Source organism: Streptomyces sp. NPDC049541 (assembly GCF_044465725.1).
Classification (GTDB): domain Bacteria; phylum Actinomycetota; class Actinomycetes; order Streptomycetales; family Streptomycetaceae; genus Streptomyces.
In genome coordinates this window covers 1-111121 of record NZ_JBITLY010000005.1, presented here as the reverse complement: position 1 = coordinate 111121, position 111121 = coordinate 1, and the positions used below count along the sequence as shown (strand labels likewise).

The following is a 111121-nucleotide window of genomic DNA, read 5'->3' as shown; positions in this document are numbered from 1 at the left end:
ATGTGCGCGGTCTGGAGTCCGCCGGGATCGTCGCCACGCTCAAGCACTTCGCCGGGTACGCGTCCTCGGCGGGCGCCCGCAATCTGGCGCCCGTGCGGGCCGGCATCCGCGAGTTCGCGGACGTGACGCTGCCGCCGTTCGAGCTGGCGCTGCGCGAGGGCGGTGCCCGCTCGGTCATGGCGGCGTACACCGACACGGACGGCATCCCGGCCTCCGCGGACCCGTCCCTGCTGACCGGACTGCTGCGCGGGGAGTGGGGGTTCACCGGCACGGTGGTCGCGGACTACTTCGGCATCGGCTTCCTGGAGACCCTGCACCGGGTGGCGGGCTCCCCCGCCGAGGCGGCGCACGCGGCGCTGGCGGCCGGCATCGACGTGGAGCTGCCGACGCTCAAGTGCTACGGAAAGCCGCTGCTGGAGGCGGTACGGGCGGGCACCGTACCGGAGTCCCTGGTGGACCGCGCGGCCCGCCGGGTGCTGCTCCAGAAGTGCGAGCTGGGCCTCCTGGACGAGGACTGGGACCCCGAGCCCGCCACCGTGATCGACCTGGACTCGGCGGCGAACCGGGCCCTGGCCCGCCGTCTCGCCGAGGAGTCGGTGGTGCTCCTGGACAACCCGTCCGGGGTCCTTCCCCTGCCACCCGACACCCGTGTCGCGGTGGTCGGACCGCGTGCGGCCGACGCGCTGGCGATGCTCGGCTGCTACTCCTTCCCCTCCCACGTCCTCGCCCACCACCCCGACGTTCCCATGGGCGTGGAGATCCCCACCGTCCTTCAGGCGCTGCGGGCCGAACTCCCGGACGCCAAGGTGACGTTCGCGGAAGGCTGCGACACCTCGGACCCGGACCTGTCGGGGATCGAGGAGGCGGTGGCGCGGACCGCCGAGGCCGACGTGTGCGTGGCGGTCCTCGGCGACCGGGCGGGCCTGTTCGGCCGGGGCACCTCGGGCGAGGGCTGCGATGTGACCGACCTCCGGCTCCCGGGCGTACAGGGCGACTTGCTGGACGCGCTGGTCGCCACCGGGGTGCCCGTGGTCCTCGTGCTGCTCACCGGCCGCCCGTACGCCCTGGGCCGCTGGGACGGCCGGCTGGCCGCGGTGGTGCAGGCGTTCTTCCCCGGGGAGGAGGGTGGCCCGGCGGTGGCGGGAGTGCTGTCGGGACGCGTCAACCCCTCCGGCCGCCTCCCGGTGAGCGTCCCGCGGCTCCCCGGCGGCCAGCCGTGGACCTACCTCCAGCCCCCGCTGGGCCTCGCGGGCGAGGTCAGCAACCTCGACCCGACCCCGCTGTACCCCTTCGGCCACGGCCGCTCGTACACGACGTTCACCTGGGAGTCCGAGTCCGCCGGGGCGGAGATCGGCACGGACGGCTCGTACGACGTGACGGTCACCGTCCGCAACACGGGCGAGCGGGCGGGCGCGGAGGTCGTGCAGCTCTACCTCCACGACCCGGTGGCCTCGGTGACCCGCCCGGACGTACGCCTGATCGGCTATCGGCGGCTGGAGCTGGAGGCGGGCGAGTCGGCCCGGGTCACCTTTCATTTCCACTCCGACCTCTCGGCGTTCACCGACCGTTCGGGCCGCCGGGTGGTCGAGCCGGGCGCCCTCGAACTACGGTTGGCGGCGTCGAGCGCAGAGGTACGCCACACGGCACACCTCCAGCTCACCGGCCCGGTGCGAGTGCTCGGCACGGAGCGGCGGCTGCGCTGCGAGACGGAGGTGTCGGGGACCGGGTGACCCCGGGCCGAGGAACCCGGGGGATGCGATGGTCAGATACGTGCGCCACGAACTGGCGTCAGGTGCGGCGAAGGTGGCCGGGATCGTGGCCGGTACGGCGCTGGCGGTCGGCACGCGGCAGGGCCGGCAGTGGTCGGCCACCGACACGGAGAACGCGGCGATCGTGGCCGTCGCCTTCCTGGTCATCGCGGCACTCGTGCGCTCCACCCGTTTCGGCCACCGCAAGGACTTCGAGTCGGCGGGCCCGCTGCCGGACACCGGTCAGGCGTCCGGCAGCGAAGAGACCGCGGTGCGCTCGGGCTCCCTCTTCGTGCTGGCGGCCGGCCTCGTCTACGTCTGGTCCGACATCTGGGTCCTCGTTCTGCTGGTGGCGTCGGACTACCTGGCCAAGGGGGTGGTCGGCGGCCTGTGGCAACGCCGGCACGGCAAGCTGCTGTGGCGGGTGTCCGAGGAGGACGGGGAGCACCGGCTGGCGTACTCGCCCCTCAGCCCTCCCCCAGCGACTCGAACCGCCACCGATGCACCGCCCGCATGACCAACTCGCCGTCAAGCTCCGGTAGTTCGGGCAGCTGGGCGTCGGGGGCCGCCTCGTCGGCTTCGACCACGCGGACCTCTACCTGTCGGCCGCCGTCCCGCCGATGAACCTCCACGAGGCCCATGTCCTGGCCGCGGAGCACTATCCGGCCTGCCCCGACTGGTTCCACAACAACTTCGACGACTGGGAGGGGACCTACCCGGCGGAGTTCCTGACCTCCCGGCAGTGGCGCTTCTGGTGGGACGGAGACCGGGCGACCGGGCGAACCGCCCTTCACCAACCGCTCACACGTGTGGACGGCTGAAACAGGGGCGCTGGAACTACCGTGGGAAAACCGACCGGCGACCGCCGCGAGACGGGGGTCTCGGGGGAGGCGGAACCGGCGCTTCGGATTTGGGGGAACGATGGTCCGGTACGTGCATCACGAGTGGTGGGCCGCCTCGCTCGTCCTCGCCGGCATCGCCGGCGGCTGGGCGGCGGCGGTCGGCACGGACCAGAGCCCGCCGGTGCGGACCGGAGCCCTCGGCGTGCTGATCACCTTCGCGCTCGGCTTCCTCGTGGTGTCGACGCTGCTGCGGGCCTCCCGGCTCAAGTGGATCGGCCGGCTGCGGGAGTTCGAGGCGGCGGCGCTCGCGCCGGACACCGAAAAGCGTCCGCACCGCGCCGCCTTCTCACCCGGCATGACCGGACTGTTGCTGCTGTCGGCCCTGTGCGTGTTCGTCATCCGGGACACCGGAATCGTCGTGGTCCTGCTGGCCGTCGGCCTGGACTGGCTCGGCAAGGCGGTGGCAGCCACGGGCTGGGAGCACAGCACCGGCCGACGCCTGTGGCTGGCCCCCGCCCCCGGGGAACGGTGGCACATCTCGCACTCACCCGCCGGAGCGGCGCCCAGCCACGGCTGAACGGACGGAGTCAGTCCGCCGCCACCGTAGAAAACCGCCACCGGTGCACGGCACGGGACGTCAACTCCCCGTCCGGCTCGGGTAGTTCGGGCAGGTCGGCGTCGTACGGAGCATCCCACCAGGTGATGACGAGGACACGGTCCTCAGGGGCACGGAAGGTCTCACGGCGCAGCGGCCGGGCGGGCAGTTCCTGCGCCCGCGCCCAGGCGAGCAGCTCCTCGCCCCGGCCCTCGGCCGCCCGCGCCTCCCACATCAACGCGACCGTCACGAGTACAGGTTCTCCTTGCTGACCTCGTGCACATGGTCGTGCCCGGGTACGTGCGCCTCCGTCACCGGCAGCGAGGAGTCCGCGGACAGGTCCCAGTTCGACACCGCCCGGTTGCGGGCCACCAGCTCGGCGCCGAGCGCGGCCACCATCGCCCCGTTGTCGGTGCACAACTTCGGCCGCGGCACCCGCAGTTGGATGCCGGCCGCCTCGCAGCGCTCCTGCGCCAGCGCGCGCAGCCGGGAGTTGGCGGCCACCCCGCCGCCGATCATCAGATGCCCGACCCCCTCGTCCTTGCAGGCCCGTACGGCCTTGCGGGTCAGCACGTCGACGACCGCCTCCTGGAAGGAGGCCGCCACGTCTCGCACCGGCACCTCCTCACCCGCCGCCCGCTTGGCCTCGATCCAGCGGGCCACGGCGGTCTTCAGACCGGAGAAGGAGAAGTCGTACGCGGGGTCGCGAGGACCGGTCAGCCCGCGCGGGAACGCGATCGCCGAGGGGTCGCCCTCACGTGCGTAGCGATCGATGACCGGGCCGCCGGGGAAGCCGAGGTTCAGCACCCGGGCGATCTTGTCGAAGGCCTCGCCGGCCGCGTCGTCGATGGTCGCGCCCAGCGGACGTACGTCCGAGGTGATGTCCGTCGACAGCAGCAGCGAGCTGTGCCCGCCGGACACCAGCAGCGCCATCGTCGGCTCGGGCAGCGCGCCGTGCTCCAGCTGGTCCACGCAGATGTGGGAGGCGAGGTGGTTCACACCGTAGAGCGGCTTGCCCAGCGCGTACGCATACGCCTTCGCCGCCGACACGCCGACCAGCAGGGCACCGGCCAGGCCCGGACCGGCGGTGACCGCGATGCCGTCCAGGTCCCGCGCGCTCACCCCCGCCTCCCTCAGCGCGCGGTCGATGGTCGGCACCATCGCCTCCAGGTGCGCCCGGGAGGCGACCTCGGGCACGACGCCGCCGAAGCGGGCGTGCTCGTCGACGCTGGAGGCGACGGCGTCGGCCAGCAGGGTGGTGCCCCGGACGATGCCGACGCCGGTCTCGTCGCAGGAGGTCTCGATTCCCAGGACCAGGGGTTCGTCAGCCATGGATCTCGGTTTCTCGTTCGGAAGTCGGTCCCGCGGCGGGGCCGCTGTCGGATTGCGTGGTCAGCCGCATCACCAGGGCGTCCACATTGCCGGGCTGGTAGTAGCCGCGCCGGAAGCCGATGGCCTCGAAGCCGAAGCGCTCGTAGAGCTTCTGGGCGCGGATGTTGTCGATGCGGCACTCCAGCATCACTTCGGCGCACTCGAAGGCGGTGGCGGCCCGCAGCAGCTCGGCGAGGAGCCGTCCACCGAGGCCGGTGCCCCACTGGTCGCGGGCGACGGCGATCGTCTGGATGTCGGCGAGGTCTCCGGAGGCGGCGAGCCCCGCGTAGCCGACGACCCGTCCCTCGCCGTCCTCGGCGACGACATAGCGGCGGGTCGCCTCGGGGCCGCGGGCGTGGGCGAGTTCCGACCAGAACATGCCGCGGGACCAGGCGTCCTCGGGAAAGAGGTCCTTCTCCAGTTCGAGCACGCGGTCGATGTCCCACCAGCGCATCTCGCGCAGTCGAGAGGTCACGGGTTCGGTCACTTGGGGGTGACCACCTTGTAGTTCTTGGGGACCTGGGCGTCCGGGCGGCGCAGGTACAGCGGGCGGGCCTCGGGCAGTTCCTCTCCCTCGGCCAGCCGCTCGGCGGCCAGACGCGCGAGTGCGGCGGCCGACACGTGCTCCGGTTCGTGCACGTTCGGGAAGGTGTCCGGGTACAGCAGCGCGCCCGCGCCGACGGCGGGCAGCCCCGCCACCTGTTCGGCGATGTCGGCGGGCCGGTCCACGGCGGGGTCGGTCAGCCGGGTCCGGGAGTCCGCGTAGCGCGCCCAGTAGACCTCCTTGCGCCGGGCGTCGGTCGCCACCACGAAGGGGCCCTCGTCGATGTCGGCCGCGTACGCCAGACCGTCCAGCGTGCACACGCCGTGCACGGGGACACCGAGCGCGAGCCCGAAGGTGTCCGCGGTCATCAGACCGACGCGCAGCCCGGTGTAGGGGCCGGGCCCGATGCCGACGACGATGCCGGTGACGGCGTCGAGCCCGATCCCGGCCTCGGCGAGCACCCGGTCGACGGCCGGCAGCAGCAGCTCACCGTGCCGGCGGGCGTCCACCTGACTCGAGGAGGCGATGACGTCCGTGCCGTCGTGCAGGGCGACGGTCACGGCTGGGGTTGCGGTATCCAGAGCGAGCAAGAGCACGCAAACAGCCTACGGCTCCCAGGGCCCGGGTCGGACGCCCAGTCGTCCGCCCGGAGGGGCGCGAGGGCGTGCCGGGCGTGGCGGTGCGGGCAGGGCGTACGACACGGGCCTCCACCTCGGGCATCGCCGTCCCGGTCAGGCGTGTACGGGCTGCTACGGTCGCCGCAAAGCATGACGTTCGAGGCGAAATGGGGCAGGTGACGACCGTGGCGAGGAGCAGCTCCGGATTCGTGTTCGGGCTCACCGTGGCCGCCCTGGCCACCGTCGGCTTCCTCGGCTACCGGGCCTCCGTGACCGCGCCGGCCGGCTTCGGCAAGCCGCAGGCGAGCGCCTCACCCGCCGCGGCCGTCCCGGGAGCGCCCGGTGCCCAGCGCAAACCCGGCCTGCCGCCCGCCGCGTCCGGCGCCGGGGAACGCGTGGTCTACTCGGTGGGCTCCGACCGGGTCTGGCTGGTCGACGCGCGCAACCAGGTCCTGCGCAGCTTCACGGTCGCTCCGGGCAATGTCGACCCGGCGCCCGGCGTCTACGGGGTGACCTCCCGCTCGAACTCCGCGATCGGCACCGACGGCACCGCCATCGAGCACGTCGTGCGCTTCACCAGCGTGGAGGGCGTCCCCGTCGGCTTCAGCGCGGCGGTCAGAACCTCGCCTGCGGCACCCGACCCGACGGTGCGCACGGGCGGGATCCGCGAGTCCCGCAAGGATGGCGCCGCCCTGTGGGAGTTCGCCACGATCGGCGCGCAGATCGCCGTGATCCCCTAGGCGGCGTGCTCGTGCCGGGCCGGTGGCCGGGACACCTCGGGATCCGGCAGCCGCGGCGGGGTCGAGACCGCGTTCGCGGCGGCACACGACGCCAGCAGTTCGCGCATGGATACCGCGGACTCCACATGCGGCAGCGTCTCGTCTCGTTCGGTGACCGGCATGGACGCCTCCTGAGGACCCGGGGGCGGGCGTAGTTAGGTAGACCTAACTACGAACTGGATACCATGTGACCACGCACAAGACACCGAATGCAATATCTTGCCGACGTCTTGTCGGAACGTTCACGGAATGGTGGGCCGGTCGTACGGCCGTCAGGCGGACAGCACGCTCAGGTCCACCGCCGACCACCGCCCGCCGAGCCCGGTCAGCGTCACGTGACGCACCTCGTCCGTGGTGTCACCAACGGCCCGGTGGATGACGACGTGCAGCCGGTCCTCGGTCAGCTCCTCGACCTTGCCCTCGCCCCACTCCACGACGATCACCGACTCGGGCAGCGAGACGTCCAGGTCGAGGTCCTCCATCTCGTCGAGCCCGCCGCCCAGGCGGTAGGCGTCGACGTGCACCAGCGGCGGACCGTCGCCCAGCGACGGATGCACTCGGGCGATCACGAAGGTCGGCGAGGTGACCGCGCCCCGCACGCCGAGCCCTTCGCCCAGCCCGCGGGTGAGCGTCGTCTTGCCCGCGCCGAGCTCCCCGTTGAGCATCACGAGGTCGCCGGCGCGCAGCAGCTTGGCGACGCGGCGGCCCAGGTCCCGCATCTGCTCGGGGGCCGTGACGGTGATCTCCACAGAAGGCAGGGGGGAGGACACAAAGGCCTCGGTCTCAGCCGGGTTGTGCGGTGCTGCTGGTGCTTCCATAGCCACCCACGGTAGCTCCTGCCGGCACGGCACCCGCACGGGTGAGCAGGTCGGCCAGCCGGTCGGTGACCACCTCCGGGTGCTCCAGCATCACCAGGTGCCCGGCGTCCGGGACCAGCACCAGTTCGGCGTCCGGCAGCAGGTCGGCGATCGCCTCGCTGTGCTCGCTGGGCGTGACGAGGTCGCCGATCCCGGCCAGCACCAGCACCGGCAGGTCAGCGAAGTGCACCAGCGCCTCGGTCTTGTCGTGCTCCGTGAACGCCGGGTAGAACTCGGCGACCACGTCGATCGGCGTGCCCTCGATCATCCGCTCGGCGAACCGCGCGACGGCCGGGTCGACGTCCCGCGAGGCGAACGAGTACCGCTTGATGATCCCGGCGAACAGATCGGCGGTCGCCCGCCGCCCCTTCTCCACCAGCGCGGCCTGCTGCCCGAGCGCCTTCAGCACGCCGGGCAGCACCCGCCGTACGGCATTCACGCCCGCGACCGGCAGCCCGAAGTTGACCTCGCCGAGCCGCCCGGACGACGTACCGACGAAGGCGACGGCGACCACCCGCTCGCGGATCAGCTCGGGATACTGGTCGGCCAGCGCCATCACGGTCATGCCGCCCATGGAGTGCCCGACGAGCACGATGGGCCCGTCCGGCGCGGCGGCGTCGATGACGGCCTTCAGGTCGCGGCCCAGCTGGTCGATGCTGACCGGCACGCCGTCCTGCACCTGCTGCACACCGCGCCCGGAACGCCCGTGGCTGCGCTGGTCCCAGTGCACGGTCCGTACGACACCGCGCAGGGCCGCCCGCTGGAAGTGCCAGGAGTCCTGGTTGAGGCAGTAGCCGTGGCTGAAGACGACGGTGACGGGAGCGGGCGCCTTGCGGCCGAACAGCCGGCGGCGGCGCGGGCCGAGCGCGGGCACGGCGTCAGGGTCGACGTCGTCGACCTCGTAGTACAGCTCGGTGCCGTCGTCGGCCGTGGCCTTGCCGGGCGTGCCGCGCAGTGCCCCGTACGGTCCGGTCGAGTCGAGCGCGAGCCGCGCCTTCCTCCGCATCCCGCGGCCGACGGTGAGCCGCTCTATGGCGACGCCGGCCGCCGCGCCCGCGGCGACCACGCCTATCGCGGCGCCCGCGATGCCGGTCGCCCTGCGCCAGCTACCGGCCGCCCCCGTGGCGGAGGCGACGGCTGCGACGGCCTCCGCAGTGCTCTCGCTCACGTACCGCTCCTCTTCGCCGGGTCATTACTGCTGTTCGCTGGGTCGGGTGATGCAGGTGTTGCTTGCGTTACTCGTGTTGCCTGTTGATACCGCTGTTGATCGACTGCCCGATGTTGCACGCATTACGGGTGCTGCACTTCTGCCGGTCCGTGCGCTGTCGGGCCTTTGTGCGGTGACCCGCTTTGTTCTTCATTCACGTAGACGCGTGGAACGCGCGTTCCGATCCGCGTGACGATCTCGTACGCGATGGTGCCCGCGGCCTGCGCCCAGTCCTCGGCGGTGGGCTCGCCGCGGTCGCCTGGCCCGAACAGCACCGCTTCGGTGCCGACCTCGGGCTCGTCCCCGCCGAGATCGACGACGAACTGGTCCATGGCGACCCGCCCGGCGACGGTCCGCCACTTGCCGCCGACCAGCACCGGGCCGGTCCCGGAGGCGTGCCGCGGGACGCCGTCGGCGTACCCGACGGGCACGAGTCCGAGGGTCGTCGCGCCGGGGGTGACGTAGTGATGCCCGTAACTGACGCCGTGACCCCCCGGGACGTGCTTCACGAGCGCGACGGAGGCCGACAGTGTCATCACCGGACGCAGCCCGAAGTCGGCGGGGCTGCCCAGCTCGGGGCTCGGGGAGATGCCGTAGAGGGCGATCCCGGTCCGTACGAGGTCGAAGTGGGCCTCGGGGAGGGTGAGCGTGGCGGGCGAGTTGGCGATGTGCCGCACCTCGGGGCGTACGCCCTGGTCCTCGGCGTACGCGAGCATCTCGCGGAAGCGGGTGAGCTGGAGGTCGATGGAGGGGTGGCCGGGTTCGTCGGCGCAGGCGAAGTGCGACCAGAGCCCGGTGATGCGGACGAGCCCTTCGGCCTCGGCGCGCAGGGCGGCCGCGACCAGCTCGGCCCAGTCCTGCCCCGGCTGACAGCCGCCCCGCCCCAGCCCGGTGTCGGCCTTGAGCTGTACGCGCGCGGGGATGCCCGCCGCCCGGGCGGCCTCGGTGACCTCGTCCAGGGCCCACAGCCCGCTCACCGACACGTCGATGTCGGCCTCGACGGCCTCCCGCCAGGGCCCGCCCGGCGTCCACAGCCAGCACATGATCCGTCCGGGCAGCCCGGCGGCCCGCAGTGCGAGCGCCTCCTCGGGCGTGGCGGTCCCCAGCCATGCGGCTCCCGCCTGCACGGCGGCCCGGGCGCACGGCACGGCCCCGTGGCCGTACGCGTCGGACTTGACCACGGCCATGAGGGCAGCGCCCGGCGCGAGGGCGCGCAGGGTCCGCACGTTGGCGCGCAGGGCGGCCAGGTCGATCTCGGCGCGGGCGCGCAGGGGCGCGGTCGGGGCAGCTGCTGTCTCAGTCATGGCGCCCCCAGTGTCTCAGAGGGGTCGGACACCCCCGAGGCACCGGCCCCCGTCCAGGCACTCCGTCCATGCGCCTACTTCCCGGGCCGGTGTCCCCACACATACACACGGTCGCCCTTCTTCAGCACCCGCCAGAGCTTCCGGGCGTCGCCCAGCCGCAGATTGATGCACCCCCAGGAGCCGAGGGTGGTGTAGATGCTGTCGTGGACGCCGTGGAAGGCCTGCCCGCCGCTGAAGAACTGGGCATAGGGCATGGGCGCGTCGTACAGCGTCGACCAGTGGTTCTTGTGCTTCCAGTAGATCTTGTGCCACCCGGTCCGGGTGGCGTGCCCGACCCGGCCGCTGCGCATCGGGACGGGCCCGTAGACCACCTTGGTGCCCTTCTGCACCCAGGTCACCTGCCGGTCGAGATCGACACACGCGACCCGGCGCTTGCGTACGGGGCACTTGTGCTTCGCGTTCGGATTCTCCCTGGCGGAGACGAGCTGCATGGTGGCCCAGGTGGCGGGCCCGGCGTACCCGATCGCGGGCTTGATCCCGTGCTGCTCCTGAAAGTCCCGGATGACCTTGCAGTCGGCGGCCGACTGCTTCCCGTCCGCCTTCAGCTTCAGCCACTTCTCGACCGCCCGCTGATGGGGCCCGGTCCTCCGGCTGCACTTCACCTTCCCGGCGGTGTCCTGGTGCGGCACGACCTCGACGACGTCCCCGTCCTCGACGGCATCCTCGTCGTCGGCGGTCCGGTGAACCGAGCTCGACCTGGGATCCGGAGGCGAGGGCGCGGCGGAGGCCGAAAGGGCGCCGACCGGGAGGACCGTGACGGCGGCGAGCACGACCGCGACACCCTGGCAGCCGATATACGCAAAATGTCTATTGATCACGTGTCTATTGATCATGCAATCAGAGAAACGCGCAGGGCCGACAGGCCGGGAGCGGCGCGCGGCCGGTTCACCCTTTCCGACGAGCGCCGCACTGGCATGACCAGGTCACTCCCGCACGTCCCGCCACGCCCCCGGAATGGCCTCGGCGACATCATGCGCGCCCGCCGGTGCACCGTCGGCGGCGAACCGCCCGGCCAGCCCGTGCAGATACGCCGCCGCGCTGCCCGCGTCCAGCGCGGAGAGCCCGGACGCCAGCAGCGATCCCGCGAGCCCCGACAGCACATCGCCGCTGCCCGCGGTGGCGAGCCACGGCGTCCCGGTCGCATTGACCCGCACGACCCCGCCGCCCGCGTCGGCGACGAGCGTGGTGGACCCCTTGAGCAGCACGGTCGCCCCGTACCGCAAGGCGAGTTCGCGCGCCGAGGCCAGCCGCGCCCCCTCGACCTCCTCCCGCGCCACACCGAGCAGCGCGGCGGCCTCCCCTGCGTGCGGGGTCATCAGCGTCGGGGCGCTACGGGCCCGTACGGCATCCCGTTCGGCAAGCCGCAGCCCGTCCGCGTCGATAAGCACGGGCACGTCCGCTTCCAGCACCTCGGCCACGGTCGCGGCGTCGTCCCCCGCGCCGGGCCCGACCACCCAGGCCTGCACCCGTCCGGCCTTCGCGGGCCCCTGATCCGATACGAGGGTCTCCGGGAACCGCGAGACGACGGCGTCCCCGGCGGGCCCGACGTACCGCACGGCTCCCGCACCACCCCTCAGCGCCCCGGACACGGCGAGGACGGCGGCCCCCGGATAGCGCGCGGACCCGGCGGCGATCCCGACCACCCCCCGCCGGTACTTGTCGCTCTCGGCACCCGGTACGGGCAGCAGCGCGGCGACGTCGGCGTGCTGCAGGGCCTCCAACTCGGGCTCTTCGGGGAGTGCGCCCCCCAGTCCGATGTCGACGAGCCGCACCGACCCGGCGTACTCCCGCGCGGGATCGATCAGCAGCCCGGGCTTGTGCGTCCCGAACGTGACGGTGAGATCGGCGCGAATGGCGGCACCGCGCACCTCCCCCGTATCAGCATCGACACCACTGGGCAGATCGACGGCCACGACGGCGGCACCGGACTCTTCGACACACGCGGCCAACTGCGCGGCCTCGGGCCGAAGTCCACCCGTCCCCCCGATCCCGACGATCCCGTCGACGACGAGATCGGCCCGGAGAATCGCCTCCTCGACGGCACCGACCCCGGCGGAGGCGGCAGCCCCGGCGCCCGCCCCGCTGCCTACGATCCGCCCTCCGGCGCGCAGCAGGGCGGCAAGTCCCCCGGGATGGGCCCGCTCGGGCGCCAACAGCACGGCCGCAACGGCGGCCCCCCGCCGGGCGAGCCGTGCCCCGGCATACAGCGCGTCGCCCCCGTTGTCGCCGCTCCCGACGAGCAGCACGACCCGGCTGGCGTACACCCGCCCGATGAGATCGGCGCAGGCAGCCGCAAGCCCCGCGGCCGCCCGCTGCATCAACGCCCCCTCGGGAAGCCGCGCCATGAGCTCCCGCTCCGCTGCCCTTACCGTCTCCACGCTGTACGCAGTCCGCATGGGGTCGAGTCTGCCCTCAGCCCTCGGCGATCACCACCGCCGAGGCCACGCCCGCGTCATGGCTGAGCGACACATGCCAGGACCGCACCCCCAGCTCGGCTGCCCGCGCCGCCACGGTCCCCTTCACCCGCAGCCGCGGCTGCCCGCTGTCCTCGACGACGACCTCGGCATCCGTCCAGAGCAGCCCGGCCGGCGCGCCGAGAGCCTTGGCCAGGGCCTCCTTCGCAGCAAAGCGGGCGGCAAGCGAGGCAACGCCCCGACGCTCCCCGCTGGGCAGCAGCAACTCCCTCTCCAGGAACAGCCGTTCCGCCATCCCGGGCGTCCGCTTGAGCGACGCCTCGAACCGCTCGATCTCGGCCACGTCGATACCGACCCCGATGATGCTCATTCGGGCACTCTATTCCGGGGCGGCCGCCGCGCCCTCGCTGAGCAGGCCCTCGGCTCGCTCGACCGTTCCGGCCCGGCCGAGCCAGTCGTCGAGGCGAGCGAGGTCCGCCATGACGAACGTGCGTTGCGCGACCTTCCAAACCGGAACCTTCACTATCTTCATACAAGCCCTGGGAACCTCAGAGATCATCATCGCCCCCCACCCCCAGTAATCTTCCCGGTGACCGGCGATCCGTGTTGCGACGCGGAGCGCCCTGCATGTAACGGGAGGACACAGCTTTGAAGTTGAAGTCTCTGGGCACCGCGCTGACCACCGTGGCCCTCATCGGTACGGCGATAACGGGCACCGCCGGGACCGCCGCCGCGGCGTCGGCTCCGGACTGCACCAGCGCACTGGTCAACATAAAGCCCAAGGAAACCGTCAACATCCGCTCCGCGCACACGACGTCCGCCACGGCCCTCGGCACCTGGGGCAAGGGCAAGAAGGGCTCGATCTGCACCACCGACGGCAAGCCCGTCAAGGGCGGCACCTACACGGCCTGCGGCAAGAAGAGCAACGGGTGGTTCTACGGCGGCCCCTACGGCAGCGACATTTCGGGCTGGGTGCCGGCGACCTGCATCCCCTAACCGCATGACCGCATGGTGAAGGGGGCGAACGGCACTCGACCGTTCGCCCCCTTTTTCCTGAGCTCAGCTCACTCCACCGTCACCGACTTCGCCAGGTTCCGCGGCTGGTCCACCTCGTTGCCGCGGGCCGTAGCCAACTCACACGCGAACACCTGCAGCGGCACCGTGGCCACCAGCGGCTGCAGCAGGGTCGGAGTGGCCGGAATCCGGATCAGGTGGTCGGCGTAGGGCACGACCGCCTTGTCCCCCTCCTCCGCGATGACGATCGTCCGCGCCCCACGCGCCCGGATCTCCTGGATGTTGGACACGATCTTGTCGTGGAGGACGGACCGCCCCCGAGGCGAGGGCACGACGACGACCACCGGCAGATCGGGCTCGATCAAAGCGATCGGCCCGTGCTTCAACTCCCCCGCCGCAAAGCCCTCCGCATGCATGTAGGCGAGCTCCTTCAGCTTCAGAGCCCCTTCCAGCGCGACCGGATATCCCACATGCCGCCCCAGGAACAGCACCGTGTTCTTGTCGGCGAGCGACCGCGCAAGCTCCCGTACCGGTTCCATGGTCTCCAGCACCCGCTCGACCTCACCCGAGATGTGGGACAGATCGCGGATGACGGCCCCGATCTCGTCGCCCCACTTGGTGCCGCGCACCTGCCCCAGATACAGGGCAACCAGATAGCAGGCCACAAGCTGCGTCAAAAACGCCTTGGTGGACGCGACGGCCACCTCCGGCCCCGCATGCGTGTACAGCACCGCATCCGATTCGCGAGGAATGGTCGACCCGTTGGTGTTGCAGATGGCCAGCACCTTGGAGCCCTGCTCCCGCGCATGCCGCAGCGCCATCAGGGTGTCCATGGTCTCGCCGGACTGCGAGATGGCGATGACGAGAGACCGGACACCCAGAATCGGATCCCGGTACCGGAACTCACTCGCCAGCTCCACCTCACACGGAATCCGCGTCCAGTGCTCAATGGCGTACTTGGCGATGAGCCCGGCATGAAAAGCGGTACCGCACGCCACGATCACCACCTTGTCGACTTCCCGCAGCTCGGCGGCGCTGATCCGGACCTCGTCCAGCGTCAGCGAGCCCCCCGCGTCGATGCGCCCCAGCAACGTGTCGGCGACCGCCTTGGGCTGCTCGGCGATCTCCTTGAGCATGAAGTAGTCGTAGCCGCCCTTTTCCGCGGCGGAGGCGTCCCAGTCGACGTGGTACGAGCGCACGTCGGCCGGGCTGCCGTCGAACCCCGTCACCGTCACCCCGTCGCGCCGCAGCTCGACGACCTGGTCCTGGCCCAGTTCGACCGCCGACCGGGTGTGGTCGATGAACGCGGCGACATCGGACGCCAGAAACGCCTCGCCGTCCCCCACGCCCACCACGAGCGGTGAGTTCCGCCGCGCGCCCACGACCACATCCGGCTCATCGGCATGCACCGCGACCAGGGTGAACGCCCCCGCCAGCCGCCGGCACACCAGCCGCATCGCCTCCGCGAGATCCGCGCAGGCCGAGAACTCCTCGGCGAGCAGATGCGCGACCACCTCGGTGTCCGTCTCGGAGGCGAGGTCGTGTCCCCGCTCCTCCAGCTCGGCCCGCAGCAGGGCGAAGTTCTCGATGATCCCGTTGTGGACGACGGCGACCCGCCCGGCATTGTCCAGATGAGGATGCGCATTCGGATCCGTCGGCCCGCCATGCGTGGCCCACCGCGTGTGCCCGATCGCCGTCGAGCCCGTCGGCAGCGGCCGGTCCACCAGCTCCTTCTCCAGGTTCACCAGCTTCCCGGCCTTCTTGGCGGCCGCCAGCCCGCCGTCCGCCAGCACGGCGACACCCGCCGAGTCGTACCCCCGGTACTCCAGCCGCTTCAGCCCGGCCATCACGACCTCGAGCGCCGACTGCGACCCCACGTATCCCACGATTCCGCACATGGGCCGCAGCCTACGATCCGACGGCCCCCGGAACTGCCCTCCGCTTGCCCGAATTCGGAAATTTCACCGGGGTGCGAAGGCCTACGGCGATCCAGCCGAAGCGAAACTTGTGCGGTTCCGCGTGTACATGCCTATGCTGTCGCCGCGTATGCGCCGAACCTGACCATTCCGCCTTCATGCGCACCAACCAGCGACCGGGGGGAACGCCGTCGCTCACGGGGAGGGGTCGCGTCGCCATGCCGTCATACGCCTTTCCGGCCCGCATCCGCACCCCCGGCTGAACGCAGAAAGGGATGCTCCCATGCGCCCCAGACCGTGGTTCCGCCTGCCACCCTGAAGGCGCTGCGCACGTTGCGCATCGACGCAGACACGTTGGCGGGTATCGAGCGGTCGGCGCGCATCTCCGAGGAGTACCGCGTCGCCTGTGAGACCAACAGCTTCCCCGGCGCCACCGAGGTGCTCATGGCGAACGGCTCACACCGGCCCATCAGCCAGGTGGGCGTGGGGGACCCGCCTCGAGTCCATGGATCCGGCCACCGGACGGCTGCAGACGCGGCAGGTCAGCGACACCTTCAATGCCAAGCGCGGCCTGCTGGCCGGTGAGGCCGGAAAGGCCACGGACTACGAGATGTCCCTGATCGCAAGAGCCGTCGCCAATGGTCAACGCGCATGGAGTTCGGTGAAGTTCTACTATCCGACGGGCGCCGACGGCGCCATGGAGCGCAAATTGATAGATCAGCCGGATCCGTCAAAGTTGGGGAAACTTGACCCCGTAGACGGGGGCAAACTCACCTATTGCCACCACTGCTGAGGAATCCGACGAACATGGAAACCAACCGGAAATCCCTGTACCCGGACGTGACCGCTGCGGGCGGCCTCGGGCCGGCCATGCGTGAGGCGGCACAGCTGCGCGGATGCGACACCGGGGTGGCGCCATGGGCCGTCGACGTCGTCGTCATCCAAACGGCGCGGGGTTTCCTGGCGGTCGACCCTGAGACCGAGGAACGTCTTTTCCGGTTGAGTGTCCGTATCCCCGGGTTCGACTGGGAGATCGGCTCCACTGGCGACCTTGGACTGCTTGTGGAAGCGGTCGCCGCATGGCGGGACGGCACACCGTTCGACGAACTGGCGGAGGGATTCGGGTTCTTGGAGCTCGACGCATTCGTCGGGGCACTCGAACGTGGGGATCCCACCTCCTCGCAGTGGACCGAACTCCTGTCGTCCGACTTCAACCGGAACCAGTGGAACCTTTTGCGCCGCCTCCGTGCGGACGAGGTACTGCGGAACATGTTCCCGACGATCACCCACGGCGCCGTGCGCCTGCAGGTCGATCCGTTGGACGGAACAAGCCGTCAGGTTCTGGTGGCCGAGTTGGACGGGGAACGCTGTGAGGTCATGCGCGTCGGGGTGCCCGAGGCCACCTGGGTCGGGGTTCCGACCGGCGATCTGATCGCGTACCTGCGAGCTGCCTTGAACGAAGAGTGATCCCGGCAGACGGATGAGGTCGACCCCCGCCAGGTGCCCCCTGGCGGGGTTTCCTCTGATCGGAGACGACCTCACACCGCTTGATCACGGAACAAAGTGACCGACCCCACCCCCCACCCCGTTCAAACTCCGTTAACAATGGACTGTGATCTCACCGGTCTCCTCGACGCTCCGGAGCGCCCACCGGCCCAGGCCGGAGGCGACTCCCTACGTCGACCTCACCCGATCCGAGTGGAGCGCGCTGCGTGAGAAGACGCCGCTCCCCCTCACCGCCGAGGAGGTCGAGAAGCTCCGTGGCCTCGGTGACGTCATCGACCTCGACGAGGTGCGGGACATCTACCTGCCGCTGTCCCGGCTCCTCAACCTCTACGTCGGGGCCACCGACGGCCTCAGAGGCGCCCTGAACACCTTCCTCGGTGAGCAGGGCACCCAGTCCGGCACACCCTTCGTCATAGGGGTCGCCGGTTCCGTGGCCGGCGGCAAGTCGACCGTCGCCCGCCTCCTGCAGGCCCTGCTCTCCCGCTGGCCCGAGCACCCCCGCGTCGAGCGCGTCACGACCGACGGCTTCCTGCTTCCCACCAGGGAGCTCCAGGCCCGCGGCCTCATGTCGCGGAAGGGTTTCCCGGAGTCCTACGACCGCCGCGCCCTGACCCGCTTCGTCGCCGACATCAAGGCGGGCAAGGACGAGGTGACGGCCCCCGTCTACTCCCACCTCATCTACGACATCGTCCCGGACCAGCGGCTCACGGTCCGCCGCCCGGACATCCTGATCGTCGAGGGCCTGAACGTCCTGCAGCCCGCCCTCCCCGGCAAGGACGGCCGTACCCGCGTCGGTCTCGCCGACTTCTTCGACTTCAGCGTGTACATCGACGCCAGCCCCGAGGACGTCGAACGCTGGTACCTCAACCGGTTCAAGAAGCTGCGTCAGACGGCCTTCCAGGACCCGCACTCGTACTTCCGCAAGTACACCCAGGTGTCCGAGGAGGAGGCCCTCGAGTACGCCCGCACCCAGTGGCGCACCATCAACAAGCCCAACCTGGTGGAGAACATCGCCCCGACCCGCGGCCGGGCCACCCTGGTCGTCCGCAAGGGCCCGGACCACAAGGTCCAGCGTCTGCGTCTGCGCAAGCTGTGAAGCCGTGACACGGCCTGTTAAAAAGGACCATGCTGCACCTGCGTCTGATCACGCCGTCCGACAGGACCGACGACGTGGTCCGCCTGATCGAGAGGACCGTCGGCACGACGCATCTCGTCGTGCTGCCGGGCGCCGCCCGCAACCCCGTCGGCGATGTCGTGATGTGCGACGTCGCACGCGAGGCGGGTGACGAACTCATCGGCGAACTCAGGGCTTTGGAGCTCGATCGCACCGGATCCATCGCCGTGGAGAACATCGACCTGTCGCTGTCCAGGCGAGCCGACAAGGCCGAGGCGGAGGCACCCGGCGAAGGCGCGGACGCGGTGCTGTGGGAGCACCTCACCGACGCGACGCACGAGGAGTCCACGCTCTCCGTCACCTACGTCGCCTTCCTCACGCTGGCCACGATGATCGCGGCCTGCGGTGTCGTGCTCGACAACGCGATCCTGATCGTGGGCGCGATGGCGGTGGGCCCGGAGTTCGGCCCGTTGGCGGGCATCTGCACGGCCTTCGTGCAGCGCAGCCCACGCCTCGCCCTGCGCTCGCTGACCGCCCTGCTGGTCGGCTTCGCCGTCGCCATGCTGGTGACGGTCGGCTTCACCTACTTCATGGACGGCGTCGACCTGTTCACCAAGGTCCGGCTGGCAGCCGAACGCCCCAACACCAACTTCATCTACCGCCCCGACGCGTTCTCGTTCGTCGTCGCGGTACTGGCCGGAGCAGCCGGCACCCTCTCCCTCACCTCGGCGAAGTCGGGCGCCCTGGTGGGAGTGGCCATCTCGGTGACCACGGTCCCGGCCGCCGCGAACGCGGCCGTGGCCTTCGCCTACGACGAGTACCGACAGGCCTGGGGCTCCACCGAGCAGCTCCTGCTGAACCTGCTCGGCATCGTCCTCGCCGGCACGCTCACACTCCTGGCCCAGAAATGGCTCTGGGCCAGGCAGCGTGAACGCACGGCCAAGGCGGGCGGCGTCTAGGAGCGCGACTCGCAGTCCGCGGCGACGCTGTCGCCGGGGTCGGCGAACACCGCGTCGGAGCCGCCGTCACAGCTCACCGTGTCGACGGCGGGCGAGTCGCCGCTCACTCCGATCGTGTCGTTGCCGCTGCCGGTCGCCACGGTGTCGGAGCCCGTGCCGGCGTCGACGAGGGTGCGCAGCGAGACGCTCGTCCCGTCGAAGCTGTCGTTCAGGTCGCCCAGTCCGATGGAGAGCTGGGAGGTGCCGGTGACGCTGCCGCAGTCGACGCTGGTGGCGGACAACCGGGTGCACCCCGGCCCCAGCGCGATGCCCGTGGAGTCCGTGAGAATCACACGACCCGTGGTGGTACTGGCCGTGACCTGGTTGACCGCGCCTGAACGTGCGCTGAGGATCACCATGCCGAAGAGACGGAACGCGGTGGAGCCGGGGGTCTGGGCCGCGGCCGGGGTGGCGAGGGCAGGGACGGCGAGACCCGCCACCAGGGCCGGAACCGCCGCTCGTTTCAGGGTGCTGCTGATTGTCTTCATGGTGCCTTTCTCACTTCCGTCGGGGACGCCACGCGCAGGCGGCCTCGACGCCAGTGAAACAATCAGTAACCCATTCGGCACATTATGTTACGGCCTTCGGGTGACGCGGGTCGGCTCTAACCCAGCGCCGACTTCACCACATCGGCGAGCCGTCCGGCCACGGCCCGGGCCTGGTCGATGTCCGCGGCCTCGACCATCACCCGCACCAACGGCTCGGTCCCCGAGGGCCGCAGCAACACCCGCCCGGTGGACCCGAGTTCCCGCTCCGCCTCGGCCACGGCGGCCGCCAGCTCCGCGGAGGTCCTCACCCGCGCCCGGTCCACGTCCGGCACATTGATCAGCACCTGCGGCAGCCGCTCCATGACCCCCGCGAGGTCCTTGAGCGTACGGCCGGTCTCGGCGACCCGGGCCGCCAGCAGCAGCCCGGTCAGCGTGCCGTCACCGGTGGTCGCGTGATCGAGGATGATCACGTGCCCGGACTGCTCACCGCCGAGCGCGTACCCGTGCTCCTTCATCTCCTCCAGCACATACCGGTCCCCGACCGCCGTCTGGACGAGATGCAGACCCGCCCGCTCAAGCGCCAGCTTGAAGCCCAGGTTGGACATGACCGTGGCGACCACGGTGTCCTCGCGCAGTACGCCCCGCTCCCGCATCGCCAGCGCCAGCACGGCCAGGATCTGGTCGCCGTCGACCTCCGCGCCGGTGTGGTCCACGGCCAGGCACCGGTCCGCGTCCCCGTCGTGCGCGATGCCGAGCGCGGCCCCGTGCTCGACGACGGCCGCCTTCAGCAGGTCGAGGTGGGTCGAGCCGCAGCCGTCGTTGATGTTGAGCCCGTCCGGCTCGGCGCCGATCGTGATCACCTCGGCACCGGCCCGCGAGAACGCCTCCGGCGACACCCCCGCCGCGGCACCGTGTGCCTCGTCGAGGACGATCTTCAGCCCGTCGAGCCGGTTCGGGAGCACTCCGATCAGATGCGCGACGTACTGGTCGAAGCCCTCGTCGTACGACCGCACCCGCCCGACGCCCGCACCGGTCGGCCGCTCCCAGGGCTCGCCGTGCCGGTGGGACTCGTACACGGCCTCGATCTTGTCCTCGAGCTCGTCGGCGAGCTTGTGGCCGCCGCGGGCGAAGAACTTGATGCCGTTGTCGGGCATGGCGTTGTGGCTGGCGGAGAGCATGACGCCCAGGTCGGCGCCGAGCGCGCCCGTGAGATACGCCACAGCAGGAGTGGGCAGCACGCCGACGCGCAGGACGTCGACACCGGCGCTGGCGAGGCCCGCGACCACGGCGGCCTCCAGGAACTCTCCGGACGCGCGCGGGTCCCGTCCGACGACCGCCGTCGGCCGGTGGTCCTCGAAGGTGCCCGCCTCGGCCAGTACGTGCGCCGCGGCCACGGAGAGGCCGAGCGCCATCTCCGCCGTCAGGTCCGCGTTGGCGACGCCGCGCACGCCGTCCGTGCCGAAGAGTCGTCCCACTTGTCCTCCTGAGGAAACGTCAGTTGTCGCAGGCGTACCGGCAGCCCATCACACAAGCCGTTGAGGGTCTTGTGCCGTTATACGCCCCCGACGGGGATAAACGAACGCCCCGACAGCACTGAGGCGTGCCGCCGGGGCGTACGTACGAGCAGGCAGCGAAGCTGCTTAGCGCTTGCTGTACTGCGGGGCCTTGCGGGCCTTCTTCAGACCGGCCTTCTTGCGCTCGACCGCACGGTCGTCGCGGCGGAGGAAGCCGGCCTTCTTGAGCGGGCCGCGGTTGTTGTCGACGTCGGCCTCGTTCAGCGCGCGGGCGACACCGAGACGGAGCGCACCGGCCTGACCGGAGACACCGCCACCCGCGATGCGGGCGATGACGTCGTAACGGCCCTCGAGCTCGAGCACCTTGAAGGGCTCGTTGACTTCCTGCTGGTGCACCTTGTTCGGGAAGTAGTCCTCGAGGGTGCGACCGTTGATCTTCCACTTGCCGGTGCCCGGGACGATCCGGACGCGGGCGATGGCGTTCTTGCGACGGCCCAGGCCGGCGGCCGGCTGGGGCTCGCCGAAGCGGGACGCGAGGGACTCCGAGGTGTACTCGCCCTCGACGGGGACCTCGGACTCGGTGGTGTAGCTGTCGATGTCGACGAGCTCAGTCTCTTCGACCGGCTGCTCAACGGTGGTCTCGGCCACGATTCTCCTCAGATTCTCTTCAGTCTTAGGGGGTGGCCGGACTTACTGCGCGACCTGGGTGATCTCGAACGGCACCGGCTGCTGGGCAGCGTGCGGGTGCTGGTCGCCCGAGTAGACCTTCAGCTTGGAGAGCATCTGACGGCCCAGGGTGTTCTTGGGGAGCATGCCCTTGACGGCCTTCTCGACGGCCTTCTCGGGGTTGTTCGCGAGGAGGTCGTCGTAGCGGACCGAGCGCAGACCACCCGGGTAGCCGGAGTGGCGGTACGCCATCTTCTGGGTCCGCTTGTTGCCGGAGAGGTGCACCTTGTCGGCGTTGATGATGATGACGAAGTCACCGGTGTCGACGTGGGGGGCGTAGATCGGCTTGTGCTTGCCCCGCAGCAGGGACGCGGCGGTGGTGGCGAGACGGCCCAGGACGACGTCCTGAGCGTCAATGACGTGCCACTGGCGAGTGACATCGCCGGGCTTAGGGCTGTACGTACGCACTTCTCAGCCTTCTTCTTCAGGGATGGGTGCTGACACAAGGCATCCTTGAAGCGATCATGCAGCTGGGGGCGACAGAAGCCGGGCCCACTGCCCGTATGCCGCCCACTGGTAACTGCTCCAGGGAACCTACGTAAGGGCCTTCCGCCGGAGAGCGACCAAGCCAATACGCATAACAAACCGCAAGGGTACTAGCGCTGCCCCAGACGGGTCAAAACGAGGCCGCCGCCGCGCCCCGGAGAACGGGCGGAGACCGAGATGTGCACCCCTGTCGGAAAGGTTCCCGGCGGCTCCACCGGAGGCACACCGGCACCCTCCGCCCCCCGTCTAAGATGCGCCCCATGAGCTTTGGGCAGCAGGGGGGACCGCAGTCCCAGTGGGACCCCTGGAAACCGCACTCGCAGCAGCCGTGGACCAGCGGCGGTGACGGCCAGACCCCGGACTGGGCAGCGCTCGCCGAGGCCTCCGAGACGCGCAACAAGAGGCGCCGGCTGCTGTTCATCGGCGGCGGCGCGCTCGCCACGATCGCGATCGGCACCGCCGTCGCCATGGCCGTCGTCTCGGCGAACGGCAAGAACGAAGCCTCGGGCAATCCGTCCAAGCTGCCCGCCGGCGGCGCCATCCCGAGCGGCAGCGCCTCCGCGCCCTCCTTCGCCCCGACCAGCGCCCCGCCGCCGCTGGACCCGAAGGAGTTCATCGCCAGCAAGGCCAAGGACACGGCCCCGCTCAGCGTGCAGAACCTCTTCCCGCTCGCGCAGCTGACCATGGAGTCGAACGTCTACAAGCGGGGCGCCACGGCCGACACCAAGAACTGCGCCTCGGCCGCCCAGGAAAGCCTCTCGAAGATCCTCACCAGCAACGGCTGCACCCGTCTGCTGCGCGTCACCTACAGCAAGGACGGCGTCGCGGTGACCGTCGGCGTGGCGGTCTTCGACACCGAGGCGGAGGCGACCAAGGCGAGGGCCCAGTCGGACGCGGCAGCCAAGGCACGCAAGAAGTCCTTCGTCACGGCGCTGCCGGGCAACGGAGTGAAGGCCTTCTGCAACGCCGCCCGGTGCCTCACGACAGCCAACTCCGTCGGCCGCTACGCCTACTTCGCCACCGTCGGCTTCACCAACGGCAAGGACGTCACCAACCAGTCCACGTCCGTCTTCAAGACCGGCAACGACCTGCAGCTGTACACCTTCCGCCAGATCCATGCCCGCGGCGAGGCCCAGGCGTCGGCAGCGGCGAACCAGTAACTAACAGCACCCGGCCCCGGGCAGCGTCCGCTTGTTGCGCGCCTCCTTGTTGCGCGCGGCGAGCAGCTCGTCGGCCGGGTAGCCGACCTCCTCCAGGGTCAGCCCGTGCGGCCGTACGACATGCACGGCCGAGTCCCGTACGCCGGCCGCGAGCACCTTGCCCGGCCAGTCCGGCCCCCGGTGCCCGTCCCCCACGAACAGCAGCGCCCCGATCAGCGAGCGCACCATGTTGTGGCAGAAGGCGTCGGCCCGCACGGTCGCGGTGATGATCCCGTCGTCCCCGCGCACCAGGCTCAGCTGCTGCAGCGTACGAATGGTGGTCGCGCCCTCCCGCTTCTTGCAGTAGGCGGCGAAGTCGTGCTCCCCCAGCAGCCGTTCGGCGGCTTCGTTCATGGCGTCGACGTCGAGCGGCCAGTCGTGCCACAGGACGTGGTTGCGCAGCAGCGGATCGACCCCGCCAGGGTTGTCGGTGACCCGGTACGCGTACCGCCGCCAGACCGCCGAGAAACGGGCGTTGAAGCCGCTGGGCGCCTCCCTGAGGGCCCACACCCGCACATCCCGGGGCAGCCGCCCGGCAAGCCGCTTGAGCAGCTTGTCGTGGTGCGCACCCCAGACCTCCTGCGGCAGGTCCACATGGGCCACCTGCCCCCGCGCATGCACCCCGGCATCGGTCCGCCCGGCCACGGTCAGCTCGTAGGTCTCCCGAGACCGCGTGACCGTACGCAGCGCGTCCTCGATCTCCCCCTGCACGGTCCGCCGTCCCCCGGCCTGCTTGGCCCACCCGGAGAACTCGGAACCGTCGTAGGACAGGTCGAGACGGACACGAACGAACCCGGGCTGCACTTCGTCACTCACACAGAGATCCTCTCAGGAACACAAAAAGCGGGCCCGCTCCTCAAAGGAACGGGCCCACTGAGCGCCCCGTAAGGGGCGCGGGGAACTGCGCGAGCAACCACGACGAACGCCGCACCCGCCGACGAACAGCCCCCCGGCAGAACGCTTACGCGTCCTTGGACTCCTCGGCAGCAGCGTCCTCGACCTCGTCGGCCTTGGCCGTGTCGACCTTGGCGTCCTCGACCGGAGCCGCAGCCTCGGCGTCCTTGGCGGCACGCTTGGTGGCAGCCTCGGCCTCGCCGGTCGCCTGCTGCGCGACCGTCAGCGCCTCGACCAGCTCGATGACAGCCATGGGCGCGTTGTCGCCACGGCGGTTACCGATCTTGGTGATGCGGGTGTAGCCACCCGGACGGTTCTCGTAGCGCGGGCCGATCTCGGTGAAGAGCGTGTGGACGACGCTCTTGTCCGTGATGACCTGCAGCACCTGGCGGCGGTTGTGAAGGTCGCCCTTCTTCGCCTTGGTCACCAGACGCTCGGCGTACGGCCGCAGACGGCGGGCCTTGGCCTCGGTGGTGGTGATACGGCCGTGCTCGAACAGCGACTTCGCGAGGTTCGCGAGGAGCAGCTTCTCGTGCGCGGCGCTGCCGCCCAGACGGGCACCCTTGGTGGGCTTCGGCATTGTTCTTCTCCTGTGTGTCTGCCCCGGCCGTATCAGGTACCGGGGTCAGGAACCCGATGAGCGGATGCTCACCGGCATCGACCGGTCAAGTACTGATCAGTACTGCTCGGTCTCCACGAAACCCGCGTCCGCGTCGTCGTCGGCGCCGAAGGCGTCGGCGGCGGCCGTGGGGTCGAATCCGGGCGGGCTGTCCTTCAGGGCCAGGCCCATGCCGGCCAGCTTCGCCTTGACCTCGTCGATGGACTTCGCACCGAAGTTGCGGATGTCCAGGAGGTCGGCCTCGGAGCGGGCGACGAGCTCACCCACGGAGTGGATGCCCTCACGCTTGAGGCAGTTGTACGACCGAACGGTGAGCTCCAGCTCCTCGATCGGCAGCGCCAGGTCGGCGGCAAGGGCGGCGTCCGTCGGGGACGGGCCCATGTCGATGCCCTCGGCGTCGATGTTCAGCTCGCGGGCGAGACCGAACAGCTCGACCAGGGTCTTGCCGGCGGAGGCCATGGCGTCACGGGGACGCATCGCCTGCTTGGTCTCGACGTCGACGATCAGCTTGTCGAAGTCGGTGCGCTGCTCGACACGGGTCGCCTCGACCTTGTAAGTGACCTTCAGCACCGGCGAGTAGATGGAGTCGACCGGGATACGGCCGATCTCCTGGCCCACCTGCTTGTTCTGCACGGCGGAGACGTAACCGCGGCCACGCTCGACCGTGAGCTCCATCTCCAGCTTGCCCTTGCCGTTGAGCGTGGCGAGGACCAGGTCGGGGTTGTGCACCTCGACACCGGCCGGGGGCGCGATGTCGGCGGCGGTGACGAGACCCGGGCCCTGCTTGCGCAGGTACATCACGACCGGCTCGTCGTGCTCCGAGGAGACGACCAGCTGCTTGATGTTGAGGATCAGGTCGGTGACGTCCTCCTTGACGCCCGGCACGGTGGTGAACTCGTGCAGAACGCCGTCGATGCGGATGGACGTGACCGCCGCACCCGGGATCGAGGAGAGGAGCGTACGACGCAGGGAGTTGCCGAGGGTGTAGCCGAAGCCCGGCTCCAGCGGCTCGATCACGAACCGGGAGCGGAACTCGTCGACGACCTCTTCGGTCAACGAGGGACGCTGAGCGATCAGCATGTGTGGATCAGATCCTTCATTCGTGGACGCCCGCTATTTGACGCCCGACGGAACCGCCCCCGGCAAAAGGGACGGGTACTGCAAGGGTACGGGCGATACGGCGCTTTCACTGCGCCGTACCGCCCGAAACCCGAAGACCTACCAGCCGTGCGTCAGACGCGACGACGCTTGGGCGGACGGCAGCCGTTGTGCGGGGTCGGGGTGACGTCCTGGATGGAGCCGACCTCGAGACCCGTCGCCTGAAGCGAACGGATCGCGGTCTCGCGACCGGAGCCCGGGCCCTTCACGAAGACGTCGACCTTGCGCATGCCGTGCTCCTGCGCGCGGCGGGCGGCCGACTCGGCGGCCATCTGCGCGGCGAAGGGGGTGGACTTGCGCGAGCCCTTGAAGCCGACGTGGCCGGCGGAGGCCCAGGAGATCACGTTGCCCGAGGGGTCCGTGATCGAGACGATCGTGTTGTTGAACGTGCTCTTGATGTGCGCGTGGCCGTGAGCGACGTTCTTCTTTTCCTTGCGGCGCACCTTCTTGGCAGCGCCCTGACGACCCTTGGGGGGCATCTACTAACTCCTACGGGGAGGTGGTCGGTCCTACAGCGAAGACCGCTGATGAAGCGTTGTCCGCTGAGGACTACTTCTTGCCCGGCTTCTTCTTGCCGGCGATGGCGCGACGCGGACCCTTGCGGGTACGGGCGTTGGTGCTGGTGCGCTGACCGCGGACGGGCAGACCGCGACGGTGACGGAGACCCTGGTAGCAGCCGATCTCGACCTTGCGGCGGATGTCGGCCTGGATCTCGCGACGGAGGTCACCCTCGGTCTTGATGTTGTTGTCCACGTACTCGCGGATCGCGACGAGCTGCTCCTCGGAGAGGTCGCGGACGCGGGTGTTGGGGTCGACGCCGGTCGCAGCCAGCGTCTCCTTCGAGAGGGTCCGGCCGATGCCGAACACGTAGGTGAGGGCGACCTCCACGCGCTTTTCGCGCGGGATGTCAACACCGGAAACGCGTGCCATTCAATGGCTCCTGGTGATCTTCGGAGGTCTTCCACAGAACCGGTTCCCAGCCGCCGTACCAGGTACGAACTGGGTCCCCGGCCTCCGAACCGGGGGTGTCAGGCGATCGCTCGCCTGGGTTCTGCGTATGAACATATTCAGCTCGCGTCGCGCGAATCTCTGCGATATCGATGCAGAGGGATCGGTCGATCGTGCGTCAGCCCTGGCGCTGCTTGTGGCGCGGGTTCTCGCAGATGACCATGACCCGACCGTGACGGCGGATCACCCTGCACTTGTCGCAGATCTTCTTGACGCTCGGCTTGACCTTCATGGGATTGAGGTTCTCCGGGTCAGTGCCACCACCCCGCCGAAGCGGAGTGCGGGCAAGATCTACTTGTAGCGGTAGACGATCCGGCCACGCGTCAGGTCGTACGGAGAAAGCTCCACCACGACCCGGTCGTCAGGGAGGATGCGGATGTAGTGCATACGCATCTTGCCGCTGATGTGTGCCAGGACCTGGTGGCCGTTCTGGAGCTCGACCTTGAACATGGCGTTCGGCAGAGACTCGACGACAGTGCCCTCGATCTCGATGGCACCTTGCTTCTTGGCCACGCTTCGCCCTTCGAATCGACTACCTTGATCGACTCCCGCCAGCGCATGAGGACATGCGGGTACACGAGAGCCGACGAGTCAGTCTACGTCAGCGCACTCGGAAAGACGAATCGAGGAAGGATGCCCCAGCGGGGAGATCATTAAGCGCGGACCGCGTACAACCTATGCCAGCGGATCCGGCGCAGCGGTGACCCCGTACTCGGCCAGCTTCGCCTTGCCCCCGTCGGGAGCCGTCAGCACCAGCGGACCGGCCTCGGTCAGTGCCACCGAGTGCTCCCAGTGGGACGACCACGTACCGTCGAGCGTGATGACGGTCCAGTCGTCGGAGAGGACCTCGGTCTTCGGGGTCCCGAGGGACACCATCGGCTCGATCGCGAGGCAGAAGCCGGGAACCAGCTTCGGGCCCTTCCCGCGGCGCTTCTCGACGTAGTTCAGCAGATGCGGATCCATGTGCATCTCGGTGCCGATGCCGTGGCCGCCGTAGTCCTCGATGATCCCGTACTTGCCGCCGCCCGGCTTCGGCTGGCGGCGGATGTACGTCTCGATGGCCCTCGACACGTCCACCAGCCGGTTGCCCTGCTTCATCGCCGCGATGCCGGCCCACATCGACTCCTCCGTGACCCGCGAGAGCTCGATCAGCTCGGGGGCGTGGCCGGAGCCGACGAAGGCGGTGTACGCGGCGTCGCCGTGCCAGCCGTCGATGATCGCGCCGCAGTCGATGGAGATGATGTCGCCGTCCTTCAGGACGACGTCGTCGGACGGGATGCCGTGGACGACGACCTCGTTGACAGAGGTGCAGATGGTCGCCGGGAAGCCGCCGTAGCCGAGGAAGTTCGGCTTGGCGTTGTGCTCGGCGAGCACCTTGCGCGCGACCTGGTCCAGATCCTTGGTGGTGGCCCCGGGCACCGCGGCCTCGCGAGTGGCCGCGTGGATGGCGGCTACGACCAGCCCCGCCTCACGCATCTTGGCGATCTGCCCGGGGGTCTTGAGTTCCACCACGATGGATTGCGCCTCCTGGCCACTGGAATCACGGCCCTCCAGGATACGCGTACGTACTGGCCTGCATCGAACTGGGCGGGAAGCAGCACGCCGAGCGCGACGAAGCCCCGGTCGCACCGACCGGGGCTTCGACAGAGCACTGTGCTCAGGACTCGGAGAAGTACACGGAGTTGTACCAGAGGTCGTTGCCGTGCCAGTTCACGATCATTTGGTACGCCTGGCGGCCGATGATGTCGTAGGTCTTCCAGTCACAGCCGCTGTCACCACCGTCGTCGATGGTGAAGACGTCCTGGATCCGGCCGTCGACAGCGGTCTGCAATTTCCCGGTGACGCCGTAGCCGTCAGCCTTGGTGTCGCAGACCTCGAACTTGTCACCGCCGTCGTAGTACTCCATGAAACCACGGCCGGACGGAAGGTTGACGACCTGGCCGCCAGTCGCTGCTGCAGCCGGAACACTCGCAAAACCAACCACTGTGGCTGCTGCCGCGGCGGCCATTGCCACACGCCTCATCGTGGTCTTAGTCATTCGATTTCCCACCCCTTTTACTCATGGGCCTTAAACCGGCCCAACCAATCTGCAGAACCGCTTTGGGGCGGTTCCGGTGATCCAGGTTTACCCTACCGACCAAGTTTCTGAATGTCCACAGTCAATCGACTCTTGACAAGTAGGGGAACCAGAAATGCGAGCAGCAGTCAGGCGTACGGAAAATCCCAGCGCCGCTGAATCCGGACGCCGAAGGCGACAAGACCCAGAGCTCGCGATAGCCAGAGTCTCGCTCTGTACGTCAGCGATTGCTGAGGATCGGAGTCCAGCGACTGGGGTCGCGAAGGTCAGAATTCCGGAAGCCGGAAAGGGGGATAACGTCTTTTCCGTCCAGGCTGGCAAGAACGAGTTGGTTTCGGAACTCACCCTTACCGGGGTCACATTGCTCGGGATCACACCTGAAGGCGATGAGCCAATCGTCGTCAGCCCAGGCCAGCAACTGCTGACCGGGCACGAGTGCGTCGCGCTTGCCGGTCCTGACATCCAACACCTCGGAGACGATCTGGTCACCGTCGCCCGCGTACTGGCCTGTTACCAGCTTCCCGTCGGGGGAGAGGATCGCTCGCGGGGACCTCAGTGCCTCCTCCGACCTGGGGGCAGGCACCTCTTCACCGTCCACGCGGTAGAAGACCCTGCCCACCTTGGTATCCCAGGGCTCCCACAGCAGCGTGCCGTCACGGCTCCAGCCGAGGTCCTGGCGCCCGCCACCGACGACGAACCCGTGGTCGTCCTTCCTGGGCGGGCGGGCAGTGAAATCCGCCCGACCAGAGGCGGCATCGATGACATAAAACCCCGTACGGCTCGGCTTCGGCCCCGGCACCACCTTGCCGTTCAACCGGTAGGACGCGTCCTTGAAAAGCCCATCGGGATTGGCGTCATAGGTGGTTGCCACCAGACGCTTGCCATCCGGCGAGAACTGCACACCGCCAACGCCATGGTCTGTCTTTATCCACCGTTCCACCTTGCCGGTGGCGAGATCCACCAGCCCAATGCGGTTGACCGGCAGACCGCGCTCCAAGACCGCTGCAGTCTTCATCCCCGGCGCCACATCGAGCCACGCCCAGCGAGTTTCGTTATACCGGTCGGTGGTTGAGTTCAGGAGGTTCCACTTGTAGGCAAGGGCTCCATCGCCGTTCGCCCACTTCTCCACCTTCACCGTGTAGTACGCCGAAACGGCGACTTTCCCTGCGGCTATGAAATCCCTCGGCGGAGACTGGTCCGGATGAGCCACCAGGCCCACGGGAGCATTAACGGCCCCCTTCTGAGCATCACCGTCGGCCGCGATCAGTGCCACCGCGACGCCCGCCCCGACGAGCACTGCACAGATGCCGGCCACGACGAAACGGCGGACCTTCCGACGTCGCGCGCCAGACGGCGACTCGCCTTCGCTGTGGCGCATTCCCTCCGCAGCCCGCTCGGGATCCTCGCGGACCAATTGTCCGGGGTTCATGTCCGTACCTCCACAGGAAAGAAGACTGGATTGAGGATCTCGTGGCCGCCCTTGAAATTCACCGGTTCGGTCAGAGGTCGACAATGAGAAGCAGCACTTGGCCGTGAAGGAGCGACTGGGGGGTCTGGTCTGCCTGACTTAAAAGCGATCTTATACGTTTGTGATCACTTGGCAAAGGAATTTGAGGCTTTCTTGAGGTTCGCACCCCTTACCGAAGGCGAGCGGGGCGGGGGTTTCCAACGGAGTCGGGTGGCCGATCACACAGCAATCGGGACAGACATGAACAGATCTGGTCCTGCCGAGAACGCAGCACCCCTCAGCGAGTGATGTATGCCAAAGCCAAGAGGTCCGCCGCTGGTGACCGCGTCGAGCAGGGCTTGGAGTCGATCAGGGGCTGGTGGCGGCGTATGGCACGACCTGATGCGGGAGCATGCCGCCGCGGGGCGAGGCAGGTTGGTGGCCGGTTACCAGGTCGCCTTCTCCGGCAGGGCGGCCGGGTCGGTGGTGGTCACGACCGGGCTGTGCAGGGGAAGTCGGGGCCGTAGCCGGCCAGGCGGGCATCGGTGGCCCACCAGGTCTCGGTGTGCCCGTCGCGGAAGTGGCGCTCTGCCGGCGTCCACTCGCCAGGCCGGTCGGCTGTCCGCCGGACCAGGGCGTGGGAGGCGTCGATGGGGTGGTGCGGCTGGTCGGCCGGGCCCCAGCCACCACCGCCCCGCAGCCGAAGCCTGCGTCCTTCGCCTGGGTACCACGGCCGCCACCTGGTCTGCGCCGGGACCTCGCGGATCACCGCGCGACGGCGGCGATCAGTTGGGGGACGGTGACCTGGGTGACGACGGCGTCGTCCAGCACCGTGGAGTCCAAAGCCCCCCGCTGCTTGCCCTTGAGGACCCCGGTGGCCTTCACCAACTCGCGCACCGCCGCGAGCACCCGGTTGGGCCGGACCGAACACCGCAGACGGCGGCGGAAGTAGGCCGGCGGGGACGGGGCGGACGCCATGTCGTTGAGCCATGGCCCGCAGGCGGCCCGTTCCCCCTTCACCACAAAAAGCAGTCCGGCCCCACCGCTCACGCGGCGGGGCCGGACCCAAGATCTTTACGCGCCTTCTAGTCCTCGTCCCGCTTAAGCGCTTCCATAGCCCGAGCCGTGACTTCCTCCACCTTGCCGAGCGCCGAGATCGTGACCACCAGGCCCTGGGCCTTGTAGTAGTCGATGATCGGCTCAGTCTGGGTGTGGTAGACCTCCAGCCGCTTGCGGACCGTCTCCTCGGAGTCGTCGTCACGCTGGTAAAGCTCGCCGCCGCAGACGTCGCAGACGCCTTCCTTCTTCGGCGGGCTGTACGTCACGTGGAACACGTGCGCCGAGTCGTTGCGGCAGATGCGCCGACCGGCGATCCGCTTGACGACCTCTTCCTCGGGGACCTCGAGGTCGAGTACCGCGTCCAGCTTGATGCCCTCGGTCTTGAGCAGCTCGTCCAGCGCCTCGGCCTGCGAGACGTTGCGCGGGAAACCGTCGAGCAGGAAGCCGTTCTCCGCGTCGGGCTGCTCCATGCGGTCCTTGGCCATCGCGATGGTGACCTCGTCGGGCACGAGGTTGCCGGCGTCCATGTAGGACTTCGCGAGTTTCCCGAGCTCCGTCTGCTGGCTGATGTTGGCGCGGAACAGGTCACCCGTGGAGATGTGCGGAACGCGCAGCTTGTCAGCAAGGCGAGTGGCCTGCGTGCCCTTTCCTGCACCCGGCGGCCCGACGAGGACGATTCGCATCAGCGGAGGAACCCTTCGTAATTGCGCTGCTGGAGCTGGCTCTCGATTTGCTTCACCGTCTCGAGCCCCACACCCACGATGATCAGGATGCTGGTACCACCGAACGGGAAGTTCTGGTTTGCCTTGAAACCAACCAACGCCATTGTCGGGACGAGAGCGATCAGACCCAGATACAGCGAACCCGGCCAGGTGATCCGGTTGAGCACGTACGACAGGTACTCAGCGGTCGGTCGGCCAGCCCGGATGCCCGGGATGAAGCCACCATACTTCTTCATGTTGTCGGCGACTTCCTCGGGGTTGAAGGAGATCGCCACGTAGAAGAACGCGAAGAAAACGATCAGCAGGAAGTAGGTGGCCATGTAGATCGGGTGGTCACCCTTGGTCAGGTTGTTCTGGACCCACGTCTTCCAGCCGGAATTGCCGCCCGAGAACTGGGCGATCAGGCTCGGGATGTAGAGCAGCGACGAGGCGAAGATCACGGGGATGACACCCGCCTGGTTGACCTTCAGCGGGATGTACGTGGACGTACCGCCGTACGACCTGCGTCCGATCATGCGCTTCGCGTACTGCACGGGGATCCGCCGCTGGGCCTGCTCGACGAAGACCACCAGACCGACCATCACCAGGCCCACGGCGATCACGGTGCCGAACTCGATCCAGCCGTCGGCGAGCTTGCCCTGCAGCTTGATCGTCCACAGCGCGCTCGGGAAGGTCGCGGCGATCGAGATGAACATCAGGATCGACATGCCGTTGCCGATGCCGCGGTCGGTGATGAGCTCACCGAGCCACATGACGACGCCGGTACCGGCGGTCATGGTGACGACCATGGTGATGGTGGTGAAGATCGACTGGTCGGGGACGATCTGGCTGGCCACCGGGCAGCCGGAGAACAGCGCACCACTGCGGGCGGTGGCGACCAGACCCGTGCCCTGGAGGATGGCCAGCGCCACCGTCAGGTACCGGGTGTACTGCGTGATCTTCGCGGTGCCGGCCTGGCCCTCCTTCTTGAGGGCTTCGAGGCGCGGGATCACCACGGTCAGCAGCTGCAGGATGATGCTCGCGGTGATGTACGGCATGATGCCGAGCGCGAAGATCGTGATCTGCAGCAGCGCGCCGCCGCTGAACATGTTGATCAGACTGAACAGGCCGCGGTTCGAGCTGGCCACATCCATGCACGTCTGGACGTTCTTGTAGTCGACGCCCGGGATCGGGATGTGCGTACCGACCCGGTACACCACGATGATGCCGAGCGTGAAGAGCAGTTTCTTGCGCAGGTCGGGCGTCCTGAACGCCCGGGCGAACGCGGTGAGCACGGTGCCTCCTGCGACCCCCGCGCAACTGCGTCAAGGGTGACGGTCTTGAGGTTCGACGGATACAAAAAAGAACAGTGCAGGCTACCTTACCGGCGGCACGGCTCCCCTTGGAACGACCGACCGGGGATACCCCATTGTGAGGTATCCCCGGTCGGGACTGCTTACGTCATCGAGACGTCCGAAAAGCTCAGACGAGCTCGGTGACGGTGCCGCCGGCAGCGGTGATCTTCTCCTTGGCGGAGCCGGAGACGGCGTCGACCGTCACCTGCAGCGCCACGGAGACCTCGCCCTGGCCGAGGACCTTGACGAGGCTGTTCTTGCGAACGGCACCCTTGGCCACCAGGCCCTCGACCGTGACCTCGCCACCCTCGGGGTAGAGCGCGGCCAGCTTGTCGAGGTTCACGACCTGGTACTCGGTCTTGAACGGGTTCTTGAAGCCCTTCAGCTTCGGGAGGCGCATGTGGAGGGGCATCTGCCCACCCTCGAAGCGCTCCGGAACCTGGTAGCGGGCCTTGGTGCCCTTGGTACCACGACCGGCCGTCTTACCCTTCGACGCCTCACCACGACCGACACGGGTCTTGGCGGTCTTGGCGCCCGGGGCGGGACGGAGGTTGTGGATCTTGAGCGGGTTGTTCTCCGCCATGATCAGTCGACCTCCTCGACCGTCACGAGGTGGCGGACGGTGTGCACCATGCCGCGGAACTCGGGGCGGTCCTCCTTGACGACCTGCGTGTTGATGCCCTTGAGACCAAGGGAGCGCAGGGTGTCACGGTGGTTCTGCTTGCTGCCGATGTAGGACTTGACCTGCGTGATCTTGAGCTGCGCCATGATTACGCACCCGCCCCGGCACGCGCACGCAGCAGAGCCGCGGGAGCGACGTCCTCGAGCGGCAGACCACGGCGGGCCGCGATCTCCTCGGGACGCTGCAGGCCCTTCAGGGCCTCCACGGTCGCGTGCACGATGTTGATCGCGTTGTCGGAGCCGAGCGACTTCGACAGCACGTCGTGGATACCGGCGCACTCGAGCACGGCACGCACCGGGCCACCGGCGATAACACCGGTACCGGGGGACGCGGGCTTGAGCAGCACGACGCCGGCAGCCTTCTCACCCTGGATCGGGTGCGGGATGGTGCCCTGGATACGGGGGACCTTGAAGAAGTGCTTCTTGGCCTCCTCAACGCCCTTGGCGATGGCGGCCGGCACCTCCTTGGCCTTGCCGTAACCGACACCCACGGTGCCGTCACCGTCGCCCACCACGACCAGCGCGGTGAAGCTGAAGCGACGACCACCCTTCACAACCTTGGCGACGCGGTTGATCGCGACGACGCGCTCAACGTACGCGGTCTTCTCGGCGGCAGCAGCGCCGCCGTCACGGCCCTTCCGGTCCCGCCGCTCGCCGCCACCGGCACCGCTTCCACGGCGCTGGGGTCCAGCCATTGGATTACCTCTCTCTTTCCGCTAGCTACAAGCGGCTCAGAACTTGAGCCCGGCTTCGCGGGCGGCGTCCGCCAGGGCGGCGATGCGCCCGGCGTACTGGTTGCCACCACGGTCGAACACGACGGCCTCGACACCGGCGGCCTTGGCGCGCTCGGCGACCAGGGCACCGACCTGCTTGGCCTGCGCGGACTTGTCGCCCTCGCCACCGCGGATCGAGGTGTCCAGGGTGGACGCCGACGCAAGGGTGTGACCCTTGAGGTCGTCGATCACCTGGGCCACGATGTGGCGGTTCGAGCGGGTAACGACCAGACGCGGACGCTCCGCCGTACCGTTGATCCGCTTGCGGATCCGGATGTGACGGCGCTTGATCGCGGCGCGCTTGTAGGCGTCGCCCTTGAGGATCTTCTGTCCGTATGCCATGGCTTACTTACCCGCCTTTCCGACCTTGCGGCGGATGACTTCGCCCTCGTACTTGACGCCCTTGGCCTTGTACGGGTCGGGCTTGCGCAGCTTGCGGATGTTGGCCGCAACCTCGCCGACCTTCTGCTTGTCGATGCCCTCGACCGAGAACCGGGTGGGGGCCTCCACCTTGAAGGTGATGCCCTCGGGGGCCTCGACGGTGATCGGGTGGCTGTAGCCGAGAGCGAACTCGAGGTTCGAACCCTTGGCGGTCACTCGGTAACCGACACCGCTGATCTCGAGCTTCTTCACGTAACCCTGGGTCACGCCGGTGATCATGTTCGCCACCAGCGTGCGGGACAGGCCGTGCAGGGCCTTGTTCTGACGCTCGTCGTTGGGGCGGGTGACGTTCAGGACGCCGTCCTCACCCTTGGCGACCTCGATCGGCGCGGCGACGGTGTGGGTCAGCGTGCCCTTGGGGCCCTTGACCGAGACCGTACGCCCGTCGATGGTGACGTCCACGCCGGCGGGAACCGCGATGGGGAGCTTGCCGATGCGCGACATAGCTGTTTCCTCCGTTCCCTTCCGCTACCAGACGTAGGCGAGGACTTCCCCACCCACGCCCTTCTTGCCGGCCTGCTTGTCGGTGAGGAGCCCGTGCGACGTGGAGATGATCGCCACGCCGAGGCCGCCGAGCACCTTCGGCAGGTTGGTGGACTTCGCGTACACCCGGAGACCGGGCTTGGAGATCCGCTTGATGCCCGCGATGGAGCGCTCACGGTTCGGACCGAACTTCAGCTCGAGAACGAGGTTCTTGCCGACCTCGGCGTCCTCGACCTTCCAGCCCGTGATGAAGCCCTCCTGCTGGAGGATCTCCGCGATGTGCGACTTGATCTTCGATGCCGGCATCGACACGGAGTCGTGGTATGCCGAGTTCGCGTTCCGCAGACGCGTAAGCATGTCTGCGATCGGATCAGTCATGGTCATGAATTGGCCTTCGGCCTCTCTCGCCGGGGTTTCCAGGTGCCCATCCCTCTCCTCGATCCGAGACGAGGCGGGTGCGGTGCGGTGGACCTACGGCGTAGTAAGTCGTACGGGCAATCGTCAGACGCCCAACCCTCCAAGCCTAAGCCATGGAAGGGAGGGCGCCTGACACGCCCATTGCTTACCGAGAGCTTCGGGAATCCCTAAATGCGGGATTACCAGGAGCTCTTGGTCACGCCCGGCAGCTCGCCACGGTGAGCCATCTCACGAAGGCACACGCGGCACAGGCCGAACTTGCGGTACACGGAGTGGGGACGGCCGCAGCGCTGGCAGCGCGTGTAGCCACGCACGCCGAACTTGGGCTTGCGAGCAGCCTTCGCGATCAGAGCCTTCTTCGCCATCTCGCTCACGCCTCCTTGAAGGGGAAGCCGAGGTGACGAAGGAGCGCACGGCCCTCAGCGTCGTTGGTCGCCGTGGTCACCACGGTGATGTCCATACCCCGGACGCGGTCGATCTTGTCCTGGTCGATCTCGTGGAACATGACCTGCTCCGTGAGACCGAAGGTGTAGTTGCCACGGCCGTCGAACTGCTTGGGGGACAGGCCACGGAAGTCGCGGATGCGCGGCAGCGCGAGCGACAGGGTGCGGTCCAGGAACTCCCACATGCGGTCGCCACGGAGCGTGACGTGGGCACCGATCGGCTGGCCCTCACGCAGCTTGAACTGCGCGATGGACTTGCGGGCCTTGGTGACGGCCGGCTTCTGACCGGTGATCGTGGTGAGGTCGCGGACGGCGCCCTCGATCAGCTTGGAGTCGCGGGCGGCGTCGCCCACACCCATGTTGACCACGATCTTGACGAGGCCGGGGATCTGCATGACGTTCTCGTACTTGAACTCGTCACGCAGCTTGCCCGCGATCTCCTCGCGGTACTTCGTCTTGAGACGCGGAGTGGTGGTGGTAGCCATCAGATGTCCTCACCCGTCCGCTTGGCAACGCGGATCTTGTTGCCCTCGTCGTCGAAGCGGTAACCGACACGCGTGACGACCTTGTTGCCGTCCTTCTCAACGACCAGCTGGACGTTGGAGACGTGGATCGGCGCCTCGGTCGTGACGATGCCGCCGGCCTGCGAACCGCGAGCGGTCGGACCGGCCTTGGTGTGCTTCTTGACCCGGTTGACACCCTCGACCAGGACGCGCTCCTCGCGCGGGTAAGCGGCAATGACCTTGCCCTGCTTGCCCTTGTCCTTGCCGGTGATGACCTGGACCAGGTCGCCCTTCTTGATCTTCATGCTTACAGCACCTCCGGAGCCAGCGAGATGATCTTCATGAACTTCTTCTCGCGCAGCTCACGCCCGACCGGGCCGAAGATGCGGGTGCCGCGAGGGTCACCGTCGTTCTTCAGAATGACGGCGGCGTTCTCGTCGAAGCGGATGTACGAGCCGTCCGGACGGCGGCGCTCCTTGACGGTGCGAACGATGACCGCCTTGACGACGTCACCCTTCTTCACGTTGCCACCGGGGATCGCGTCCTTGACGGTGGCGACGATGACGTCACCGATGCCCGCGTAGCGGCGACCGGAGCCACCGAGCACACGGATGCAAAGGATCTCCTTCGCACCAGTGTTGTCGGCGACACGCAGTCGCGACTCCTGCTGGATCACGTCTATCTCCTGTTTGTCTGCCGGTTCCCTCCGGGGGTTGACCCGGAGAGCCTGGCGGAACCGTCCTGCGAGGATTGCCCCGCAGGAATTACTTGCGCCTCTTCAGGCGGAGACCCACGCCGGGGTCCGGGGCGGAGCCCCGGCGGGGGCAGCGGGGCGAACCCCGCTTGATTACTTCGCCTTCTCGAGGATCTCGACGACGCGCCAGCGCTTCGTCGCGGACAGCGGCCGGGTCTCCGCGAGGAGGACACGGTCGCCGACACCCGCGGCGTTCTGCTCGTCGTGCGCCTTGAGCTTGTTCGTACGGCGGATGACCTTGCCGTACAGCGCGTGCTTCACGCGGTCCTCGACAGCGACGACGACGGTCTTGTCCATCTTGTCGCTGACGACGAGACCCTCACGGGTCTTGCGGGCGCCACGTGCCTCGGTCGTCTGCTCTTCAGTCACATTGTTCTCGCTCATCAGGCGTTCTCCACCGTTTCGATGCCCAGCTCACGCTCGCGCATCAGGGTGTAGATCCGCGCGATGTCCTTGCGGACCGCCTTCAGACGGCCGTGGTTCTCGAGCTGACCCGTCGCCGCCTGGAAGCGGAGGTTGAACAGCTCTTCCTTGGACTCGCGGAGCTTCGCCAGAAGCTCCTCGTTGCCCAGCTCGCGCAGCTCGGACGCCTTGGTACCGGCCGACATCACGCTTCACCTGCCTCGCGCTTGACGATCCGGCACTTCATCGGCAGCTTGTGGGCGGCACGAGTGAGGGCCTCACGCGCAATCTTCTCGTTGGGGTACGACAGCTCGAACATCACGCGTCCGGGCTTGACGTTGGCGATCCACCACTCCGGAGAACCCTTACCGGAACCCATGCGGGTCTCGGCAGGCTTCTTGGTGAGGGGACGGTCCGGGTAGATGTTGATCCAGACCTTGCCACCACGCTTGATGTGACGCGTCATGGCGATACGAGCGGCCTCGATCTGACGGTTCGTCACGTACGCCGGGGTGAGCGCCTGGATGCCGTACTCGCCGAACGCAACCTGCGTGCCGCCCTTGGCAGCGCCGGAGCGCTTCGGGTGGTGCTGCTTGCGGTGCTTGACCCTACGGGGGATCAGCATGTCGGTCAGGCCTCCGTTCCGGTGCTCTCAGCCGGAGCGGCGGCGGGAGCCTCGGCCTTGGGGGCCTCGGCACCGGCAGCCTGCTGCGGCTTGCGACCGCGCCGCTCGCCACCGCGGCCACCACGGGCCGGGCGGTCGGCACCACCACGGGCCGGGCGGTTACCCGCACGGGCCGCAGCGTTCTCGGCGCGGACCTCGGCGATGTTCTTGACGTCGCCCTTGTAGATCCAGACCTTCACACCGATGCGGCCGAAGGTCGTCTTGGCCTCGAAGAAGCCGTAGTCCACGTTCGCGCGGAGCGTGTGCAGGGGCACACGGCCCTCGCGGTAGAACTCCGAGCGGGACATCTCGGCGCCACCGAGGCGGCCACCGCACTGGATCTTGATGCCCTTGGCGCCGGCCTTCATCGCCGACTGCATGCTCTTGCGCATGGCGCGGCGGAAGGAGACGCGGGAGGAGAGCTGCTCGGCGACGGCCTGAGCAACCAGCTGAGCGTCCGTCTCGGGGTTCTTGACCTCGAGGATGTTCAGCTGGACCTGCTTGCCCGTGAGCTTCTCGAGGTCACCGCGGATGCGGTCGGCCTCGGCGCCACGGCGGCCGATGACGATGCCCGGACGCGCGGTGTGGATGTCCACACGCACACGGTCACGGGTGCGCTCGATCTCCACCTTCGAGATGCCGGCGCGCTCCATGCCGGACGTCATCATCCGACGGATGGCGACGTCTTCCTTGACGTAGTCCTTGTACAGCTTGTCGGCGTACCAGCGGGACTTGAAGTCCGTGGTGACACCGAGCCGGAACCCATGCGGGTTAACCTTCTGGCCCATTACCGGGTTCCTTCCTTGCTGCTGACGACCACGGTGATGTGGCTGGTCCGCTTGCGGATCCGGTAGGCACGGCCCTGGGCACGCGGACGGAACCGCTTCAGGGTCGGGCCCTCGTCGACGTACGCCTCGGAAACGAAGAGGCTGTCGGCGTCGGTGTGGTCGTAGTTGTGCGCGGCGTTGGCGATGGCGCTGTCCAGCACCTTGCCGACGGGCACTGAGGCTGCCTGCGGAGCGAATCGCAGAACAGCCTGAGCCTCCGTGGCATCCATGCCACGGATAAGGTCCACCACGCGGCGGGCCTTCATGGGCGTAACGCGGATGTACCGCGCCTGGGCCCTGGCTTCCATGGTTGTCCCTCTCAGTTACTTACGTGTCTGAATGCGATCCGCTGCTAGCGGCGCTTCGACTTCCGGTCGTCCTTGACGTGACCCCGGAAGGTGCGCGTCGGCGAGAACTCGCCGAGCTTGTGGCCGACCATCGACTCGGTGACGAACACCGGGATGTGGGTCTTGCCGTTGTGCACCGCGATCGTGTGGCCGAGCATGGCCGGGACGATCATCGAGCGACGGGACCAGGTCTTGATGACGTTCTTGGTGCCGGCTTCGTTCTGAGCATCCACCTTCTTGGCGAGGTGCTCGTCGACAAAGGGCCCCTTCTTGAGACTGCGCGGCATCTAAACCCGCTCCTAGCGCTTCTTGTTCGTCTTGCGGCGGCGGACGATGTACTTGTTCGACGCCTTCTTGGGCGAACGAGTACGACCTTCCTTCTGACCCCAGGGGCTGACCGGGTGGCGACCACCGGAGGTCTTGCCCTCACCACCACCGTGCGGGTGGTCAACCGGGTTCATCGCCACACCGCGAACGGTCGGGCGGACGCCCAGCCAGCGCTTGCGGCCGGCCTTGCCCCAGTTGATGTTGCTCTGCTCGGCGTTGCCGACCTCGCCGACCGTGGCGCGGCAGCGCTGGTCGACCAGGCGGATCTCACCGGACGGCATGCGGAGGTGGGCCATCGAGCCCTCCTTCGCGAGCAGCTGCACGGAGGCACCGGCGGAGCGGGCGAACTTGGCGCCACCGCCCGGACGAAGCTCCACGGAGTGGATCGTCGTACCGACCGGGATGTTGCGCAGCGCCAGGTTGTTGCCGGGCTTGATGTCGGCGCCGGGACCGTTCTCGATCCGGTCGCCCTGCGTCAGGCCCTTCGGCGCCAGGATGTAGCGCTTCTCGCCGTCCGCGTAGTGGAGCAGCGCGATGCGCGCGGTGCGGTTGGGGTCGTACTCGATGTGCGCGACCTTCGCCGGCACGCCGTCCTTGTCGTGACGACGGAAGTCGATCACGCGGTAGGCGCGCTTGTGTCCGCCACCCTGGTGGCGAACGGTCACACGACCGGCGTTGTTACGGCCGCCCTTGCTGTGCAGCGGGCGGACCAGCGACTTCTCCGGCGTGGACCGCGTGACCTCGACGAAGTCGGCGACGCTGGAGCCACGGCGGCCCGGCGTAGTCGGCTTGTACTTGCGGATTCCCATTTCTCAGTCCTCGTCCGATATCGGACGATCCGACCCGCTTACGCGGTCGGACCGCCGAAGATGTCGATACGGTCGCCCTCGGCGAGGGTCACGATCGCGCGCTTGGTGGCCGCACGCTGGCCGAAGCCGGTGCGGGTCCGCTTGCGCTTGCCGATGCGGTTGATCGTGTTGACCCCGGTGACCTTGACCGAGAAGACCGCCTGGACGGCCTGCTTGATCTGGGTCTTGTTGGCACTCGGGTCGACGATGAACGTGTACTTGTTCTCGTCGAGAAGCGCGTAGCTCTTCTCGGAGACGACCGGCTTGAGCAGCACGTCACGGGGGTCCGTGTACGACTTGCTCAGCGGGGTCTCGACGGTGTTCTTGCCCTCGGCGGCGTGGCGACGCGCCTTGGCGACGCGCGCGGCCTTGGCGGCCTTCGCAGCCTTGGAGGCAATGCTCGGGTGACGCGTAGCCATCAGGCCTCGCTCCCTTCGGTGTCGGCGGCCTTGGGGCCAGACACGAAGGACTCGAAAGCGGCCTGGGTGAAGACCACGTCGTCCGAGACGAGAACGTCGTACGTGTTCAGCTGGCCCGGCTCCAGGATGTGGACCTGGGGCAGGTTGCGGGCGGACAGCCACGCGGCCTCGTCGGCGCGCTCGACGACCAGGAGCAGGTTCTTGCGCTCCGAGATCTTGCCGAACAGCGTCCGGGCGGCCTTCGTCGACGGGTTCTCACCCTCGACGACGCCGGAGACGACGTGGATGCGGTTGTGACGGGCCCGGTCGGTGAGGGCGTGACGCAGCGCGGCAGCCTTCATCTTCTTCGGGGTCCGCTGCGAGTAGTCGCGCGGCACGGGACCGTGCACGACGCCACCACCGGCGAACTGCGGCGCACGGGTCGAGCCCTGACGGGCGCGGCCGGTGCCCTTCTGGCGGTACGGCTTCTTGCCGCCACCGCGGACCTCGCCACGGGTCTTGGTCTTGTGCGTGCCCTGACGGGCAGCGGCCAGCTGCGCGACGACGACCTGGTGGATCAGCGGGATGCTGACCTTCTCAACGCCGAAGATCTCCGCGGGGAGCTCGACGGAACCGGCCTTGTCGCCCGCCGGCGAAAGGATGTCAACAGTGCTCATCGGTTACCTCAGGCCCCCTTGGCCGCGGTGCGGACCAGGACGAGGCCGCCGTTCGGACCGGGAACCGCGCCCTTGATGAGCAGCAGACCCTTCTCCGCGTCAACGGCGTGGACGGTCAGGTTCTGGGTGGTGACCCGCTCGTTGCCCATGCGACCCGCCATGCGGAGGCCCTTGAACACACGGCCCGGGGTGGCGCAGCCACCGATGGAGCCGGGAGAGCGGTGCTTGCGCTGGGTGCCGTGACCGGCGCCGAGGCCACCGAAGTTGTGGCGCTTCATGACACCGGCGAAGCCCTTGCCCTTGCTCTTGCCGGTGACGTCGACCTTGACGCCCGCCTCGAACACCTCGGCGGTGATCTCCTGGCCGAGGGTGTACTCGCTGGCGTCAGCGGTACGGATCTCGACGAGGTGGCGGCGGGGGGTGACGTCGGCCTTGGCGAAGTGGCCCTTGAGGGGCTTGTTCACCTTGCGCGGGTCGATCTCGCCGAAGGCGATCTGAACCGACTCGTAGCCGTCGCTGTCGTTCGTACGCACCTGGGTGACGACGTTCGGGCCGGCCTTGACGACGGTGACCGGAACAACACGGTTGTTCTCGTCCCACACCTGCGTCATGCCGAGCTTCTCGCCCAGGATGCCCTTGATCTGCTTAGCCATTCTCAGATCACCGGCCCTCAGAGCTTGATCTCGATGTCGACACCGGCCGGGAGGTCGAGTCGCATCAGAGAGTCAACGGTCTTGGGCGTCGGGTCGAGGATGTCGATCAGGCGCTTGTGCGTGCGCATCTCGAAGTGCTCGCGCGAGTCCTTGTACTTGTGCGGCGACTTGATGACGCAGTACACGTTCTTCTCAGTGGGCAGCGGCACCGGGCCCGCGACCGACGCACCAGTGCGGGTCACCGTCTCGACGATCTTCTTCGCCGAGGAGTCGATGACCTCGTGGTCGTAGGCCTTGAGCCGGATGCGGATCTTCTGTCCCGCCATGGCTACTCAGTAGTCCTTCGTCTCTTCACGCTCTGGAACCCGGTCCTCCGTACGCTCCTTCGCCGACCCACGCGGTCGGGCGTGTCGCGCTTCCACTGACACAGATGTCCCTTGTTCGGACATCCCTTGCCTGGGAAAGAGGTTCACCCGGGTGCCTGGCCAGTGCCGCACCGCACTTCCCGGAAGATTCCCGTACGTCCGCCCCAGTGCTGCCTTACGGCAGTTAGGGCGACGAGTACTGTGGGACTCGCTTCCGGTCCCCCCGGCGGGAGGCGCGCAGCATCAACACTCGACCGAGCAACTCCGACAGTCTGCCATACGGGGCAGGGGCCTGGCCAATCGAGCCGGAGAGAATACCCCCAGGGTGACGCAGGTCAAACCCGCACCCTTGACACCCCCCGGACGAGCACCGGGCAGACTCTCGCCGGAACCCCCTTTCTATTCATGTCCATGAATAAGAATCAAGCACACAACTATTGACGCGTCCATAGCAAGCGCTTACGTTCCCCTTCGGCACTACTGGAAAGCGCTTTCCCTTGCACGGCACCCCTGGTCACGGACGAACCCGGAGGCACCACCATGCAAGTGAGACCCGTCATCGCGTGTGTCAGCCTGCTGTCCGGCGCGCTCGTCGCGCTGTCCGGCACCCCGGCACAGGCCGCGAGCACCACGCAGTACGTGTCGCCGAGCGGCACCGCGAGCGCGGCCGGCACACAGTCCGCCCCCACGACGCTCGCCACCGCGATCAGCCGCATCGCACCCGGCGGCACCATCTATCTGCGGGGCGGGACGTACAACTACTCGTCGACGATCACCATCCCGGCCGGCAGCAACGGCACCTCAAGTGCCCGCACCACCCTGTCCGCCTACCCGGGCGAGACCCCGGTGCTCAACTTCTCGGCGCAGAGCGAGAGTTCGTCGAACCGCGGCCTTCAGTTGAACGCCAACTACTGGCACGTCTACGGCCTCAGCGTCGAACACGCCGGCGACAACGGCATCTATGTCGGCGGCAGCAACAACGTCATCGAGCGCACGGTGACGGCGTACAACCGCGACACGGGCCTGCAGCTGGGCCGGATCTCCTCGAGCACCCCGAGCAGCCAGTGGCCGTCGAACAACCTGATCGTGAGCTCGGAGTCGCACGACAACATGGACTCCACCGGCGAGAACGCCGACGGCTTCGCGGCGAAGCTCACCACCGGAACCGGCAACGTCTTCCGCTACGACGTGTCCCACAACAACATCGACGACGGCTGGGACCTGTACACCAAGTCCGACACCGGCGCGATCGGCCCGGTGACCATCGAGTACTCGCTCTCCTACGGCAACGGCACCCTGACCGACGGCACGCAGAACGCCAACGGCGACCGCAACGGCTACAAGCTGGGCGGCGACGACATCGCCGTCAACCACGTCGTCCGGCACAGCATCGCCTACCGCAACGGCCATCACGGGTTCACGTACAACAGCAACCCCGGCACGATGGCGATCTCGAACAACGTCGGCGTCGACAACGCCGAGCGCAACTTCTCGTTCGACAAGGGAACGTCCGTGTTCCGGACGAACACCTCGTGCCGCTTCAGCGTGAGCGGTTCGAACGACAAGACCGTCGGGGACGCGGACGGCTCCAACCAGTTCTGGACGGGCACGAACGGCTCCCGCTGCTCGTCGTACGCGGGCGCACTCGGCTGGTCCTTCGCCTCGAACGGCTCCCTCGCCGTGACCTTCGGCGGCAAGGTGGTGACGCCGTGACCAGGGGTCTCTGATAGTCCTGCGGCTTCGCCACGGCGGTGGCACCGCGCCTGAAGGCGCGGGGAACTGCGCGACCAGCCTTCAGCACGCGGGCCGCAGGCCGCGGCGAGCATCGCGGCCGCGCCCCACACCCGGCCAGAAGGGGCAGCCGCGGGGCAAGCGAAAGGGCCCGTACGACCGAAGTCGTACGGGCCCCTTCAGGAGCTCGCGCTGGAGCTACCAGGTCAAGTCAACAAGCTCACTTGTTGATCTTGGTGACCTGGCCGGCGCCGACCGTCCGGCCACCCTCACGGATGGCGAACTTCAGGCCCTCTTCCATGGCGACGGGCTGGATGAGCTCCACCTTCATCTCGGTGTTGTCACCCGGCATGACCATCTCGGTGCCCTCGGGGAGGGTCACGACGCCGGTCACGTCCGTCGTACGGAAGTAGAACTGCGGACGGTAGTTGTTGAAGAACGGCGTGTGACGGCCACCCTCGTCCTTGGAGAGGATGTAGGCCTGCGCCTCGAACTCGGTGTGCGGGGTGACCGAGCCCGGCTTGATGATGACCTGGCCGCGCTCGACGTCCTCGCGCTTGATGCCGCGGAGCAGCAGACCGACGTTCTCACCGGCCTGGCCCTCGTCGAGCAGCTTGCGGAACATCTCGATGCCGGTGACCGTGGTGGTGGTCTTCTCCTGCTTGATACCGATGATGTCCACGGTCTCGTTGACCTTCAGGACACCACGCTCGATACGGCCGGTGACGACCGTACCACGACCGGTGATCGTGAAGACGTCCTCGATCGGCATCAGGAACGGCTTGTCGACGTCGCGCTCCGGCTCCGGGATCGCGGTGTCGACGGCGGCCATCAGGTCCAGGACCGACTGGCCCCACTCCTTGTCGCCCTCGAGCGCCTTGAGCGCGGAGACCTTGACGACCGGAACGTCGTCGCCCGGGAACTCGTACTCGGAGAGCAGCTCACGAACCTCGAGCTCGACGAGCTCCAGGATCTCCTCGTCGTCCACCATGTCGGCCTTGTTCAGGGCGACGACGATGTACGGAACGCCGACCTGGCGGGCCAGGAGCACGTGCTCCTTGGTCTGCGGCATCGGGCCGTCGGTGGCGGCGACCACGAGGATGGCGCCGTCCATCTGGGCAGCACCGGTGATCATGTTCTTGATGTAGTCCGCGTGACCGGGGCAGTCGACGTGGGCGTAGTGACGGGTCTCCGTCTGGTACTCGACGTGCGCGATGGAGATGGTGATACCGCGCTGGCGCTCCTCGGGAGCCTTGTCGATCTGGTCGAACGCCGAGGCCTCGTTCAGGTCCGGGAACGCGTCGTGCAGCACCTTGGTAATGGCGGCCGTGAGGGTCGTCTTACCGTGGTCGATGTGACCGATGGTGCCGATGTTGACGTGCGGCTTAGTCCGCTCGAACTTCGCCTTCGCCACTGGGGTCCTCCTGTGGAGTGGTTCTGTACGCCTTGGTTCAATCGGCGCCAGGTGATCTTTGCTGTCAAATCCCGGGCCCCGGGTCATTCCGCCACGAATATGGAGGAACGACCCGTGAGGCTCCGGGGTCAAGCCTAAGGCGTGTGAACGCGGTGCGTTAAACGCAGGTGCGTTACTCGCCCTTGGCCTTCGCGATGATCTCCTCGGCGACGTTCCGCGGAACCTCGGCGTAGGAGTCGAACTGCATGGAGTAGCTCGCACGGCCGGACGTCTTGCTGCGCAGGTCGCCGACGTAACCGAACATCTCCGAGAGGGGCACGAGGCCCTTCACGACGCGGGCACCGGCCCGCTCCTCCATGGCCTGGATCTGACCACGGCGGGAGTTGATGTCGCCGATGACCTCACCCATGTAGTCCTCGGGCGTGGTGACCTCGACGGCCATCATCGGCTCGAGCAGCACGGGGCTGGCCTTGCGCGCGGCCTCCTTGAAGGCCTGCGAACCGGCGATCTTGAAGGCGAGCTCGGAGGAGTCGACCTCGTGGTAGCCACCGTCGATGAGCGTGACGCGGACGCCCGTCATCTCGTAGCCCGCGAGGATGCCGAACTGCATGGCCTCCTGCGCACCGGCGTCCACCGAAGGGATGTACTCCTTCGGGATGCGGCCACCGGTCACCTTGTTCACGAACTCGTACGAGGCGTCGCCGCCCTCGATGGGCTCGATCGCGATCTGCACCTTGGCGAACTGACCGGTACCACCGGTCTGCTTCTTGTGGGTGTAGTCCACGCGCTCGACGGCCTTGCGGATCGTCTCGCGGTAGGCGACCTGCGGCTTGCCGACGTTGGCCTCGACCTTGAACTCACGGCGCATACGGTCGACCAGCACCTCGAGGTGCAGCTCGCCCATGCCACCGATGATGGTCTGGCCGGTCTCCTCGTCCGAGTGGACCTGGAAGGACGGGTCCTCCTCGGCCAGGCGCTGGATCGCGACGCCCAGCTTCTCCTGGTCGCCCTTGGACTTCGGCTCGATGGCGACCTGGATGACCGGCGCCGGGAAGTCCATGGACTCCAGGATCACCGGGGCCTTGTCGTCGCACAGCGTCTCACCGGTCGTGGTCTGCTTCAGACCCATGACGGCGATGATGTCGCCGGCGCCCACCGCGTCGATCTCCTCACGCTTGTTCGCGTGCATGCGGTAGATCTTGCCGATGCGCTCCTTCTTGCCCTTGACGGAGTTCAGCACGGCGGTGCCGGACTCCAGGCGGCCCGAGTAGACCCGGACGAAGGTGAGCTTGCCGAGGTGCGGGTCGCTCATGATCTTGAACGCCAGCGCGGACAGCGGCTCGTCGTCGGACGGCTTGCGCTTGACGACCTCCTCCGGGTCGTTCACGGCGTGGCCCTCGATGGCCTCGACGTCGAGCGGGGAGGGGAGGTAGCGCACGACCGCGTCGAGCAGGGGCTGGACGCCCTTGTTCTTGAACGCGGTGCCGCAGAACACCGGGGTGACCGTGGTGTCCTTGGACTTGCCGGACGCGATGGTGATGCGACGGATCGCGGCGTACAGCTGCTCCACGGAGGGCTCGGTGCCCTCCAGGTACAGCTCCATGATCTCTTCGTCGTTCTCGGCCACGGCCTCGAGCAGCTTGCCGCGGTACTCCTCGGCGGCCTCGGCGTGGGTGTCCGGGATGTCGACGACGTCGTACATCTCGCCCTTGGTGGCCTCGGCGGACCAGACCAGGGCCTTCATCGTCACGAGGTCGACGACGCCCTTGAAGTCGGCCTCGGCACCGATCGGGAGCTGCATCACGATCGGCTGAGCGCCGAGGCGGTCAGAGATCATGTCGACGCAGCGGTGGAACTCGGCACCGGTGCGGTCGAGCTTGTTGACGAAGCAGATGCGGGGGACGCCGTAGCGGTCCGCCTGACGCCACACCGTCTCGGACTGGGGCTCAACGCCGGCGACGCCGTCGAACACCGTCACGGCACCGTCGAGCACGCGCAGCGAACGCTCCACCTCGACGGTGAAGTCGACGTGGCCCGGCGTGTCGATGATGTTGATGGTGTGGTCGACGTCTTCCAGCGGCCAGTGACAGGTGGTGGCAGCAGAGGTGATCGTGATGCCACGCTCCTGCTCCTGCTCCATCCAGTCCATGGTGGCAGCGCCGTCGTGGACCTCACCGATCTTGTACGAAACGCCGGTGTAGAACAGGATCCGCTCGGTGGTGGTCGTCTTGCCCGCGTCGATGTGGGCCATGATCCCGATGTTGCGGACCTTGGCCAGGTCAAGTGAAGTGGTAGCCATAAGGCTTCAGTCTTCTCTCGGTCTCGATGTGGGTAGCGACTACCAGCGGTAGTGCGCGAAGGCCTTGTTGGACTCGGCCATCTTGTGCGTGTCCTCGCGCTTCTTGACGGCCGCACCGAGGCCGTTCGAAGCGTCGAGAAGCTCGTTGAGCAGACGCTCGGTCATGGTCTTCTCGCGACGGGCGCGGGAGTAACCGACCAGCCAGCGCAGCGCCAGGGTGTTGGCGCGGCCGGGCTTGACCTCGACCGGCACCTGGTAGGTGGCGCCACCGACACGGCGGGACTTGACCTCGAGGGTCGGCTTGATGTTCTCCAGAGCGCGCTTCAGCGTGATGACCGGGTCGTTGCCGGTCTTCTCGCGCAGGCCCTCCATGGCGCCGTAGACGATGCGCTCGGCGGTGGAGCGCTTGCCGTTCAGCAGCACCTTGTTGATGAGCGACGTGACCAGAGGAGAACCGTAGACCGGGTCGATGATGACCGGGCGCTTCGGGGCGGGGCCCTTACGAGGCATTCTTACTTCTCCTTCTTGGCGCCGTAGCGGGAACGGGCCTGCTTGCGGTTCTTGACACCCTGGGTGTCGAGGGAGCCACGGATGATCTTGTAGCGAACACCCGGCAGGTCCTTCACACGGCCGCCGCGCACGAGCACGATGGAGTGCTCCTGCAGGTTGTGTCCCTCACCCGGAATGTAAGCGGTGACCTCGATCCCGCTGGTCAGACGCACACGCGCGACCTTACGCAGGGCCGAGTTCGGCTTCTTCGGGGTGGTCGTGAACACACGCGTGCAGACGCCACGACGCTGAGGGGAACCCTCGAGTGCGGGCGTCTTGTTCTTCTCGACCTTGTCCTGCCGGCCCTTGCGGACCAGCTGCTGGATCGTAGGCACTACTTCTCCGGTTTCTGTGTGCCGATGGGTACAGCTAACCTGGAACGTCGCCGACCCACGCGGTCGGGTGTGTCGAATCCGGCAGACTCCCGCCGCCAGGCGGAAAGGGCGCAGATTACGGTGGCCAATGACGGCTCGCCATGCGGTTGAAGGCACGCACGAGAGCCAGGGCACACCCCAGGCACAAGGTCTGAGCGTACCTACCTCATACGCTGCGGTCAAAACAAATGGGCCGCGCCCGCATCGCCATGCGAAGCATGTCAAGACCCTACGCCGTACATGATCTTCGAATTCTCGTTCCCGACACGTCGAGGAGCTATGTCACCGCAGCTCGCCCCTGGTCACGCGGAGGCCAGAGCCGCCGCGATGAGGATGGTGATGATCAGCGCCCAGCCGGCGACCGACAGCCAGCCCAGGACGAGGCCGGTCATGGCGAAGCCCTCGCCGCGCTCACCGGTGCGCTGTATTTCGCTGCGGGCGGAGTGGCCGAGGATGACCGCGGGGAGGCCGGTGATCCCGGCGGTGAAGAACGTGAGGATCCCGCAGACCAGGGAGCCGACCGCCTTGCCGTTCGTGGGCGGCGGGACCGGCAGAAAGGTCGCGGGCACGTGCGGGGCGGCCTGATGGACGGGCACGGGGCCCTGCGGCAGATCGGCGACCAGCAGGGCCAGCTCCCCCACCGTACGGGCCGCGTACGCCCGCGCCACCCGCCGGTCGAACTCCTCCTTCTCCAGCCGCCCCTCCCCGTACCCCGCCCGCAGCACGTCCACGGCACGCTCACGGTCGGCGTGGGAGGCGAGCATGGACGGAGCGGTCTGCCCCTGCCAGCTCTGCCCGAAGCCCTGAACCGGCGGTGAGCCGCCCGGCCACGGCTGAGGCAGACCCGCCTGCTGCCAGGGCCGCCGGGGCACGTCCTGCCCCGACTGCGGGACGTCCTGCGCCCGCTGCGAGTCCCCCTGCCCGGACTGCCAGGGCTGCCATGACGGATTGGACACGAGTACCTCCCCGAACCCCCGAGTCACTCCATGATGCGCCGAAGCGGCGTTTTCGGCACAGACCGCAGCATCTGCTTCTACGCTGACAGGTCATGGACATGAGAAGCGGGCGGGGCCGGACGGGGAACCGCGGCTGTCCCTCGACGCCATGACGGCGGACTTCGTCGTGGACGTCGCGAACGCGACCGAGTCGGCGCATCGGGAAGCGGTGGCCGTACCCCCGACCCCGTGGAACCCGCCACGACCCCGGAGCTGTCGAAGCCTCCGACGAACAGCTCTGGCAGGCCCTCGAGGACGCCGAGCGGCAGCTGGACGCGGGCCGTTACCGAGCTGCCGACGTCGCGTTCGGACGGCTCTCGCAGCGGCCGTACGCCGAAGCCCGGCACGGGCACTACGGCTCCAGCAGCCGGGCGGCCTCGCCGTCCCCGTCCCGGCCAAGGACCCGCGCGGTGCCCGCCGCGATGCTCAATACCCCGGTGGGGAAGCCCAGTTCGACCCCTTCCGGGGTGTTCTTCCGGCGGGTGCGTGCGACGCCCCCGCCGCTCAGGGAGTACGGGGTGAAGCAGGCCCGGCACACGAGCTGCCCGGGCCCTTCGGCCACCGCTCCGCACGGACAGCGGCGCATGCTCTCCCCATGGCATCGCTCCGGGACCGCCCCGCCCGTGATGGGACGCGGACAACTCCCGGCGCGCCGCAACTTGGAGGATCACCCTGTGGTCGTATCGCGAAACCGCGTATGCGGGAACGCCGAAGGGCGGCCACCCCCAACGGGGTGACCGCCCTTCAACTCAAGCTGCTCGCTTACTGGTTGTACGGACCGTAGTCGTAGTCCTCCAGCGGGACGGCCTGGCCGGAGCCCGTGCCGAACGGCGAGTAGTCGATGTCGTCGTAGCCGACGGCCGAGTACATCGCGGCCTTGGCCTCCTCGGTCGGCTCGACCCGGATGTTGCGGTAGCGGGACAGGCCCGTACCGGCCGGGATGAGCTTACCGATGATGACGTTCTCCTTGAGGCCGATCAGGGAGTCGGACTTGGCGTTGATCGCCGCGTCCGTGAGGACCCTGGTCGTCTCCTGGAAGGACGCCGCCGACAGCCACGACTCGGTCGCCAGCGAGGCCTTGGTGATACCCATCAGCTGCGGACGGCCGGAGGCCGGGTGGCCGCCTTCCTGGACCACACGACGGTTCTCGACCTCGAACTTCGAGCGCTCGACCAGCTCGCCGGGCAGCAGCTCGGCGTCGCCGGACTCGATGATCGTCACACGGCGCAGCATCTGCCGGATGATGATCTCGATGTGCTTGTCGTGGATCGACACACCCTGCGAGTTGTAGACCTTCTGGACCTCGCCGACCAGGTGGACCTGGACGGCACGCTGGCCCAGGATGCGCAGCACGTCGTGCGGGTTGGTGGCACCCACGGTGAGCTTCTGGCCCACCTCGACGTGCTCGCCCTCGCTGACCAGGAGACGGGCGCGCTTCGAGATCGGGTACGCCGTCTCGTCGCTGCCGTCGTCCGGGGTGACGACGATCTTCTTGGTCTTCTCGGTCTCCTCGATCCGGACGCGGCCGGAGGCCTCGGAGATCGGGGCGACACCCTTCGGGGTACGGGCCTCGAAGAGCTCGACGACACGCGGCAGACCCTGGGTGATGTCGTCACCGGCCACACCACCGGTGTGGAAGGTACGCATCGTCAGCTGGGTACCGGGCTCACCGATGGACTGGGCGGCGATGATGCCGACCGCCTCACCGATGTCGACCAGCTTGCCGGTGGCCAGCGAGCGGCCGTAGCACATGGCGCAGGTGCCGACCTGGGACTCGCAGGTCAGGATCGAGCGGGTCTTGACCTCCTCGACACCGTGGTGCACCAGCTGGTCGATGAGCACGTCGCCCAGGTCCACGTTGGCCGGCGCGATCACCTTGCCGTCGATGACGACATCCTCGGCGAGCATGCGGGCGTAGACGCTGGTCTCGACGTCGTCCGCCTTGCGCAGCACACCGTCGGCGCCGCGGTTGGCGATCCGCAGCTTCAGGCCGCGCTCGGTGCCGCAGTCCTCCTCGCGGATGATGACGTCCTGCGAGACGTCCACCAGACGACGGGTCAGGTAACCCGAGTCGGCGGTACGCAGAGCGGTGTCCGCCAGACCCTTACGGGCACCGTGCGTGGAGATGAAGTACTCCAGCACGGACAGACCCTCACGGAACGACGCCTTGATCGGACGCGGGATCGTCTCGTTCTTCGCGTTCGACACCAGACCACGCATACCGGCGATCTGACGCATCTGCATCATGTTGCCTCGTGCACCCGAGTTCACCATCATGAAGATCGGGTTGGTCTTCGGGAAGTTGTCGTTCATCGCCTCGGCGACCTCGTTGGTCGCCTTGGTCCAGATCGCGATGAGCTCCTGCGTGCGCTCGTCCTTGGTGATCAGACCGCGCTCGTACTGCTTCTGGACCTTCTCGTCCTGCGCCTCGTAGCCCTTGACGATCTCCTTCTTCGCCTCGGGAACGACGACGTCGGAGATGGCCACGGTGACACCGGAACGGGTCGCCCAGTAGAAGCCCGCCGCCTTCAGGTTGTCGAGCGTCGCCGCCACGATGACCTTGGGGTAGCGCTCGGCGAGGTCGTTGACGATCTCGGAGAGCTGCTTCTTGCCGACCTCGTAGTCGACGAACGGGTAGTCCTCGGGCAGCAGCTCGTTGAAGAGCGCGCGGCCCAGGGTCGTCCGCAGCCGGAAGGTGTCACCCTGCTGCCACTCCGGCTCGCCCTCCTCCTGCGCCGGCGGGGTCCAGCCGCGCGGCGGGATGGTGCCCACCGGGAAGCGGATGTCCACGCGCGACTGCAGCGAGAGCTCGCCGGCGTCGAACGCCATGATCGCCTCGGCGACGGACGCGAAGGAGCGCTCCTCGCCCTTGACGTTGCGCATCTCGCCGTCGGTGGTGAGGAAGAACAGACCGAGGACCATGTCCTGGGTCGGCATCGTCACCGGACGGCCGTCGGCGGGCTTGAGGATGTTGTTCGAGGACAGCATCAGGATGCGGGCCTCGGCCTGCGCCTCCGCGGACAGCGGCAGGTGCACGGCCATCTGGTCACCGTCGAAGTCCGCGTTGAACGCGGTGCAGACGAGCGGGTGGATCTGGATGGCCTTGCCCTCGACCAGCTGCGGCTCGAAGGCCTGGATGCCGAGGCGGTGCAGGGTGGGAGCACGGTTCAGCAGCACCGGGTGCTCGGCGATGACCTCTTCGAGGACGTCGTACACGACGGTGCGGCCGCGCTCCACCATGCGCTTGGCGCTCTTGATGTTCTGCGCGTGGTTCAGGTCCACCAGGCGCTTCATCACGAACGGCTTGAAGAGCTCCAGCGCCATCGCCTTCGGCAGACCGCACTGGTGCAGCTTCAGCTGCGGACCGACGACGATCACGGAACGCGCCGAGTAGTCGACTCGCTTACCGAGCAGGTTCTGACGGAAACGGCCCTGCTTACCCTTCAGCATGTCGCTGAGGGACTTCAGCGGACGGTTGCCGGGGCCCGTGACCGGGCGACCACGACGACCGTTGTCGAAGAGGGCGTCCACGGCCTCCTGGAGCATGCGCTTCTCGTTGTTCACGATGATCTCGGGCGCACCGAGGTCGAGAAGCCGCTTCAGTCGGTTGTTCCGGTTGATCACACGGCGGTACAGGTCGTTCAGGTCGGAGGTCGCGAAGCGGCCACCGTCCAGCTGCACCATCGGACGCAGGTCCGGCGGGATGACCGGGACGCAGTCGAGGACCATGCCCTTGGGGCTGTTGGAGGTCTGCAGGAAGGCAGACACGACCTTCAGCCGCTTCAGGGCGCGGGTCTTCTTCTGGCCCTTGCCGGTGCGGATGATCTCGCGGAGGCGCTCGGCCTCCTCCTCCAGGTCGAAGGACTCCAGGCGCTTCTGCAGCGCCGCGGCACCCATCGAACCGTCGAAGTACGTGCCGAAGCGGTCACGCAGCTCGCGGTAGAGGAGCTCGTCGCCCTCCAGGTCCTGGACCTTGAGGTTCTTGAACCGGGTCCACACCTCGTCGAGTCGGTCGATCTCGCGCTGCGCGCGGTCGCGCAGCTGCTTCATCTCACGCTCGGCGCCCTCGCGCACCTTGCGGCGCACATCGGCCTTGGCACCCTCGGCCTCGAGCTCGGCCAGGTCGGACTCGAGCTTCTTGGCGCGGGCCTCCAGGTCGGCGTCCCGGCGGTTCTCGATCTGCTGACGCTCGACCGAGACGTGCGCCTCCAGGGAGGGCAGGTCGCGGGTACGGCGCTCCTCGTCGACGTACGTGATCATGTACGCCGCGAAGTAGATGACCTTCTCGAGGTCCTTGGGCGCCAGGTCCAGCAGGTAGCCGAGGCGCGAGGGGACACCCTTGAAGTACCAGATGTGCGTGACGGGGGCGGCCAGTTCGATGTGGCCCATCCGCTCACGGCGCACCTTGGCGCGAGTCACCTCGACGCCGCAGCGCTCACAGATGATGCCCTTGAACCGGACACGCTTGTACTTGCCGCAGTAGCACTCCCAGTCCCGGGTCGGACCGAAGATCTTCTCGCAGAAGAGTCCGTCCTTTTCGGGCTTGAGGGTGCGGTAGTTGATGGTCTCGGGCTTCTTGACCTCGCCGTGGCTCCACTGACGGATGTCGTCAGCGGTGGCCAGGCCGATCCGGAGCTCGTCGAAGAAGTTGACGTCGAGCACTATGCGTCAATCCCTCTCAGGGTTGTAAGTCTTTGGTCTGATACGGGGGTCCAGGGGCCGGCCGGAGGGTCCTCACCAGGTCCTCCGGCCGGACTCCCGTCAGACCTCTTCGACGCTGCTCGGCTCGCGCCGGGACAGGTCGATGCCGAGCTCCTCCGCAGCGCGGAAGACATCCTCGTCGGTGTCACGCATCTCGATGGACATACCGTCGCTGGACAGCACCTCCACGTTCAGGCAGAGCGACTGCATCTCCTTGATGAGCACCTTGAAGGACTCGGGGATGCCGGGCTCGGGGATGTTCTCGCCCTTGACGATGGCCTCGTAGACCTTCACGCGGCCGGTGACGTCGTCGGACTTGATGGTCAGCAGCTCCTGGAGGGCGTATGCGGCGCCGTATGCCTCCAGCGCCCACACCTCCATCTCGCCGAACCGCTGGCCACCGAACTGGGCCTTACCACCCAGCGGCTGCTGGGTGATCATCGAGTACGGGCCGGTCGAACGCGCGTGCAGCTTGTCGTCGACCAGGTGGTGCAGCTTCAGGATGTACATGTAGCCGACCGAGATCGGCTCCGGGAACGGCTCACCGCTACGGCCGTCGAACAGCCGCGCCTTGCCGGACGGGAGCACCATGCGCTCGCCGTCGCGGTTCGGGATGGTGTGCTGCAGCAGACCCGCGAGCTCGTCCTCGCGCGCACCGTCGAAGACGGGGGTCGCGACGTTCGTGCCCGGGTCGACCTGGTCGGCGCCGATGGCCTGCAGGCGCTGCGCCCACTCGTCGGCGAGACCGGAGACGTCCCAGCCACGGCTGGCGAGCCAGCCGAGGTGGATCTCGAGCACCTGTCCCGGGTTCATTCGGGACGGCACACCCAGCGGGTTGAGGATGATGTCGACCGGAGTTCCGTCCTCGAGGAACGGCATGTCCTCGATGGGCAGGATCTTCGAGATGACACCCTTGTTGCCGTGCCGGCCGGCGAGCTTGTCACCGTCGGTGATCTTGCGCTTCTGCGCCACGTACACGCGCACGAGCTGGTTCACACCGGGGGGAAGCTCGTCGCCCTCCTCGCGGTCGAAGACGCGGACGCCGATGACCTTGCCGGTCTCGCCGTGCGGCACCTTCAGCGAGGTGTCACGGACCTCACGGGCCTTCTCACCGAAGATCGCGCGCAGCAGGCGCTCCTCCGGGGTCAGCTCGGTCTCGCCCTTCGGGGTCACCTTGCCGACGAGGATGTCGCCGGCGATGACCTCGGCGCCGATGCGGATGATGCCGCGCTCGTCGAGGTCGGCGAGCACCTCCTCGGAGACGTTCGGGATGTCCCGGGTGATCTCCTCGGGGCCGAGCTTGGTGTCACGGGCGTCGACCTCGTGCTCCTCGATGTGGATCGAGGAGAGGACGTCGTCCTGCACGAGGCGCTGCGACAGGATGATCGCGTCCTCGTAGTTGTGACCCTCCCACGGCATGAACGCCACGAGCAGGTTCTTGCCCAGCGCCATCTCGCCGTTCTGGGTGGCCGGGCCGTCGGCGAGGACCTGGCCCTCGATGATCCGGTCGCCCTCGTTGACGATGACCTTCTGGTTGACCGAGGTGCCCTGGTTGGAGCGGGCGAACTTGGCCAGGCGGTACGTGATGTACGTGCCGTCGTCGTTGGCGGTGGTGATGTAGTCCGCGGAGACCTCCTGGACCACACCCGCCTTCTCGGCCTTGACCACGTCGCCGGCGTCGACGGCGGAGCGGTACTCCATGCCGGTGCCGACGAGCGGGGACTCGCTCTTGATCAGGGGCACGGCCTGACGCATCATGTTCGCGCCCATGAGGGCACGGTTGGCGTCGTCGTGCTCGAGGAACGGGATCATGGCGGTCGCGACCGACACCATCTGGCGCGGCGAGACGTCCATGTAGTCCACGTCGTCACCGGCGACGTAGTCGACCTCACCGCCACGGCGGCGGACCAGCACCCGGTTCTCGGCGAACCGCATGTCGTCGTTGAGCGTGGCGTTGGCCTGCGCGATGACGAAGCGGTCCTCCTCGTCGGCCGTCAGGTAGTCCACCTCGTCGGTGACCTGACCGTCGACGACCTTGCGGTACGGCGTCTCGACGAAGCCGAACGCGTTGACACGGCCGTAGGAGGCGAGCGAGCCGATCAGACCGATGTTCGGGCCTTCGGGCGTCTCGATCGGGCACATGCGGCCGTAGTGGGACGGGTGCACGTCACGGACCTCGAAGCCGGCCCGCTCACGGGAGAGACCACCCGGGCCAAGAGCCGACAGACGGCGCTTGTGGGTGAGACCCGACAGCGGGTTGTTCTGGTCCATGAACTGCGACAGCTGGCTGGTGCCGAAGAACTCCTTGATGGAGGCGACGACCGGCCGGATGTTGATCAGGGTCTGCGGCGTGATCGCCTCGACGTCCTGGGTCGTCATGCGCTCGCGGACGACGCGCTCCATACGAGCCAGACCCGTGCGGACCTGGTTCTGGATGAGCTCGCCGACGCTGCGCAGACGACGGTTGCCGAAGTGGTCGATGTCGTCGGTCTCGACGACGATCGACTGGCCGCTGTCGCCAACGGTCTCGGTCTCGCCCGCGTGCAGCTTCACCAGGTACTTGATCGTCGAGATGATGTCCTCGACGGTCAGGATGCCCGCGTCCAGCGGAGCGTCCGCACCCAGCTTCTTGTTGACCTTGTAGCGGCCGACCTTGGCGAGGTCGTAGCGCTTCGGGTTGAAGTAGAGGTTCTCGAGCAGCGTCTGCGCGGCCTCACGCGTCGGGGGCTCGCCCGGGCGCAGCTTGCGGTAGATGTCGAGCAGCGCGTCGTCCTGGCCCTGGGTGTGGTCCTTCTCCAGGGTGGCGCGCATGGACTCGTACTCGCCGAACTCCTCCAGGATCTGCTCGGTCGTCCAACCGAGAGCCTTGAGCAGAACGGTCACGGACTGCTTGCGCTTGCGGTCGATGCGCACACCGACCATGTCGCGCTTGTCGATCTCCATCTCCAGCCAGGCACCCCGGGACGGGATGATCTTGGCGGAGAAGATGTCCTTGTCGGACGTCTTGTCGATGGAGGAGTCGAAGTAGACGCCGGGCGAACGGACCAGCTGCGACACCACGACACGCTCGGTGCCGTTGATGACGAAGGTGCCCTTGTTCGTCATGAGCGGGAAGTCGCCCATGAAGACCGTCTGGGACTTGATCTCGCCGGTCTCGTTGTTGGTGAACTCAGCCGTCACGAAGAGCGGAGCGGCGTACGTGAAGTCGCGCTCCTTGCACTCGTCGATGCTGTTCTTCGGCGGCTCGAAACGGTGGTCGCGGAACGTCAGCGACATCGACCCGGAGAAGTCCTCGATCGGAGAGATCTCCTCGAAGATCTCCTCCAGACCGGACTTGGTGGGGACGTCCTGACCGGACTCCAGAGCCGCCTCGACCCGACTCTGCCAGGCGGTGTTCCCGAGCAGCCAGTCAAAGCTCTCGGTCTGCAGCGCGAGCAGGTTGGGAACCTCGAGGGGCTCCTTGATCTTTGCAAAGGAGATGCGCAGCGGGGCGGTGCTGGCACCGTTGTTCGTATTCGCGGTCGAGGCAGTGCGCGAGGCGGCCAAGAGGGGGTCCTTCCGAGGGCTCGGACTCACTACGCGCGTACCGGTCCCTCTCCCACACACAGAGACAGGACTCCCCGATTTAGCCGAAAGGCCAGGTCAGGGACGTTCTGATCGTCGGTGTTCAAGCGAGGGCATGCCCCTGGTGACGGGCAGGGGACAGCTAACAGGCAGCGCAAAGGGTCAGTGTAGCCACTCGGCACACTGATGTCCAGCCCCGGTTTTCGGAGACCCTCGTTGTTCTCAACACCTGCGGCAAGCCCACGCCCTCAATGCACGTTGATACTGCCCTCTTCATCGTCGATCCATGCCTCGGATTCGGATCCTTGTGACGACGCGTCCTGAGAATTGCGCGCTGCGTGCGGTTCGTCAAGGCCCCCATGGCCCAAACCACATACCACCTGGGGTGCTTGGAGGCACGACGAAGATCACCATACTCCGCACACCCGAGGGTGCAAGGCAGCCACCACCCGGCGCCCAGGAACGCCGAAGAGCGACCACCCGGATGGATGATCGCTCTTCAGAGCTCAGGCGTTACAGCCCCTGGGGGGCCGAAGAAGCCTTACTTGACGTCGACGGAGGCGCCGGCGCCCTCGAGGGCCTCCTTGGCCTTGTCCGCGGCGTCCTTGGCGACCTTCTCGAGAACGGGCTTCGGGGCGCCGTCCACGAGGTCCTTGGCCTCCTTCAGGCCCAGCGAGGTCAGCTCACGCACGACCTTGATGACCTGGATCTTCTTGTCGCCGGCGCCGGTGAGGATGACGTCGAACTCGTCCTTCTCCTCGACGGCCTCGGCACCACCGGCGGCACCGCCGGCAGCCGGGGCGGCGACGACGGCCGCGGCAGCGGCGGTGACGTCGAACTTCTCCTCGAACGCCTTCACGAACTCGGAGAGCTGGATGAGGGTCATGCCCTCGAACTCGGCGAGCAGTTCGTCCTGGGTGAGAGCCACGATGGCTTTCCTTCCACTAATTTCGGCTGGTGCCGGGATGTACATGTCTGGCGGGCGTACGTTCGGCCCGCTGTGACCGCTCCTTGGGCGGGGAGCCTCAGGCGGCGGTCAATGCGCGAGCCGAGTTACTCGGCACCGCCCTGCTCGTCCTGCTTGGCGCGAAGGGCGTCCACGGTGCGGACGAGCTTCGTCGGAAGCGCCTGGAAGAGCTGTGCAGCCTGCGTCTGCTTGCCCTTCAGGGCGCCCGCCAGCTTGGCGAGCAGAACCTCGCGGGACTCGAGGTCCGCAAGCTTCTTGATCTCGTCGGCGGACAGCGCCTTGCCGTCAAGGACACCGCCCTTGATGACGAGGTTCGGGTTGTCCTTGGCGAAGTCACGAAGACCCTTCGCCGACTCCACCGGGTCACCGGTGACGAAGGCGACCGCCGTCGGACCGTTGAACAGGTCGTCGAGCGTCGAGATCCCGGCCTCGTTGGCCGCAATCTTGGTCAGCGTGTTCTTCACCACGGCGTACTGGGCGTTCTCACCGAGCGAGCGGCGCAGCGTCTTGAGCTGCGCCACGGTGAGACCCCGGTACTCGGTCAGCACAGCGGCGCTTGAGCTACGGAACTGCTCCGTGAGCTCGGCCACCGCGGCAGCCTTGTCGGGCCTTGCCATGAGCGTCGGCCTCCTTCCGGGTGATGACGACCGCTCGGAAGGGGCTGGGAAAACGAAACGCCCCGGCGCAGGCGCACGGGGCGTAGCTCTACCGGATCATCACAGCGCCAGCTGCGAACTCCGGGAGCACTTCCACAGTCACCTGCGCGGGTCGTCCGCGGTTCAGCGGATCCTTCGGCCACCGCACCCTCCAGGAGCGCACGGCAACGACCAGCGGTCTTTGGCTTCCTCAGGAGAGTACGGGACCGGACGGCCGTCGAGCAAATCCGCCCGTACGGGTCAGCTCTGGGCGCCCTTCATCATCGCGGCGAGGTCGGCGGTGTCCTTGGCCGGCGGGGCCGTGACCTGCACCGGCTTGTTGATGTCGAGGAACGTGAAGGTCAGGTCGAGCGGTCCCTTGTCGGCCTCGCCGCGCATCCGGAACTGCTTGGTGTGGTCGTCGCCGTCGATCCACATGTCCATGGTGAACGCGTCGACGCCCATCTTCTCGAACTGGTCGAGGCTCTTCTCACGCTGTTCCCGGACGGTCGTGTTGACGGTCTTGTCCTTCTCCTTGAGCGAGGCCTTGAGCTCGGCGACGGTGACCTTGCCCTCGTAGTGGGTGGTCTTCACGCCCTCGACGGTCTCGGTGCCGACCTTCTTCACGTTCTTGGAGCCGGTGAGGAAGGTGGAGTTGGCCGCCGGGTTCTGGTTGGCCTGGCCGGCGCCCAGCTGATCCGCGTTCAGCCCCTTGCCGCCGCCGAGCGCGGACATGTCGAGCTTGATCCAGCTCTTGCCGTCCATCTCCTTGGCCATGGAGGCGTTCCCGCCGATGTACATGGCCTTGCCGACGAGGCGGATCTCGACGGGGCCCTCGGTGGCCTGGTCCGGGGCCGTCATCTTCATGCTCATGGCCAGCGGCTTCATGCTCATGGCCGCCTCGGCGGTGACCCGTCCCTCGCCCGGGACCTTGCCCTTCATCCGGTAGTGGACGGACTTGATCTCCTCGCTGTTCTTCGCCGCCCTGGCGACGGCCGCCGCCGGAGTCATCGCGGGCGACTCGGCGGAGTCGCTCTTCTGACAGCCGACCGCTCCGCCGGCGAGCAGCAGGGCCGCGAGCCCGGCCCCCGTCGCTTTACGGCGCGCTGAAACGCGTACGGAAGTCCTCATTGATTCCCCCCATGGAATGCATGGCTGATACACAGTAAGGAGGCGAGCCTAACCTCAGGAGGCTGCGGGAGTCTTCCGTATTCCCCGGGACATCAGCAGCCCCCGCGGCCTCAGGAGCTGCTGCCGGATCCGCTCGCGGTGTCGCTGCTGCCCGGTGTCCAGCCCTGCTTCTTCATCAGCTGCGTGAAGTCCTCGGTGTCGCTCGCGGGCGGCTCGGTGGCAAAGACCTTCACGCCGTAGTCGCTGTAGTACGCGGTCTGGGTGTACTCCCCGGCCGACATACGGCCCTTCTCGACCTTCTTGACCAGGAGGTTCTGGTCGTCGACCCAGATGTCGACGGACTCGGTGCTGACACCGGCCTGGGTGAGCTGCTTCTTCAGGCCGGCGAGCTGGCTCGCGGTGAGGTTGGAGTTCTTGCGGGCGAGGTCGGCGACGTCCACCGTGCCCGCATAGTGCGTGGTGTCGACGCCGCGCACCTTCTCGGTGCCGACCTTCTTGACGTCCCCGGAGGCCAGCAGCAGCTTCACCGACTGGTTGGGGGTCGTGTTCTGCATCTGGTCCTTGAGGTACGCGCCGGAGCTGCCGCCGAGCGCGGCGAGGTCCGCGTAGCCGTACCGGAGCCAGTGCTTGCCGCCCGCCTGCCGGGCGAACTTGTCGCCCATCTTCGCGTAGTAGGCGTCGGGCAGATAGCGGGCCTCCATCGACGTGGTGCCGAGCCGGCGCATGGTGTCCGCGATGGTGCCGCCGGTGTACGTGATGGTCATGTTGCCGGTGAGACCGTCCGCCCAGCGCAGGGCTCCGTTGCCCGTCATGGACATCAGGGAGCCCATGGTGGTCGTGGACTCCACCTTCGCCGAATCGGCGCCGTCGGTGGACTTCTCGGCGGTGCGCAGGGCCGCTATGGGGCTGACGTGCGTCACGCCCTTGCCGGAGGCCCCCTCGCCCTTGCCGGAGGAGCCCGGGGAACTGCAGGCGGCCACGCCCGACAGCGCGGTCACCGCTGCGATCGAAAGGCTCACCCGGCGCACGGTCGTGCTCTTCATCGGTCCCCCACCCCTATGCGATTGCTGTGCCCCGACGCTAACGCAGAGCACTGACACCCGTCCGGGAAAAGGGACGAGCCCCGCACCACTCAGGTTGCGGGGCTCGTGGAAAAACGCGTACGCGCGACTGCCGTCAGGATCAGACGGCGGCCGGGTCCTCCTCGACGAGGAGGTTGCGGGTGCGGTTCGGGTCGACCGGGATGCCGGGGCCGATCGTGGTGCTGATCGCGGCCTTCTTGATGTAGCGACCCTTGGCGGCGGACGGCTTCAGACGGAGGATCTCCTCCAGCGCGGCGCCGTAGTTCTCCACCAGCTTGCTGTCGTCGAACGACACCTTGCCGATGATGAAGTGCAGGTTCGAGTGCTTGTCGACGCGGAACTCGATCTTGCCGCCCTTGATGTCGTTGACGGCCTTCGCCACGTCCGGGGTCACGGTGCCGGTCTTGGGGTTCGGCATGAGACCGCGGGGACCGAGCACACGGCCGAGACGGCCGACCTTGCCCATGAGGTCCGGGGTGGCGACGACGGCGTCGAAGTCCAGGCGGCCCTTCGAGACCTCGTCGATCAGTTCGTCGGAGCCGACGATGTCGGCGCCCGCGGCCTCCGCGGCCGCAGCACGGTCACCGGTCGCGAAGACCAGGACCCGGGCGGTCTTACCGGTGCCGTGCGGAAGGTTCACGGTGCCACGGACCATCTGGTCGGCCTTGCGCGGGTCGACACCCAGACGGAAGGCGACCTCGACGGTGCCGTCGAACTTGGTCGTGGAGGTCTCCTTGGCGAGACGGACGGCCTCGAGCGGGGCGTAGAGCTTCTCCCGGTCGACCTTGGCGTCCGCAGCGCGGAGAGACTTGCTGCGCTTGCTCACTACTGCTCCTGTTGATTCTTAGGAGTCGTGGTCCGGGCCGAGCAGGCCCTGCCACTTCTGCTGATGTACGGGGGGTTGGGACTCAGCCCTCGACCGTGACGCCCATGGAGCGCGCGGTACCGGCGATGATCTTCGCGGCGGCGTCCAGGTCGTTGGCGTTGAGGTCGGGGAGCTTGGTCTGGGCGATCTCGCGGACCTGCGCCTCGGTGATCTTGGCGACCTTGGTCTTGTGCGGCTCGCCGGAGCCCTTCTCCACACCCGCGGCCTTGAGGATCATCTTGGCGGCCGGCGGCGTCTTGGTGATGAAGGTGAAGGAACGGTCCTCGTAGACCGTGATCTCCACCGGGATCACCCAGCCACGCTGCGACTCGGTCGCGGCGTTGTACGCCTTGCAGAACTCCATGATGTTGACGCCGTGCTGGCCCAGCGCGGGGCCGACCGGCGGAGCCGGGTTCGCCGCACCGGCGTTGATCTGGAGCTTGATGAGCCCCGTGACCTTCTTCTTCTTGGGAGGCATTGCTCTCCGGGTCCTTTCGATTGAGGCGTGCCCCCACCCGGGTCGCGTCCCGGATGAAGGCATACCGCACAACGATAACGGGTATAGATGCGCGGCTAAAAACCGAGCAGGTCAGGCGGCCGCTCGAGCGTTCGCCTGACCTGCGCGGAAGCGGTCCGTCCAGAAGCTGCTAGTTCTTCTGGATCTGGTCGAACGAAAGCTCGACCGGCGTCTCGCGGCCGAAGATCTCCACCAGACCCTTGACCTTCTTCGAGTCGGGGTTGATCTCGTTGATGGTCGCCTGCAGCGTGGCGAAGGGGCCGTCGGTGACGGTGACCGAGTCGCCGACCTCGAAGTCCAGCACCTGGACCTCGACCTTGCGCTGCGGAGCGGGCTTGCCCTCGGCCTCGGCGGCCTCGCGGGCGGCCTTCTCCTCGGCCTCCGGGGCGAGCATCTTGACGATCTCGTCCAGGGTCAGCGGGTACGGGTCGTAGGCGTTGCCCACGAAGCCGGTGACGCCGGGGGTGTTGCGGACGACACCCCAGGACTCGTTCGTCAGGTCCATGCGGACCAGGACATAGCCCGGGAGCTTGTTCTGCTTGATCGTCTTGCGGTCGCCGTTCTTGATCTGGACGACCTCTTCCTGCGGCACCTCGGCCTGGAAGATGTAGTCCTCGACGTTCAGCGAGACGGCGCGCTGCTCCAGGTTGGTCTTCACGCGGTTCTCGTAGCCGGCGTAGGTGTGGATGACGTACCACTCGCCGGGCAGGGAGCGCAGCTCCTCGCGGAGGGCCTCGACCGGGTCGACCGGCTCGGACTCCTCCTCCGCGATCTCTTCCTCGGCGGTCTCGTCCTCGTCCACGACCTGCAGGGCGGCCTCCTCGGCCGGCTCCCCCGCCTCGGCCTCGGCAGCCTCGAACTCGTCCTGCTCGTCCGCGCCCTCGACGATGTCGAGCTCGTCGTCCACGGACTCGTCCGGCTCGATGGCGTCGTCGTTCAGGTTCGTGTCAGACACGGTGGCTGCTTCTTCCTGGATACATAGGGGTGGAACATGCGAAAGGGGCGCCGGGTACCTCGGCGCCCTTCGCTCTCGGCTCAGCCGAAGACGTACTTGGCCGCGTGGTTGAGCCCATAGTCAATCACGGTCACCAGGGCGATCATGACGGCGACGAAGAAGATCACCACGGTGGTGTACGACGTCAGCTGGTTGCGCGTAGGCCAGACGACCTTGCGGAGCTCGGCGATGATCTGGCGGTAGAAGAGGGCAAGCCTCTTGAACGGACCCTTCTTGGCCCGCTTACCGCCCTTGCGGGCCTTCTTCTTCGACTCCTGCGCCTCGTCCTGGGCGTCAGGCGTGTCGATGGAGCCCACGGCGTCCGCCATTCGTCCTCACCTGTTCCCGGGTCGTGGCCGTGCCGCGCCCGGTCTGAGCCGCACGGCGTTGCATTGCTGTACGTACATGCGCACACATCCTGGCGAAGGTGTGTGTAGCAGGGCCGGAGGGACTTGAACCCCCAACCGCCGGTTTTGGAGACCGGTGCTCTACCAATTGAGCTACGACCCTTTGTGTGTCCCCCAACGTACCGCATCCGACCGGGTGCTCGGTGTGCACCGCCTGCGGCGCGGCTGCTGATGGCCAACGAGGTGAGAGTGTACGTGGTCCGGAGCGCATCGTCGAACAGAAAGCGCCCGTAGGGGCCTTGGCGGAGGAAGATCGCCGGAAAACCGATGGAAGATCACCCAGGCCACCGGCTGATTCCGGACAGGTGTTCAGTGGCCGACCCACACATGTTCAGTACGTGAAACCCGCGTGCCGGGGCCGTTTCCGGTCTGAAACGATGGGCCCCATGAGCGCTGCAACCCCTCCCACCGAGCGCCGGGTCTCCGCCCGAGTCGGCGCGATCTCCGAGTCCGCCACCCTCGCCGTGGACGCCAAGGCCAAGGCCCTCAAGGCCGCCGGGCGTCCGGTGATCGGCTTCGGCGCCGGTGAGCCCGATTTCCCGACCCCGGACTACATCGTCGAGGCGGCCGTCGAGGCCTGCAAGAACCCGAAGTACCACCGGTACACCCCGGCCGGCGGTCTGCCCGAGCTGAAGGCCGCGATCGCCGCGAAGACTCTGCGCGACTCCGGCTGGGAGCCCGACGTCTCGCAGATCCTTGTCACCAACGGTGGCAAGCAGGCCATCTACGAGGCCTTCGCCGCGATCCTCGACCCGGGCGACGAGGTCATCGTCCCGGCGCCGTACTGGACGACGTACCCGGAGTCGATCCGGCTCGCGGGCGGTGTTCCGGTGGAGGTCGTCGCCGACGAGACCACCGGCTACCGCGTCTCGGTCGAGCAGCTCGAGGCCGCCCGCACGGAGAAGACCAAGGTCGTCCTGTTCGTGTCGCCGTCCAACCCGACCGGCGCGGTGTACTCCGAGGCCGACACCGAGGCGATCGGCCGCTGGGCCGTCGAGCACGGCCTGTGGGTGCTGACCGACGAGATCTACGAGCACCTGGTGTACGGCGACGCGGTCTCCGTGTCCCTGCCCGCGCTGCTGCCCGAGCTGCGCGACAAGTGCATCGTGGTCAACGGTGTCGCGAAGACGTACGCGATGACGGGCTGGCGCGTGGGCTGGGTCATCGGCCCGAAGGACGTCGTCAAGGCCGCCACCAACCTGCAGTCGCACGCCACGTCGAACGTGTCGAACGTCGCCCAGGTCGCGGCGCTGGCCGCCGTCTCCGGCGACCTGGAGGCCGTCGCGACGATGCGCGAGGCCTTCGACCGGCGGCGCAAGACCATCGTGCGGATGCTCAACGAGATCGACGGCGTGGTCTGCCCGGAGCCCGAGGGCGCCTTCTACGCGTACCCCTCGGTCAAGGGCCTGCTCGGCAAGGAGATCCGCGGCAAGCGGCCGCAGGACACCGTGGAGCTGGCCGCGCTGATCCTGGAGGAGGCCGAGGTCGCGGTCGTCCCCGGCGAGGCCTTTGGCACACCGGGTTATCTGCGGCTGTCGTACGCCCTGGGTGACGAGGATCTCGTCGAGGGTGTCAGCCGGATCCAGAAGCTGCTGGCGGAGGCGCAGGACTGACCTGTGCGGACGGATGCGGACCCCCTCGTGCGAGGGGGTCCGTTTTTTCGTGCGAGCAAGACCACGTACGGGGAATCCGCTTCCGGGACGGCTGGGGCGTACGGCAGGATCCTCGAATGGAGCGTGTACGTGATGTCTCTGAGCTGCCGAAGGCCCATCTGCATCTGCACTTCACCGGGTCGATGCGGCCCACCACCGTGCTGGAGCTGGCCGACAAGCACGGTGTGCGACTGCCCGACGCCCTGACCGAGGCGCTGACCAGCGGGGAGCCGCCGAGGCTGCGGGCGACGGACGAGCGGGGCTGGTTCCGCTTCCAGCGGCTGTACGACGCGGCACGCTCGTGCCTGAGGGAGCCCGAGGACATCCAGCGTCTGGTGCGGGAGGCCGCCGAGGAGGATCTCAAGGACGGCTCGGGGTGGCTGGAGATCCAGGTCGACCCGACCTCGTACGCGCCCCGTCTGGGCGGTCTGATCCCGGCGCTGGAGATCATCCTGGACGCGGTGGAGACGACCTCGAGGGAGACCGGGCTCGGGATGCGGGTGCTGGTCGCCGCGAACCGGATGAAGCATCCTCTGGACGCACGGACGCTGGCCCGGCTGGCGGTGCGGTACGCGGACCGTGGTGTGGTCGGCTTCGGGCTGTCCAACGACGAACGCCGGGGCATGGCGAGGGACTTCGACCGGGCGTTCGCGATCGCCCGCGAGGGCGGGCTGCTGTCGGCGCCGCACGGCGGGGAGCTGACGGGTCCTTCATCGGTACGGGACTGTCTCGACGACCTGGACGCGAACCGGATCGGGCACGGGGTGCGTGCCGCGGAGGACCCCCGGCTGTTGAGGCGGCTCGCGGAGCGGGGTGTGACGTGCGAGGTCTGTCCCGCTTCGAACGTGGCGCTGGGCGTGTACGAGAAGCCGGAGGACGTTCCGCTGCGGACGCTGTACGACGCCGGTGTGGCGATGGCGCTGGGCGCCGACGACCCGCTTCTGTTCGGTTCCCGGCTGGCCGCGCAGTACGAGATCGCCCGTCAGGCCCACGGTTTCTCGGACGCCGAACTCGCCGAGCTGGCCCGCCAGTCGGTCCGGGGCTCGGCCGCCCCGGAGGACGTCAGGGCACGGCTGCTGGCCGGCGTGGACGAGTGGCTGGCCCGCCCGGCGGCCTGAAGTGGGCATAGGGCGGATATGCCTTGAAGCAGATCAGCACCTCGACCGGATGCCCACCGCCGGGCGGGTCGTCCAGGGGGCAGATCGATCCCATGTACGCCGTGCGCCCCTCGCCGACACCCTTCTGAAGCGGCCCGTGGCCCGCCGCATGGGCGAGCCGGACCGCGGTGTCGGCGAACAGGTCGCGGTCACCGAAGAAAAAGAGCGTACGCGCGTGCGTGGCGTGCCTCAGCGCGTCCCGGGAACCGGTCCGCTCCTGGCGTGTGCACCACGCGGCGGCGTCCCGCGCGGTGCGCGCCTCGTCGGTGCGGACGGTGAGCGGGGTGCCCTGCCGTAGTCTGCGCCGCAGTTCCGGCCACTGGCCCGCGCGCAGGCCGAGGCCGTGGTGGACCAGGACGAGGTCCACCAGTTCGCCGACGCCCTCGTCGGGCGGCACGCCGTCGCGCAGCGGCACATGGACGATGGTGCGCGGGGAGCAGGCGGCGAAGGAGAACAGGCCCGACAGCCTGCTCAGTCCGTCGTGGTCACCGAGCAGCAGGCCGATGGGGTCGGGAGCGCGCAGGGAGGTGTGCCGCAAGGGGTGCCGGGGCTGGACGACGCGGTAGGCGTGTGGTCCGGTGCGGGGTCGGAACTCGCGCAGCCTCAGCCGCATACGGTGCTCTGCGAGGCGGCCGTCCGGGTGCTTGTCATGCGCCCAGCGTGAGGGTCACGCGCGCGTGGGCGCAACGGAGATTCCGCCGAGCAGTGTCCTCGCGAGCCGTGCGGCGAACGCGTCGACCGGCGGCCGCTCCCCCGTGCCGGTCATGTCGTAGGCGAACGCGCGCTGTGCGCAGGCGCCCAGCAGGAGGGAGGCGGCGGCGAAGGTGTCGGCGTCGGCGCGGACGCGGCCGAGGGCCTGTTCGGCTCGCAGGTAGGCGTCCAGGTCCTCGATGGGCCGGTGCGGGCCGGCGCCGAGGGTGCGCAGGGCGTCGTCGTGGCGCCGTTTGAGCTGGGGCTCGGCGTACAGGGACGCGGCGATCGGGAAGCTCTGCTCGTAGAAGAGCGCGGCCTGGCGGGCGATCTCTGTGAGGTTGCCCTCCAGGGTGCCCTGTCCCGGTTCGGCGGTGAGGGCGGCCAGGAGCGGGGTGAGCCGGGGCAGCCGCTCGGCGAGCACACGCACGAACAGCTCCTCCTTGCTCGCGAAGTACTTGTAGAGGGCCGCTTCGGAACAGCCGGCCGCCCGGGCGATCTCCTTGGTGGTGGTGCGGGCGAGTCCGACGGTGAGCATGAGCTCGTGGGCGGCGTCGAGGATGCGGACACGCGCCGGCTTCGGCTCCATGGGACGTCCAATCGGGCTTGACGAGTGAGTGAGTGATTACCCACTCTAGGAGGAAGCAGGGGTGAGTGAATACTCACCCACCCATCCCGAGTACGGGAGCACTCATGAACCTCACCGTTTTCGGCGCCACCGGCGGCATCGGCCGGGAGATCGTGCGTCAGGCCCTCGGCGCCGGCCACCGGGTGACCGCCGTGGTCCGCGATCCGGCCCGGCTCGACGTCACGGGGGACGCACTGGAGGTGTTCCGCGCCGACCTCACCGACCCCGACGAGTTGCGTGCCGCCGTCAGCGGCCGGGACGCCGTCCTCTCCGGCCTGGGCGCACGCAGCCGCAAGGACGCCGGGGTCGCCACCCGGCTGACCCGTACGGTGCTGCGGGCCATGGAGACCGAGCGCGTACGACGGCTGCTCGTGGTCAGCGCCGCTCCCGTCGGCCCGGCGCCTGACGGCGACGGCGCGTTCGACCGTGCGATGCGCGGTGTGGTGTCGGCCGTCCTGAAGGACATCTACACCGACCTGCGCGGCATGGAGGACGAGCTGGCCCGCAGCGGCACGGACTGGACGTCCGTACGGCCACCGCGGCTGCAGAACAAGCCGCTCACCGGCCGCTATCGCACCGTCGTCGGCGGCTTCCCGCGCAAGGGCCGCTTCATCGCACGCGCCGATGTCGCGCACGCCATGCTGGCGATGATCGACGACGCGGGGACGGTGAAGCAGGGGGTGGGGCTGGCGTACTAGGCGTACGCCCTGTGCCCTGTCCGTCCGCCCGGCGGACGGGCCGGCGCTACAGGCTGACGCCGACCGTCACCGGCTCGTTGACCAGGGTGATGCCGAACGCCTCGTGGACGCCGGTGACGACCTCTCGGGCGAGCGCCAGCAGGTCCTCCGTGGTGGCGTCGCCGCGGTTGGTGAGGGCGAGGGTGTGCTTGGTGGAGATGCGGGCGGGGCCCGTGCCGTATCCCTTGGTGAAGCCCGCCTTGTCGATCAGCCAGGCCGCGGAGGTCTTGGTGTGTCCTTCGCCCGCCGGGTAGGCGGGGGGCTCGACGCCCTCGCCGAGCCGTTCCTGCACACGCGCGTGGAAGGCGGCGAACTGCGCGTCGGTGAGGATCGGGTTGGTGAAGAAGGAACCGGCCGACCAGGTGTCGTGGTCCTCGGGGTCCAGGACCATGCCCTTGCCGGCGCGCAGTTTGAGGACGGTCTCGCGGGCCGCTGCGAGGGGGACGCGGTCGCCGGGTTCGACGCCGAGGGCGCGGGCCGTCTCGGCGTACTTGACGGGGCCGGAGAGGCCGTCGGCGTCCTCCAGTTCGAAACGGACGCGGAGGACGACGTAGCGCTCGGGGTCGGCCTTGAAGCGGCTGTGGCGGTACGAGAAGGCGCAGTCGGCGTTCGGGACGGTGACCGTCTCGCGGGTGTGGCGGTCGTAGGCGATCACCTCGGTGATGGTCGAGGAGACCTCCTGGCCGTACGCGCCGACGTTCTGGATGGGGGTCGCGCCGGCCGAGCCCGGGATGCCGGCCAGGCACTCGATGCCGGCGAGTCCGGCTTCGACGGTGCGGGCGACGGCGTCGGTCCACACCTCGCCGGCGGCGAGTTCCAGGCGGGTGCCGTCGAGGTCGAAGCCCTTGGTGGCGATGACGAGTGCGGTGCCGGGGAAGCCCTTGTCGCCGATGACCAGGTTGGAGCCGCCGCCGATCAGCAGGAGCGCGGTGCCGGTGTCGTCGGCCTCGCGGACCGCTGCGATCACCTCGGCGTCGGTGGTGGCGGTGATCAGCCGGGTCGCGGGACCGCCCAGCCGGAAGGTGGTCAGCGGGGCGAGGGGGGCGTCGTGTCGTTCCTGCACGGGCTCAAGGGTACGAGACGGGGGGTGGGCGGGTGGGGTGCGGATGCCTGCGGCGCTTTGGCGGGGTGCGGGTGCCTGCGGCGCTTTGGCGGGGTGCGGGTGCCTGTGCGGTTTTGCGGTGTCGGCTGGGTCTGCGTGCCTGCGGCGCATGTGCGGCTTCGGTGGGGGGTTCGGCCTGCGGCGCTTGTGCGGTTGTCTGGTGGATGCCTGCGGCGCCTGTGCGGTTGTCCGGTGCGGGTGCCTGCGGCACCTATGCGGTTGTCCGGTGCGGGTGCCTGCGGCACCTATGCGGTTGTCCGGTGCGGGTGCCTGCGGCGCCTGTGCGGTTGTCCGGTGCGGGTGCCTGCGGCACCTATGCGCCTTCGGTGGGGGTGCGGGTAGCGCCTGTGGTCGGCGGGTGGGGCGGGGCCGCGCCGGGGGTGTCCGTCCTCGGTCCGGCGGTTGCTGGAGCTGCGGCCGTGCTCGGGGTGGACGCCGACCGGTGCGGGCGGAACACCCCTGTCCCGTCCCCTTCCCGCCGTACGCGACTGCGGGTGCGCACCTCGGCTCCTCCGCTTCTCCGCCGCCGCTGCGGGCAGTCGTGCCGCTGAGGGCGGCACGGGTGGGCCCAGCGGCGCCCCGCAAACGCGGGCAGTCGTGCCGCTGAGGGCGGCACGGGTGGGCGCAGCGGCGCCCCGCAAGCGCGGCTGAGCGACCCCGCCCCGGGTTCCGGGCGCCGGGCGTGCGCAGTGGCCCCGCCCTTACGGACGGGGCCACGGTGGTGGGGGTCAGCCTGCGATCGGCTCGAGTGCCGGAGTCGGTTCGTCCGCCGGGGTCGGCGCGGTGGCTTCGGTGGCGCGCCGCCTGGGGATCAGCAGCGCCGCCAGAGCGGCGAGCGCAACGACCGCGGACCCGGTCACCAGCGCCGGCTGCAGGCCGTCGACGAAGCTCTGCGCGGACTCGTAGCCGCCCTGCGCCGAGAAGATCGACGACATGATCGCGATGCCGAGCGCACCGCCCACCTCGCGCAGCGCGTTGTTGGCCCCGGAGGCGATGCCCTGCTCCTTGGCGCGGACACTGGACATCACCAGGTTGGCGGCCGGCGCGAAGTACAGCCCCATGCCGATGCCGCTGATGATCAGGGCGGGCAGTTGGGCGGTGTAGGAGACGCCGGGCGCCACCACGGAGGCCATCCAGCCGAGGCCGACGGCCTGCAGGAACAGGCCGGTGGCGACGACGGGGCGGCCGCCGATGCGGTCGGACAGGATGCCGGCGATCGGCGCGGCGATCATCGGCATGCCGGTCCAGGGCAGCATGCGCAGGCCCGCCTCGGTGGGCGAGTAGCCGAGGACGCCCTGCATGAACTGGCTCAGAAGGAAGATCGAGCCGAACATTCCGAGGAACATCAGCAGGCTCGCGGCGTTGATGCCGGAGAAGGCGCGGGAGCGGAACAGTCGCATCGGGAGCATGGGGTTCTTGGCGCGCAGGCTGTAGCCGACGAACGCTGTGAGCAGCGCGGTTCCGGCGAGGAGACCGGTCAGGACCAGGGGGGCGGTCCAGCCGTCGGAGGGGCCGCGTACCAGGCCGTAGACGATCCCGAAGAGGCCGCCGCTGGCGAGCAGGGTGCCGGGTATGTCGAGCGGGGCGCCGGTGCCGTACGACTCGTCGAGGCGCAGGCGGGCCAGCGGCAGCAGGGCGAGGCCCAGCGGGACGTTCAGCCAGAAGATCCAGTGCCAGGAGACGTGCTCGGTGAGGCTGCCGCCGATCAGCGGGCCGGAGGCGACGGCGAGGCCGTTGACGGCTCCCCAGATGCCGTACGCCATCCCGCGCTTGGCGGCGGGCACGGCAGCCGTGAGGAGGGTGAGCGTCAGGGGCATCATGATCGCGGCGCCCACGCCCTGCACCGCACGGGCGGCGATCAGGGAGTTGATGCCGGTCGCCATGGCCGCGGCCGCGGAGGCGCCGGTGAAGACGGTGAGGCCGGCGAGGAAGAGCCGGCGGCGGCCGAACCGGTCGCCGAGCGCCGCGCCGAACATCAGCAGGACGGCGAAGGTGAGGGTGTAGGCGCTGACGGTCCATTCCAGGTCGCCCAGCGCTCCTCCGAGGTCCTTTCGGATAGAGGGCAGGGCGGTGGTGACGACGAGGTTGTCGAGGGCCGCCATGAATCCGGCGACGCTGGTGATGACGAGGGCCCAGACGGTTCCCCCGCGACGTGCGGTCTGCTGTGACATCGCTCCCCCAGAGGGTGATCAGTCGCTCAATAGGTCTGTTTGGTTAGTTATTGATGACTAACTTTCACGGGCAAGAAAAGGCGGTTGCGGCGCCTTTCCCGCGGAGTACGTGGACTACTTCTCCAGACGGCCTTCCAGCCGTGCCTCGGGATACAGCCCCTCCCAGACTCGATGCTCGGGAGGAAAACCCATGGCCACCAGGCAGTTGATGAGCATCCCGTACGCCATGAACGTCGTCGTTCCGTCGATGTCGGCACCCAGCGGCAGATGGACCGTGTCCCACAGCCGCATCCATCCGTTGCGCACCGCCTCGCCGAGCTCGTGGTCACCCGCCTGCTCGGCGGCGCCCACGGTGACGTACATCTGCATCTGCATGAGCAGCCGCTCGGGCTGCTCGGCGATGACCTTGGTGTACGCGTTCGCCATGGCGCGCAGGGCTTCTTCGCCCTCCAGCCCCTTGGCGGCCTCCTCGAAGGTGCGGATGGTGTCCTCCATGCACCGCTGCGCCACAGCGAGGAAGAGTGCCTTCTTGCCCGGGAAGAGCCGGAAGAGATACGGCTGCGAGACACCGACCCGCTTGGCGATCGCCTCGGTCGACGTACCGTAGTAGCCGCCGCGGGCGAACTCCGTGGTCGCCGCTCGAATGACGCTCTCGCGCCTCTCTTCTGCGCTCATCCTGACCATGCGAGTAAGTTAGTACTCAATCACTAACTAAGTCAAGCCCGTGTCGGAACCTTCCTCGGCGCGCGAGACGTTGTCGCAGGCAGGGGGCCCACATGCCAGTAAAGGGCGCCCTCCACGGAGAGCACCCCTTACAAGCAGTACGATTCGCACACCCTCAGGCCAGCCGTACGACCGCCCGTGACATGCCCAGCACCTTCTGTCCGGCGCTGGTCGCCGTGAGGTCCACGCGGACCGTGTTGTCGTCGAGCTTGGCGGCCACCTTGGCGCTGACCTCGATGAGGGCGCCCTGGGCGTCGTTGGGCACGACGACGGGCTTGGTGAAGCGGACGCCGTACTCGACGACCGCGCCCGGGTCGCCGGTCCAGTCGGTGACCACCCGGATCGCCTCGGCCATGGTGAACATGCCGTGGGCGATGACGTCCGGGAGGCCCACCTCCTTGGCGAACTTCTCGTTCCAGTGGATGGGGTTGAAGTCCCCGGAGGCGCCGGCGTACTGGACGAGCGTGGCGCGGGTCACGGGGAAGGTTTGGGCGGGCAGTTCGGTGCCGACCTCGATGTCGTCGTATGCGATCTTCGCCGTCATGTTCTCGCTCACGCCTCCTCTGCCGCGCGCGCGACCAGCTTCGTCCAGGCGGTCACGACGTGCTCGCCGGCCTCGTCGTGGACCTCGCCGCGGATGTCCAGGATGTCGTTGCCCGCCATGGACTTGATCGCCTCGATGGTGGAGGTGACGGTGAGGCGGTCGCCGGCGCGGACGGGGCGGACGTAGGAGAACTTCTGGTCGCCGTGGACGACCCGGCTGTAGTCCAGGCCGAGCTGGGGGTCCTGGACGACCTGTCCGGCCGCCTTGAAGGTGATCGCGAAGACGAAGGTCGGCGGCGCGATGACGTCGGGGTGGCCGAGTGCCTTGGCGGCCTCCGGGTCCGTGTACGCGGGGTTGGGGTCCCCCACCGCCTCGGCGAACTCGCGGATCTTCTCGCGGCCCACCTCGTAGGGCTCGGTGGGCGGGTAGCTCCGCCCCACGAAGGACTGGTCGAGCGCCATGGCTCGGCACCTCCTGTGTCTGCCTGCTGACTACTGAACTACTGACTGCCGGCCGTCGGCCGCCTGGTTCCTGGCTGCGCTGGTGGCTGCTGTGGGTGTACGCCGGACAGCTGTTCCGGGCGACTGTGATCGGGCGGAACCGGCCGGTAACCGGGGGTGAAACGCCGCGAGGCCGCCCCCCGCTGGTGGGGACGGCCTCGCGTACGAGCCTGATTTATCGCGTCTCGCGGTGCGCGGTGTGCGCGTTGCAACGCGGGCAGTGCTTCTTCATCTCAAGACGGTCCGGGTTGTTGCGCCGGTTCTTCTTGGTGATGTAGTTCCGCTCCTTGCACTCCACGCAGGCCAGCGTGATCTTCGGGCGGACGTCGGTGGCAGCCACGTGAGTGCTCCTTGACGAACGGATGGGACGGTTTAACGCATAGAAGAGTAGCCGATCGAAGGACCGACCCCGCAATCGGCTACTGTCAGTAGCGGTGACCGGACTTGAACCGGTGACACAGCGATTATGAGCCGCTTGCTCTACCGACTGAGCTACACCGCTGCGATGCGATCCGTTCCCGTCTTGCGACGGGAACCTCACACACCAGAGCCCCAATACGGAATCGAACCGTAGACCTTCTCCTTACCATGGAGACGCTCTGCCGACTGAGCTATTGGGGCGAGCGATGAAGACATTACACGCTCGGCCGCCGTTCACCCAAATCCGTTTCGCGGCCCCCGTCCCGGCCTGTTCCACAGGCGGCCCGGGCCCCATTCCCGGCTCTCCCAGGAGCCACTGAGGCCGCTGCGATACGGCGGACCACACCGGTACGACTATTGCGCTCCTCCCCGACGCGGGCGGATCGCCACCCTAGGCTCGACTCACTCTGCGTGATCTTGCGTTCCCCTGCGCAGCCCCCGAGCCCCTGGAGTGCGATGCCCGACAGCCAGCCGCAGCCACCCCACTCGTCGTCCTCGTCCTCGGGCTCGTCGTCCTCATCGGGGTCCTCGGGTTCTCCGGGGTCCTCGGGACGCGTGGGCGACCCGGCCGCCCTGCTGCTGTGCGGGGCCCGGCTGACCGACGGCCGGACCGTGGACGTGCGGCTGAGCGGCGGGCGTATCGAGGCGGTCGGCACGGCCGGAAGCCTGGCTGCCGGGGGGGCACGGGACTGCGGCATGCGCGTGGATCTCAGCGGCTATCTGCTGCTGCCGGCCCCGGCCGAACCGCATGCGCACGGGGACACCGCGCTGTCCGCGGAGGACGACGGTCCGGCCTCGTACGAGCCCCAGGACGTCCAGCGCCGGGCCACCGAGGCGGCGCTGTTGCAACTGGGGCACGGGGCGACCGCGCTGCGGGCACATGTGCGCGTGGGCGACGTCCAGGGGCTGGGCGCGCTGGGTGCCGTACTGCAGGCGCGGCGTTCGCTGCACGGGCTGACGGAACTGACGACGGTGGCGATGCCGCGCATGCTGACCGGCGTGGCCGGGGCGGACGGGCTGGCGATGCTGCGGGACGCCCTGAAGATGGGCGCCTCCGTGGTGGGCGGCTGTCCGGACCTGGATCCGGATCCGACCGGGTACGTCGAGGCGGTGCTCGAGGTCGCCTCGGAACACGGCTGTCCTGTCGACCTGCACACGGACGCCGCCGATCCGGCCCGTCTCGCCCGCATCGTCGCGATGGCCGGGGGGCTGCGGCCCGGGGTGACGCTCGGGCCGTGCGGCGGTCTCGGCCGGCTGCCCGCCGAGACGGCGCGGCGCACCGCCGACCAGCTGGCGGCGGCCGGGGTGACGGTGGTGTGTCTGCCTCAGGGCGGCTGCGGCGGCACCGACCGGCGCGACACGGCTCCGGTACGGCTGCTGCGGGCGGCCGGCGTACGGGTGGCCGCGGGCAGCGGCGCCCTGCGCGACGTGTCGAACCCGGTGGGGCGCGGGGACCCTTTGGAGGCGGCCTATCTGCTGGCCTCCCGGTACGGGTTGCGGCCCGAGGACTCGTACGACGCGGTGAGCACCTCGGCGCGGTCGGCCATGGGGCTGCCGGAGGTACGGGTGGAGGCGGGTTTCCCGGCGGAGCTGCTGGCCCTGCGCGGCGACCGGCTGGCTGGGGCGTTGTCGCTGGCGTACAGCCGCATCGTGGTGCACCGGGGGCGGGTGGTGGCGCGGACGAGCGCGGTACGGGAGTACTGCAACTCGGCCGCGGCGGCGGAGCTGGGGTTGCCTCGGCAGGGGCGGGGGGAGTTGTCGTGAGGGGTTGGGTGGGGGTGCGCCAGCGGGAGTGGGGGTGGGGGCGTTTGTTTGTGGGGGTGTGAGAGGTGGGGCGCACGCGTCGCGGGGGCGCGAGAGGTGGGCGCACGCGTCGCGGGGCGCGCGCCATGGGAGTGCGTGTTGTCGGGATGTTGCGGCCGTGGTGAGGGAACCCGGCGGCTGTGGCAGGGAGTCTCGGCGGGCGTGGTGAGGAATCCCGGCTGGCGTTGAGGGGCGTGCTGGGGGCGCGTGTAGGCGTTGAGGGCGGTTGGTACGGGGCTTGTGCGCGAGGCGCACGCGGGCGCACTCCGGGCGGGTGCGCCTGCCGGGTTGGGCGCTGTGCTCCGATCCGCTGGCGGGGGCGGTGCGGAGTCACGCCCTCGGTTCGGGCGACGGAAACGCGTGCCGGCGGAGCCCCTTCCGAGGTGTTGCACAAGGAGTGAGCGGGCAGCGTGGGCCTCAGCTACGTGCGCCGGGAGCGCATGGTCAGAGCGCGCGCTCGGGGCTCACGCGCCCAGCGCGCACCCTCCGTCTGCGCGCTCCGCGTGCGCACCCTGAGGCATGGCTCAAGTCGTGCGGCGGACGCGGCCGTCCGGGCGTACGGTCGGAAACATGCGCATTGTCATCGCTGGTGGTCATGGTCAGATCGCGCTGCGGCTGGAGCGGCTGCTCGCTGCGCGCGGAGATGAGGTCGCGGGGATCATCCGTCACGCCGAACAGGGCGACGACCTGCGGGAGGCCGGTGCCGAACCGGTTCTGCTCGATCTGGAGTCGGCCTCGGTCGAGGAGGTCGCGGCGCATCTGCAGGGCGCCGACGCGGCGGTGTTCGCAGCGGGTGCGGGTCCTGGCAGCGGGGCGGCCCGCAAGGACACGGTGGACAAGGGGGCGGCGATCCTGTTTGCGGACGCGGCGGTTCGGGCGGGCGTACGACGACATGTGGTCGTCTCCTCGATGGGTGCCGACCCCGCGCACCAGGGGGACGACATCTTCGACGTGTACCTGCGTGCGAAGGGTGAGGCCGATGCGTACGTGCTGCGGCAGGACGCCCTGGACACGACGATTCTGCGGCCCGGGATGCTGACCAACGACGCCGGCACCGGCCTCGTACGGCTGGAGGCGCACACCGGCCGCGGCTCCGTCCCCCGCGACGACGTGGCCGCCGTACTGGCGGAGTTGGTGGAGACCCCGGCGACGGCAGGACTGACCCTGGAGCTTGTCAGCGGATCGGCGCCGGTGTCGGTCGCGGTGAAGTCGGTGGCCGGGAACTGAGGGTGGGCGGCGAGGGATGCCGGAGAAGGGAGCGGCTTGAGAGGCTTCCGCTGGGTTTGCTGTAAGTCCTTTTAGAACAGCGGCAGTTGGCCGGGCATCTCCGGGACGACGTATCCGTCCGGTGACGGCTGCACCGCGTCCAGTTGTGCCTGGCGTCGCGAGCCGGGGCAGGAGACGAGTACGCCGTTCTCGCGCGCACCGGGCGGGTCGTGGCGAGCGAACCGTCCGGCGACGACGGCGATCTCGCGACGGCATTCGGGGCAGCGTCTGCGGCGAGTGGACATGGGGTCAGTGTGCCCCGGACTAGGGCGTGTTGTGCGCGGGGCGCACGCTCCGGCCCGCATGAACCTCGCGCGCCGTCGGGTGGCCGATGGAGCCACCCGCCCCCCGACCCCCTGCCCCGCAGTCGCCCCGAAGCCTTCACTGGGGCGCCACGAAATCCGTCCACACTTGCTTAAGTCAATCAACCGATTTACTTTAAGGAGGGTCTCCCCCACACCCGATGCCCTTGCCCACGGAGGCCCGACCCATGTCCCACGCCCTTCCCCGACCCGCCGACAACGGGGTGGTCTCCGCAGCGCCGCGGGCCAATGCCGTCGTAGCGGTCCTGGCCTTCGGCGGGATCGTGGTCTCGCTGATGCAGACCCTGGTGATCCCGATCGTCCCGGAGCTGCCGAAACTCCTCAACGCCCCGGCGTCCGACACCGCCTGGGCCGTCACCGCCACACTGCTCGCCGCCGCCGTGGCCGTCCCGATGATGGGCCGACTGGGAGACATGTACGGCAAGCGCCGCATGCTCCTGGTCAGTCTGGTCCTGCTGGTCGCGGGATCGGTCACCGCAGCGCTCAGCGACTCCCTGGCGCCGCTGATCGTCGGGCGGGTGCTGCAGGGCACGGCGAGTGGGGTGATCCCGCTCGGCATCAGCATCATGCGGGACGAACTGCCCGCCGAACGGCTCGGTTCGGCCACCGCTCTGATGAGCGCCTCGCTGGGCGTCGGCGGCGCTCTGGGCCTGCCCGCTGCCGCCCTCATCGCGGACCACTTCGACTGGCACGTACTTTTCTGGAGCTCGGCCGGCATGGGTGCCGTGGCGCTCCTGCTGGTGCTGTTCGTCGTCCGCGAGTCCAAGGTCCGCACGGGCGGCCGCTTCGATGTCCTCGGCGGCCTCGGCATGGCGGTTGGCCTGGTCTGCCTGCTGCTCGGCATCTCCAAGGGCGGCGACTGGGGCTGGACCGGCGGCACCACCCTCGGCCTGTTCGGGGCGGCCGTCGTGGTGCTGGCGCTGTGGGGCTGGTACGAGCTGCGCACCGAGCAGCCGCTGGTCGACCTGCGCACCACCGCCCGCCGTCAGGTACTGGTCACCAACCTCGCCTCGATCGCCCTCGGCTTCGGCATGTTCGCGATGTCCCTGGTGCTTCCGCAGCTTCTGCAGTTGCCTGAGTCGACCGGCTACGGTCTGGGCAAGTCGCTGCTGACCGCCGGTCTGGTCATGGCCCCCTCCGGCCTGGTGATGATGGCGATCGCCCCCGCCTCGGCCGCCCTTTCCAAGGCCAGGGGCCCGAAGGCCAGCCTGATGCTGGGCTCGCTGATCGTGGCAGTCGGCTACGGCCTGCAGATCCTCCTGATGTCCGAGGTCTGGCAGTTCGTCCTGGTGTCCTGCGTCATCGGTTCCGGTATCGGCTTCACGTACGGCGCCATGCCCGCCCTCATCATGGGCGCCGTGCCCCCGTCCCAGTCGGGCGCCGCCAACAGTCTCAACACCCTGATGCGGTCCATCGGCACGTCGACCGCCAGCGCCGTCGCCGGCGTCATCCTGTCGCAGATGACCACGGACCTGGGCGGGGCCCCGCTCCCCTCGGAGAACGGCTTCAAGACCGTTCTGGCCATCGGCGGTGGAGCAGCGCTGCTCGCCTTCGCCGTCGCGTCCTTCATTCCACGGCATCGGGCGACTGCGGCTGGGGGCGACTCCGCGTCCGAGGAGAGGGCTGTCTCCGAAGGCACGTCCGCTACGGCGACAGCCCTTGCGTCTGCTACGACGCCGTCCGCGCCCGGGGGCGGGAAGGACGCCCCCGGGCCAGCCGAGGAGGGCGCGCCGGGACGGACCGCGGCGGCGGCTCCGGCCGCGATCGGGGAGGGTGCGCCCGGTCTGTCGGCCGCGCGCTCGGACGGGTCCTCGTCCAGGCCCGCGTCCTCATCGGCTTCCAATGCGTCCGCCGGGCCTGACAGGGCGAGCGGCTCCGCCAGCGGCGGAATCCCGGTAAGCGGGCATGTCCTGGGGGCGGAGCGGGTCCCGGTGGCAGGGGCCGCGCTGACGCTCATCTCGCTCGGCGGGAAGCAACTGAGCCAGTCGGTCTCAGGAGCCGACGGTTCCTACGGTGTCGACGCGCCCGCCGCCGGTTCGTACGTCCTGATCGCCTCCGCCGACGGCTTCCAGCCACAGGCCTCGACACTCGTCGTCGCCGACAGGCCGGTCTCGTACGACGTCCTGCTGAGCGGCACGAGCGGCCTCGCCGGGTCGGTGCGGTCGGCCGACAGCGGGGCACCGGTCGCCGACGCCGTGGTGATCGTGACCGATGTGCGCGGGGAGGTGCTGACCACCGGACGGACCGACGGGCTGGGCGAGTTCACGGTCACCGACCTGGTGCCGGGGACGGTGACGCTCGCCGTCAACTCCGCCAAGCACCGCCCGCTGGCCCTGCCCGTCGAGATCGGCGGCGCGGGCACCACCCGCATCGAGGTCGAGCTCCGGCCCGGCGCCCATGTCCGGGGCACGGTACGCGGAGCCGGCGCCCCACTGAGCGACGCCCGGGTCACCCTGGTGGACGCCGCGGGCAACGTGGTCGCCACGACCCGGACCGGGCACGACGGCGCATACGCCTTCTCCGACCTGGACAGCGGCGCGTACACGGTCATCGCGACGGGCTATCCGCCGCATGCGGCCACGGTGACGGTACCGGGCGGCGGCACGGACGACCACGACATCGAACTTGCACACAGCGGGGAGTAGTTGCGCCTGCGGCAGTGCGGGGGTACATCCGTCTTCCCACAGCCCGAACGACAATCTGGGCCCACCGTGAGTCACGGCCGCATGGACACCTTGAGCGGAGGAGTTCGTGCGGCCGTCGCTCTTGGTGGCGTGATGGTGTGATGACGAAGGCAACACATGAAGAGACCCCCTTTGATCTGCGTTTCCGCAGATCAAAGGGGGTCTCTTCATCAAAGTGGCGGCGCCAGGATTCGAACCTGGGAAGGCTGAGCCGGCAGATTTACAGTCTGCTCCCTTTGGCCGCTCGGGCACACCGCCGGGTTTGCTGCCGTTCGAACCGCTTTTCGGCGGTGCTCCCTGGCAACGACGTAAACAATACCCGATGCCGAGGGGTGCTTCGCCACCCGATTGATCTGCGCCCCGAGCACGACGGGTGGCTAGGCTTGTCCGGATGCGGCCCGGACCACGCCGGGCTCGGCGCCCGCCCCCACGTACGCCGATACGCCCCCGTACGCACCCCATCACGCACCGATACAAGGAGCCACAGGACATGGCCGACTCCAGTTTCGACATCGTCTCGAAGGTCGAGCGGCAGGAGGTCGACAACGCCCTCAACCAGGCCGCCAAGGAGATCTCGCAGCGCTACGACTTCAAGGGCGTGGGTGCCTCGATCTCGTGGTCCGGTGACAAGATCCTCATGGAGGCCAACTCCGAGGACCGGGTCAAGGCCGTCCTCGACGTCTTCCAGTCCAAGCTGATCAAGCGCGGGATCTCACTGAAGGCGCTGGACGCGGGCGAGCCCCAGCTCTCGGGCAAGGAGTACAAGATCTTCGCGTCGATCGAGGAGGGCATCTCCCAGGAGAACGCGAAGAAGGTGGCGAAGATCATCCGCGACGAGGGCCCCAAGGGCATCAAGGCGCAGGTGCAGGGCGACGAGCTGCGCGTCAGCTCGAAGAGCCGTGACGACCTGCAGGCCGTGATCGCGCTCCTGAAGGGCAAGGACTTCGACTTCGCGCTGCAGTTCGTGAACTACCGGTGAGCCACTGGTTCACCGTTGTCGGCTGACAGTCACCGGCCGGCGGCTGCCAGTCCACGAGGAAGGGTGGGCACCTGGCCGGTGCCCACCCTTCTCGCCTGCTGGCTGCGGTCCGGGGCGTTCTCGGTCGTGCTCAGTTGCGCGAGTTGCCGAACAGGATGCGGTAGACGATCAGGAGCACGAGTGAGCCGCCTATCGCCGCGGCCCATGTCGCGCCGTCGTAGAAGTTCTTGGTGATCGGATGGTCCAGCCAGCGCGCCGAGATCCAGCCGCCGATGAAGGCACCCGCGATGCCGATGAGAGTCGTGCCGATGAAGCCGCCCGGGTCTCTGCCCGGCAGCAGGAACTTGGCAATGGCTCCGGCCAACAGCCCCAGGATGATCCAGCTGATGATGGTCATGCCGTGAACCTGCCCTTCCGCACTGTGGCTGCACTTTCCAGACAGTGAGATTTCGGTCAAGATCCGCTGCGCGCCGCGTGCTTGTTCCGGCTCTGTCGATGAACAGGACGTCGCAGCGGCACTCCTCGGTTGCGGTGATCAGTAGGGTGCGGGACATGGCATCGACCGGTACTGCTTCCGAACTGCGGCGCACGCTGGGCGTGGGCGACGCCGTCGTCATCGGGCTCGGCTCGATGGTGGGGGCGGGGATCTTCGCCGCCCTGGGACCCGCGGCGCGTGCGGCCGGGTCCGGGCTGCTGATCGGCCTCGCCGTCGCCGCCGTCGTCGCCTACTGCAATGCCATGGCGTCGGCGCGGCTGGCCGCTCTGTATCCGGCCTCGGGCGGCACATATGTGTACGGGCGTGAGCGGCTCGGCCCGTTCTGGGGTTATCTCGCGGGCTGGTCGTTCGTGGTCGGGAAAACTGCCTCCTGTGCGGCGATGGCGCTCACCGTCGGGGCGTACGTCTGGCCGGGGCAGGCGCATGCCGTGGCGGTCGCTGCCGTGGTGGCACTGACTGCGGTGAACTACGGCGGTGTTCAGAAGTCCGCGTGGGTCACGCGGGTGATCGTGGCGGTGGTGCTGGCTGTCCTCGCTTCCGTCGTGGTGGTGTGCCTGGGGTCCGGGGCGTCCGACGCGGGGCGCCTGGACGTCGGCACCTCGGGCGGTGTGGGCGGGGTGCTGCAGGCGGCGGGGCTGCTGTTCTTCGCGTTCGCCGGGTACGCGCGCATCGCGACCCTGGGCGAGGAGGTTCGGGATCCGGCGCGCACCATCCCGCGCGCGATCCCCTTGGCTCTGGGCATCGCGCTGGCGGTGTACGTGTGTGTGGCGGTGGCTGTGCTTTCCGTGCTGGGGGCCGGCGGCCTCGGGGGTGCGGGTGCTCCGCTGGCCGACGCGGTGCGGGCGGCCGGCGTGCCGGGGCTGGTTGCGGTGGTGCGGGTGGGGGCCGCCGTGGCGGCGCTTGGTTCGCTGCTCGCCCTGATCCTCGGCGTCTCTCGGACGACGCTGGCCATGGCCCGCGACCGGCACCTTCCCGGCGCGCTGTCGGCCGTGCATCAGCGCTACGGGGTGCCGCATCGGGCCGAACTGGCCGTGGGCGCAGTGGTGGCCGCCCTGGCCGCCACGGTGGACGTACGGGGTGCGATCGGTTTCTCCTCCTTCGGTGTGCTGGCGTACTACGCCGTGGCCAATGCCTCCGCTTGGACGTTGAGTTCGGCCAAGAGGGCTCGGCTGTTGCCTGCGATGGGTCTTCTCGGGTGCGTGGTACTGGCGTTCTCGCTGCCGGCGGTTTCGGTGGTCGTGGGCGCGGGAGTGCTGACGTTGGGTGTGGGCGTGTACGGCGTGCGGCGACGGGTGGCTGCGCGGTAGCGCACTGAAACGGACACCAGTTGGGGCGGGCGGGCACCTGATCAAGGCTTCCGGCCCAGGGGTGGGCATGTCCGGCCGTCAGGGCCGGGGGCAGAGCGCGTTCTTCCTGCTGTGGTCTCGCGGGATCTCCGCAGGTGCCGTACTAGAGGGTTCGCTGCACTGTCGTATGCACGATGTCGCGGCTGCTAGGACGCTCGTGCCGCCGTGGTGCGTATGCGGAAGTCGGTCCAAGGGGTCATCTGGAGTTCCTCGTTCGTCTTCTCGTACCAGCCCGTGCCGTCCGCCCAGGACGTCAGCCAGGCCGTGAGGCTGGGGGCGTCGACGTGCCAGGCGTGGTCGGCATCGTCGGCGTTCGGCTCGAAGAGGAGGACCGGGGCCTCCGCGGTGCGGCAGTCCACGCTCGCGTACATCGCGCATCCCCAGTGGGATATCGGCAGGACGCCTTCGGGCCAGGACCAGTCGGGGTCCCTGCGGGCGCTCTCGCGGTTGGTGAGGTACCGCATTACGGCGGCGGGCTCGTCGGCGGGCGGGCTGTCGAGGAGGGACAACAGGCCGTACTCCGGGCCGAATCCGCCGTCTCCTATGCGCAGGTAGAGATCGGCGAGCAGCGGAGGCAGGGGGAAGCCCAGGGCGGTCTCGGCCCGGGTCGGCGTGGACGCGTCGACGGGCTCCGGGAGTGAAGGCCAGCCCCACGGGCGGGTGTTGTGCGCCTTGGCCGACACCCGTGCCAGCAACTGCTCGTTCTCGGTCATGGGTTCATGATGCAAGGCGCCACTGACAATCGGTCGGGCCTGTGGACAACCTTCGAGCTGTGGAAAACCTGGTCACTCAGATGGGGGGCGAGCGGGCCGACCCTGCCCTTGGTCCCAGTCGGTCAGCGAGTGGCGAACGGCTGGTCCGTCGGCACGATTTCGCGGCCGAGCGGCAGCAGCGAGACCGGGATCAGCTTGAAGTTGGCGATGCCGAACGGGATGCCGATGATCGTGATGCACAGGGCGACGCCCGTGACGATGTGCGTGAGCGCGAGCCACCAGCCCGCGAGGATCAGCCACAGGACGTTGCCGACGCAGGAGGGCGCACCGGCGTCGCGGCGCTCGACCGTCGTGTACCCGAAGGGCCACAGGGCGTAGACACCGATGCGGAACGCCGCGATGCCGAACGGGATCGTCTTCGGACGTTCCCAATCACGCCACAAGGCCGTTGCGGTTCCGCCTGAGGGCCTGACCTGCTGATACTGGTCTAGGCAGGCAACGCTCGCGACGCAACCTGGAGAGGTCCCGATCATGAAGGTGCTCAACCTGCTGTTGAACCTCCTGTGGCTGATCTTCTGCGGTATCTGGATGGCTCTCGCCTACACACTCGCTGCGCTGATCTGCTTCGTCTTGATCGTCACCATCCCGTTCGGCATCGCTTCGCTGCGTATCGCTGGCTTCGTGTTGTGGCCGTTCGGTCGGACCACTGTGGAGCGGCCAGACGCCGGAGCGCCGTCGTTCGTCGGGAACGTGATCTGGGTGATCTTCGCGGGATGGTGGCTGGCGTTGGGGCACCTGCTCACTAGCATCCCCTTGTTCCTGTCGATCGTTGGCATCCCCTTCGGGTGGGCCAACCTGAAGTTGATCCCAATCTCACTTATGCCCTTGGGACGAGACGTGGTTTCAACAGATCAGGCCTTCGGCGGGCGATAGCCTTTATCTGATCGGTGGTCACCGCAGCCCCGATGCGCGTAGCCTAGACGCGCCCGGCATGCAAGGGTAATTGGGGAGCAACACCTTCTGGACAGGCAATGTAAGCGCGAGAGGGTCTCCTGAGATCACGCAAGGAGACCCACTTGCACCCTAGGGGGCGAGATTGATCAACGTTATCACTTGCGATAAATTCCAGAAGTCCCCCTTCGGGAAACATCACAGCCTCAATCTGCATGCACACGCTTCAAGGAAATCAAAGACAGTTGCCGTATTTGTTCATGGGCTAAATGGCAGCGGGTACGGAACTTGGAAGGACTGGCCCGGGCTCGTTTTTGAAAATCCCGACTCTCCGATCGATGTCGCACTTTACTATTACCCCAGCCTTTTCCGCGCAGTTCGACACCTGCAGCGCGGTGCGGACATCGATGTTCAAGCAGAGCAACTAGCCGAGCATCTGGAAGAGCTCGGCCAAAAATACAGCGAAGTCTATATCATTGCACACAGCCTCGGAGGGCTAGTCGCCGAAGAGGCAGTGAGTCTCTACCTTCAAAAGCTTCTAGTCCAAGACGGAACATACCCAGCCGCAACCCCAATCGCTGCGATCTTCTTGATGGCGTCTCCCCGAGGCGGTTCCGGTAAGGCATTGTTTCCTTTCTGGTTCTTTCGCGACGTGTACCGATTGCGTCACCTGTCGAAGGAGCATGCCCGATCATCTAGCTTCTTCAGCTCTAATGTACAGGTTCAAGCACTGGCCTCCACCGGAGGATATCGCTTCCTTCTCCCCAGATATGCCGGAATCGCCACCCTCGATGTTGCAGTCAGCTCTGCCAGTGCTTCAGGCAGCATTCCCGAAGTACAACAACAACGCTTCAAGGGGAATCACTTCTCCGTTGTGAAACCGTCCCACAGAGACGACCCACAGCATGTATGGCTCTTGCAGAGCATCAAAGAGGTAAAGGAAATTCGCATTCAATGGGCTAGGAATGAGAAGCATAGACATTTGAACGATGTGCGTGATTTTGAAGCGCCTCCATTTATCGTGACAAAAATGCGCGGCGAATATCGAAAATCAGACTGGGACGCACTGTATACCGAGGTTAGGCAATCGGCATCCCGACCCTACGCCGACGTAATCGATCACGAAGACCTTAAGCCTGGAACCAAAGTTGACCTGCTGATTACGATTAATGAATCCGTTAATGTACTGAACGGAGTTCCAGCATCTAAACGTGTTGTAGACGAGGCTGTTGAGGATTTCGAAGCAGGACGCATCGCCACAGCCGGAATCTGCCCAATCGGAGCTGGATATTCAGCCGCCGAAACAGAAGTCCGCAAATGGCTTAACCAAACCACGGAAACACAGTTTTACGTTGAGGGGTCTGCGGATATGGAAGGGCTCCGTGAACGTCTCACGCAATGGATCGACGTCGTAATGCTTCGACATCCTGACAGGCAACTCAGAAATCAGTACACCCGAGTTGCACTGGCCCAGTTCGACAACTATGAGGAAGTCGAGTAGTCATGAACATCGCTTGGATGGTAGCCGTCCTCCGTCCTCGGGACCTGCTTGTCGGGCGGTCCGAATCGTATGATCCAGCTACTCGACTAGCCGCACTCGTCTACGGAGAAGCGGTGTACCTTCATGCCGCCGAAGACGATCAGGCACAGCCACAAGACCGTGGCGTCAACTATGCCGCGAAGACGCTTCGATACGAGACCATCCAAGAGGGGGTGAAAGAGCTAGTCCAAGAAATTTTGGACACTGGGGCAGATGACCTGGCGCGGGCCGGCGCGCTTACATTGATGGCATGCAGCGCTGCTGCAGAATTGGATGATTACGTTACCTGCACCCAGGTGCTGGATTTTCTTATCGAACTTACGTCTTCATGCCAGAAAGACGCATCAGCACTACTTGTACGCGCAGCAGTTCTCCAGCAGAAGAGTTTGCGCCTTTGGGACTCCGGTCTTGACCCGCAACCCACCTCTGCAGAGGCCCTCCGCACACTGGACAACATCGACATGTCCAGTTTTCCGCACTTTTCAACGGGTCCGTATACGACCTCGCGTCGCACTCTCGAACACGTAATTTCTGCCCTCCGTCACGCCATCTGGAGTCTTGCTCCATTTTATCCAACGGCAGTAGGCGCATCCCACGAATGGCCAGACTTCCCAAGCCGTGACGAAATGCTGGAGAGCCCTAAATCGGAGGAGCTGATCCGCATTAGGGCTGACCGCGTCGAGTCGTACTCAAAATTTGTCAGCCAAACCTTCAAAAATCAATATAGAAGCCGAACTAGGTACCTGCTGGGGGGGCCTGCTGTACCTGACATTTTCCCGCAAGCTCTGGCCCTAGAGCTAATTGGACATGCAGGTGTCAGAGAAGCTCGAAAAGAGCTCGCGCTACTCCGGCTAGTACAGATTGATACGTCTGGAGATGCTAGCCAGGTCCGTGACGCCCTTCGTTTGCTACGACACGCCGGAGCGGAGACAGAGCTATCTCTCGCTGTCGAAAGAATGCGATCCGGTGGCCCGCTTTGGGCACTAAGCGAGGATGCCCGGCAAATTCTACGAGAACGCGGCACGGCGCATCTGCTTCGCAGTCCAGAACTTCGTGTGCTGCGTGGAGCCGCAGAATTGATGACACCCATCGAAGCGAAGCGGGCACTGGGAGTAGTTCGCAGCATCCTCGAAGAGGGTGGACCAGCAAACATTCCAGGGCGCTGGCAACGAGACTCCGAGCGTGTTGGAGACGCCTGGCTAACCGCAGCAAGGTTGGCCAATTCGGCAAGCCTCGCTGACGAAATGGCACGGTACTTCCTAGAAATCGCGAAAAGTAGCGCGCGCCCAGATGAGCTAATTGACAGAGCGCTCGCCAAGGCTACAAACGTACTCGACTGGGAAGCTGTCTCAGTGTCAGCAGTTAATTATTGGTCTACGTGGGTGCAGGGAACGGGAGAAGGCTGGCCCGCCACATCAGAAGTGGTCGGACAGCTATGCGGGCTGAGGTCTGGCGAGTCTACGATCCCAGAGGATCTCGAGGCAGTCGCGCTTCAAGTAAACCAGGCAATTAGGGGTACTGAACTATCTCAATCAATGGTGACTGCTAGTAGCCCGCTCGTTGCTGGAGCGCTACGGAAATTGACAGATGACGCACGCAAAGGCCTCCACTCATTTGGGTCGCTTGATCCCGCAGACATCGGTGCAGCATTGATTTCCTACGGTAATGCTGACCTGTGGGAGGAACTCGGAGCCTGCCTCGTCTCACCGGCAACTACTCGCGAGGAAACAAATTACGCTTTCGAGCGTCTAGCTCACGAGCGCCCAAGCATGCCAATTCACTGGAAAGACATCTTTAGTAAGAATCACGAACAGATCCTCTCTAAAGAAAACGACACATTTAGAGAACAGAAATCCATCTCTCCGTATCCGCCCGCGCTTCGCTTCCTCGCCGCTTATAATCTGATCGATGATGCGACACTGTTTACCAGCATTGCGAAGCTGGCTGGGGAAATCAATGTACGTGCTCGCGAAGAAGCTGCTCGAACGGTGGCACTCTTGGCGACTCTGCGCTCTGACACCTGGCTACTCGCTATTGGCACGCAACTCAGCCACGATCACGACGTCTCTACACGCTCCCATGCCGGTCGCTCGCTGGCATTGTTCTCGACGCGAGACCAAGAGGCGTCCTCGATGCTCTCGTCCCGCATCGTCCAGCTACTAAGAGAAGATGGGGTAGAAGTTCCGATCCGTCTCTTGGGTGCTCTTAAGGGAAAGCAGCCACGCCAAGCAGCGGTTAGGAAGGCGATTGAGCAAGTAGCCAGCGATCATCCATCCCGTCTCGTTCGCAGTGCCGCGTTGGCAGTAGTCAGGTGACAGCGGGCCGTGTTTCTGCCATCGCGCTCCTACCCACGCTCAGAACTGCGCAGTAGGAGAGGATCGCTGCTGACGGCTGGTCGGAGACCAGTCGCGCCCTCGTCAACCGCCTCTGCTCGTAGGTACGGTCGTCATCGTGTCCGGCGGACATCGGGCTTGGTCACCCATAGATGTGCGCTGGTTGATCGCGCGCGACTAGGGGAGCTGGTACGGGCATGGCGGTTGACGCTGCTCGGTCGGAAGACGGGTTCACATCGGCGAGGGCTGCGCGGGTGATGCGTGCCGCGTGCCAGGCGGCGGGGCTCGATGACAGAGGCGCGGAGTTGATCCGGCTCGGGGAGAACGCTCTGTTCCGGCTGGCCTCGGCGCCGGTGATCGTGCGCGTGGCCCGAGGGGAGGAGTGGCTGCCGAAGGCTCGTACGGAGGTCGCTGTCTCGCGGTGGCTGGCGGAGGAAGGGTTTCCCGCGGCTCGGATCGTTGAGGATCTTGAGCAGCCGGTCTTGGTCGATGGGCATCCGGTGACGTTCTGGCATCTGATTGTCGAGGGCGACCGTAAGGCCACCTATGGGGAGTTGGGTGGTGTCCTGCGGGATTTGCACTCCTTGAAGGTGCCGGAGGGACTCGAACTGCCGTCGTTTGAGCCCTTCGACAAGCAGGAGCTGCGGATGGATCGGGCCGTGATCCCGCAGGATGACAAGGTCTTCCTGCGGAAGCGGTGGCGGGAGCTGCAAGACAAGTACGCGGAGCTGCGGTTCGAGACGCCGAAGGGGCCTGTGCATGGGGATGCCCACGTGCAGAACCTCATGGTCGACGATCGCGTGCAAGTGATCCTGATCGACTTCGAGGCCTTCTGCTACGACCACCCTGAGTGGGATCTCATGGTCACGTCCGTTGAGCATCACAGCCTTGGGTGGCAGACCGATGAGCAGTACGCCGACTTCGTGGACGCGTACGGACGGGACCTGTACGACTGGCCCGGGTACGAGACGCTTCGGGGCATCCAGGAGTTCGGCATGACGACGTGGCTCATGCAGAACGTGCAGGAGGATGAGGAGACGGCGGCGGAGTACCGCCGGCGCATCGCTGGTCTGCGCAACGATCACGCGCCTCGGGACTGGCGGCCTTGGTAGCCGCTACTCGTCGTCGTCCAGGCGGGCGAGGGCATCGCGCACCTGGTCGTTGAAGGCGGCCACGATCGGGTTCGACGCGTGGATGCTGAGCTCCGCCTGGAAATCGGTCACGTAGCGCTGGAAGCGGGTCGACTGGAGGGTGTCGCCGCCGTCCACGGCCAGGCTGGCTGTTGTGACGGCGGCTTCCAACTCGTCCTTGAGTAGCTGGCTTTGGGCGAGGACCATGCGGCAGAAGCCGAGGGTGCGGGCGTACTTCGGGTCGGTGCTGTCCACGGCTCGCTGGGCTTGCTCGACGGCTTCGCGGCGCATTTTGAGATCGCGGAAGCAGTGGCAGAGTTCGCCCATGAGCTCGGCGGGGTCGAAGTAGCTGAGTCATGTGGGGTCTTCGGCTGTGTCAGCGTGCTCGAAGTGGCGTTCTGCCTCGTTCATGGCGCGGCCTGCGGCGATGCGGTCGCCTGCGTTGGACAGGGCTCGGGCCTCCATCGCCGAGTTGAGCGCCATGGCGCGCGGGGTGGCGCGACCCTTGGCGCCCTCGACGGCGGCGCGGGCGAGTTGGATGGCCTGTGCGTGGTTACCGAGGTAATTGGCCTGGTGGCTGAGGTTGCCGAGGACGCGGGCGCCGAACATGCGGTCGTCGATGACCTGGGACAGGCGCAGTGTGGATGTCAGGTAGCGGTGGGCTAGCTGGTGGTTGCCGGTGTCGTACGCCGTCCATGCGAGCAACTGGGAGACCTCGGCGGCGGCGCCGAATAACGCCGTACCTACCTTCTCGCTGTAGCTCGCGTCCAGCAGCGGCAGGACTTTGTGGCGGAAGTAGTGGCGCAGTGCCTTGTGGCCGTGGCCTCCGCCGTACTTGAAGTCGAGCTGCATGAACATCCCGGCGGCGTCCTTGATTGCTCGGACGTCGCGCATGCCTACGCGTTGATGGCTAGGTCTGTCGGACTGGATGCCGTCGGGGCGCGCGATCATCCATGACAGGACTGCTGCGCTGAGATCGCCGTCTGCGACGACCAAGCGGTCCGGCGTTGGTGCGTCTGCGCTTTGGTCGGCAAGGCTCTCCAGCATGGACAGGACGTCGGGCACGCTGTCCGGGTAGCCGACGGGTTGGGGAGCCGTCTGGTGTGTGTGGTCGAAGAAGCCGAGATCGCCAGGTGTGATTCGGCGGCCCAGTTTGGCGCTCAGGGCGTCCGCCATGATGGCCGCTGTCTGGGGCTGGATGCCTGCGCCATCACGCCATCGCTGCACGGATACGTGAGTGGTTCCGAGATTCACGCCGCGCTGGGCGGCGGTGTCCTTCATCCTCTCTAGGAATACTGTGGAAGTTGAAACAAGCGCCCCGGCAGCGGCTGGCACCGCCCCGGGGCTGGCCGACTGACTAGGAGTCGACGTGTCCCATGAAAACACAGGCATGCCCTTAGCCATCGAGACTGCGGCTCGGGCAGTCGCAACACGCACACTGCGTGCGGTCGACTACCTGCGTGTCTCGACCGAGGAGCAGAAGAAGGGCTACGGAGTAGCCAGGCAGAGCCGGAAGACCACTCGACATATCGCCCTCAAGCAGTGGGTACACGTCGGGACCTACAAGGACGAGGGAGTCTCCGGCTCCCTGGAAGCGGCTGATCGCGGCGACCTGAAGCGTCTGATGGATCAGGCCCAGCAGACTCCACGCCCTTTCGACATCGTGGTCGTGCCGGACGGCCGTGTGATCGGCCGCAAGGGCCGTGCCTTCTGGCGCTGGGTCTGGGCTCTCGAAGACATCGGCGTTTTCGTCGCCGTTGTCGCCGACGACTACGACAACACCACGACCGAGGGGCGCAAGAAGATGCGCCGCGATGCCGACTACGCCGAAACCGAGTGGGAAACGATCCGCGACCGTACCCAGGGCGGGTTGCAGGAGAAAGCGGAACTGACACCAGCCGCGCATATTGGCGGGCGTCCCCCCTACGGCTACCGCATCGCCAACAAGGGGACCCCGGGTTCATACCTCGTGATCGATGAGGACGAAGCGAAGGTCATCAAGCACGTCTACGACCTGGTCGTCGGTGAAGGCCTCAACCTCCGCAAGGCCGCCATTCGCATCAACGCCGAAGGGATCACGGCCCGTTCTGGGAAGGTATGGACACGCGACAACCTTCGGGACCGTGTCATGTCGACTCCCGTACTCGATGGCGTCCTGATCTTCCGCGGAAAGCATGCCAAGACCGATGAGGACGGCCGTCCCTTATGGGGCGACTCCATCAGAATCGAACTACCTCGGATCCTGACCGAGGAGCAGAGCACAGAACTACAGCGCAAGGTTGCCGAGACAGCCAAGCACAGCAGCGGGCAGCGATCCCTCTACCCGCTGAGTGGCCGGGTGGTGGGACTCTGCGGAAGGGTGTATTCGGGATTCGGCTACGCCTCGTCGGAACGCGAATTCGCCCGGTTCTACCGGTGCTCCGGGGGTACTCCCAGGGACCTCAGCCAGAAGCCCTGCGGCTGCTCCCGCATCGACGCCCATGCGCTGGAGAATCACGTCTGGAAACACGTCACCGAGATCGCGAGTGACAGCAAGAAGCTTCAGGAGCTTGCTGGCGAGTGGATCGGCATGGCGGAAGGGGACACGTCCGCGCTCGTTGATCGGCTCGCGGATCTCGACCAACAGATCGAGGGCATGAACGCCTCGATCACGGCCGTCATCGTGGCGACTGCCAAGCAGAGCAAGGCGGCCGATGCCATTGAGGCGGCTACAGCGGTCCTGCACGAAGAACTCCAGCAGCTACAGAGCCTCCGTGACGAGGCGGCTGAATGGCTGGCAGAGATGCGGGAATCAGACCAGCGCACGCGTGACCTCATCGCGCTGGCAGCCATGGCGCAGAAGTCGTTCCCGGACATGGCCCCAGAGCAGCAAGCGGCCATCTTGTCCATGCTCGCACTGAAGGTGACGATCACGGGCCCTGTGCCCGACGACCGGCGCGGTGGTGTCCCCTGCACTGTGCGGGCCTGGTACGCCGCTGCTGGTCTCGGGGTTCCCGCTGCCTCCCTCTCAGACGAGGACTGGGAAAGGATCGCTCCTATGCTGCCGAAGGGTCGCAGGGGCACCGTCCGCCGCTCCGTGGATGCCATCTTCTACAAGGCACGCACCGGCAAATCATGGCCCGAAGTGATCAACGAGACTGGGGCCACGCGCCAAGCCTCCAAGCACTTCAACTCTTGGGTTTCTGACGACACCTGGAGCCGCGTGAACGCCGCCCTGGCGGCCGTAGATCAGGTTGCGCTCCCGGAACCTCGGCTACTGCCATCAATGGTCATCGAAGGGCGAGTCGACCCGAGCGCGATGCTGAACGTAGAAGAACGATCCCGAACGGGATGCCGATGATCGTGATGCAGAGAAGAATGCCCGCGGCCAGGTAACCGAGGAACAGCCAGAAACCGCTCAGGACGAGCCAGATGACATTCAGGATGGTTTTCACTGGGGGCGACCTGCCATCTTCTCGAGCCGGGCGATGCGCTCCGCCATCGGCGGGTGTGTCGAGAACATCTTGGAGAGTCCCTGGCCCGGGCGGAAAGGATTCGCGATCATCATATGGCTCGCGGTCTCGATGCGCGGCTCGGGCGGCAACGGCAGTTGCCTCGTACCTGCTTCGAGCTTGCGCAGCGCACCGGCGAGCGCGAGGGGATCGCCGGTCAACTGCGCGCCGGAGGCATCGGCTTCGTATTCCCTGGAGCGGCTGATGGCCAGCTGGATGAGAGTGGCCGCGAGTGGACCCAGGATCATGATCATCAGCATGCCGAGGATTCCGGGACCGTCATCGTCGTCGGAGCGGCCGACCGGGATCAGCCAGGCGAAGTTGACCAAAAACATGATCACGGAGGCCAGGGCCCCGGCGACCGACGAGATGAGGATGTCGCGGTTGTAGACATGACTGAGCTCATGACCGATGACACCGCGCAGTTCGCGCTCGTCCAGGATGCGCAGGATGCCTTCCGTGCAGCACACGGCGGCGTTGCGCGGGTTGCGGCCCGTCGCGAAGGCGTTCGGCGCCTCCGTCGGGGAGATGTACAGGCGTGGCATGGGCTGGCGGGCCTGGGTGGAGAGGTCGCGGACCATGCGGTACAGGGCGGGGGCCTCGAACTCGCTGACGGGGCGCGCGCGCATCGCGCGTAGCGCCAGCTTGTCGCTGTTCCAGTACGCGTACGCGTTCGTGCCCAGTGCGATCACAACCGCGACGACGAGCCCCATGCGGCCGAAGAAGCTGCCGATGACGATGATGAGGGCGGACAGTCCTCCGAGGAGAACTGCGGTCCTTAGCCCGTTGTGCCGGCGGTGCACGGTACGCCCTCCAAGTCGTGCAGCAGGAGAACCCTTTGCTTGCTGATCTCGGGTGCCACTGGTGCCGTGATGTCACGTCCAGTGGACCCTCCCGTACTGGTCAACGCCAGGCGAGGGCCACTAGTTCCCTTGTGCGCACGGCGACCTGCGTGGGCCGTCCGGGTGACGGCGGCCCCTGGTGGCCGGCGCCGGCTCAGAAGAGGGCTGTGCCGGCGAAGCGCAGGACCAGCTGGGGTGCTCCAGAGAGGGCGACGCCGAGGACGCCGGTGAGGGTGATGGCCGCGGTGAGGGGCGCGGGGAGGCGGTGTTTGACGGGCTCGCCCTCGGGGGCGCGGAACAGCAGTGCCGTCCATTGGAGGTAGTAGAACAGCGCGATGACGACGTTGACTGCCATGACCACGGCCAGCCAGCCCAGTCCCGCGTCGACCGCTGCCGAGAACACGGTGACCTTCGCGAACAGGCCGATGATGCCCGGGGGCAGTCCGGCCAGGCACAGCAGGAAGAAGGCCAGCAGCAGGGCGGCGACGGGATTGCTCGCGTAGAGGCCGCGGTAGTCCGTGATGCGGTTCGCGGACCTGGTACGGCCCACCAGTGCGGCCATCGCGAAGGCTCCGAGGTTCACGGCTGCGTACATGAGGGCGTAGGCCACCGTGGAGCCGATCGAGTGCTCGGCGTCGTCGGAGTAGGCGGCCGCGGCGATCGGTACGAGGAGGTAGCCGGCCTGGCCGACCGACGACCAGGCGAGAAGGCGTACCGCGCTGTACGCGCGCGTGGCTTGCTGGCGCAGGGCGCCGACGTTGCCGACCGTCATGGTGAGCGCGGCCAGCGCCGCGAGCGCGGGACCCCAAACCTCGGCGTACGAGGGGAACGCGACGACCGTGACGAGGATCAGGCCGGAGAAACCGACCGCCTTGCCGACGACCGACAGATAGGCGGCGATGGGCAGGGGCGCGCCCACGTAGGTGTCGGGGACCCAGAAGTGGAAGGGCACGGCGGCCGTCTTGAAGGCGAAGCCGACGAGAGTGAGGACGACACCCGTTTGGGCGAGCGTGTGGAACTGCCCGTCGACGTGCTGGATCCGCTCGGCGACCCGGGTGAGATAGAGGGTGCCGGTGGTGGCGTACACGAAGCTGATGCCCATGAGGCTGACGGCGGTCGCGGTGACCGACGACAGGAAGAACTTCAGGGCCGCTTCGGAGGACTTCTTGTCGCCGTGCCGGATGCCGACGAGGGCGAAGGCGGGCAGGGAGGCGACCTCCAGGGCGACGATCAGGGTCGCGAGGTCGCGTGAGGCGGGCAGCAGAGCGGCGCCGGCCGCGGAGGAGAGCAGCAGGAACCAGTACTCCCCTTCGGGGAGTTGTCTGCCGGCGTCCTTCAGGGCAGTCACCGACAGGAGGGCGGCGAGAAGGGCGCCGCCGAGGACCAGGAACTGGATGACGAGCGTGAAGCGGTCCGCGGTGTAACTGCACGCGTGTGTGCCGTTCACGCAGAAGGTGCTGCGGTCGCCGTCCAGGAGGGGCAGCAGCAGGAGCGCGGAGGCGGCGAGGCCTGCGACCGAGACCCAGCCGAGGAGTGCCTTCCTGGCGTCGGTGACGAACAGGTCGGCGACGAGGACGACGAGTCCGACGACCGCCGTGAGGGTGGGTGGCGCGATGGCGAGCCAGTCGACGGACTGGACGACACTCGCGGCCAGCGGCTGCGCCAGGGAGCTCATCGGGTGCCTCCTGAGAGGAGCTGCTGCACGGCCGGGTCGGTCAGGCCGAGGAGGGCCCTGGGCCACAGGCCGGCGGCGACGGTGAGGGCGACGAGCGGGGCCCAGGCCGCGAACTCGTACGTGTGGACGTCGGCGAGCTGTGGTGCTTCGTTCGGTACAGCGCCCATGCAGACGCGGCGGACGACGACCAGCATGTACGCGGCCGTGAGCAGAGTGCCGAAGGCCGCGATCGCCATGAAGGTGAGGAAGGCCGGCCGGCTGAGGTCGCCGGCGGGCCTGAACGCGCCGAACAGGGCCAGCATCTCGCCCCAGAAACCGGCCAGGCCCGGCAGACCGAGTGAGGCCACCGCGCCGAAGGCGAGCAGACCGCCGAGGCGGGGGGCCTTGCCGTAGAGCGCGGCACCGGTCTCTTCGGCGAGGGTGTCGAGGTCGGTCGTGCCCGTGCGGTCCTTGAGCGCGCCGACCAGGAAGAACAGCAGGCCGGTGATGAGACCGTGGGCGATGTTGGCGAACAGGGCGCCGTTCACACCCGTCGGGGTCATGGTCGAGATGCCGAGCAGGACGAAGCCCATGTGGCCGACGGAGGAGTAGGCGATGAGGCGCTTGAGATCCCCCTTCGCTCCCCGCTTGGCGAGCGCCAGGCAGGCCAGCGAACCGTAGATGATCCCGACGACGGCGAAGGCGGCGAGGTAGGGCGCGAAGGTGTGGAGCCCGTCCGGCGCGACCGGAAGGAGAATCCGGACGAACCCGTACGTACCCATCTTCAGTAGGACACCGGCCAGCAGGACCGAGCCGACGGTCGGGGCGGCGGTGTGGGCATCGGGCAGCCAACTGTGCAGCGGCCACATCGGTGTCTTGACCGCGAGCCCGACACCGATCGCCAAAACGGCGATGACCTGCACGGATGTGGTCAGCGACCGGCCGTTGTCAGTGGCGAGTGCCACCATGTCGAATGTGCCGGCCTTGATCCCGATCAGGAGCAGGCCGAGCAGCATGACGACCGAACCGAGCAGTGTGTAGAGGATGAACCGCCAGGCGGCCTGGGTCCGGCCCTCGCCGCCCCAGCGGGCAATGAGGAAGTACATCGGGACGAGGACCATCTCGAAGGCCAGGAAGAACAGCAGCAGATCGAGGACGGCGAAGCTGGCCAGGGTGCCGGACTCGAGGACCAGCAGCAGTGCGACGAAGGCCTTCGGGGTCGGGCCCGCAGGCATCTTGAAGTAGCTGTACAGCGCGCAGAGGAAGGTCAGCAGCGCGGTCAGGACCAGAAGGGGGAGGGAAATGCCGTCGATGCCGAGGTGGATCCGCACGTCAAGTGCGGGGATCCAGCTGATGTCGGTCGTGGCCTGCATCTTCGACGGGTGGTCGTGGTCGAAGCCGAGCGCGAGGACGATCGCGGCGATGAGGACCGCGCCGGTCACGGTCACGCCGTGGCGCAGCACCGCCTGCTCGGGCGACTTCCCCTTCAGTCCGGGCGGAGCGGGCAGGAGAGCGGCGACGGCCCCGAGGAGCGGGCCGACGACGACGAATGCCAGAAGGAACTGCATCACGGACTCGTTGATATCGATCACGCCTGCTCACGCTCCCGTGGCGACGAGGAGGACGGCGACCGCCAGGACGACGGTGCCGGCGAGCAGCGCGCTCACATAGGTCTGCACATTGCCGGTCTGGGCGCGCCGTACGGCGGCACCGAGCAGACGCGGCAGGGCGCCCGCGCCGCGTACGTAGGTCTCGACGACCTCGCGGTCCAGGAAGCGGACGAGGCTCGCTCCGGCCTGGACCGGGCGGACGAACAGGGCCGCGTACACCGTGTCGAGGTGGAAGCCGACGGCTGCGTGCCGGTGCAGCGGGCCGAGCAGCAGCCGTCCCGGGTCCGCCGGGTCGGGCGCGTAGGCCACTCCCCCGTAGGCGGGCGCGTGGCTGGCGATGGCCTCGGCCTCGACGAGTCCGGCGTCGCCCTCGGGGTGGGCCGCGACCGCGCCGAGCGGGGCGCGGGACGCGAGGGCGGTGGTGTGCCGCCAGGCCGCATAGGTGACGATGCCGCCGACCAGGGCCACACCCGTGCCGAGCACGGAAGTGGTGAGCGTCGGGGTGAGGTCACGGCCGTCGAACCAGTCGGGCAGCAAGCGGTAGGTGAGCCCACCGAGCGCGAGGGAGGGGACGGCGAGAACCCACAGGACCACGGTCATGGGCAGTGGCTGGCGGCCGTGGTCGGGGGCTTCGGTACCCCGGCCCTGGAAGGCCAGCAGCCACAGACGCATCGCGTACGCCGCGGTGAGTACGGCGGTGAGCAGGCCGGCTACGAGGGTGATCCAGCCTGCGGCGAGGGGGGCGTTCCCGGTGTGGCCGGTGACCACGTGCTCGGCGGCGCCGAGGACGGACTCCTTGGAGAAGAAGCCGCTGAAGGGCGGGATCGCGGCGAGCGCGAGAAGCGCAACGGTCATCGTCCAGTAGGCGTCGGGGATGCGGTCGCGCAGGCCCCGCATGCGGGACATGGTGGCCAGCGAGTTGGTGCCGGCGGCGTGGATGATCACGCCGGCCGCGAGGAACAGCAGCGCCTTGAAGGCGCCGTGGGACAGGAGGTGGAAGACGGCCGCTCCGCGGTCGCCGACTGCGAGGGCGCCGGTCATATAGCCGAGCTGCCCGATCGTCGAGTAGGCGAGGACGCGCTTGATGTCGTCCTGGGCGAGCGCGGCGAGACCCGAGCCGACCATCGTGACAGCCGCCATGACGGCGAGGACCACCATCGCGGCCCGGGAGGCCTCGAAGACCGGGAGGAGGCGGGCGATGAAGTAGACGCCGGCGGCCACCATCGTCGCGGCGTGGATCAGCGCGGAGACGGGCGTCGGGCCCGCCATCGCGTCGGGGAGCCAGGCGTGCAGCGGGAACTGCGCCGACTTGCCCGCCACGCCCGCCAGGAGCAGCAGAGCGATCAGTGTCGGGTGGTGGAGCCCACCGCCCGCCACGGTGCCGAGGACCTTGGTGATGCGGAAGGAGCCGGCATCGGTGGCGAGGGCGAACAGACCGATGAGAAAGGGGACGTCACCGAGCTTGGTGACCAGGAAGGCCTTGATGGAGGCGGCGCGGGCCTCCGGGGTCTCCCAGTAGTGGCCGACCAGGAAGTACGAGCAGATACCCATGATCTCCCAGCCGACCAGCAGCACGATCAGGTCGCCGGAGTAGACGACGAGCAGCATCGCGGAGGTGAAGAGGGAGACCAGGGCGGCGTACGAGGGGTAGCGCGGGTCGTCGCGCAGGTAGCCGGTCGAGTAGATCTGCACGCAGGTGGCTACGACGCCGACCAGAACGGCGACGAGGGCGGCGAAGCCGTCGATGTGCAGGGCGAGTTCGATGGGGACCGAGCCGGTGGGCGTCAGCTCGGTGGCGGCGTCGATCGCCTGGTCACCGCCCTGGCGCACGGCGACCAGCACGGCAAGGACGAAAGAGGCAAGGGTCGGCAGGACGGCGAGCGGGCGGACGAATCCGGGTGCCGTGCGGCCCAGGAGCAGGCCGCAGGCGGCGCCCAGGAACGGCAGGAGGGGGACGAGGACGGCGAGGGTGGTCGTGGTCACGCGATGGCCTCAGCCTTCCCGGTCTCTTCCGCCGTGAGGGCGTTGCCGTCGGGTCCGTCGCTCTCGTGGCCCTCGGCGCTGTCGCGAAGCCTGTCGATGTCCGAGGTGCCGCGGTTGCGGTAGACGGCGAGGACGATCGCCAGGCCGATGCCGATCTCGGCGGCGGCGATGGCGATGGTGAACAGGGTCAGTGCCTGGCCGGAGTGCAGCTTTTCCTGGGCGGCCTTGCTGAGCCAGACGTCGAAGGCGACGAGGTTGAGGTTGACGGCGTTGAGCATCAGCTCGACGGACATCAGGACCAGGATCGCGTTGCGGCGGGCGAGGACGCCGTACAGGCCGGTACAGAAGAGGAGGGCGGAGAGTACGGCGGGATAGGCGAGGTGCATCAGCGGGCGCCTTCCTGCTCGGCCGGGCTGGTTCCCTCGACCCGGTCGTTCCGCTCGATCGGGTGATTACGGGAATCAGGGACGGATGGGGAACCACCGGTTGCTGCCCGGGAGTTCACAGGGGGAGAGCTCAGCTCCGCCTTCGCCTTGCGGGACAGGACGATCGCGCCGACCAGGGCGGCGAGGAGGAGGACGGAGAGCGCCTCGAAGGGGAGGACCCAGTTCTGGAAGAGGCTCGCTCCGGTGACGGCGGTGGAGCCGGCCGCCGGTCCGTCCAGGTCGATCCAGGTCGTGCGGAAGGCGTCGACGACGACCCAGACCAGGGCGGTGGCCGCCGCGAGGGCCACGGTGAGCGCGGCCCACCGGTTGCCGGAGTCGGCGTCCGGGGAGCGGCCGATCGGGGCCTTGGTGAGCATCAGACCGAACAGGAGGAGGACGACGACGGAACCCACATAGATGAGGACCTGCACCCAGGCGATGAACTCGGCGGTGAGCAGGAGGTATTCGACAGCAAGGCCACCAAGGGTGACCACCAGCCACAGGGCGGCGTGCACCAGTTGCCGGGTGGTGACGGTGACCAGGGCTGCGCCGAAGGTGGCGAGGCCCACGAGCAGGAAGGCGATCTCGACACCGGTCGGCGAGAGGAAGCCGTGGGCGCCGGCGGCGGTCGTGGGGGCGAGGGCATGGGCTGCCGTCGCGTGAGCTGCCGTGGCAGGTGCCACCGTCGCGGTGGCTGCGATGAGGGTCACGACGCGCCTCCCTCGGGTTCGGTCGGCCGGGAAGGCTCGGCGGCTTCGGTGGGCGCGGTGGGCTCGGCCTGGGCGGCCGCGAGCTTCTCCGCGGTCTTGCGGGCGGCGGCGATCTCCTTCGGCTCCTCCGCGCCGGGGTCGAGGGCGGGCGGAGCCGGGACCGTCCACATCCACTCACGGAGCTTGTCGCGCTCGTGGGTGAGTTCGTGGATGTCGGTCTCGGCGTATTCGAACTCCGGCGACCAGAACAGGGCGTCGAAAGGACAGACCTCGATGCAGATACCGCAGTACATGCACAGGGAGAAGTCGATGGCGAAGCGGTCGAGGACGTTGCGGCTGCGTTCCCGGCCGCCCGGGGTAGCCGCCGGAACCGTCTCCTTGTGGGAGTCGATGTAGATGCACCAGTCCGGGCACTCCCGGGCGCAGAGCATGCAGACCGTGCAGTTCTCCTCGAACAGGCCGATGACGCCGCGGGTGCGGGGTGGCAGGTCGGGCTGGACGTCCGGGTACTGCTCGGTGACGGTCTTGCGCGTCATCGTGCGCAGGGTGACCGCCAGACCCTTGGCCAGGCCGGAGCCGGGGATGCGGGAGCGGGTGGGCGGGAGCGGCTCAGCCATCAGGAGATCACCACCTTGACGATGCCGGTGAGGGCGATCTGAGCGAGGGAGAGAGGAACGAGGAGGGTCCAGGAGAGCTTCTGGAGCTGGTCCTCGCGTAGCCGGGGATAGGTGACGCGAAGCCAGATCACGAGGAAGGCGAGTACGGCTGTCTTCAGGAGGGTCCAGACCCAGCCGAGGCCGTCGGCGCCCCAGGGGCCGTGCCAGCCGCCCAGGAAGAGGACGGTGGTCAGGCCGCACAGGACGATGATTCCGGCGTACTCGGCGAGGAGGAACAGGGCGAAACGCAGGCCGGTGTACTCGGTGTACGCGCCGAAGATGATCTCCGAGTCGGCGACGGGCATGTCGAAGGGCGGGCGCTGGAGCTCGGCGAGACCGGCGACGAAGAAGACGATCGCGCCGACGATCTGCCAGGGCAGCCACCACCAGTGGAAGGCGTCCAGGATGCCGGGGAGGGAGACCGTGCCGGCCGCCATCGCGACGGAGGCGGCGGCGAGGAGCATCGGGAGTTCGTAGGCGAGGAGCTGCGCGGCGGTGCGGAGGCCGCCGAGGAGGGAGAACTTGTTGGCGGAGGCCCAGCCCGCCATGAGGGAGCCCAGGACACCTACGCCCATCACCGCCAGGACGAAGAAGATGCCCGCGTCCAGGACCTGACCGACGGCGCCCTCCCCGGGGCCGATGGGGATGGCGAGGAGAACCAGGAGGTACGGGAGGAGCGCCACGGCGGGGGCGAGCTGGAAGATGCGGCGGTCTGCGCCCGCCGGGACGACGTCTTCCTTCTGCGCGAACTTCACGCCGTCGGCGACGAGTTGGGCCCAGCCGTGGAAGCCGCCGGCGTACATCGGGCCGAGGCGGCCCTGCATGTGGGCCATGACCTTGTGCTCGGTCTGGCCGACGACCAGGGGGAAGGTGAGGAAGACGACGAACACGATCAGGAGTCGCAGGGTGACGTCCAGGGCGTCGGTCACTGCGGGCCTCCTGGGGGGTCTTCTGGGTTCGAGGTCGGATCTTCGACGGACGGATCTTCGGGGGTGGCGCGGGGGGGCTCCTCGGCGGGGATCTCCTCGGCGAAGGCCGGCCTTGAGGGGCTGCCACCGGGGGTTGACTCGGCGGAGGATCCTGCACCCGTGTCGGGGCCGCCGGACGGTTTCGGGCTGGGTTCGGCTTCGCTCGGCGGTTCGGCGACGGGCTCGGCACCCGGACTCGGCTCAGCCGCCGGCCGTCGCTCGGGAACCGGGCTCGGTTCGCCCTCCGGGGCCGACTTCGAGTCCGCGCTGGGCTTCGTTTCCGGGCTCGACTTCGTCCCAGGCCCCGCTTCGGTCTCCGGGGCCGGCCCACCCTCCCGGGCCGGCCCGCCCTTCAGCCTCGTCTCGCCCGCAGGCCCGGTCTCCGGCTCGTCGAAAGCCGGGCGGGCGTGGTGCCACGGAGCGTCCGAACTGCGGGGGGCGGGTGCGGGTCGGGTGGTCGGGCTCTGTGACGACGGGGTTCGGGGAGGCTGCGAGGCCGCGCCTTCACTCACGCTGCGTGTACGTCGCGGCGCTGCAGCACCGGAGGCACCCGGCTCCTGATCGGCAGAGGAGCCCGCCGCCGGAGCCGACGCCTGCCGGTCGGCCGGGGCGCCCTCAGCCGGGGTCGACGCCGCCTGGCTAGCCGACCCCTCCGCCGCCGACCGCGCACGCCGGGGAGCAGCCGGGGCATCGGCATGCCCTGCGCCCGCCGCCGGACCGCTCGCACCCTCCACCTGGCTAGCCGACCCCTCCGCCGCCGACCGCGCACGCCGCGGAGCAGCCGGGGCATCGGCAGCGGGCGGTGTGGCCGCCTGGGTTGCCGAGCCCTCCGCTGCCGAGCGGGTGCGGCGGGCCGGGCGGTCGCCTGCTGGGCGGGCCGGGCGGTCGGTCGGGGGGCGGCCTGCGGCTCGGCTGGGGCGGGCCGGGGCAGGGGGGAGTTGGCCCTTCAGGGGGCCCCACTCGTTCGGGTCGGGGACGCCCGGGGGGAGCATCTGGCGGCGCTTGGGGCCGCCGTGGTCGGACTCGCCGGGTTCCTTGGCGCCCGGCCAGGCCTTGGCCACACGGGCGGCCAGGACGAAGTCCTTGCGCAGGGGGTGGCCTTCGAAGGTTTCCGGGAGGAGGAGGTGGTCCAGGCCGGGGTGGCCCTCGAAGACGACGCCGAACATTTCGTGGGTCTCGCGTTCGTGCCAGGCCGCGCCCGCGTAGACGCCGACGGCGGAGGCCAGTGTCGGCGCCTCGTGCGGGACCGTGGTGCGCAGCAGCAGACGGCGCACGGGAGACAGGGAGACGACGTGCGCCGAGACGCGGAAACCCGTGCCCGGTTCGTCGACCGCGCTGAGCCAGTCGAAGTAGGTGCACGACAACTGGTCTCGGGCCACCTGCAGCGCTTCCAGCCAGCTCGCCGGCGGGACGTCGACCGTCAGGAGTTCGTACGACTCCTCGGCGGTGGCCTCGGCACCGAACAGCTCGTCGGCGGGGGCGGGGAGCCAGCCGACCGTGCTCATCGGTCCTCCCCCGAAGGAGCGTCGGGAGCCGACGGAGAGTCCGGAGCCGACGGGGATCCCGCAGCCGGTGGCCTCACCAGGCCGCTTTGCAGGGCCGCCGTCGACGGGCGGCCCGGTGCGGTTCCGTACCGCTCCCCCAGCGACTCGCGGGCGATCTTCTCCTGGAGCTTGAGGATGCCCTGGAGGAGGGCCTCGGGGCGGGGCGGGCAGCCGGGGACGTAGACGTCGACCGGGATGATCTGGTCGACGCCCTTGGTGACGGAGTAGGAGTCCCAGTAGGGGCCGCCGCAGTTGCTGCAGGCGCCGAAGGAGATGACGTACTTGGGCTCCGGCATCTGTTCGTACAGGCGCTTGACGGCCGGGGCCATCTTGTCCGTGACCGTGCCGGAGACGACCATCAGGTCGGCCTGGCGGGGACCCGGCGCGAAGGGGATGACGCCCAGGCGGATGAAGTCGTGGCGGGCCATCGACGCGGCGATGAACTCGATCGCGCAGCAGGCGAGGCCGAAGTTGAAGACCCACAGCGAGTACCGGCGGCCCCAGTTCAGGACCACCTTCATCGGCTCGGGGGCCAGGCGGGCGAGGGCGCCCAGCCGTTTCGGCTCCGGGAGGAGTACGGGCTGACCGTTGGTGTCCGGCGTCGTCACGTCCATGCCAGGACGCCCTTCTTGTATGCGTACAGCAGGCCCACGGCAAGGAAGCCGAGGAAGATGAACATCTCCACCAGTGTGGTCACGCCGTACCCGTGCGCGGCAAACACAGTCGCCCAGGGGAACAGAAAGATCGAGTCGACGGCGAAGATGACGTACAGGAAGGCGTAGACGTAGTAGCGGACCTGGGTGTGGGCCCAGCCCTCGCCGACGGGGTCGACTCCGCACTCGTACGTGAGGAGTTTCTCGGGGGTGGGGACCATGGGCCGCAGCAGTCGGCCGGCGCCGAAGGCGACGGCGACGAAGAGCACGCCGACGACGGCGAGCAGTCCGACGACCGAGTACGACTGGAAGTAGTCCGCCGCGACGACGGTCGGACCGGCGACGGTCGATTCCCGCACGTCCGTACCCCTCGCTCCCTGCGACCTTGATGAACGCTGCTGTTCGACGATCTGTACGCACGGGAGTCTAGGCCCTGATAAAGACACGGTAAGCAGCCCGTCACCGCTTGAGACGACCTTGAGATGCCGGGAAGCCGCCGAGGAGCTGCCGGGGTGGGGTTTTCCCCAGGGGACCGGGGGCGGCCGACCTCATGGCGCGGGCGCCCGGCGCGCGGCACGCTGGCCCATATGACCGAACGACACGCGCGCCCGATGGGGGCCACGCAAGGTGACGGCGACCGTCTGCCGCCGGCCCGTTTCGCCTACGACCGGCACACCTGGAAGGAGATCGCGCATCTGCTGGCGAACCTTCCGGTGTCGCTGATCGGATTCGTCTACGTCGTGACGGTGCTGTTCACCGGCTTCTGGCTGACCGTGACGGTGATCGGGTTCCCGCTGCTGGCCGCTGGTCTGACCGGCGCGCGGCTGCTGGGCAGGATGGAGCGGGCGCGGGCCAGGAAGCTGCTCGGGGTGCGGGTGGACGAGCCGAGCCGGCTGCCCGGACGCGGCACCGGCTTCCTCGCGTGGATGTGGATGCGGGTGAAGGACCCGGTGGGCTGGCGCACGGTGCTGTACGACTTCATCCGGCTGCCCTGGGGGATCCTGACCTTCGTCATCACGTTGACCTCGCTGTTCGTGCTGTGGCCGGTGCTGCCGTTCATCGCGCGGGGGCTGGCCAACGCCGACCGGGCGATGGTGCGCGGGCTGCTGTCGCCCTCCGACGAGCTGGAGCGGCGTATCGCGGAGCTGGAGTCGGACCGGGGGGTCGTGGTCGACACCGCCAACGCCGATCTGCGGCGGATCGAGCGCGATCTGCACGACGGGGCGCAGGCCCGCCTGGTCAATCTGGCGATGGGTCTCGGCCTGGCCAAGGAGAAGCTCCTGGAGGACCCCGACTCGGCGGCGGAGATGGTCGCGGAGGCGCACGGCGAGGTGAAGCTCGCGCTGCAGGAGCTGCGGGATCTGGCCAGGGGGATCCATCCCGCCGTACTGACGGACCGGGGGCTCGATGCCGCGCTGTCCGCGGTCGCCTCGCGCTGCACCGTCCCCGTGAAGGTGACGGTCGACCTCGACTCACGGCCCGCCGCGGCCATCGAGGGCATCGCCTATTTCACCGTCTCCGAGCTGCTGCAGAACATCAGCAAGCACAGTGCGGCGAAGACCGCGTCCGTGGAGGTGTGGCGGGCGACGGACCGGCTGCTCATCCAGGTCGAGGACGACGGCCGCGGGGGCGCGCGCCTCGACGGCGGCTCGGGGATGCAGGGGCTCGCCGACCGGCTGGACGCCGTGGACGGACTGTTCGTCATCGACTCGCCGCAGGGCGGACCAACCGTGGTCACGGCGGAGCTGCCGTGGCGCGACCGCGCTCCCGGCAAGGGGTAGGGAAAACCCCCCTTCCAAGACGCCGACGGCCTCCATGGTCCGCGGACCTGCGGCGCAGCAGTGTGGGGGTACGGCAGGACAGCCGCAGCCGGACAGGGCGAACGGGACGAGTAGAACGGACGACGCCGATGGCCACGGAGTACGGACAGGGCTACGGGCACGACAGCGGGCTCGCCTTCACCGAGGGGACGCGGCGCCGGCTGCCGGCCGGGCTGCGGGCGCCGTTCGAGGGGCGCAGCTGGCGCGAGTTCGGGTATGTGCTGCTGAGCCTGCCGATCGGCATCGTGCTCTTCGTCTACGCCGTCACGATGGTGTCGCTCGGGGCGGGACTGCTGGTGACGTTCCTCGGCATTCCGGTGCTGGCGGCGGGCCTGGCCGGCTGCCGGGGCTTCGGCGCACTGGAACGGGCGCGGGCGCGGGGGCTGCTGGGTCTCGAGGTGGGCGACCCGGAGCCGCTGCGGATGCCCAAGCCCGGGGTGATGGCCTGGATGGGGGCCGTGTTGAAGAGCGGCACGTCGTGGCGGGCGCTGCTGTACGCGCTGGTGCAGTTCCCGTGGTCGGTGTTCTCGTTCGTGGTCGCCGTGAACTTCTGGGCGTACGGCTGGGGGCTGCTGACGTATCCGCTGTGGTTCTGGCTCTTCCCGATGTACGGCGGTCAGGGCGGGCTTCAGCTGTACGGCGACGGCAGCCACAGCATCTACCTCGACAACCCCTTCGAGATCACCGTCACCGCACTGGTGGGGCTGCTGTTCACGCTGGCCACGCCGTGGATCGTGCGGGCGCTGACGATGGTGGACCGGGTGCTGGTGCACGGGCTGCTCGGGCCGTCCCGGCTGGCGACGCGGGTGGTGGAGCTGGAGTCGGACCGGGGCGTCGTGGTGGACACGGCGGCTGCGGATCTGCGGCGGATCGAGAGGGATCTGCACGACGGGGCGCAGGCGCGGCTGGTGGCGTTGGCCATGGATCTGGGGCTGGCGAAGGAGAAGCTGGCGGAGGATCCGCGGGCGGCGGCGCGGATGGTGGACGAGGCGCACGGGGAGGTGAAGACGGCGCTGCAGGAGCTGCGGGATCTGGCGCGCGGGATTCATCCGGCGGTGCTGACGGACCGGGGGCTGGATGCGGCGCTGTCCGCCGTGGCCTCGCGGTGCACTGTGCCGGTGCAGGTGGAGGTGGATCTGGCGGAGCGGCCGGCGCCGGCGATCGAGGGGATCGCGTACTTCACGGTGTCGGAGCTGCTGCAGAACATCAGCAAGCATGCGCGGGCCACGTGGGCGGCGGTGGATGTGTGGCGGGTGGAGAGCCGGCTGATGGTGCAGGTCGTGGACAACGGGGTGGGCGGGGCGGATGCCTCGGGGGGCTCTGGGCTGGGGGGGCTTGCCGAGCGGCTGGATGCGGTGGACGGGATTCTGGTGGTGGATTCGCCGGTGGGGGGGCCTACCCGGGTGACTGCGGAGTTGCCGTGGCGGGGGGAGCGGGCGGTGGGGTGAGCCGCGGCGGAGCCGCTGAGGGATGCTCGCCCCCGCCGCCCTTACCCGTCCCGTCCCCAGGGGCTGCCGCCCCTTCGACCCCGCCAGGGGCTCCGCCGCGGACCCGGCGGGGACTGCGTCCCCTGCACCCCTCCCGGGGCTCCGCCCCTCCACCCCGCCGCCCCTCCGCCCCGGACCTCGATCGGCATGAACGGCCTCGTCCTCAAACGCCGGACTGGCTGAAAAACCCAAACTCCGGAAGGGTGAAGACGCAAACGCCGGACGGGCTGAAAAACAACGCCGGACGGGCTGAAAACTCAGGGATTCCCGTTGATTCCCGTTGGTCAGAGGCGCGCGGGTCCGAATGCTGGAATGCTGGACCACTGGCAGACGGAGTCGGGCTGGCGGGGGGCCGGGGAATCGTGGAGGACAGGGTGCGGGTGGTCATCGCCGAGGATTCGGTGCTGCTCAGGGAGGGGCTGACCCGGCTGTTGACCGACCGTGGGCATGACGTGGTCGCCGGGGTGGGTGACGGGGACGCGCTGATCAAGACCATCACCGAGCTGGACGCACAGGGCGAGCTGCCCGATGTCGTGGTCGCGGACGTGCGGATGCCGCCGACGCACACCGATGAGGGGGTGCGGGCCGCGGTGCAGCTGCGCAAAGCCCATCCGGGGCTCGGGGTGCTGGTGCTGTCGCAGTACGTGGAGGAGCGCTACGCCACCGAGCTGCTGGCCGGTTCCAGTCATGGCGTCGGATATCTGCTCAAGGACCGGGTGGCCGAGGTCCGGGAGTTCGTGGATGCGGTGGTGCGGGTGGCCGAGGGCGGTACCGCGCTCGACCCGGAAGTGGTCGCGCAGCTGCTGGGGCGCAGCCGTAAGCAGGACGTGCTGGCCGGGCTCACCCCGCGGGAGCGGGAGGTACTGGGGCTGATGGCCGAGGGGCGGACCAACTCGGCCATCGCGCGGCAGCTGGTGGTGAGCGACGGCGCCGTGGAGAAGCACGTCAGCAACATCTTTCTGAAGCTCGGGCTGTCCCAGAGTGACGGGGATCACCGGCGCGTTCTCGCGGTCCTCACCTATCTGAACTCCTGAGGGGCTGACACTGAGTCAGTAAGTGCGCGTTCAGTCATCGATCCAGGATCGGTCCAGCCTCCGTCCACGCCCAGAACCGAACGAATCGCACGAAGCGTCTTCAAGGGGAGCGCTGGAGGGCGAGAAATCATGACAAGTCAGGGCGCCGCACCGTCTCAAAACTGTGTCCATGATGCGAATGGCCACGGGAAGGCGACCCTGACGGACGTAGGGTTGATTTTGGGAAGGCCCGCGGGAAGGCCGGTCCCAGACAGCCGCCTCGAGGGAGGTCCAGTTCAGTGACCAGCCAGGTCAGCAGGACAGCGGAGCAGGCAGACGGAGCCGTCGTCGGAGAGCAGCGGGGGCCGGGCGGAACGAAGGGCGTACGCAAGCTGGACCGGGTGATCATCCGGTTCGCGGGGGACTCGGGTGACGGTATGCAGCTCACCGGTGACCGTTTCACCTCGGAGACCGCGTCCTTCGGGAACGATCTGTCCACTCTTCCGAACTTCCCCGCCGAGATCCGGGCCCC

117 protein-coding genes, 4 tRNA genes and 4 pseudogenes (1 of these 125 cut by a window edge) are annotated in these 111121 nt (G+C 68.1%); 29 read left to right on the top strand and 96 right to left on the bottom strand.

Going from position 1 to position 111121, the window contains the following annotated elements; all coding sequences use genetic code 11:
* From ACIBW9_RS19865 to ACIBW9_RS19850, 4 genes are all read left to right on the top strand, one after another.
* Window positions 1–1730, top strand: the 3' portion of a protein-coding gene (locus tag ACIBW9_RS19865; RefSeq protein WP_398956687.1) for a glycoside hydrolase family 3 N-terminal domain-containing protein. Its footprint begins 574 nt before the window's first position; the window shows 1730 of its 2304 coding nt (coding positions 575–2304); the start codon falls outside the window, past its left edge; its stop codon occupies window positions 1728–1730.
* Between the two features lie 28 nt (window positions 1731–1758).
* Window positions 1759–2265, top strand: a complete 507-nt coding sequence (locus ACIBW9_RS19860; RefSeq protein WP_398956684.1) for a hypothetical protein — start codon at window positions 1759–1761, stop codon at window positions 2263–2265.
* A 103-nt stretch (window positions 2266–2368) separates the two neighbouring features.
* Entirely contained in the window at window positions 2369–2569 is a 201-nt protein-coding gene (locus tag ACIBW9_RS19855; RefSeq protein ID WP_398956682.1) for a DUF4253 domain-containing protein, read from the top strand.
* A 112-nt stretch (window positions 2570–2681) separates the two neighbouring features.
* Entirely contained in the window at window positions 2682–3167 is a 486-nt protein-coding gene (locus tag ACIBW9_RS19850; protein WP_398956680.1) for a hypothetical protein, read from the top strand.
* A 10-nt stretch (window positions 3168–3177) separates the two neighbouring features.
* On the opposite strand, the gene ACIBW9_RS19845 is transcribed toward ACIBW9_RS19850, so the two are convergent.
* The 4 genes from ACIBW9_RS19845 to tsaB are packed head-to-tail and all read right to left on the bottom strand — an operon-like array spanning window position 3178 to window position 5696.
* Window positions 3178–3435, bottom strand: coding sequence for a hypothetical protein (locus ACIBW9_RS19845; RefSeq protein WP_398956678.1), 258 nt, complete (start codon window positions 3433–3435; stop codon window positions 3178–3180).
* Window positions 3432–4517, bottom strand: a complete 1086-nt coding sequence (tsaD, locus tag ACIBW9_RS19840) for a tRNA (adenosine(37)-N6)-threonylcarbamoyltransferase complex transferase subunit TsaD (RefSeq protein ID WP_398956676.1) — start codon at window positions 4515–4517, stop codon at window positions 3432–3434. Before tsaD ends, ACIBW9_RS19845 begins: the two co-directional genes overlap by 4 nt.
* On the bottom strand, window positions 4510–5043 hold the full coding sequence (gene rimI, locus ACIBW9_RS19835; protein ID WP_398956674.1) for a ribosomal protein S18-alanine N-acetyltransferase: 534 nt from the start codon (window positions 5041–5043) through the stop codon (window positions 4510–4512). The genes tsaD and rimI overlap by 8 nt, the downstream gene beginning before the upstream one ends.
* A complete protein-coding gene (gene tsaB / locus ACIBW9_RS19830; RefSeq protein ID WP_398956672.1) occupies window positions 5040–5696 on the bottom strand; it encodes a tRNA (adenosine(37)-N6)-threonylcarbamoyltransferase complex dimerization subunit type 1 TsaB in 657 nt (218 codons plus the stop codon). The genes rimI and tsaB overlap by 4 nt, the downstream gene beginning before the upstream one ends.
* Before the next feature lie 206 nt (window positions 5697–5902).
* Between tsaB and ACIBW9_RS19825 the strand changes: the two genes are divergently transcribed.
* Window positions 5903–6457, top strand: coding sequence for a hypothetical protein (locus ACIBW9_RS19825; protein ID WP_398956670.1), 555 nt, complete (start codon window positions 5903–5905; stop codon window positions 6455–6457).
* Here ACIBW9_RS19825 and ACIBW9_RS19820 read toward each other — a convergent pair.
* From ACIBW9_RS19820 to ACIBW9_RS19790, 7 genes are all read right to left on the bottom strand, one after another.
* Entirely contained in the window at window positions 6454–6618 is a 165-nt protein-coding gene (locus ACIBW9_RS19820) for a hypothetical protein (RefSeq protein ID WP_398956668.1), read from the bottom strand. The genes ACIBW9_RS19825 and ACIBW9_RS19820 overlap by 4 nt on opposite strands.
* 150 nt (window positions 6619–6768) lie before the next feature.
* On the bottom strand, window positions 6769–7314 hold the full coding sequence (tsaE, locus tag ACIBW9_RS19815; RefSeq protein ID WP_398956666.1) for a tRNA (adenosine(37)-N6)-threonylcarbamoyltransferase complex ATPase subunit type 1 TsaE: 546 nt from the start codon (window positions 7312–7314) through the stop codon (window positions 6769–6771).
* Window positions 7280–8521, bottom strand: coding sequence for an alpha/beta fold hydrolase (locus tag ACIBW9_RS19810; RefSeq protein WP_398956664.1), 1242 nt, complete (start codon window positions 8519–8521; stop codon window positions 7280–7282). The genes tsaE and ACIBW9_RS19810 overlap by 35 nt, the downstream gene beginning before the upstream one ends.
* 122 nt (window positions 8522–8643) lie before the next feature.
* Complete coding sequence (gene alr / locus ACIBW9_RS19805) at window positions 8644–9864, bottom strand: alanine racemase (RefSeq protein ID WP_398956662.1); 1221 nt, start codon at window positions 9862–9864, stop codon at window positions 8644–8646.
* 74 nt (window positions 9865–9938) lie between these two features.
* Complete coding sequence (locus tag ACIBW9_RS19800; RefSeq protein ID WP_398956660.1) at window positions 9939–10757, bottom strand: L,D-transpeptidase family protein; 819 nt, start codon at window positions 10755–10757, stop codon at window positions 9939–9941.
* A gap of 90 nt (window positions 10758–10847) precedes the next feature.
* On the bottom strand, window positions 10848–12320 hold the full coding sequence (locus tag ACIBW9_RS19795) for an NAD(P)H-hydrate dehydratase (RefSeq protein ID WP_398956658.1): 1473 nt from the start codon (window positions 12318–12320) through the stop codon (window positions 10848–10850).
* Window positions 12321–12336: 16 nt separating this feature from the next.
* Window positions 12337–12708, bottom strand: a complete 372-nt coding sequence (locus tag ACIBW9_RS19790) for a holo-ACP synthase (RefSeq protein WP_398956656.1) — start codon at window positions 12706–12708, stop codon at window positions 12337–12339.
* 278 nt (window positions 12709–12986) lie between these two features.
* Here ACIBW9_RS19790 and ACIBW9_RS19785 point away from each other — a divergent pair, with 278 nt between their 5' ends.
* Window positions 12987–13334, top strand: a complete 348-nt coding sequence (locus ACIBW9_RS19785) for a hypothetical protein (protein WP_398956653.1) — start codon at window positions 12987–12989, stop codon at window positions 13332–13334.
* Window positions 13335–13402: 68 nt separating this feature from the next.
* Here ACIBW9_RS19785 and glmS read toward each other — a convergent pair whose 3' ends face one another.
* Window positions 13403–15250 (bottom strand): glutamine--fructose-6-phosphate transaminase (isomerizing), encoded by a 1848-nt coding sequence (glmS, locus tag ACIBW9_RS19780; protein ID WP_398956651.1) that lies wholly within the window; start codon window positions 15248–15250, stop codon window positions 13403–13405.
* Between the two features lie 523 nt (window positions 15251–15773).
* Between glmS and ACIBW9_RS19775 the strand changes: the two genes are divergently transcribed.
* The 4 genes from ACIBW9_RS19775 to ACIBW9_RS19760 all read left to right on the top strand — a co-directional run bounded on the left by ACIBW9_RS19775 (window position 15774) and on the right by ACIBW9_RS19760 (window position 18847).
* Window positions 15774–16061, top strand: a complete 288-nt coding sequence (locus ACIBW9_RS19775) for a hypothetical protein (RefSeq protein ID WP_398956649.1) — start codon at window positions 15774–15776, stop codon at window positions 16059–16061.
* Between the two features lie 14 nt (window positions 16062–16075).
* On the top strand, window positions 16076–16735 hold the full coding sequence (locus ACIBW9_RS19770) for a hypothetical protein (protein ID WP_398956647.1): 660 nt from the start codon (window positions 16076–16078) through the stop codon (window positions 16733–16735).
* Window positions 16736–16880: 145 nt separating this feature from the next.
* The gene (gene coaA, locus ACIBW9_RS19765) at window positions 16881–17870 is read left to right on the top strand and encodes a type I pantothenate kinase (RefSeq protein ID WP_365834914.1); all 990 of its coding nucleotides are present in this window, start codon (window positions 16881–16883) and stop codon (window positions 17868–17870) included.
* Window positions 17871–17899: 29 nt separating this feature from the next.
* Window positions 17900–18847: a DUF389 domain-containing protein gene (locus ACIBW9_RS19760; RefSeq protein WP_398956645.1), complete on the top strand. Its 948-nt coding sequence runs from the start codon at window positions 17900–17902 to the stop codon at window positions 18845–18847.
* Here the strand turns inward: ACIBW9_RS19760 and ACIBW9_RS19755 are convergent.
* The 4 genes from ACIBW9_RS19755 to rplM form a co-directional block, all read right to left on the bottom strand.
* Window positions 18844–19374: a hypothetical protein gene (locus ACIBW9_RS19755; RefSeq protein ID WP_398956643.1), complete on the bottom strand. Its 531-nt coding sequence runs from the start codon at window positions 19372–19374 to the stop codon at window positions 18844–18846. The two genes, ACIBW9_RS19760 and ACIBW9_RS19755, sit on opposite strands and share 4 nt — an antisense overlap.
* 116 nt (window positions 19375–19490) lie before the next feature.
* Window positions 19491–20849, bottom strand: a complete 1359-nt coding sequence (gene glmM / locus ACIBW9_RS19750) for a phosphoglucosamine mutase (protein WP_398956641.1) — start codon at window positions 20847–20849, stop codon at window positions 19491–19493.
* 165 nt (window positions 20850–21014) lie between these two features.
* On the bottom strand, window positions 21015–21536 hold the full coding sequence (gene rpsI, locus ACIBW9_RS19745) for a 30S ribosomal protein S9 (protein ID WP_115906438.1): 522 nt from the start codon (window positions 21534–21536) through the stop codon (window positions 21015–21017).
* A gap of 42 nt (window positions 21537–21578) precedes the next feature.
* Window positions 21579–22022: a 50S ribosomal protein L13 gene (rplM, locus tag ACIBW9_RS19740; RefSeq protein WP_030930458.1), complete on the bottom strand. Its 444-nt coding sequence runs from the start codon at window positions 22020–22022 to the stop codon at window positions 21579–21581.
* 338 nt (window positions 22023–22360) lie between these two features.
* On the opposite strand from rplM, the gene ACIBW9_RS19735 reads away from it, so the two are divergent.
* Window positions 22361–23260, top strand: a complete 900-nt coding sequence (locus ACIBW9_RS19735; RefSeq protein WP_398956638.1) for a hypothetical protein — start codon at window positions 22361–22363, stop codon at window positions 23258–23260.
* On the opposite strand, the gene truA is transcribed toward ACIBW9_RS19735, so the two are convergent.
* The 35 genes from truA to rpsJ form a co-directional block, all read right to left on the bottom strand.
* Window positions 23261–24115 (bottom strand): tRNA pseudouridine(38-40) synthase TruA, encoded by an 855-nt coding sequence (truA, locus tag ACIBW9_RS19730; RefSeq protein ID WP_398956636.1) that lies wholly within the window; start codon window positions 24113–24115, stop codon window positions 23261–23263.
* A 145-nt stretch (window positions 24116–24260) separates the two neighbouring features.
* Entirely contained in the window at window positions 24261–24773 is a 513-nt protein-coding gene (rplQ, locus tag ACIBW9_RS19725) for a 50S ribosomal protein L17 (protein ID WP_099930784.1), read from the bottom strand.
* 96 nt (window positions 24774–24869) lie between these two features.
* A complete protein-coding gene (locus ACIBW9_RS19720; protein WP_003966937.1) occupies window positions 24870–25892 on the bottom strand; it encodes a DNA-directed RNA polymerase subunit alpha in 1023 nt (340 codons plus the stop codon).
* Window positions 25893–26044: 152 nt separating this feature from the next.
* Window positions 26045–26449 carry a 30S ribosomal protein S11 gene (gene rpsK / locus ACIBW9_RS19715; protein ID WP_003956432.1) on the bottom strand — a complete coding sequence of 135 codons (405 nt, stop codon included), beginning with the start codon at window positions 26447–26449 and terminating at the stop codon, window positions 26045–26047.
* Between the two features lie 70 nt (window positions 26450–26519).
* Window positions 26520–26900 carry a 30S ribosomal protein S13 gene (gene rpsM, locus ACIBW9_RS19710; RefSeq protein ID WP_009300593.1) on the bottom strand — a complete coding sequence of 127 codons (381 nt, stop codon included), beginning with the start codon at window positions 26898–26900 and terminating at the stop codon, window positions 26520–26522.
* Between the two features lie 196 nt (window positions 26901–27096).
* Window positions 27097–27210: a 50S ribosomal protein L36 gene (gene rpmJ, locus ACIBW9_RS19705; RefSeq protein WP_003998809.1), complete on the bottom strand. Its 114-nt coding sequence runs from the start codon at window positions 27208–27210 to the stop codon at window positions 27097–27099.
* Window positions 27211–27269: 59 nt separating this feature from the next.
* Window positions 27270–27491: a translation initiation factor IF-1 gene (gene infA / locus ACIBW9_RS19700; RefSeq protein ID WP_003948620.1), complete on the bottom strand. Its 222-nt coding sequence runs from the start codon at window positions 27489–27491 to the stop codon at window positions 27270–27272.
* Window positions 27492–27653: 162 nt separating this feature from the next.
* The gene (gene map / locus ACIBW9_RS19695) at window positions 27654–28490 is read right to left on the bottom strand and encodes a type I methionyl aminopeptidase (protein ID WP_398956634.1); all 837 of its coding nucleotides are present in this window, start codon (window positions 28488–28490) and stop codon (window positions 27654–27656) included.
* 145 nt (window positions 28491–28635) lie between these two features.
* A complete protein-coding gene (locus ACIBW9_RS19690) occupies window positions 28636–28884 on the bottom strand; it encodes a hypothetical protein (RefSeq protein ID WP_398956632.1) in 249 nt (82 codons plus the stop codon).
* A gap of 391 nt (window positions 28885–29275) precedes the next feature.
* Window positions 29276–30484: a hypothetical protein gene (locus ACIBW9_RS19685; protein WP_398956630.1), complete on the bottom strand. Its 1209-nt coding sequence runs from the start codon at window positions 30482–30484 to the stop codon at window positions 29276–29278.
* Between the two features lie 508 nt (window positions 30485–30992).
* Entirely contained in the window at window positions 30993–31271 is a 279-nt protein-coding gene (locus ACIBW9_RS19680) for a hypothetical protein (RefSeq protein WP_398956628.1), read from the bottom strand.
* Window positions 31268–31480 (bottom strand): hypothetical protein, encoded by a 213-nt coding sequence (locus ACIBW9_RS19675; RefSeq protein WP_398956626.1) that lies wholly within the window; start codon window positions 31478–31480, stop codon window positions 31268–31270. Before ACIBW9_RS19675 ends, ACIBW9_RS19680 begins: the two co-directional genes overlap by 4 nt.
* Window positions 31481–31587: 107 nt before the next feature.
* A complete protein-coding gene (locus ACIBW9_RS19670) occupies window positions 31588–32244 on the bottom strand; it encodes an adenylate kinase (RefSeq protein ID WP_351462479.1) in 657 nt (218 codons plus the stop codon).
* Window positions 32244–33557, bottom strand: a complete 1314-nt coding sequence (secY, locus tag ACIBW9_RS19665) for a preprotein translocase subunit SecY (RefSeq protein ID WP_398956624.1) — start codon at window positions 33555–33557, stop codon at window positions 32244–32246. Before secY ends, ACIBW9_RS19670 begins: the two co-directional genes overlap by 1 nt.
* 187 nt (window positions 33558–33744) lie before the next feature.
* Complete coding sequence (gene rplO / locus ACIBW9_RS19660) at window positions 33745–34200, bottom strand: 50S ribosomal protein L15 (protein ID WP_006140897.1); 456 nt, start codon at window positions 34198–34200, stop codon at window positions 33745–33747.
* A gap of 2 nt (window positions 34201–34202) precedes the next feature.
* Entirely contained in the window at window positions 34203–34385 is a 183-nt protein-coding gene (gene rpmD / locus ACIBW9_RS19655; RefSeq protein WP_003974250.1) for a 50S ribosomal protein L30, read from the bottom strand.
* Window positions 34386–34387: 2 nt separating this feature from the next.
* Window positions 34388–34993 carry a 30S ribosomal protein S5 gene (gene rpsE / locus ACIBW9_RS19650; protein WP_019753099.1) on the bottom strand — a complete coding sequence of 202 codons (606 nt, stop codon included), beginning with the start codon at window positions 34991–34993 and terminating at the stop codon, window positions 34388–34390.
* 36 nt (window positions 34994–35029) lie between these two features.
* Window positions 35030–35413: a 50S ribosomal protein L18 gene (gene rplR, locus ACIBW9_RS19645; RefSeq protein WP_071364959.1), complete on the bottom strand. Its 384-nt coding sequence runs from the start codon at window positions 35411–35413 to the stop codon at window positions 35030–35032.
* A gap of 3 nt (window positions 35414–35416) precedes the next feature.
* Window positions 35417–35956 (bottom strand): 50S ribosomal protein L6, encoded by a 540-nt coding sequence (gene rplF, locus ACIBW9_RS19640; RefSeq protein WP_389084286.1) that lies wholly within the window; start codon window positions 35954–35956, stop codon window positions 35417–35419.
* A 24-nt stretch (window positions 35957–35980) separates the two neighbouring features.
* The gene (gene rpsH / locus ACIBW9_RS19635) at window positions 35981–36379 is read right to left on the bottom strand and encodes a 30S ribosomal protein S8 (protein WP_030930492.1); all 399 of its coding nucleotides are present in this window, start codon (window positions 36377–36379) and stop codon (window positions 35981–35983) included.
* Between the two features lie 212 nt (window positions 36380–36591).
* Complete coding sequence (locus ACIBW9_RS19630) at window positions 36592–36777, bottom strand: type Z 30S ribosomal protein S14 (protein WP_003948630.1); 186 nt, start codon at window positions 36775–36777, stop codon at window positions 36592–36594.
* Window positions 36778–36782: 5 nt separating this feature from the next.
* Window positions 36783–37340 carry a 50S ribosomal protein L5 gene (gene rplE / locus ACIBW9_RS19625; RefSeq protein ID WP_398956619.1) on the bottom strand — a complete coding sequence of 186 codons (558 nt, stop codon included), beginning with the start codon at window positions 37338–37340 and terminating at the stop codon, window positions 36783–36785.
* Window positions 37340–37663, bottom strand: a complete 324-nt coding sequence (gene rplX, locus ACIBW9_RS19620; RefSeq protein ID WP_031477830.1) for a 50S ribosomal protein L24 — start codon at window positions 37661–37663, stop codon at window positions 37340–37342. Before rplX ends, rplE begins: the two co-directional genes overlap by 1 nt.
* Before the next feature lie 2 nt (window positions 37664–37665).
* Window positions 37666–38034 carry a 50S ribosomal protein L14 gene (gene rplN / locus ACIBW9_RS19615; RefSeq protein ID WP_003998823.1) on the bottom strand — a complete coding sequence of 123 codons (369 nt, stop codon included), beginning with the start codon at window positions 38032–38034 and terminating at the stop codon, window positions 37666–37668.
* Window positions 38035–38205: 171 nt separating this feature from the next.
* Window positions 38206–38496 (bottom strand): 30S ribosomal protein S17, encoded by a 291-nt coding sequence (gene rpsQ / locus ACIBW9_RS19610; protein ID WP_115906447.1) that lies wholly within the window; start codon window positions 38494–38496, stop codon window positions 38206–38208.
* A complete protein-coding gene (gene rpmC / locus ACIBW9_RS19605; RefSeq protein WP_030930505.1) occupies window positions 38496–38720 on the bottom strand; it encodes a 50S ribosomal protein L29 in 225 nt (74 codons plus the stop codon). Before rpmC ends, rpsQ begins: the two co-directional genes overlap by 1 nt.
* Window positions 38720–39139 (bottom strand): 50S ribosomal protein L16, encoded by a 420-nt coding sequence (gene rplP / locus ACIBW9_RS19600; RefSeq protein ID WP_009327094.1) that lies wholly within the window; start codon window positions 39137–39139, stop codon window positions 38720–38722. The genes rpmC and rplP overlap by 1 nt, the downstream gene beginning before the upstream one ends.
* A gap of 5 nt (window positions 39140–39144) precedes the next feature.
* Complete coding sequence (gene rpsC, locus ACIBW9_RS19595) at window positions 39145–39966, bottom strand: 30S ribosomal protein S3 (RefSeq protein WP_014674374.1); 822 nt, start codon at window positions 39964–39966, stop codon at window positions 39145–39147.
* Window positions 39966–40313, bottom strand: coding sequence for a 50S ribosomal protein L22 (gene rplV / locus ACIBW9_RS19590; RefSeq protein WP_023547379.1), 348 nt, complete (start codon window positions 40311–40313; stop codon window positions 39966–39968). Before rplV ends, rpsC begins: the two co-directional genes overlap by 1 nt.
* A gap of 44 nt (window positions 40314–40357) precedes the next feature.
* Window positions 40358–40639 carry a 30S ribosomal protein S19 gene (rpsS, locus tag ACIBW9_RS19585; RefSeq protein ID WP_351462482.1) on the bottom strand — a complete coding sequence of 94 codons (282 nt, stop codon included), beginning with the start codon at window positions 40637–40639 and terminating at the stop codon, window positions 40358–40360.
* Window positions 40640–40651: 12 nt separating this feature from the next.
* The gene (gene rplB, locus ACIBW9_RS19580; RefSeq protein ID WP_115906448.1) at window positions 40652–41488 is read right to left on the bottom strand and encodes a 50S ribosomal protein L2; all 837 of its coding nucleotides are present in this window, start codon (window positions 41486–41488) and stop codon (window positions 40652–40654) included.
* A gap of 38 nt (window positions 41489–41526) precedes the next feature.
* Entirely contained in the window at window positions 41527–41946 is a 420-nt protein-coding gene (rplW, locus tag ACIBW9_RS19575; protein ID WP_099930777.1) for a 50S ribosomal protein L23, read from the bottom strand.
* Entirely contained in the window at window positions 41946–42602 is a 657-nt protein-coding gene (gene rplD, locus ACIBW9_RS19570; protein WP_398956614.1) for a 50S ribosomal protein L4, read from the bottom strand. Before rplD ends, rplW begins: the two co-directional genes overlap by 1 nt.
* 8 nt (window positions 42603–42610) lie before the next feature.
* Complete coding sequence (gene rplC / locus ACIBW9_RS19565; RefSeq protein WP_189933353.1) at window positions 42611–43255, bottom strand: 50S ribosomal protein L3; 645 nt, start codon at window positions 43253–43255, stop codon at window positions 42611–42613.
* A gap of 17 nt (window positions 43256–43272) precedes the next feature.
* Entirely contained in the window at window positions 43273–43581 is a 309-nt protein-coding gene (gene rpsJ, locus ACIBW9_RS19560; protein ID WP_003948644.1) for a 30S ribosomal protein S10, read from the bottom strand.
* 669 nt (window positions 43582–44250) lie between these two features.
* Here rpsJ and ACIBW9_RS19555 point away from each other — a divergent pair.
* Window positions 44251–45333 (top strand): annotated as a pseudogene (locus ACIBW9_RS19555) (right-handed parallel beta-helix repeat-containing protein); the annotation flags it as partial.
* Window positions 45334–45571: 238 nt separating this feature from the next.
* On the opposite strand, the gene tuf reads toward ACIBW9_RS19555, so the two are convergent.
* The 17 genes from tuf to ACIBW9_RS19470 all read right to left on the bottom strand — a co-directional run bounded on the left by tuf (window position 45572) and on the right by ACIBW9_RS19470 (window position 65948).
* Window positions 45572–46765 (bottom strand): elongation factor Tu, encoded by a 1194-nt coding sequence (tuf, locus tag ACIBW9_RS19550; protein WP_398956611.1) that lies wholly within the window; start codon window positions 46763–46765, stop codon window positions 45572–45574.
* 172 nt (window positions 46766–46937) lie between these two features.
* Window positions 46938–49064, bottom strand: coding sequence for an elongation factor G (gene fusA, locus ACIBW9_RS19545; protein ID WP_344404672.1), 2127 nt, complete (start codon window positions 49062–49064; stop codon window positions 46938–46940).
* 39 nt (window positions 49065–49103) lie between these two features.
* Entirely contained in the window at window positions 49104–49574 is a 471-nt protein-coding gene (gene rpsG, locus ACIBW9_RS19540) for a 30S ribosomal protein S7 (protein WP_003998848.1), read from the bottom strand.
* A gap of 2 nt (window positions 49575–49576) precedes the next feature.
* On the bottom strand, window positions 49577–49948 hold the full coding sequence (rpsL, locus tag ACIBW9_RS19535) for a 30S ribosomal protein S12 (protein WP_003948652.1): 372 nt from the start codon (window positions 49946–49948) through the stop codon (window positions 49577–49579).
* A 341-nt stretch (window positions 49949–50289) separates the two neighbouring features.
* Window positions 50290–50943, bottom strand: coding sequence for a DUF1707 and DUF4190 domain-containing protein (locus tag ACIBW9_RS19530; RefSeq protein WP_398956609.1), 654 nt, complete (start codon window positions 50941–50943; stop codon window positions 50290–50292).
* 391 nt (window positions 50944–51334) lie between these two features.
* Entirely contained in the window at window positions 51335–51568 is a 234-nt protein-coding gene (locus ACIBW9_RS19525) for a hypothetical protein (protein WP_398956607.1), read from the bottom strand.
* Between the two features lie 176 nt (window positions 51569–51744).
* The gene (locus ACIBW9_RS19520; RefSeq protein ID WP_351462489.1) at window positions 51745–55644 is read right to left on the bottom strand and encodes a DNA-directed RNA polymerase subunit beta'; all 3900 of its coding nucleotides are present in this window, start codon (window positions 55642–55644) and stop codon (window positions 51745–51747) included.
* 99 nt (window positions 55645–55743) lie between these two features.
* The gene (rpoB, locus tag ACIBW9_RS19515; protein ID WP_398956604.1) at window positions 55744–59229 is read right to left on the bottom strand and encodes a DNA-directed RNA polymerase subunit beta; all 3486 of its coding nucleotides are present in this window, start codon (window positions 59227–59229) and stop codon (window positions 55744–55746) included.
* A gap of 559 nt (window positions 59230–59788) precedes the next feature.
* The gene (gene rplL, locus ACIBW9_RS19510; protein ID WP_398957624.1) at window positions 59789–60178 is read right to left on the bottom strand and encodes a 50S ribosomal protein L7/L12; all 390 of its coding nucleotides are present in this window, start codon (window positions 60176–60178) and stop codon (window positions 59789–59791) included.
* 122 nt (window positions 60179–60300) lie between these two features.
* Entirely contained in the window at window positions 60301–60831 is a 531-nt protein-coding gene (gene rplJ / locus ACIBW9_RS19505; RefSeq protein ID WP_389084246.1) for a 50S ribosomal protein L10, read from the bottom strand.
* A gap of 279 nt (window positions 60832–61110) precedes the next feature.
* Entirely contained in the window at window positions 61111–61980 is an 870-nt protein-coding gene (locus tag ACIBW9_RS19500; protein WP_398956601.1) for a DUF1396 domain-containing protein, read from the bottom strand.
* 110 nt (window positions 61981–62090) lie between these two features.
* Window positions 62091–63023, bottom strand: a complete 933-nt coding sequence (locus ACIBW9_RS19495) for a hypothetical protein (RefSeq protein WP_398956600.1) — start codon at window positions 63021–63023, stop codon at window positions 62091–62093.
* Between the two features lie 139 nt (window positions 63024–63162).
* Window positions 63163–63888: a 50S ribosomal protein L1 gene (rplA, locus tag ACIBW9_RS19490; RefSeq protein WP_115906465.1), complete on the bottom strand. Its 726-nt coding sequence runs from the start codon at window positions 63886–63888 to the stop codon at window positions 63163–63165.
* Window positions 63889–63970: 82 nt separating this feature from the next.
* Complete coding sequence (gene rplK / locus ACIBW9_RS19485; RefSeq protein WP_115906466.1) at window positions 63971–64405, bottom strand: 50S ribosomal protein L11; 435 nt, start codon at window positions 64403–64405, stop codon at window positions 63971–63973.
* 169 nt (window positions 64406–64574) lie between these two features.
* Entirely contained in the window at window positions 64575–65399 is an 825-nt protein-coding gene (gene nusG, locus ACIBW9_RS19480; RefSeq protein ID WP_398956597.1) for a transcription termination/antitermination protein NusG, read from the bottom strand.
* Window positions 65400–65479: 80 nt separating this feature from the next.
* Entirely contained in the window at window positions 65480–65767 is a 288-nt protein-coding gene (gene secE, locus ACIBW9_RS19475; RefSeq protein ID WP_398956595.1) for a preprotein translocase subunit SecE, read from the bottom strand.
* A gap of 108 nt (window positions 65768–65875) precedes the next feature.
* Window positions 65876–65948: transfer RNA gene (locus ACIBW9_RS19470), tRNA-Trp, on the bottom strand.
* Between the two features lie 283 nt (window positions 65949–66231).
* Here ACIBW9_RS19470 and ACIBW9_RS19465 point away from each other — a divergent pair.
* Together ACIBW9_RS19465 and ACIBW9_RS19460 are read left to right on the top strand one after the other, a co-directional pair.
* Window positions 66232–67458, top strand: a complete 1227-nt coding sequence (locus tag ACIBW9_RS19465) for a pyridoxal phosphate-dependent aminotransferase (protein WP_398956592.1) — start codon at window positions 66232–66234, stop codon at window positions 67456–67458.
* A gap of 116 nt (window positions 67459–67574) precedes the next feature.
* Entirely contained in the window at window positions 67575–68615 is a 1041-nt protein-coding gene (locus ACIBW9_RS19460; RefSeq protein WP_398956590.1) for an adenosine deaminase, read from the top strand.
* On the opposite strand, the gene ACIBW9_RS19455 is transcribed toward ACIBW9_RS19460, so the two are convergent.
* Together ACIBW9_RS19455 and ACIBW9_RS19450 are read right to left on the bottom strand one after the other, a co-directional pair.
* Entirely contained in the window at window positions 68560–69267 is a 708-nt protein-coding gene (locus ACIBW9_RS19455) for a hypothetical protein (protein WP_398956589.1), read from the bottom strand. The genes ACIBW9_RS19460 and ACIBW9_RS19455 overlap by 56 nt on opposite strands.
* A 54-nt stretch (window positions 69268–69321) precedes the next feature.
* Entirely contained in the window at window positions 69322–69933 is a 612-nt protein-coding gene (locus ACIBW9_RS19450) for a TetR/AcrR family transcriptional regulator (protein WP_398956587.1), read from the bottom strand.
* 104 nt (window positions 69934–70037) lie between these two features.
* Between ACIBW9_RS19450 and ACIBW9_RS19445 the strand changes: the two genes are divergently transcribed.
* Window positions 70038–70670 (top strand): NAD(P)-dependent oxidoreductase, encoded by a 633-nt coding sequence (locus ACIBW9_RS19445; protein WP_398956585.1) that lies wholly within the window; start codon window positions 70038–70040, stop codon window positions 70668–70670.
* 46 nt (window positions 70671–70716) lie between these two features.
* On the opposite strand, the gene ACIBW9_RS19440 is transcribed toward ACIBW9_RS19445, so the two are convergent.
* The 8 genes from ACIBW9_RS19440 to ACIBW9_RS19405 all read right to left on the bottom strand — a co-directional run bounded on the left by ACIBW9_RS19440 (window position 70717) and on the right by ACIBW9_RS19405 (window position 76370).
* Window positions 70717–71772: a UDP-N-acetylmuramate dehydrogenase gene (locus ACIBW9_RS19440; RefSeq protein WP_398956583.1), complete on the bottom strand. Its 1056-nt coding sequence runs from the start codon at window positions 71770–71772 to the stop codon at window positions 70717–70719.
* 767 nt (window positions 71773–72539) lie between these two features.
* Window positions 72540–73982, bottom strand: a complete 1443-nt coding sequence (locus ACIBW9_RS19435; protein WP_398956581.1) for a DHA2 family efflux MFS transporter permease subunit — start codon at window positions 73980–73982, stop codon at window positions 72540–72542.
* A gap of 114 nt (window positions 73983–74096) precedes the next feature.
* Window positions 74097–74666, bottom strand: coding sequence for a TetR/AcrR family transcriptional regulator (locus tag ACIBW9_RS19430; RefSeq protein WP_398956579.1), 570 nt, complete (start codon window positions 74664–74666; stop codon window positions 74097–74099).
* Between the two features lie 154 nt (window positions 74667–74820).
* Complete coding sequence (locus tag ACIBW9_RS19425; protein ID WP_398957622.1) at window positions 74821–75249, bottom strand: MaoC family dehydratase; 429 nt, start codon at window positions 75247–75249, stop codon at window positions 74821–74823.
* Between the two features lie 8 nt (window positions 75250–75257).
* Entirely contained in the window at window positions 75258–75710 is a 453-nt protein-coding gene (locus ACIBW9_RS19420) for a MaoC family dehydratase N-terminal domain-containing protein (RefSeq protein WP_344403656.1), read from the bottom strand.
* Between the two features lie 214 nt (window positions 75711–75924).
* Window positions 75925–76089 carry a 50S ribosomal protein L33 gene (rpmG, locus tag ACIBW9_RS19415; protein ID WP_003948671.1) on the bottom strand — a complete coding sequence of 55 codons (165 nt, stop codon included), beginning with the start codon at window positions 76087–76089 and terminating at the stop codon, window positions 75925–75927.
* Between the two features lie 89 nt (window positions 76090–76178).
* Window positions 76179–76251, bottom strand: a tRNA-Met gene (locus ACIBW9_RS19410).
* 46 nt (window positions 76252–76297) lie between these two features.
* Window positions 76298–76370, bottom strand: a tRNA-Thr gene (locus ACIBW9_RS19405).
* Between the two features lie 255 nt (window positions 76371–76625).
* Here ACIBW9_RS19405 and ACIBW9_RS19400 point away from each other — a divergent pair.
* Window positions 76626–77933, top strand: coding sequence for an amidohydrolase family protein (locus ACIBW9_RS19400; protein ID WP_398956577.1), 1308 nt, complete (start codon window positions 76626–76628; stop codon window positions 77931–77933).
* A 609-nt stretch (window positions 77934–78542) separates the two neighbouring features.
* Entirely contained in the window at window positions 78543–79199 is a 657-nt protein-coding gene (locus ACIBW9_RS19395) for an NAD(P)H-binding protein (protein WP_398956575.1), read from the top strand.
* Between the two features lie 71 nt (window positions 79200–79270).
* Here ACIBW9_RS19395 and ACIBW9_RS19390 read toward each other — a convergent pair whose 3' ends face one another.
* Window positions 79271–79483 carry a hypothetical protein gene (locus ACIBW9_RS19390; RefSeq protein WP_398956573.1) on the bottom strand — a complete coding sequence of 71 codons (213 nt, stop codon included), beginning with the start codon at window positions 79481–79483 and terminating at the stop codon, window positions 79271–79273.
* Between the two features lie 245 nt (window positions 79484–79728).
* Between ACIBW9_RS19390 and ACIBW9_RS19385 the strand changes: the two genes are divergently transcribed.
* Window positions 79729–82206 carry an MFS transporter gene (locus ACIBW9_RS19385; protein ID WP_398956571.1) on the top strand — a complete coding sequence of 826 codons (2478 nt, stop codon included), beginning with the start codon at window positions 79729–79731 and terminating at the stop codon, window positions 82204–82206.
* A 215-nt stretch (window positions 82207–82421) separates the two neighbouring features.
* Here the strand turns inward: ACIBW9_RS19385 and ACIBW9_RS19380 are convergent.
* A tRNA-Tyr gene (locus ACIBW9_RS19380) sits at window positions 82422–82503 on the bottom strand.
* Window positions 82504–82735: 232 nt separating this feature from the next.
* On the opposite strand from ACIBW9_RS19380, the gene ACIBW9_RS19375 reads away from it, so the two are divergent.
* On the top strand, window positions 82736–83224 hold the full coding sequence (locus ACIBW9_RS19375; RefSeq protein ID WP_030945172.1) for a YajQ family cyclic di-GMP-binding protein: 489 nt from the start codon (window positions 82736–82738) through the stop codon (window positions 83222–83224).
* A gap of 130 nt (window positions 83225–83354) precedes the next feature.
* Here ACIBW9_RS19375 and ACIBW9_RS19370 read toward each other — a convergent pair whose 3' ends face one another.
* Window positions 83355–83621: a GlsB/YeaQ/YmgE family stress response membrane protein gene (locus tag ACIBW9_RS19370; protein ID WP_344403650.1), complete on the bottom strand. Its 267-nt coding sequence runs from the start codon at window positions 83619–83621 to the stop codon at window positions 83355–83357.
* A 155-nt stretch (window positions 83622–83776) separates the two neighbouring features.
* On the opposite strand from ACIBW9_RS19370, the gene ACIBW9_RS19365 reads away from it, so the two are divergent.
* Window positions 83777–85027 (top strand): APC family permease, encoded by a 1251-nt coding sequence (locus tag ACIBW9_RS19365; protein WP_398956568.1) that lies wholly within the window; start codon window positions 83777–83779, stop codon window positions 85025–85027.
* A 185-nt stretch (window positions 85028–85212) separates the two neighbouring features.
* Here the strand turns inward: ACIBW9_RS19365 and ACIBW9_RS19360 are convergent, their stop codons facing one another.
* Window positions 85213–85779 (bottom strand): SMI1/KNR4 family protein, encoded by a 567-nt coding sequence (locus tag ACIBW9_RS19360; RefSeq protein WP_398956566.1) that lies wholly within the window; start codon window positions 85777–85779, stop codon window positions 85213–85215.
* 122 nt (window positions 85780–85901) lie between these two features.
* Window positions 85902–86222, bottom strand: a complete 321-nt coding sequence (locus tag ACIBW9_RS19355) for a YccF domain-containing protein (protein WP_398956564.1) — start codon at window positions 86220–86222, stop codon at window positions 85902–85904.
* An 88-nt stretch (window positions 86223–86310) separates the two neighbouring features.
* On the opposite strand from ACIBW9_RS19355, the gene ACIBW9_RS19350 reads away from it, so the two are divergent.
* From ACIBW9_RS19350 to ACIBW9_RS19335, 4 genes are all read left to right on the top strand, one after another.
* The gene (locus ACIBW9_RS19350; RefSeq protein WP_398956562.1) at window positions 86311–86712 is read left to right on the top strand and encodes a YccF domain-containing protein; all 402 of its coding nucleotides are present in this window, start codon (window positions 86311–86313) and stop codon (window positions 86710–86712) included.
* 163 nt (window positions 86713–86875) lie between these two features.
* A complete protein-coding gene (locus ACIBW9_RS19345; RefSeq protein WP_398956560.1) occupies window positions 86876–88231 on the top strand; it encodes an esterase/lipase family protein in 1356 nt (451 codons plus the stop codon).
* 113 nt (window positions 88232–88344) lie between these two features.
* Window positions 88345–90585: a hypothetical protein gene (locus tag ACIBW9_RS19340; RefSeq protein WP_398956558.1), complete on the top strand. Its 2241-nt coding sequence runs from the start codon at window positions 88345–88347 to the stop codon at window positions 90583–90585.
* Window positions 90586–90800: 215 nt separating this feature from the next.
* Complete coding sequence (locus tag ACIBW9_RS19335) at window positions 90801–91715, top strand: phosphotransferase enzyme family protein (protein ID WP_398956556.1); 915 nt, start codon at window positions 90801–90803, stop codon at window positions 91713–91715.
* Window positions 91716–91718: 3 nt separating this feature from the next.
* On the opposite strand, the pseudogene ACIBW9_RS19330 reads toward ACIBW9_RS19335, so the two are convergent.
* Window positions 91719–93014, bottom strand: a pseudogene (locus tag ACIBW9_RS19330) (sporulation protein).
* Window positions 93015–93102: 88 nt separating this feature from the next.
* Between ACIBW9_RS19330 and ACIBW9_RS19325 the strand changes: the two are divergent.
* Window positions 93103–95073 carry a recombinase family protein gene (locus tag ACIBW9_RS19325; RefSeq protein ID WP_398956553.1) on the top strand — a complete coding sequence of 657 codons (1971 nt, stop codon included), beginning with the start codon at window positions 93103–93105 and terminating at the stop codon, window positions 95071–95073.
* On the opposite strand, the pseudogene ACIBW9_RS19320 reads toward ACIBW9_RS19325, so the two are convergent.
* From ACIBW9_RS19320 to ACIBW9_RS19265, 12 genes and pseudogenes are all read right to left on the bottom strand, one after another.
* Window positions 95039–95167, bottom strand: a pseudogene (locus ACIBW9_RS19320) (YccF domain-containing protein); the annotation flags it as partial. The gene ACIBW9_RS19325 and the pseudogene ACIBW9_RS19320 sit on opposite strands and share 35 nt — an antisense overlap.
* A complete protein-coding gene (gene htpX / locus ACIBW9_RS19315; protein ID WP_398956551.1) occupies window positions 95164–96027 on the bottom strand; it encodes a zinc metalloprotease HtpX in 864 nt (287 codons plus the stop codon). The gene htpX and the pseudogene ACIBW9_RS19320, both read right to left, overlap by 4 nt.
* 193 nt (window positions 96028–96220) lie before the next feature.
* Window positions 96221–97741 carry an NADH-quinone oxidoreductase subunit N gene (locus tag ACIBW9_RS19310; protein WP_398956550.1) on the bottom strand — a complete coding sequence of 507 codons (1521 nt, stop codon included), beginning with the start codon at window positions 97739–97741 and terminating at the stop codon, window positions 96221–96223.
* Window positions 97738–99312, bottom strand: a complete 1575-nt coding sequence (locus ACIBW9_RS19305) for an NADH-quinone oxidoreductase subunit M (protein WP_398956548.1) — start codon at window positions 99310–99312, stop codon at window positions 97738–97740. Before ACIBW9_RS19305 ends, ACIBW9_RS19310 begins: the two co-directional genes overlap by 4 nt.
* Window positions 99313–99318: 6 nt before the next feature.
* A complete protein-coding gene (locus ACIBW9_RS19300) occupies window positions 99319–101313 on the bottom strand; it encodes an NADH-quinone oxidoreductase subunit L (RefSeq protein WP_398956546.1) in 1995 nt (664 codons plus the stop codon).
* Window positions 101310–101699: an NADH-quinone oxidoreductase subunit NuoK gene (gene nuoK, locus ACIBW9_RS19295; RefSeq protein WP_398956543.1), complete on the bottom strand. Its 390-nt coding sequence runs from the start codon at window positions 101697–101699 to the stop codon at window positions 101310–101312. Before nuoK ends, ACIBW9_RS19300 begins: the two co-directional genes overlap by 4 nt.
* The gene (locus tag ACIBW9_RS19290; protein ID WP_398957620.1) at window positions 101699–102421 is read right to left on the bottom strand and encodes an NADH-quinone oxidoreductase subunit J; all 723 of its coding nucleotides are present in this window, start codon (window positions 102419–102421) and stop codon (window positions 101699–101701) included. The genes nuoK and ACIBW9_RS19290 overlap by 1 nt, the downstream gene beginning before the upstream one ends.
* Before the next feature lie 23 nt (window positions 102422–102444).
* Window positions 102445–103065 carry a NuoI/complex I 23 kDa subunit family protein gene (locus tag ACIBW9_RS19285; RefSeq protein ID WP_398956540.1) on the bottom strand — a complete coding sequence of 207 codons (621 nt, stop codon included), beginning with the start codon at window positions 103063–103065 and terminating at the stop codon, window positions 102445–102447.
* Window positions 103065–104033 carry an NADH-quinone oxidoreductase subunit H gene (locus tag ACIBW9_RS19280; RefSeq protein WP_398956538.1) on the bottom strand — a complete coding sequence of 323 codons (969 nt, stop codon included), beginning with the start codon at window positions 104031–104033 and terminating at the stop codon, window positions 103065–103067. The genes ACIBW9_RS19285 and ACIBW9_RS19280 overlap by 1 nt, the downstream gene beginning before the upstream one ends.
* Window positions 104030–105577: an NADH-quinone oxidoreductase subunit C gene (locus tag ACIBW9_RS19275; RefSeq protein ID WP_398956536.1), complete on the bottom strand. Its 1548-nt coding sequence runs from the start codon at window positions 105575–105577 to the stop codon at window positions 104030–104032. The genes ACIBW9_RS19280 and ACIBW9_RS19275 overlap by 4 nt, the downstream gene beginning before the upstream one ends.
* Complete coding sequence (locus ACIBW9_RS19270) at window positions 105574–106230, bottom strand: NADH-quinone oxidoreductase subunit B (RefSeq protein ID WP_398956534.1); 657 nt, start codon at window positions 106228–106230, stop codon at window positions 105574–105576. Before ACIBW9_RS19270 ends, ACIBW9_RS19275 begins: the two co-directional genes overlap by 4 nt.
* Entirely contained in the window at window positions 106221–106628 is a 408-nt protein-coding gene (locus ACIBW9_RS19265) for an NADH-quinone oxidoreductase subunit A (protein WP_344403636.1), read from the bottom strand. Before ACIBW9_RS19265 ends, ACIBW9_RS19270 begins: the two co-directional genes overlap by 10 nt.
* 228 nt (window positions 106629–106856) lie before the next feature.
* On the opposite strand from ACIBW9_RS19265, the gene ACIBW9_RS19260 reads away from it, so the two are divergent.
* From ACIBW9_RS19260 to ACIBW9_RS19245, 4 genes and pseudogenes are all read left to right on the top strand, one after another.
* On the top strand, window positions 106857–108050 hold the full coding sequence (locus ACIBW9_RS19260; RefSeq protein ID WP_398956532.1) for a sensor histidine kinase: 1194 nt from the start codon (window positions 106857–106859) through the stop codon (window positions 108048–108050).
* Window positions 108051–108178: 128 nt separating this feature from the next.
* Window positions 108179–109537: a sensor histidine kinase gene (locus tag ACIBW9_RS19255; protein ID WP_398956530.1), complete on the top strand. Its 1359-nt coding sequence runs from the start codon at window positions 108179–108181 to the stop codon at window positions 109535–109537.
* A 413-nt stretch (window positions 109538–109950) separates the two neighbouring features.
* Complete coding sequence (locus tag ACIBW9_RS19250; RefSeq protein WP_398957618.1) at window positions 109951–110610, top strand: LuxR C-terminal-related transcriptional regulator; 660 nt, start codon at window positions 109951–109953, stop codon at window positions 110608–110610.
* Between the two features lie 278 nt (window positions 110611–110888).
* A pseudogene (locus tag ACIBW9_RS19245) lies at window positions 110889–111121 on the top strand (2-oxoglutarate ferredoxin oxidoreductase subunit alpha); the annotation flags it as partial.

What these genes read in the sequence shown, in the direction of transcription:
- ACIBW9_RS19860 (WP_398956684.1), top strand. Translation starts at nt 1,759, where the DNA reads ATGGTCAGATACGTGCGCCACGAACTGGCGTCAGGTGCGGCGAAGGTG.
- ACIBW9_RS19855 (WP_398956682.1), top strand. Translation starts at nt 2,369, where the DNA reads ATGAACCTCCACGAGGCCCATGTCCTGGCCGCGGAGCACTATCCGGCC.
- tsaD (WP_398956676.1), bottom strand. Translation starts at nt 4,517, where the DNA reads ATGGCTGACGAACCCCTGGTCCTGGGAATCGAGACCTCCTGCGACGAG.
- ACIBW9_RS19820 (WP_398956668.1), bottom strand. Translation starts at nt 6,618, where the DNA reads ATGCCGGTCACCGAACGAGACGAGACGCTGCCGCATGTGGAGTCCGCG.
- tsaE (WP_398956666.1), bottom strand. Translation starts at nt 7,314, where the DNA reads ATGGAAGCACCAGCAGCACCGCACAACCCGGCTGAGACCGAGGCCTTT.
- alr (WP_398956662.1), bottom strand. Translation starts at nt 9,864, where the DNA reads ATGACTGAGACAGCAGCTGCCCCGACCGCGCCCCTGCGCGCCCGCGCC.
- ACIBW9_RS19800 (WP_398956660.1), bottom strand. Translation starts at nt 10,757, where the DNA reads ATGATCAATAGACACGTGATCAATAGACATTTTGCGTATATCGGCTGC.
- ACIBW9_RS19795 (WP_398956658.1), bottom strand. Translation starts at nt 12,320, where the DNA reads ATGCGGACTGCGTACAGCGTGGAGACGGTAAGGGCAGCGGAGCGGGAG.
- ACIBW9_RS19790 (WP_398956656.1), bottom strand. Translation starts at nt 12,708, where the DNA reads ATGAGCATCATCGGGGTCGGTATCGACGTGGCCGAGATCGAGCGGTTC.
- glmS (WP_398956651.1), bottom strand. Translation starts at nt 15,250, where the DNA reads ATGTGCGGAATCGTGGGATACGTGGGGTCGCAGTCGGCGCTCGAGGTC.
- ACIBW9_RS19775 (WP_398956649.1), top strand. Translation starts at nt 15,774, where the DNA reads ATGGATCCGGCCACCGGACGGCTGCAGACGCGGCAGGTCAGCGACACC.
- ACIBW9_RS19770 (WP_398956647.1), top strand. Translation starts at nt 16,076, where the DNA reads ATGGAAACCAACCGGAAATCCCTGTACCCGGACGTGACCGCTGCGGGC.
- ACIBW9_RS19760 (WP_398956645.1), top strand. Translation starts at nt 17,900, where the DNA reads ATGCTGCACCTGCGTCTGATCACGCCGTCCGACAGGACCGACGACGTG.
- ACIBW9_RS19755 (WP_398956643.1), bottom strand. Translation starts at nt 19,374, where the DNA reads ATGAAGACAATCAGCAGCACCCTGAAACGAGCGGCGGTTCCGGCCCTG.
- ACIBW9_RS19735 (WP_398956638.1), top strand. Translation starts at nt 22,361, where the DNA reads ATGAGCTTTGGGCAGCAGGGGGGACCGCAGTCCCAGTGGGACCCCTGG.
- rplQ (WP_099930784.1), bottom strand. Translation starts at nt 24,773, where the DNA reads ATGCCGAAGCCCACCAAGGGTGCCCGTCTGGGCGGCAGCGCCGCGCAC.
- ACIBW9_RS19720 (WP_003966937.1), bottom strand. Translation starts at nt 25,892, where the DNA reads ATGCTGATCGCTCAGCGTCCCTCGTTGACCGAAGAGGTCGTCGACGAG.
- rpsK (WP_003956432.1), bottom strand. Translation starts at nt 26,449, where the DNA reads ATGCCCCCCAAGGGTCGTCAGGGCGCTGCCAAGAAGGTGCGCCGCAAG.
- rpsM (WP_009300593.1), bottom strand. Translation starts at nt 26,900, where the DNA reads ATGGCACGCGTTTCCGGTGTTGACATCCCGCGCGAAAAGCGCGTGGAG.
- rpmJ (WP_003998809.1), bottom strand. Translation starts at nt 27,210, where the DNA reads ATGAAGGTCAAGCCGAGCGTCAAGAAGATCTGCGACAAGTGCAGGGTG.
- ACIBW9_RS19690 (WP_398956632.1), bottom strand. Translation starts at nt 28,884, where the DNA reads ATGGAGTACTACGACGGCGGTGACAAGTTCGAGGTCTGCGACACCAAG.
- ACIBW9_RS19685 (WP_398956630.1), bottom strand. Translation starts at nt 30,484, where the DNA reads ATGAACCCCGGACAATTGGTCCGCGAGGATCCCGAGCGGGCTGCGGAG.
- ACIBW9_RS19675 (WP_398956626.1), bottom strand. Translation starts at nt 31,480, where the DNA reads ATGGCGTCCGCCCCGTCCCCGCCGGCCTACTTCCGCCGCCGTCTGCGG.
- ACIBW9_RS19670 (WP_351462479.1), bottom strand. Translation starts at nt 32,244, where the DNA reads ATGCGAATCGTCCTCGTCGGGCCGCCGGGTGCAGGAAAGGGCACGCAG.
- rplO (WP_006140897.1), bottom strand. Translation starts at nt 34,200, where the DNA reads ATGGCGGAGAACAACCCGCTCAAGATCCACAACCTCCGTCCCGCCCCG.
- rpmD (WP_003974250.1), bottom strand. Translation starts at nt 34,385, where the DNA reads ATGGCGCAGCTCAAGATCACGCAGGTCAAGTCCTACATCGGCAGCAAG.
- rpsE (WP_019753099.1), bottom strand. Translation starts at nt 34,993, where the DNA reads ATGGCTGGACCCCAGCGCCGTGGAAGCGGTGCCGGTGGCGGCGAGCGG.
- rplR (WP_071364959.1), bottom strand. Translation starts at nt 35,413, where the DNA reads ATGGCATACGGACAGAAGATCCTCAAGGGCGACGCCTACAAGCGCGCC.
- rplF (WP_389084286.1), bottom strand. Translation starts at nt 35,956, where the DNA reads ATGTCGCGCATCGGCAAGCTCCCCATCGCGGTTCCCGCCGGCGTGGAC.
- rpsH (WP_030930492.1), bottom strand. Translation starts at nt 36,379, where the DNA reads ATGACCATGACTGATCCGATCGCAGACATGCTTACGCGTCTGCGGAAC.
- ACIBW9_RS19630 (WP_003948630.1), bottom strand. Translation starts at nt 36,777, where the DNA reads ATGGCGAAGAAGGCTCTGATCGCGAAGGCTGCTCGCAAGCCCAAGTTC.
- rplE (WP_398956619.1), bottom strand. Translation starts at nt 37,340, where the DNA reads ATGGCTACCACCACCACTCCGCGTCTCAAGACGAAGTACCGCGAGGAG.
- rplX (WP_031477830.1), bottom strand. Translation starts at nt 37,663, where the DNA reads ATGAAGATCAAGAAGGGCGACCTGGTCCAGGTCATCACCGGCAAGGAC.
- rpsQ (WP_115906447.1), bottom strand. Translation starts at nt 38,496, where the DNA reads ATGAGCGAGAACAATGTGACTGAAGAGCAGACGACCGAGGCACGTGGC.
- rpmC (WP_030930505.1), bottom strand. Translation starts at nt 38,720, where the DNA reads ATGTCGGCCGGTACCAAGGCGTCCGAGCTGCGCGAGCTGGGCAACGAG.
- rplP (WP_009327094.1), bottom strand. Translation starts at nt 39,139, where the DNA reads ATGCTGATCCCCCGTAGGGTCAAGCACCGCAAGCAGCACCACCCGAAG.
- rpsC (WP_014674374.1), bottom strand. Translation starts at nt 39,966, where the DNA reads ATGGGCCAGAAGGTTAACCCGCATGGGTTCCGGCTCGGTGTCACCACG.
- rplV (WP_023547379.1), bottom strand. Translation starts at nt 40,313, where the DNA reads ATGGAAGCCAGGGCCCAGGCGCGGTACATCCGCGTTACGCCCATGAAG.
- rpsS (WP_351462482.1), bottom strand. Translation starts at nt 40,639, where the DNA reads ATGCCGCGCAGTCTCAAGAAGGGGCCCTTTGTCGACGAGCACCTCGCC.
- rplB (WP_115906448.1), bottom strand. Translation starts at nt 41,488, where the DNA reads ATGGGAATCCGCAAGTACAAGCCGACTACGCCGGGCCGCCGTGGCTCC.
- rplW (WP_099930777.1), bottom strand. Translation starts at nt 41,946, where the DNA reads ATGGCTACGCGTCACCCGAGCATTGCCTCCAAGGCTGCGAAGGCCGCC.
- rplD (WP_398956614.1), bottom strand. Translation starts at nt 42,602, where the DNA reads ATGAGCACTGTTGACATCCTTTCGCCGGCGGGCGACAAGGCCGGTTCC.
- rplC (WP_189933353.1), bottom strand. Translation starts at nt 43,255, where the DNA reads ATGGCTAAGCAGATCAAGGGCATCCTGGGCGAGAAGCTCGGCATGACG.
- rpsJ (WP_003948644.1), bottom strand. Translation starts at nt 43,581, where the DNA reads ATGGCGGGACAGAAGATCCGCATCCGGCTCAAGGCCTACGACCACGAG.
- fusA (WP_344404672.1), bottom strand. Translation starts at nt 49,064, where the DNA reads ATGGCTACCACTTCACTTGACCTGGCCAAGGTCCGCAACATCGGGATC.
- rpsG (WP_003998848.1), bottom strand. Translation starts at nt 49,574, where the DNA reads ATGCCTCGTAAGGGCCCCGCCCCGAAGCGCCCGGTCATCATCGACCCG.
- ACIBW9_RS19525 (WP_398956607.1), bottom strand. Translation starts at nt 51,568, where the DNA reads ATGCGCCGCTGTCCGTGCGGAGCGGTGGCCGAAGGGCCCGGGCAGCTC.
- rplJ (WP_389084246.1), bottom strand. Translation starts at nt 60,831, where the DNA reads ATGGCAAGGCCCGACAAGGCTGCCGCGGTGGCCGAGCTCACGGAGCAG.
- ACIBW9_RS19500 (WP_398956601.1), bottom strand. Translation starts at nt 61,980, where the DNA reads ATGAGGACTTCCGTACGCGTTTCAGCGCGCCGTAAAGCGACGGGGGCC.
- ACIBW9_RS19495 (WP_398956600.1), bottom strand. Translation starts at nt 63,023, where the DNA reads ATGAAGAGCACGACCGTGCGCCGGGTGAGCCTTTCGATCGCAGCGGTG.
- rplK (WP_115906466.1), bottom strand. Translation starts at nt 64,405, where the DNA reads ATGCCTCCCAAGAAGAAGAAGGTCACGGGGCTCATCAAGCTCCAGATC.
- secE (WP_398956595.1), bottom strand. Translation starts at nt 65,767, where the DNA reads ATGGCGGACGCCGTGGGCTCCATCGACACGCCTGACGCCCAGGACGAG.
- ACIBW9_RS19465 (WP_398956592.1), top strand. Translation starts at nt 66,232, where the DNA reads ATGAGCGCTGCAACCCCTCCCACCGAGCGCCGGGTCTCCGCCCGAGTC.
- ACIBW9_RS19460 (WP_398956590.1), top strand. Translation starts at nt 67,575, where the DNA reads ATGGAGCGTGTACGTGATGTCTCTGAGCTGCCGAAGGCCCATCTGCAT.
- ACIBW9_RS19455 (WP_398956589.1), bottom strand. Translation starts at nt 69,267, where the DNA reads ATGCGGCTGAGGCTGCGCGAGTTCCGACCCCGCACCGGACCACACGCC.
- ACIBW9_RS19450 (WP_398956587.1), bottom strand. Translation starts at nt 69,933, where the DNA reads ATGGAGCCGAAGCCGGCGCGTGTCCGCATCCTCGACGCCGCCCACGAG.
- ACIBW9_RS19445 (WP_398956585.1), top strand. Translation starts at nt 70,038, where the DNA reads ATGAACCTCACCGTTTTCGGCGCCACCGGCGGCATCGGCCGGGAGATC.
- ACIBW9_RS19435 (WP_398956581.1), bottom strand. Translation starts at nt 73,982, where the DNA reads ATGTCACAGCAGACCGCACGTCGCGGGGGAACCGTCTGGGCCCTCGTC.
- ACIBW9_RS19430 (WP_398956579.1), bottom strand. Translation starts at nt 74,666, where the DNA reads ATGGTCAGGATGAGCGCAGAAGAGAGGCGCGAGAGCGTCATTCGAGCG.
- ACIBW9_RS19425 (WP_398957622.1), bottom strand. Translation starts at nt 75,249, where the DNA reads ATGACGGCGAAGATCGCATACGACGACATCGAGGTCGGCACCGAACTG.
- ACIBW9_RS19420 (WP_344403656.1), bottom strand. Translation starts at nt 75,710, where the DNA reads ATGGCGCTCGACCAGTCCTTCGTGGGGCGGAGCTACCCGCCCACCGAG.
- ACIBW9_RS19400 (WP_398956577.1), top strand. Translation starts at nt 76,626, where the DNA reads ATGCCCGACAGCCAGCCGCAGCCACCCCACTCGTCGTCCTCGTCCTCG.
- ACIBW9_RS19395 (WP_398956575.1), top strand. Translation starts at nt 78,543, where the DNA reads ATGCGCATTGTCATCGCTGGTGGTCATGGTCAGATCGCGCTGCGGCTG.
- ACIBW9_RS19390 (WP_398956573.1), bottom strand. Translation starts at nt 79,483, where the DNA reads ATGTCCACTCGCCGCAGACGCTGCCCCGAATGCCGTCGCGAGATCGCC.
- ACIBW9_RS19385 (WP_398956571.1), top strand. Translation starts at nt 79,729, where the DNA reads ATGTCCCACGCCCTTCCCCGACCCGCCGACAACGGGGTGGTCTCCGCA.
- ACIBW9_RS19375 (WP_030945172.1), top strand. Translation starts at nt 82,736, where the DNA reads ATGGCCGACTCCAGTTTCGACATCGTCTCGAAGGTCGAGCGGCAGGAG.
- ACIBW9_RS19370 (WP_344403650.1), bottom strand. Translation starts at nt 83,621, where the DNA reads ATGACCATCATCAGCTGGATCATCCTGGGGCTGTTGGCCGGAGCCATT.
- ACIBW9_RS19365 (WP_398956568.1), top strand. Translation starts at nt 83,777, where the DNA reads ATGGCATCGACCGGTACTGCTTCCGAACTGCGGCGCACGCTGGGCGTG.
- ACIBW9_RS19360 (WP_398956566.1), bottom strand. Translation starts at nt 85,779, where the DNA reads ATGACCGAGAACGAGCAGTTGCTGGCACGGGTGTCGGCCAAGGCGCAC.
- ACIBW9_RS19350 (WP_398956562.1), top strand. Translation starts at nt 86,311, where the DNA reads ATGAAGGTGCTCAACCTGCTGTTGAACCTCCTGTGGCTGATCTTCTGC.
- ACIBW9_RS19335 (WP_398956556.1), top strand. Translation starts at nt 90,801, where the DNA reads ATGGCGGTTGACGCTGCTCGGTCGGAAGACGGGTTCACATCGGCGAGG.
- ACIBW9_RS19310 (WP_398956550.1), bottom strand. Translation starts at nt 97,741, where the DNA reads ATGAGCTCCCTGGCGCAGCCGCTGGCCGCGAGTGTCGTCCAGTCCGTC.
- nuoK (WP_398956543.1), bottom strand. Translation starts at nt 101,699, where the DNA reads ATGCACCTCGCCTATCCCGCCGTACTCTCCGCCCTCCTCTTCTGTACC.
- ACIBW9_RS19285 (WP_398956540.1), bottom strand. Translation starts at nt 103,065, where the DNA reads ATGGCTGAGCCGCTCCCGCCCACCCGCTCCCGCATCCCCGGCTCCGGC.
- ACIBW9_RS19275 (WP_398956536.1), bottom strand. Translation starts at nt 105,577, where the DNA reads ATGAGCACGGTCGGCTGGCTCCCCGCCCCCGCCGACGAGCTGTTCGGT.
- ACIBW9_RS19270 (WP_398956534.1), bottom strand. Translation starts at nt 106,230, where the DNA reads ATGGACGTGACGACGCCGGACACCAACGGTCAGCCCGTACTCCTCCCG.
- ACIBW9_RS19260 (WP_398956532.1), top strand. Translation starts at nt 106,857, where the DNA reads ATGACCGAACGACACGCGCGCCCGATGGGGGCCACGCAAGGTGACGGC.
- ACIBW9_RS19255 (WP_398956530.1), top strand. Translation starts at nt 108,179, where the DNA reads ATGGCCACGGAGTACGGACAGGGCTACGGGCACGACAGCGGGCTCGCC.